Here is a 115,343-nt window from a genome sequence, read left to right on the forward strand (position 1 = left end):
CCGATTTCTCCGTAAGCTGGAGATTTTCTACATAAAGATCAAGATCCTCAACAGAAAGAAACTTCTGTTTCGTATGTTTGAAAATACTAATATTTCCTTCTCTGATCCTGATGTTTTCAAAGTTGACAGGATTTCTTTTTTTCCCGGTTTTATCATCAACCGGTTTTGCCAGAATAATATTCAGATTAGGCTTTGCCAGTAAAAGATCAGATGAACTGATCTGCTTATTGAAAACGGCATCATAGATTCCGAACCGACTTATTTTAAGTGTATCAATAGTCCCCTGAAGGCCTATTACATTGATATTCTGAGGATTTTTGCTGTTGACAGAAATGTTTGCCGCCAGAATATTTCCTGACATTAGATCGACTTCCAGACTCTTGTAAGATACCTTGTAGTCGGTATTATTTTTAATGTAATTGGGAAGTTGGGTCTTAAGCCATATATTGAGTCCGAAGTTCGCCAATAAAATGATCAGCAACAAAACTCCCAGGCCAACCAATAGCTTTTTTACCCACTTTTTCATGTTTACATATTTTGCTTATTTAAAGATCAGCCCCTGACGTTGAGCTCAATAAAATATCCTTCATGTCCTCTTATATTAATAAACTCTCCACCGTCGAAGCCCAGGTATTGTCCTTTTATACCCGTAAGCTTCCCGGTAAACTCCGGTCTTTTATCAAGAGTAAAGGATGTTACTTTTTCAGGCTTTTCGAAAGGGTAATCAAACTTCCAAAGCGTTTCGTCTTCACTGTAAAATTTCTGGAAATCATCAGGAAAATATTCTTTTATCTTCTGCTGGAAATCTGCCAGATCAATATCATCTTCCAGGTCATCCTGGAGCATTTTTTTCCAGCTGGTTTTATCAGGAACATGCTGTTTGAGAGCAACTTCAATCATCCCTGCTTCATACCGGTTTTCGGTTCTCGCAATAGGCAGTGCAAAAGTCGCGCCCTGATCGATCCATCTTGTAGGAATCTGCGTATTTCTGGTAACACCTACTTTTACTTCTCCCGTGTAAGCCAGATAAACCGTATGAGGCTGAAGCTGAATTCCTTTTTCTACCTCCAAATCCCGTTCCGCAATTCCTAAGTGCGCTGTAGAAAGTTCGGGACGGATGATGGTATCACTTGCAAAAGGACTTTCAAAAAAACAGTTTTTGCAGAATCCCATTCTGTAGACCGTTTTATCTTCCTGACAGTTCACACATTGGAAACCCTTATGTTTTATCGTAAGTTCTTTCCCGAAAAGCTCATTCATGTGAATAAGATCACCCGAAAGATTTAGATAATATTGAATGGGTTCATCATTGAAGCTCGTCATCTTTAAAATTTGTCCCTGAAACTGCATATTGTGTATATTACTTTTTAAAGTAAAAGTAATGATTATATTTTCAAAAAATAAATTTATATTTTTGCTCTAATAAAAAGTCACAAATGGTCTATCTCGTAACGGGCGGAAGCGGATTCATTGGTTCTCATCTGGTAGAACAATTATTAAAAAAGGGACATTCTGTCATAAATATTGACAATTTTGATGATTTCTACAATTATCAGATCAAAATTAAAAATACTTTAGACTCTGTACAGAATTTTTCGGATTTTGAATTTTTAGAAAAACAGGAAGATATTGCGAAACTGATTGCCATCACAAAGTCAGACCGATATTTTTTATATTATCAGGATATCCGTGATAAAACGGGGCTTGAAAAAATCTTCCGGGAACATTCCATAGATATGATAATCCATCTGGCGGCTCTTGCCGGAGTACGTCCTTCCATCGAAAGACCTTTGGAATATGAAGAAGTGAATATCCGCGGAACGATGAACCTTTGGGAACTGTGTAAAGAGTTTAACATTAAGAAAGTTATTGCAGCCTCTTCATCAAGCGTTTATGGGAACAATGAAAAAATTCCTTTTTCCGAAAGCGACAATGTAGATAATCCTATTTCACCGTATGCAGCGACTAAAAAATGTAGCGAAATTATAGGCCATGTATATCATGATTTATATAAAATCGATATGATTCAGCTGCGGTTTTTTACAGTATACGGACCAAGACAAAGACCGGATCTTGCCATTCATAAATTCACAAAACTAATTTCGCAAGACCAGGAAGTACCTTTCTACGGCGACGGTACCACCGCAAGAGATTATACTTTTATTGATGATATCATCAATGGAATATTAAAATCAATTGTATATCTTGAAACACATTCCGGCATTTATGAGATTCTCAATCTTGGAGAGAGTGAGGTGATAACGCTTAACGAAATGCTGTCAACCATAGAAGCTGCTTTAGGAAAATCTGCCATCCGGAAAAATCTGCCAATGCAGCCGGGAGATGTCCTGAAAACCAATGCAGATATTACAAAAGCCATGACATTAATCGGCTATAAACCTGACACAAACTTCCAAAATGGCATAAAAATATTTGTGGAATGGTTTTTGAGAAAATGACAGCAAACAGGCTGACATCACGCCTGAACGCAGGTCTGTGATGCACCATGAACAAAAATTAATAAAAAGAATTGAAAATCAGGTGTAAAAAAGCATATAATATAAGCTATTTTTATACTTTTGCAAAAAATTAGAAAATTATGTACTGGACATTAGAATTAGCCTCATATTTAAGTGACGCACCTTGGCCAATGACAAAAGCAGAGCTTATTGATTACGCAATCAGAACTGGTGCACCTATGGAAGTAGTGGAAAACCTTCAGGCAATCGAAGATGAAGGAGAGATTTACGAATCTATTGAAGAAGTTTGGAGTGACTATCCTACGGATGAAGACTTCCTTTGGAACGAAGACGAATATTAATAAAAGCAATCAGGCTTTAGGCATCGCTTAGAGCTTTTTTGCCCTTTTTTATATATCATTTTTTACACGAAAAGCGTGTTATTAAAAACGCTTAAAGCATACGCTTTAGGCATAAAGCAAAAAATTTATGAGTTTTTTAAACAAAGTTCTTAAAGGGTTTTTGGGAGACAAAAAAGCGCAGGACCTAAAAGAAGTAAAAAAAGTTGTAACAAAAATCAAAGCTGTTGAGTCTAATATTCAACAGTTATCTGACGATGGCCTGAGAGAGAAAACTGCTGAGTTTAAAGAGAGCATTAAATCTGCAACCGGCAAAATCACCGCTCAGATAGAACAGATACAAGAGCAGATAAAAAATTCGAAAAACGTTGACGAAAAAGAAGCGCTTTTTTCAAAAATTGAGGCTCTAAAAAAGGAATCATACGACATTGAGGAGAAAGTCCTCGGCCAGATTCTTCCGGAAGTTTTTGCCTTGGTAAAAGAAACCGCGAGAAGATGGGCACAAAACGGAGAAATCCGTGTAAAAGCTACCGACTGGGACAGGCAGTTAGCTGCTGCAGGCAAAGATTTTCTGGAAATCCAGGGAGATGAAGCCGTTTGGAAAAACTCATGGAATGCTGCAGGAACACCCGTAAACTGGGACATGGTACACTACGATGTACAGTTCATCGGTGGGGTAATTCTTCACAGCGGTAAAATTGCCGAAATGGCAACCGGGGAAGGTAAAACCTTAGTGGGTACACTTCCTATTTTCTTAAATGCACTTCCGGGAAGAGGCGTTCACGTGGTAACAGTAAACGATTACCTTGCCAAAAGAGACTCGGCGTGGATGGGACCACTGTACCAGTTCCACGGAATGTCGATCGACTGTATCGACAATCACCAGCCGAACTCAGACGGAAGAAGAAAAGCATACAATTCAGATATTACCTACGGAACCAACAATGAATTTGGGTTCGATTACCTGAGAGACAACATGGTAACTTCACCTTCAGAACTGGTACAAAGAGAATTAAACTTTGCCATTGTCGATGAGGTAGACTCCGTATTGGTGGACGATGCTAGAACGCCGCTGATCATTTCCGGTCCGGTTCCGCAGGGAGACAGACAGGAATTTGATGTTCTGAAACCGTCTATCGACAGAATTGTTGAAGTTCAGAAAAAAACTGTTTCTGCCATTTTTAATGAAGCAAAAAAATTAATCGCAGCAGGAAACACCAAAGAAGGAGGTTTCAAATTGCTTCAGGCATACAGAGGTCTTCCTAAAAACCGTCAGTTAATTAAATTTTTATCGGAAAGCGGAAACCGTGCATTGCTTCAGAAAGTGGAAGCTCAGTATATGCAGGACAACAACCGCGATATGCCGATCGTAGATAAAGATCTTTATTTCGTTATTGAAGAAAAGAACAATCAGGTTGATCTTACCGACAAAGGTGTTGAATACATGTCACAGGGTAACTCAGATCCGAACTTCTTCGTTCTTCCTGATATCGGAACTGAAATTGCAGAACTGGAAGCTAAAAATCTTTCGAAAGAAGAAGAATTTGAGGCTAAAGAAAAACTTTTCTCCGAATTTGCTGAAAAGTCTGAAAGAGTTCACACGATGAGCCAGTTGCTTAAAGCCTACACCTTATTTGAAAAAGATGACGAGTATGTGGTGATTGACGGTGAGGTAAAAATCGTTGATGAGCAGACAGGCCGTATTATGGAAGGAAGACGTTATTCAGACGGACTTCACCAGGCAATTGAAGCGAAAGAGAATGTAAAGATCGAAGCAGCTACCCAAACTTTTGCGACCATTACCCTTCAGAATTATTTCCGTATGTACAACAAACTTGCGGGGATGACAGGTACAGCAGAAACGGAAGCAGGCGAGCTTTGGGAAATCTACAAATTAGACGTTGTGGTAATTCCTACCAACCGTCCTATTTTAAGACACGACAAACAGGATTTGGTGTACAAAACCAACCGAGAAAAATACAATGCCGTAATTGAAGAAATTGAAAAACTAACTGCTGCAGGAAGACCTGTATTGGTGGGTACAACTTCGGTTGAGATTTCTCAGTTATTATCTAAGGCACTTCAGCTGAGAAAAATTCCGCACCAGGTTCTTAATGCGAAGCTTCACAAAAAAGAAGCGGAGATCGTTGCCGGAGCAGGACAGCCGGGGGTTGTTACCATTGCAACCAATATGGCGGGTCGTGGTACCGATATTAAGCTTACTAAGGAAGTAAAAGAAGCCGGAGGTTTGGCAATCATCGGTACAGAAAGACACGATTCCAGACGTGTAGACAGACAGCTGAGAGGTAGAGCAGGACGTCAGGGAGATCCGGGAAGTTCACAGTTCTATGTATCTCTTGAAGATAACCTAATGCGTCTTTTCGGTTCTGAAAGAATTGCTAAAATGATGGACAGAATGGGTCATAAGGAAGGTGAAGTGATTCAGCACTCCATGATCTCAAAATCTATTGAAAGAGCTCAGAAAAAGGTAGAGGAAAACAACTTCGGAACAAGAAAAAGGCTTCTTGAATATGATGACGTAATGAACAAGCAGCGTGACGTAATCTACAAGAGAAGAAAGAATGCATTGTTCGGAGACCATTTGAAATATGACATCACGAATATGATTTTTGATGTTGCCAATTCAATCGTAGCCAAAGGAAAAGCAGGAAGCTATAAAGATTTCGAATACGAGATCATTAAAACATTTACCATGGAATCTCCTGTTTCTGAAAATGATTTCAAGAGCAAAACTATTCAGGATCTTACGAATATCCTGTTCAAGGCTGCTCAGGAAGATTATCAGATGAAACTGAATTTACTGAAAGAAAAATCTTTCCCGATTATTGAGAATGTATATCAAAACCAGGGAGCAATGTTTAAAATGATCCAGGTTCCTTTCACCGACGGACATAAAACAATGACGATCGTTACTGATCTGAAAGAAGCTTATGAAACACAATGTGACAGCTTAATCAATGATTTCGAAAAGAACATTACTCTATCGATCATTGATGAAAACTGGAAACTTCACCTTCGTGAAATGGACGATTTAAGAAGATCTTCGCAAGGTGCTGTTTATGAGCAGAAAGATCCGCTGGTAATCTACAAACAGGAATCTTTCCATTTGTTCAGTGAAATGATCGACAAATTGAATAAAGAAATTATTTCATTCTTATACAAAGGAGAAATTCCAGCATAAGAATAGTAATTTTAAAATATACAAAAGCCGCTTCAGAACTGTCTGGGGCGGCTTTTTATTATTTGCCATATATTAATATTATGATAAATATCAATCCGATTATTTATTTAGAATAATTAAAAACAATATATTTGCAGAAAATTTGTGTTTCATGAAAAATGTACTGATCTGCGCTTCACTGTTAGGTTCTATGCTAACTTTTGCTCAGGAAAACGATTCTATTAAATCGAATGATATTGATGAAGTTATTGTAACAGGTTATATTACAAAAAACAGTGAATCGGCCAATAAAATGCCTTTAAAAGATATTGAAAATCCCCAGGTATACAACACCGTAAATAAGAATGTTATTAGGGAACAGGTTGCAACAAATATCAATGATGCTTTAAAAAACGTTACCGGTATAGCAAGATTATGGGAATCTACAGGAAGAGGAAATGATGGAGGAGAATACTATACCATGAGAGGCTTTTCGCTACAGCCAACTTTGCTAAATGGAATGCCATCATTCAATAACGGGACTATTGATCCCGCAGGAATTGAAACAATAGAAGCTATAAAAGGACCTTCTGGTACATTATACGGAGGAAGCGTAATTTCTTACGGAGGGTTATTAAATGTTGTTACAAAAAGACCATATAATTATTTAGGCGGTGAAATTGGCTATGTACTCGGAAGTTATGGCTTAAACAGAGTTACAGCAGACGTAAATGCTCCTGTCGGAAAAAACCTTTATGCAAGAATAAACGCAGCTTATCAGAAACAAAATTCTTTCCAAGATGCTGGATCTTACGAATCAATTTATGTAGCACCTTCGGTAAAGTATATCGTTAATGACCGATTGACATTTACAGTAAATACTGAAATTAAGAAATCTGATGCTGTAAATGCCCCAATGATTTTTTTAAGTAGATACAGCCCTCTTTCTTTTAATTCCATTGACCTGTTTGAACAAAACTATAAAAAGTCATACACAAGCAATGATCTAAGTATTAAAAATACTACATTTAATATTCAGGCGCAGGCTAATTACAAAATTTCAGGTAGCTGGACGTCTCAAACCATAGTCTCCAGAGGAAATACGAAAACGGACGGTTATAACCAATATTTATGGGATTCTGCTAATGGTGATGAGTTTACAAGATTCATTTCAAAATTAGGAGGGGAAACCAATACTACCGGAATTCAGCAAAATCTTGTTGGAAACTTCAATATCGGGAAAGTAAAAAATAAATTATTGGTTGGCTTAGATTATTTCCAGAGAGAATTTTTATTGGGAGGAACAGGCTGGTCTGGCTTTGGAACAATTTCTTTGGTAAACCAAACTGATACAAACGCAGGAAAACTTAATCAGGCTGCGGTAGATATTGAACTAGCAAAGACAAGTCAGGAAATAGGAAGAATGGAAACAAAAATATACAGTGCATACATTTCAGATGTAGTATATATCCTTCCAAATTTATCTGCGATGCTAAGTGCAAGAGTTGATCATTTTACAGGAAATCCAACCGCATATGCCGTGGAAGAATCAAAAGCAACCACAACTTTCTCTCCAAAATTAGGATTGGTATATCAGCCAATTCAGGATAAATTATCCATTTTCTCCAACTACATGAATGGTTTTCAAAATGTTGAACCTGTTCAGAACGTAGCATCAGACGGAAGCAAGTATTTTGCATATTTCGATCCTGAGCATGCCAATCAGTGGGAGGTGGGAACAAAAGCAAGCTTGGTTAAAGATAGATTATCAATTACGGCAAGTTATTACAATATCAAAGTTAAGGATAAAGTAATGCCGGATCCTACGAATGCTCAAAATAGTATTCAGGGGGGAGAAGTAGAAAGTAAAGGTTTTGAGGTAAGCGTTGTAGGAAGTCCAATAAATGGCTTGAACATTATTGCCGGGTTCAGCCATAACGACAGTGAAGTTACTGTAGGTGATCCTACCTATGTTGGATATCGCCCTGAAGAAGCCGGCCCTAAAAATCTCTTTAATTTTTGGGCAAACTATAAAGTACAGGAAGGAGCCTTGAAAAATGTGGGTATTGGTTTCGGAGCCAATTCTGCCAGTGAGCTTTATACCTTGAATAGAGCTTCTATAGGAACATTTGCTATCCCGAGTTATGCGATTTTTAATGCAGCACTGTCTTATAACGAAGATAAATACAGCTTAATTTTAAAACTGGATAATATTGCGAATAAAAAATATTTCTCCGGTTGGTCTACTGTAACACCGCAAAGATTAAGAACAGTATCATTAAGCTTAAATTACAGATTCTAAAACAATTAAAAGTTAACCCCTCAAAAGGTTAACTTTTTACTATGAGAAAGAAACGTCATCATAAAAGAAAACCTTCATTTATAAAAAAATGGTCTGCCAAACTGCATCTGTGGTTTGGCTTATCCGTTGGGATCATTGTTTTTATTGTTTCGCTGTCGGGAACCCTGTATGTCTTCAAAGATGAAATTCAGGGAATTTTACGAAAAGACGCTGTTTATATAAAAGACGAAACCATTGCGCAGCAACCATTACCAATACTGGTATTAAAGAAAAAAGTTGCCCAAACACTCAGCGAAAAATATCCGGTTACTTCCGTAGAAATTCCTTTAGATAAAAAAAGGTCTTATAAATTTCTGTTGTATGAAAAGGACAAAAATGCCTGGAATTATTTTGATGAGGTAAAGATCAATAAGCTGGTGTATGTAAATCCATATAACGGAGAAATCCTTGGTGTTTACAACGAAAAGTATGACCTTTTCCCTATTCTGAAAGCCATACATTGGAGCTTATTACTAAAAGCAGACTGGGGAAAATATGTGGTTGGAATTCCTACAGTCTTATTTATTATTATGCTCATTACAGGAATCATCCTTTGGTGGCCGAAAAATAAAAACGCACGGAAAGGGCGTTTCCGATTCAACTGGAAAGATGTAAAAACCTGGAAACGCAAGAACTATGATCTTCATAATATTTTAGGATTTTATGCTTCATTTATTGCTTTAATAGTGAGCTTATCCGGAATTTACTTTTCATTTCCCTGGGTGAAAAATGCTTTTAACCTTGCATTATCCGGCTCACCCGAACTTCCTAAAGAAAAAGAAATAAAATCCCCGGACTCTGCCTCATCTGTAAGTAAATATGTTTTTGACCTCACCGCACAGGAAACGAAAAAACGGTATGGCGCTTCGTCAAGCTTCAGAATTCCCCTGAACGGAAAAAACAAAAAAGGAAAAGACCTGAAAAATATTCCGGTTACCGTTTATGGTGAAGACGGAAGATTTGCTGTAAGAAGTCAGGTTGTTTTCGACAAATACTCAGCAGAACTATTAATGAATAAACCTCATCAGCAATTAACCAATGCTGAAAAATACGCCAATGCCAACTACGATATCCATACCGGCTCCTATTTTGGAATTTTTGGGAAAATACTCTGGTTTGTCACCGGTTTGGTATGCACTTCACTGCCCATTACAGGATTTTTGATATGGCTCGGCAAAAAAAAGAAAAAGGGAATTAGAAAATTATCATGAAAAAGACCATTTTAGCAGCTGCTGCGTTAGCTTCAATCACCGTAATTGCACAACAGAGGGATACACTGCAGGTAAAAGATGTAGATGAGGTTGTAATGACCGCCTCAAGGAAAAAAGAAAGCAGTAAAGAAATTCCGGGATCTGTGACAATTGTCAATCAAAAGCAGATCCAGTCACAACTGACGGTAAATTCAGATATTACAAGTATTCTGCAATATACTGTTCCGAGTCTGGCAACAAGTTCAGGGCAGACCTCCAATACCGGACAAACCTTACGAGGACGTCAGGTCTTGGTACTGATTGACGGGATCCCACAATCTACTCCTTTAAGAAACGGCGCCAGAGATATCAGATCTATAGACCCTTCCGTTATTGAACGAATCGAAGTCATCAAAGGGGCTTCTTCTATTTATGGAAACGGCGCAGACGGTGGTATTATCAATTATATCACCAGAAAAAGCAGTGGAGAAAAGAAAATCTCAGGAATCTCCCAGGCAGGTATTACGGGTCAGCCATACGGTGGAACATTAGGATTCAGAGCGAGCCAGCTTTTATCGGGAAAGATTACCAAAAATTTCGACTATGCAGCTTCTTTTGCTTATGAAAGAACCGGTTATATGAAGGACGGGGACGGAATAAACCTAAGCCCAACCTACAGCACCGCAAAAATGAATAATTACAACGGAATGCTGAAGCTAGGATACAATTTGAATGAAAATAACAGAATCGAAGTTTCTTATATCGGGTATTCTTCAAAATCTGATCTTAATTTAGGCCTTAAAACCGGAAAATACGGATCAATCCCAACCATCGGTGAAGGATTAGGAAAGGGTCTGGAAACCACTCCGCAGGGAACACCGAGAAATCACAACCTCAAACTGAGCTACGACAGTAAAAGACTTTGGCAGGGCACCTCCCTCAATGTCAATCTGTACATGCAGGATTTCAGAACGGTATATGGCTACAGCGATACATTTTTTAACGGAGGGCAGTCTAATGTCATTTCCAAGAAGTATGGCGCAAGAGCTAATTTCGACACTCACTTATGGAATGCAAAGAATTCCCAGGCGGAAGTTATCTACGGAATTGATGTTCTGAATGATCAGACCGTTCAGAAGCTTGAAGATGGCCGTTACTGGACCCCAGATATGAATATGACGAATATTGCTCCTTTTATGTTGGTTAAAATTGATCTCATGAAAAAATTAACGATCAAGGGAGGACTTCGCTATGAAAATATGAAAGTAAAAGTTGGGGATTTCAATACACTGTCAACCATTAAAAATGACGGTACCTTTACCCAAAGTATTTTTGTAAAAGGCGGAGACCTCGAATATAACGCTTTGGTGGGAAACATAGGAGTCCGTTATAACATCAATCCGGCTATCAATATTTTCGGAAGCTTCTCCCAGGCCTATTCCATTAATGAGCTGGGTAGAATCTTAAGAACGTCGACTTCAGAAACGATCAGTAATCTTGAAACAAAACCAATTATCGTTAACAATTATGAGCTGGGAACGACAGGACAAATTACCAAATGGCTCAATTATGAAATTACTTCTTACGTCAGCACTTCAAAACTTGGGGCAACTTTCGTACAAAGTCCCGACCGTGCTTTGACCATTCAGAGAGCTCCGGAAGTGGTGTATGGCGTGGAAGGATTTCTTCATTTTTCTCCAGCCAGATGGATCAGTTTCGGAGGAAGCTACAGCTGGATTGAAGGCATTACCTCTCCGAAAGATGATGGAGACTACTCTACCAAGATCAATAACAGCAGAATTTCAGCCCCAAAAGTTTTAGCCTATATTCAGACAAGACCTATAGATAAATTATCTGTAGGACTGGATATGCTTCACGCATTCGAGCAGGACAGATTTCAGCCAAATGTCAAAACCGGACTTTTTGCTTATGGTGAAGGAAGAGTTCCTGCCTATACTGTTTTTAATTTTAAATCAAGTTATGATATTAATAAAAACTGGAAACTATCAGTAGGAATCGAAAACCTTTTTAATACAATGTATCAGCCGGCTATTGCATGGTGGACCGCCAGGGACAGCGATTTCAACAACGCTTTGGGAATGAGAGGAACATTTATAGTTGAATATAAATTTTAAAGTTATTCTGATTTAAATTAGCACAAAAGTGCTTCAATTTTTAATACAATTGAAGCGCTTTTTCTTTGCATTAAGTTTCAAAGATCAATAAAAACCTGACGAAAATCCTTAATTATAAATATTCTAAATAAAAATTAAATATTATCTTTGCGGCAATTAAGGAGGGATATGAGAAAAAAGCATCACCATAAAAAAAAGCCAAGCACTTTTAAAAAATGGACCAGTAAGCTGCATTTGTGGTTTGGTTTAGTTATCGGGTTTCTGATTTTTATTATCTCGATTACAGGCGCGTTGTATGTTTTTAAAGATGAGATTGAAAATTTCACCCGCAAAGATGTTATTTATCATAACGAACAAAATATTGAACAGAAACAGGTTCTACCGATCCGCGTTCTGGAAAAAGCCGTTGTAGAACAGGTAAAAGAAAAATATCCTGTTCATTGGGTGAATATCCCGATTGATAAAAAGATGTCTTATCTTTTCTATTGGTATGAGCATGATCCTAAAGGCTGGAATTATTTCGACGAATTCCCAATCTATAAAGTGGCATACGTCAATCCTTACAACGGAAAAGTCCTGAGAACCTACGACGAAAAAAACGGATTCTTCCAGATTGTAAAAATGATCCACTGGAGCTATCTCTTAAAACAGTCGTGGGGAACTTATCTTGTAGGCATTCCCGTACTTATATTCATCATTATGCTGATCTCCGGAATCATCCTTTGGTGGCCGAAAAATAAAGCAGCCAGGAAACAGCGGTTTTCTTTCAAATGGCAAAACGTAAAAGGCTGGAAAAGAAAAAACTACGACCTTCACAATGTTCTTGGGTTTTATGCTTCCATCTTTGCGCTGATTTTTTCCATAACAGGATTATTTTATGCTTTCTTTGTGGTTCAGGCTGCGATTTATTTTATTTTCTCAGGAGGGAAGACTGCGTACCCGGACTTTTCATCAATTAAAACAAAAGCACCGATCGAATTGAGAACCGAAGGAACATTAGATAAAATCAGCAATACCGTAAAAGCAAAATATCCGGATTCCTATGGTTTTTCCATTGATCTTGGCCATGAACACATGGATGATCATGAACATCCAAACTTTGAAGTATATGTAAAGCATCTGTCTTATTCTTATCATAAAAGCAGCAGCTTGATTTTCGATGAAAATTCGGGTGAACTGCTTCACACGCACGACATGAAAGACAAAAATTTCGGCGAAAAAGCAGTCGGCGCCAACTATGATATTCACGTGGGATCGATTCTGGGACTGCCTACAAAGATCATTGCTTTTGTCGTAAGTCTTATATGTGCCTCACTACCAGTAACCGGCTTTATGATCTGGTGGGGAAGAAGAAAAAAGAAGAAGGTGATATCAACGTAATATTTTTTTAAATAAAATGCTGCTTAATCGTCTAATAATAATATCTTTTTTATAATTTTAGCCTTTTAGAATTATTAAGAAGAGAAATGTCATTAGTAGATTTGTCAAAACAGGTTGCGTTGGGAATTGATATCGGCGGAACGAACACAAAATTTGGAGTGGTAAACCACAGAGGGGAAGTTTTGGAAAAAGGAAATATCCGGACCGATGCCTATCCTACCGTAGAAGAATATATTGATGCTTTATATGAAGCCGTTCATCCCCTGATCGAAAGCCATGGAAAAAACAAAAATTTTGATGGGATAGGAGTTGGAGCTCCCAATGCCAACTACTATACAGGAACCATTGAGCAGGCACCCAATTTACCATGGAAAGGAGTTATTCCTTTTGCGGAACTGATGAAGGCCAAATTCGGACTGCCCTGTACCATAACCAATGATGCCAATGCTGCAGCCATCGGAGAAATGCTTTTCGGAGCAGCGAGGGGAATGAAGGATTTCATCATGATAACTCTGGGAACCGGGGTCGGAAGCGGTATTGTTGCCGGCGGTAAGCTTATCTACGGACATGACGGATTTGCAGGAGAGCTGGGACATACTATTGTAAAGCCTGGCGGAAGAAAACATTGGAGCACTGGTTCTGAGGGCTGCCTTGAAGCGTATGCTTCTGCTACAGGAATTGCCATTACCGCAAAAAAAATGCGTGCAGAGTTTCCCGAGTCTATGCTGAATCAATATCCTGAAGAAGCCATCAATTCTAAAACCGTACACGAATGCGCATTGAAAGGTGATCCTATTTCTATTGAAGTTTTCAGGTATACCGGACAAAAATTGGGTGAAGCGCTGGCAAATTTTGTCATGTTTTCTTCTCCTGAGGCGATTCTTCTTTTTGGAGGCGTTATCAAAGCGGGTGATTTCATTTTAAAACCTACAAAACTTCACATGGAAAGAAATTTACTTCCTATTTTCAGAAATAAAGTGAAGCTGGTTTTCAGTGAACTTGATGAGGCAGATGCTGCGATCCTGGGAGCAAGCGCTTTGGTCTGGGAGAAATAAATTGAACGTATACATAAACATGAGCATCCTTTTTAAGGGTGCTTTTTTATTGATAAATATTTTCACGCAAAGATAAATTGCTGTCTCGCTGATTTTAGAAGACAAAGGCAATAAATTGCTGCGCGAAGCGAACGTCAGCTTCATCAATCAGCTTGCTGATACTTCTTTGTCTTCTCGAAATAATATGCTGTGAAAATAAATTCTTTGCGTCAAATAAATCACGCTGATTTAGCAGACTTTTGTTTTAGAAATTCATAGTTTTACTGTTTATATGCTTAAAAGAACGTTTTAATCTTAAAGTCAATTATTCTCACTTGCTGCAAAAAATAATTTGTCTGATCTATCATCATCATTTGGATTTGACTCGGATGATGGCGCAAAAATTGAAAAACTTTTCATTATTTTTGATTAGTTTTTTCTCCACTATTACTTAATGAGAAAAATATTCAAATACAATAATCAACTTAGAATGGATAACAATAATTTAGAACAGATTACTTTCGGAGGCGGATGCTTCTGGTGTGTGGAAAGCTGTTTCAATATGCTGAAAGGTGTACAGTCTGCTATTTCAGGATATTCGGGCGGGCATAAAGACAATCCTACGTATGAAGAAGTATGTACGGGAGAAACCGGCCATGCTGAGGTAGTACAGATTACCTACGATCCTGCCGTTATTTCTTACGAACAGTTAATGGATGTTTTTTTCTTCCTTCACGATCCTACACAACTTAACAGACAGGGTAATGATATCGGTACCCAATACCGTTCGGTAATTTATTATAAAGACGATGCTGAAAAAGCAAAAGCTGAAGAAGCCATTGAAAAATCTAAACAGTCCGGAAGATGGCAGGGAACTTATGTAACGGAATTGACGAAATTCGAGAAATTCTGGCCGGCAGAACAATACCATCAGGGTTATTACAATGAAAACCCTACACAGCCTTACTGCAGTGCGGTGGTAGGTCCCAAAATCCAGAAGTTCAAAAAGCATTTCAGTGAATTGGAAATGCTGAACGCAGAATAATAAATAAAATCAAACCTTGAAGGTTTAGAAGATAAAAAAATAAAGCGAAGAGAATCACCTCTTCGCTTTTGCAATAATTAATAGTAGTCTATGAAGATATTTAATATCCTGGATTCTGTGTAAAATCTTTCGAGGCGTCAATAGTTGCCTGAGGAATCGGGAAAATTCTTCTGTAAGGCTGAGATGCCGGTTTTGCCGTTCCCGGAAGATCAAACTTTCCGAATCTGATCATTGCTTTTCTTCGGTACATTTCCCAGTAAAGCTCAAATCCTGATTCTCTGAATAATGTATTGGCGTCCAAAGAAGTAAGCGCTACACCCGGAGCATTGTTCTTCAATGCATCGTTGGTTCTGCTGGTCCTCAGTTTATTAACATCAGCCAGTGCAGCCGTTACATTTCCGCTTCTGAAATATGCTTCCGCTCTCATCATATAGATGGTTCCCAAACGGTACAAAGGAACATCCATACCGCTGGTTCCGTTGTTTCCGTATCCCGGATCAAATTCAAACTTGAAGTTTCTCACTCCCCTGTTGATCTGGGCCTGAGTAAATACGGCTTCCGAAGGATTATCGAAATTCAGTTCCGGAGTGAAGTCTGCGGTAAGCGTTGTATTTTTTTCGGTGAATAACTTGTACACTTTAATTCTTCCGTCTGCTGTCATATCAAAATTACCGTTTGAAAGAATTTTAGGGCCATACTGCTGCCCCACCTGCAGACCTCTGTTGAAGTGAAACCACGGCTTTCCGGTTCCTTCCACTTTGCTTGTTGCAGGTACGCTCACATCTGTTCCGTCATTTCTGAACCAGGTTCCGTCTTCATACCGATACGATCTCTGGAAGCGCGGATCATCGTGATTGCCGTTCCATGAATAATAGAATTCCGGCGTTACACAAGAGGCATTGGTTCCTCTGTTATCCGGAGATGGTTTCTGAATTCTTTCCATCGACATGTAAGCAAGGTCATTATCAGCGTTTCTGTTTGAATTTTTTTTCTGAACAATGCTAAAAATCATCTCCTTGCTGTTATCATTATTAATATCAAAATTGTGGAAGTAATTTGACTCTAAGCTAAACATCGGATTGTTAATCAGCAAATTAGAATACTGAATTACCTTATCCATATCCGTTCCGCCACCATTCACGGCCTGTTCTAAGAAATTGAAGGTGCTTGCCGTTTTATTTTTTAGGACCGCCCTGTTTAGATACATATCTGCAAGCAATGCGTAAGCAGCCTGCTTTGTGAATCTTCCTGCATGGGTATTCTGGGTTTTGAGATCTGCTAGATTAGGAATAAGCCCTTCCACTTCCTTAATCAGCTCATCAATTGCAGTTTCGGCATTTCTGATCTGAATCGGATCATTTGCATTATCAGGATTTCTGTACGGAGCTTTTCCAAAAAGATCAATTGTGGTGTAGGTATAAAATGCCAAAAGACCCTTTGCTTCAGCTAAAAATAATGCTTTGTTATTAATCGTACTTTTGTTAATACTGCCTATCGCAAAGAGGGATTTTGTAATACCGAAATTGAGTTGATTCCATGTATTTTTTACAACATCACTGTTGGCATTCCATGTAAATTCGTGCATGGCTCTCCATTTGCCGCCATCTCCCCAGTCGCTTCCTCTGGTCGGTAACAGTGCTTCGTCTGTAGAATATTCCTGAAGCGCAAAAACGCTTCCATGATCTACAAAAGTTCCGTCTCCAAGCTGCCCGTAAGCTGCAGCAAGCGAAGCCTCAGGATCTGCATTTTCATTTGAAGGTACCTCGTCGATCAATTTTTCATCAAGATTGGTACATCCTACTAAAGCAAGTGTAGCCGCGAAAAATATAATTCTATTGATATTTAAAAAACTTAATTTCATAATTTCTTTTAATTAAAATTTAACAGTTGCTCCTAAAATGAAGGTTTTTGCAGATGGATAGGTGGTGTAATCAATTCCCAATGACTGGTTACCGCCAACAGCCTTACTTGTATCTACCAAAGGATCATAGCCTGTATAGTGCGTAATCGTAAAGAGATTTTGTGCACTCACATAAAGATTAATGCTTTTTAGAAACTTTAGCTGATCGACATCGAACGTATAGCCTAATCTTACATTATTGAGTCGGATAAAATCTGATTTTTCAAGATATAAAGAAGACAGCTGCGGCTGATTGGAAAAGCTTGCTCCCGAATCGTAGAAATTTTTCAGTACATTTCTGTCCGATGCCAAATTATTAATATTAAGATCTAAAGCGGTATTGTTTACAAGGTAACCTCCAGTCTGCCCGATGAAAGAGAATGCAAAATCAAATTTTTTGTACTTCATGTAAGAATTTATCCCGAAAGTAAAATTCGGAATAGCACCTTCAAAAACTTTTCTGTCTGCCGGATCAATTTTTCCGTCTCCGTTCACGTCTTCATACATATATTTTCCATCGGCATCGGCTCCTATATAATTGAGCATAAAAAATGATCCAGCCTCATATCCGTTCCTGTAAATATTTGCCGTAACACCAGAAAACCCAGGCCCGGAAATCTCTCCCGAATAAATTCCGGAAACAGGAAGTCCGCTTATCTCGTTGTTTACGGTAGCTCCGTTTACGTCAAGATTCCAGGTAAAATTCTCATTTTTTATAATTTCTGATCCTAAAGAAAATTCAATCCCTTTATTGATTATTTTACCGTCTGCATTTCTGTACATCATTTCAGTAGAGCTTAATGCAGGAGTCGGTATAAATAAGATTGCATTTTTTGTTGTTTTATTATAATATTCCAACGACCCGTACAGTTTATTTTTAAATAAGCTGAAATCTGCTCCGATGTTGGATTGTTCTACTGTTTCCCACTTTAAATCTGGGTATGGAGTTCTTACTACCGAGATGCCGTTCACAAGGTTCAGATTGTCATATAAATAATATCCTGCAGACTGTGACAATAAATAACTCGCCTTGGTAATTTTATTCTGAACCTCCTGGTTACCGGTTTGCCCCCAGCTTCCTCTTAGCTTTAGTTCATTAATAATTGGGGAACCTTTCAGGAAATTCTCATTAGAAACCGTCCAGCCTACGGCAACCGAAGGAAAATATCCGTATTTATTATTTTTTCCAAAACGCGTCGAACCGTCTGCTCTCAGGGAAGCTGTTAACAAATATTTTTTATCAAAATTATAATTCACCCTGCCGAAATACGATTGTAATTCATTTTCCTGAGCATAACCGGCGCCCGGAACAAAAGTCGTTCCCGAATATCCCGGGTTGATTTCAGGTGCGATTCCTGCTCCCTGAGCTGCGATATCTTTTACTCCAAAATACGTCCCTGTATTTTTGAATTTTTGATAAGAGAATCCTCCAAGCACATTGAAATTATGTCTGTTCAGATTAAAATCATAGGTCAGGTAATGCTCCAGAAGGACATTATAAGAATCCAGATTGGCCTGAACGTAAAGTCCTTTAGGTGTTCTGTCGGTAACATTCGGATACATGGTTGTATTTCTTTCCGACATGGTTTTATCGATCCCTAAATTGAATTTGTAATTAAGTCCCGGTAAAATTCTTAACGTTGCTTCCGTATTTCCCAATATCCTGAATGTATTGGTTTTATCATTATATACGCTCAATAAATACAAAGGATTGTAATGAGCATTCATATTGAAATTGGTAAAATTTCCGGTTTCATCGTATACGGAACGGGTAGGATTCGCCATTAAAGCATGAATAATCAGCTGACCGTCGGAGCCGGCATTTCCACCATTCGGAATTCCTGTCTCTTTAATGTCACTCGCCGTAAGGTTGAGTTTTACCTTTAATCTTTTATTATCGAAAAAAGATTCTTCTGCATTCAGACGTGCTGTTGTCCTCTTAAAACTGCTGTTTAAAACGATACCATCCTGATCCATGTGGGAAAGGGATGCAAAATAACTTCCTGTGTCCGTCGCTTTTGAGAAAGACACCGAATGATTGGATGAAACGGCATTTCTGTAAATTTCGTCCTGCCAGTCTGTATTTCCTCCGTGATCGTACAATTTGTTGATTCCGGCTGCCCTGTATTCATCTGCTGTTAAAAGATCAAGCTTTTTAATCACTGAAGAAAAACCCAAATAGGTATCATACGTAAAGATCGGCTCTCCCTTTTTTCCTCTTTTGGTGGTTACCAGAACAACCCCGTTTGATCCTCTTGCTCCATAAATTGCGGCGGCAGAGGCATCTTTTAATACCGTGATAGATTCTATATCAGAAGTATTTAAAAAGTTTAACGGATTTTTAGCCTGTACATTTCCTAAGCCTACATTCGGGCTTTGTGCGCTTACCGGGTCGTTATTCAACGGCACACCGTCTACCACAAATAAAGGAGTACTTCCGCTTCTGATGGACCCGATTCCCCGGATAGAAACATTCACTCCAGCTCCCGGTTCACCACTTGTCTGTACAATACGTACTCCGGCAATTTTCCCCTGCATCAGGTTATCTACAGAGATATTCATTCCTTCTTTGAAATTCTCTGCTTTCAGTTGGCTGATTGCCCCGGTTAAATCAGATTTTTTCTGAGATCCGTATCCTACAAGTGTTACTTCTTCAATAGAAGTTTCTCCTTTCTTTGATTTCAGCTGAACTGAAACCGCAGGTCCTGAAACTTTTGTTGTCTGGATTTCATATCCTTCATAGGAAATGGATAATGTCTGGCCGATATTCGCAGCAATTGTAAAATTCCCTGAATCGTCAGTAGTAGACTTAGCTCCGGTTTCAACAACAGTTACTGTTGCTCCTGCAATGGCAGCACCGTCCTGATCCGTTACGTTTCCGGTAATTGTTTCATTAACCTGGAAAACAGCAATGTGATTTGCCGAGAGATTTTCTGCATGAGCTTGATTTGCCAATAGGAAAATCATCGCAACCGGGATTAGTTTTTTAAAACTAAAAGAGTTAATTTTGTGATACATATCATTAAGTAAAGTAATTGCATGACGTTACATTGCTTAATAAAAAGCCGCTGTTGTTGCCGCAACAGTGGTTTTCATTTCCGCCCGTCGTTAGTTTTTATTTCGGGATACAAAGTAAAAACGTTTAAGCGGAAAACATTTTAACATAATATTATCTTAAAATCAATAAAATATCAACTCATAAGATTTTGATACAAGATTTATATTTAATTTTCAAGGATTTACGAATGGATTGTTATTTAATCATTTACACAATATTAAAAAACACTTAACATAATATAAAGGCCGGCTTTGATCAGACTTCATAATTTCGCCAAAGAAAATTGAAGCAATGAAAAATATATTTTTCTTAGGACTGTATGTGTCGTTAATACCGCTCTTCCAGTCGCAAATACAGGATCTTAATGATTTAAAAATAAATCAGATACAGGTAATCGGCTCGCACAACTCTTATAAAAAAGCTATTTTACCGGAGGTTTACAGCTATTTGTCGCAAAAAGATTCGTTACACTTCCTTCCGAGAATTCAGTATGAACATATTCCGATCCCGCAACAGCTGGATCTTGGCTTACGAAACCTTGAAATAGATGTCTATGCAGACAGCAAAGGCGGGAAATATGCCCACCCCAAAATTCTGGATCTGGTAAAAACATCCCAGCCGTTTGATCCGGAAGGTAAAATGAAAAAGCCGGGCTATAAAATGATTCATATTACGGACATTGATTATCAGACACAGTATTATACTTTGGAAGACTGCCTGAAAGATTTAAAAAAATGGTCTCAAGCGCATCCCGATCATGATCCCGTTTTTATCACTTTGGAGCCGAAGGACGGAACAGCCAATCAGTTCGGAACGGAGCCTGAACATTATACTCCGAAACTTTTTGATGATCTTGATAATGAACTTAAAAAATATCTCGGAAAAAATAAAATCATCACTCCTGACGATATCCGCGGTTCTTACAAAACCTTGAATGAAGCGGTTTTAAACAAAAACTGGCCAAAGGTAAAAGATGCCAGAGGCAAATTTCTGTTTGTTCTCGACAACAACAGTGAAAACAGGGATCTCTATATAAAAGATCACCCTTCGCTGAAAGGCCGGATGATTTTTACCAATTCTGAGCCGGGAACTCCAGAATCGGCGGTACTATTCAGAAATGATCCGAATCCCGGAATTGCAGAGCTGGTAAAACAAGGATATATCATCAGAACACGAGCAGATGCAGATACGATGGAAGCCCGTAAAGAAGATTATTCAAGATTTGAAAAGGCTAAAGAAAGCGGCGCCCAGGTTATTACGACAGATTATTATCTGCCGAGCAAACTATTTAAATCCAGCTACAAAATAAGCTTTGAGAATAATTCTTACGAAAGAAAGAATCCCGTAAACGGAAAATAGAACATTTTTACAATTAGATTTATAATTGAAAAGGCTTTCAGATCTATGAAAGCCTTTTCTGCTTTTTTCGGTAAAGCATTTCCGTATGCGGAATATCGTCTTCAAGGTATTTTTTACCGGTGTCTTCAAAACCAAACTCACCATAAAACTTCAGCAGGTAATCCTGTGCGGAAATTCTTATTTCATCCGTACGGAACCGCGCTTCTATCGTGTCAATCGCGTACGCTATAAGTTGTTTTCCAAGATTTTTACCTCTTGCCTTTTCAGTGGTCAGCACTCTGCCGATCGAGGCTTCCTGATATTTTATGCCTTTATCAAAAATCCGGCAGTTGGCCAGAACTTCACCGTCCTGTTCTGCCCAGATATGAACCGCTTTCTGATCATAGTCGTCCAGATCAGGATAAGGGCAGTTCTGCTCTACTACAAAGACATCAATTCTCGCTTTCAGAACATTATACAGTTCCGGAACGGTAAATTCTTTAAAAGTTTTGATTTTCCAGATAATGTTACTCATCGAAACTCACATTATTATTAGCCAAAAATTCATTGGTTTTTTGAATAAAATCAAGGATTTCATCACAGCCTTCTTTTTTCTCTGCGGAGGTTACATAGATTTCCGGAAGATCTTCCCAGGTTTTATGAAGCTCGGTTTTGTAATCTTCGACATTTTTTATGGCTGCATTTGGTTTCAGTTTATCCACCTTGGTAAAAACAATAGAAAATGGCACCCCGCTTTCGCCGCACCACTGTATAAATTCCAGATCGATGGTCTGGGGTTTGTGGCGGGAATCTACCAGTACAAAAAGATTAACGAGATTTCTTCTGTTAAGAATATAGTTGGTAATCAGCTTTTCAAAGTCTTTTCTGATTGATTTGGAAACTTTTGCATACCCGTAGCCCGGCAAATCCGTAAGATACCAGTTTTCATTAACCATGAAATGATTGATAAGTTGCGTCTTTCCTGGGGTCTGAGAAGTTTTAGCCAGATCCTTATGGTTCATCATTGCATTGATCAATGAAGATTTGCCCACGTTTGACCTTCCGATAAAAGCATATTCCGGAAGATTGGGTTCCGGGCAGTCCTGCCATTTGCCGCTGCTCTTTACGAATGTTGCTGTTTTAATAACCATCTTGAATATTTTTAGAAAAATAAACCATTAAGAAAGTTCTTAATGGCTCATTTATATTTAATTTAAACTTTATCCTTTAACCAGCTGTAGAGAATTTCATTGAATTCATCCGGCTTCTCCATCATCGCTGCATGGCCGCACTCATCAATCCAGAAGAGATCCGAATTCGGAATAAATTTATGCATATCTTCTGCCACCTCAGGAGGCGTTACATTGTCCTGTTTTCCCCAGATCAGGCAGGTTGGCGTAAGAATCTTCGGAAGATCGTGAAGCATATTGTGCTTGATGGCACTTCTCGCCAGCATTACGGTTTTAATCCCTTTCATCCTGTCATTTACTACCGAGAAAACTTCATCCACAAGATCCTCTGTCGCAATTTCAGGATTATAAAATACCTCTTCGGTTTTCTTTCTTATATACGAACGGTCATTCTTCCGCGGAAAACTGTCGCCAAAAGTTCTTTCATAGAGTCCCGAACTTCCTGTAAGCACCAGATTTTTAATCAGATCCGGTCTTGCCAGTGTTAAAATCAGCCCGATATGCCCTCCCATTGAATTTCCTACAATTGTTGCAGGGGCTTCTACATGGGCTTCTATAAACTTGGCAATATATTTTGCAATTGTGGTAAGATTGGTATTGAGTACCGGCAAATCGTAGATCGGCAGCTGAGGAACATATACTTTGAATCCCCTGTCTGAAAAAAAATCCACCATCTTATCGAAATTACTCAACCCACCCATTAAACCGTGCAACAGCACCAATGGATGTCCTTCTCCCGCCTCAACGAAGGTATATTTCTTTTCTTTTCTTGTACTAAATATCATAAATTGCCTTAATAAAGCCTTGCAAAAATACAAATTAAACCTCAAAAATATTTTGATAAGCCTAATTTAAAATAAAAATAATATACCAAACTCTTTTTTAAAGCATTTTTTCTTAAACACTTTGCTATGGCGCGAATAATAACTCGCACAACAATCTACATACCAGTTTCTTATCTAACCGAAGCTCAATCTCTGATAAAACTTATCAACATTAAGGCAAAAAGTGGGAAAAAGTGGGAACTTTTGGAAATTATTATATAAATTTGTCCCAAATGAAAAATTTCATTGGAACATATGAGTGTAAAATTGACGACAAAGGCCGTTTAAAAGTTCCTTCATCTCTTATTAAACAGATGGAAAACTTCGACGATAAGGCGTTTGTAGTCAAGAGATCCGTGTTCCAGCCCTGCCTGGAAGTGTATCCTATGAATGCCTGGGATAAGGTGATGGGCAAAATTAATAAACTAAACAGATTCATTAAAAAGAATGCTGATTTCATCAGAATGTTTACGGCAGGTGTAAAAACAGTAGAACTGGATAACGCAGGAAGGCTTCAGATCTCGAAAGATCTTATGACTTTTGCCAACCTTCAGAAAGATATTGTGATTACAAGTGCAGGAGAACTCTTCGAAATCTGGGATAAAGACGATTATGAAAAAGTGATTTCCATAAACGAAGAAGATTTTGCAGGCCTCGCCGAAGATGTGATGGGCGCTTTCGATGAAGAATAATAAGCTGATTATAAACTAAAAAGCTAAAAAACACAATTTAAACATGTATCACAACCCCGTTTTGTTGAAGCAAAGTGTTGATGATTTGGTAACGAATCCAGACGGAACATATGTGGACTGTACTTTTGGCGGTGGAGGTCATTCAAGAGAAATATTGAGCAGGCTCTCCGACAAAGGAAGGCTTTTCAGCTTTGATCAGGATCTCGATGCCCTTAAAAATACGATTGATGATCCGAGATTTACATTAATCAATCAGAATTTCAGATTCCTGGAAAATTCCCTGCTGATGTACGGTGTTTCCCAGGTAGACGGCATTCTTGCTGATCTTGGAGTTTCTTCCCACCAGTTTGACGAAGCAGAAAGAGGCTTCTCTACAAGAAGCAATGCTCCATTGGATATGAGAATGAATGTCATGCAGGGTCTTGACGCCAAAAGAGTAATTAATGATTACGATGAAGAGCAGCTTGCCGATATATTTTATTATTACGGTGAACTGAGAGAGGCAAGAAAACTCGCAAGAGATATTGTACATCACCGGAAAACCAAAAGCATAGAAACAACGGAAGACCTGAAGAAACTTTTCAGCTACCTTCCGCCAAACAAAGTAAACAAATTTTATGCACAGCTTTTCCAGGCGATCAGAATTGAAGTAAACCAGGAGCTTAAAGTATTGAAAGAAATGCTTGTTCAGGCATACAATGTTTTAAAGCCGGAAGGCAGACTGGTCGTTATTTCTTACCATTCCCTGGAAGACAGGCTGGTAAAAAGATTTTTGAAAAACGGAATGTTTGAGGGAGAGCCCGAAAGAGACATTTACGGAAATTATAAAAAAGCATTCGAACTGGTAAAGAGTAAAGCCATCATTCCCGACGACAAGGAAATTGAAGAAAACTCAAGAGCCAGAAGTGCTAAAATGAGAACAGGAATTAAGGTAGGATAAATTCCACCCGCAACTTTCCCTCCTCTGGAAGGGTGGCGAAAATTCAAAGAATTTTTGACGGGGTGGTAACAAAATAATATAAAAATAAATCAGACAAAGTCTGTGGCAAAAAGAACAACATATCGTCCCCAGAAGAGACTCACTTTTATAGACATTATAAAAGGAAATTTCCTGAACCGGGATGAGATCAAAATACATTACCGGTATTTTCTCCTGCTCTTTGTGCTGATGATGGCCATGATTTACAGCAATCATCTGGTTAATAAAAAGATAGAAATTGTTAATGCCTTAAAGGAAGAAACAGAAGAATATAAATCGCGAAACGCTTATGCACAAAGTAAGCTGATCAAAGTAAAAATGGAATCTGAATTGGGGAAAGAAGTCGCCCGGGATTCTTTGATGACCCTGGAAAGCCATCCTCACAAATTGCTCATAAAACTGGACAGTACAGATGCAAAAACAAAATGAATACGATAACAAGCGTAAAAAAACGTTACGTTGGGGCTACCTCTTTGCAGTGGTAGCTTTGTGCGTGTTTGTCATGTTTTTAACAAGGATTGTAATCCTTCAGAATACTAATGTTCAGGAAATTAAGGACGATTACATTAATAAAAATTACCGTGAAGCCACACTGAAGGCTGCCCGCGGAAACCTTTTCGCTTCAGACGGCTCTATTCTCGCCACCACCGTTATGCGGTACGATATTTATCTTGATTTTAAAACAATGAAAGATACTGTATACAGCAACAATATCGGTGCATTGACAGATTCCTTAAGCAAAATGTTCGGGAAACCAAGAGGTGAATTCAGAAAAAAGTTTGACGAGCAGAGAAAAAAGAAAAACCAATATTACACTTTGGTGAAAGGCCTCGATTTTGACCAGTACGACAGAATCCGCAAATTTCCGATTTTTAAAAAAGGAAAGAATAAAGGCGGTTTTATTGTTGACAGAAACTATAAAAGAGAACTTGCCACCTCTGAAATCGGTGCGGGAACAATCGGAATGGATAACGGAGAGTTTAGTTCCGGACTGGAAGGCGCTTTTTCAAAATATTTAAGAGGAACCGACGGAAAAAGACTGGAGCAGAGAATCAACTCCTCCCAATGGAAACCGATTGACTTCTGGAAAGTTCAGGAACCTGTTGACGGAGAAGATGTTTACACTACGCTAGACCTTAGAATTCAGGACATTGCACATTCGGCTTTGCAGAAGCAGCTTGTTAATTTCGAAGCAAAGCACGGAACCGTGATCGTCATGGAAGTGGAAACAGGAAAAGTGCGTGCAATGGTGAACCTAAGAAGAAACGACGACGGAGAGTATGTGGATTCTTACAATTATGCCTTAAAAGACAATATCGAGCCCGGTTCCACTTTTAAAACCATTTCCCTTCTCGCCGCAATGGACGACGGTTTTATTGACGAAAATACAACCGTAGATGTAGGAAACGGAATCTGGGTATACGCCAAACAAAGAATTTCTGATGGCCACGGCGGCGGAACATACGACATCAGTGATGTTTTGGCCAAATCCAGCAACGTAGGATCTGCAAAGCTTATTACAAAATACTACGCAGAAAAACCCCAGATTTTCCTTGATCATTTAAGACGCTGGAAATTGTTTGATAAAATGGACATCGAGCTTCCGGGAATTACAAAACCAAAAATTCTGACTCCTGAAAGCAAAAGATGGAATGCCGCCACATTAGCATCCATTGCCTACGGATATTCCACCAACATCAACCTGCTGCAGTTAACAACTTTCTACAACGGTGTTGCCAACAAAGGTAAAATGCTGAAGCCTCTGTTCATCGATAAAATCATGAAAGACGGTAAGGTAATGTACAATGCCAAACCTGAAGTAATGGTCAGCAGAATGGCTTCCGATAAAGCCGTTAAAATGATGACGCATGCTTTAACAAAAGCTGTAGAAAAAGGAACTGCCAAAAGTATTTTTACCCCAAACCTGAAAATGGCAGGGAAAACCGGAACGGCAAGATTTGAATACTGGCTGCCCGGACCTATGAAATACCGCTCTTCCTTTGCAGGATTTTATCCCGCTGATAATCCGAAATATACGTGTTATGTGATGATCAGTGAGCCCAATACCTCGAAAGGATTTTACGGAGCAACAGTTGCCGCACCTGTGTTTAAAGAAATTGCTGGAAAAACATTCCTGAAAACACCGCAAAATATCGAAAGAGAAATGCTGGTCGACAGAAAGGTAAACCTCAATAAAATGGTTGAACCCAATGTGAAAGTAGCTGTCAACAACAAACAAATGCCAAATGTTGTAGGATTGATCGGTAAAAATGTCATTCCGCAACTGGAGAATTTAGGATATCGTGTCGATTTTAAAGGAGTAGGAAGAATTAAAGAACAATTCCCACTAGAAGGCACTACCATCAGCAAAAATCAGAGAATTTATTTGTCTCTGCAAAATTAAAAGAATGAGTCCTGAAAGGACGATTTAAAATAGAATAGGATGTAAATCCTATAAAAAATGAAAACATGCAATTAGTTGAATTATTAAAAAGAATACCGGTTCTGGAAATTCATGGTGATGACAGCCGTGAAATTTCACAATTGGTTTTCGACAGCAGAAAGGTTACGGATAACTCTTTGTATATTGCAATGAGAGGAACCGTTGTAGATGGACATTCATTTATTGCATCATCTGTTGAAAAAGGCGCAAAAGCTATTGTTTGTGAAGAATTCCCTGAAAATCCTGATGAAAATGTAACCTATGTTAAAGTAAAAGATTCTTCTAAAGCATTAGGGCACTTGGCTTCTAATTTCTATGGGAATCCTTCAGAAAAATTAAAATTAATTGGTGTTACAGGAACCAACGGAAAAACATCTGTTTCGACCCTTCTTTTTGATATTTTCAAAAATTTAGGCTATGATTCAGCATTGCTTTCCACAGTGGAAATAAGAATTGCGGATCAGATCATTCCTGCAACTCATACAACACCGGATATTATCACTATTAATAAAATTTTAGCTCAGGCAGTTGAAGAAGGCTGTGAATTTGCTTTCATGGAAGTAAGCTCTCACGGTATTGCCCAAAACAGGATTGAAGGTCTCCATTTTAAAATCGCCGGATTTACCAATCTTACCCATGATCATCTTGATTATCATAAAACCTTTGATGAGTACCTAAAAACAAAAAAGAGATTTTTTGATGAGCTGGATGCAACCGCCGTTGCCATCACCAATATTGATGATAAAAACGGGAATGTCATGCTTCAAAACACAAAGGCGGCAAAAAAGTCTTATGCTTTGAAAACCATGGCAGGTTATCACGGAAGATTATTGGAAGTTGATTTTAACGGCATGCTGCTGAATTTTAACGGAAAAGAATTCTGGACAACACTAACGGGAAAGTTTAATGTTTATAATTTATTACTTGTTTTCGGGATTGCTTCAGAGCTTGGTTTTGAGCAGGAAGAAATCCTGCAGGCCATCAGTCAGCTAAAAAGGGTTTCCGGAAGGTTTGAAACTTTCAAATCAGATGGTGGAATCATTTTTATCGTAGATTATGCTCACACTCCGGATGCTCTGGAGAACATTCTTGACAGTATCAACGATATCAGGACAAAAAACGAGAGATTAATCACCGTTTTCGGATGCGGAGGCGATAGAGACCATGCTAAAAGACCGGAAATGGGAAATATTGCCACTAAAAAATCCACATTAGCGATTATCACCTCAGACAACCCGCGAACGGAAGATCCGGCAGCCATTATAAAAGAAATTGAAGCAGGCGTTGAACCTCAGAACTTCAGCAAATACACTTCGATTCCTGACAGAAAAGAAGCCATCAAAATGGCCATAAAATTTGCAGAACCGAAAGATATTGTTCTCGTAGCCGGAAAAGGCCATGAAACCTATCAGGAGATTAATGGTGTAAAACATCATTTTGACGACAAGGAAACGATCAATGAGCTTTGGAAATTAATGAGTAAGTAAATATAAACGATTATTGATAATTGATTAATGATGGAAAATAATTACAACCAGATTTTTGCTAAAAGAACAAAAACTTTAGCAATAAATATAATTAATAGTTTATCGGATTTGGCATATTCTGATAAAGTATCAGTAATCAGAAAACAAATATTCCGTTCGGCAGGTTCTGTTGCAGCTAATTATAGAGCAATGTGCAGAGCCAGATCAGACAAAGAAAAATATGCTAAAATCTGCATAGTTGTAGAGGAAGCAGATGAAACAGTATTTTGGTTGGAAGTAATTCAGGAAGTTAATATAGCTTCAAAAGTAATGATAGATGAACTTATCAATGAGTCTTTAGAGATTTTGAAAGTGACATCAACTTATAAGAACAAATTAAAGAGTAAGATTATTTAATATCCGTCAGATATCAATCATCAATTATCAAACATCAATAATTAAAAAATGCTATACTATCTATACGAATATTTAACCAACCACGGAATCCATGTCCCCGGACTTGGATTGTTGAAATACATCTCTTTCCGAGCGGGAATGGCGGTGCTCTTTTCATTAACGATAGCTCTTATTTTTGGAAAAAGAATCATTAACTATCTGAGAGCAAAACAGATGGGCGAACTGGTTCGTGATCTTGGTTTGGACGGCCAAAAACAGAAAGAAGGAACTCCCACCATGGGAGGGCTTATTATCATTCTGGCAACGCTGATTCCTGTATTGCTGTTTACAAAAATCACCAATATTTATATTGTTCTTCTCATCGTTTCAGTACTTTGGATGGGTGCCATCGGTTTCCTCGATGATTACCTGAAAAAAATAAAAAAGAACAAAGACGGCCTCAGTGGCAAATTCAAAATCGTAGGCCAGGTGGGATTGGGTCTGATTGTAGGTGTTACGATGTACTTTCACCCTGATATTACCGTAAAAAGAAAATATCTGGACGCTAAAGTCGTAAACCGGAACAATGTAGAGCAAAACTTCATGCCGACAGAAAAAATTGCCGTTTCCACCGTTCCTTTTGCAAAAAATAATGAATTCGACTACAGTGGAATTTTGTTTTGGATGAATGATAAAGATGCTCACGAATGGGCATGGGTTGTTTTCATCCCTATTGTAATTTTCATCGTGACAGCCGTTTCAAACGGTGCCAATATTACTGATGGAATAGACGGTCTGGCTGCAGGAACCAGTACCGTTATTTTACTTACCTTAGGTTTGTTCGCTTATCTTTCGGGAAACATCATATTCGCTGATTATCTGAATATTATGTTTCTCCCTAACATGGGTGAAACTACCATTTTTGTGGTCGCCATGGTGGGAGCCGTAATCGGTTTCTTCTGGTACAATACCTATCCTGCCCAGGTTTTCATGGGAGATACAGGAAGTTTAATGTTGGGAGGAGTTATTGCCGTCTTAGCCATTATCTTAAGAAAAGAACTCATGATTCCCGTACTGTGCGGAATCTTTTTAATTGAAAACCTTTCCGTTATGCTTCAGGTAATTGTTTTCAAATACAGAAAAAGAAAATACGGGCTGGAATATGCCCAAAACAATAGATTATTTAGGATGTCACCTCTTCACCATCATTATCAGAAAGGCGGTTTTCATGAAAGCAAAATCGTTAACAGAATGATAATTATCGGTGTTATGCTGGCAATTGTATGTCTCATTACATTGAAGATGAGATAAGAAGTTAATTTAAAATTGAATGATTTTAGAATTTTAAAATTAGAGAATCATCAATCATTAAATCAAAAAAATATGAAAATAGTTGTTTTAGGAGGAGGAGAAAGCGGTTGCGGTGCTGCTTATTTGGCTAAAAAACAAGGGCTGGAAGTTTTTCTTTCAGACCAGGGAACTATTAAAGAGCACTATAAGCAGTTTCTTACGGATAATGAAATTGAATTTGAAGAAGAAAACCATAATGAAGAAAGAATCCTGAACGCGGATTGGATTGTAAAAAGCCCGGGAATTCCCAAAAAGGCAGATATCATCCATAAAATCCATGAAAAAGGGATCAGACTTTCATCGGAAATTGAATTCGCCTCGGAATTTACCGATGCCAAAATCATCGCGATTACCGGAAGCAACGGGAAAACAACCACGACCTCGCTGATCTATTACATCCTGAAAAACGACGGACTCAATGTTGGTCTTGGGGGAAACATCGGGTACAGTTTTGCCAAGCAGGTTGCCGATGAAAACTATGAATATTATGTATTGGAAGTAAGCTCGTTCCAGCTGGATGATATTCAGAATTTCAGACCGTATATTTCTTTATTGCTGAATTTGTCACAGGATCACCTGGATCAGTACAATTATAACTATGAAGAATATGCACTGGCCAAATTCAGAATTACGGAAAATCAGGAAAATGACAATTTCTTCATCTACAATAAAGATGATGAAATGAGCAAAAATATCCTTGAAAAACTGGAGGTTAAGGCGAAAATGATTCCTTTTTCCACCAAAGAGAAACTGTCTGAAGGAGGTTTTGTTGATGATGAAAATATTGTGGTTAAAATGAAAGAAAAATTCTCAATGAAAATCGAGGAATTATCTCTTTTGGGAAACCATAACGTTGCCAACAGCCTTGCCGCATCCATTGCAGGTAAAATACTGGAAATCAATAACGAAAGTATTAGAAATTCACTAATGACATTTCAGGCCGTAGAACACCGACTGGAATTTGTTACAGAAATTGAAGGAGTAAAATACATCAACGACAGTAAGGCAACTAACGTCAACGCAACCTATTACGCTTTGGAAAGCATGAAGAACCCAACCGTATGGATTGTTGGAGGCGTAGATAAAGGAAATGACTATACCGAAATTGAAGATTTAGTCAAAAGAAAAGTAAAAGCAATTGTATGCTTAGGAATTGATAATGAGAAAATTATAAACTTCTTTAAAGACAAGAAAGAATTTATTTACGATACATCAAGTATGGAAGAAGCGGTAAAAATTTCAAAATCGCTCGCTAAAAAAGGCGATACGGTTTTACTCTCACCATGCTGCGCAAGCTTTGATTTATTTAAAAGCTACGAAGACAGAGGTCAGCAATTTAAAGAACAGGTATTAAAATAAATAGAGTCCCAAAAACTCCCTCTCCCTTGGAGAGGGTTGGGGTGAGGATATTATGAACGAACAAGACACAGAAAACAGATTTGAATTCCTGAAGGGCGATAAAGTACTTTGGATGGTCATCCTTGTGATCTCCATTTTCTCTATTTTCCCTGTATATTCTGCAAGCTCAAATCTGGAATATATTGTAAACAACGGGACTACAACAGGTCACGTGATCAAGCATATGTTCTTCGTAGTCTTGGGTCTTGCCATCATGAGAGTGGTAGGAATGGTAAAATATGAATACATCGGAAAACTCAGCAGCATTTTGCTGGGCTTAATGATCATTCTGCTGATTGTCACCATGTTTACCGGACAAACCATTGATGGAGCCAGTGCTTCAAGATGGCTTAAAATTCCGGGAACACCGATTTCGTTTCAGCCGTCCTCCTTTGCGTTTCTTATGCTGGTCATCTATCTCTGCAGATATTTAACCAAAAAAATAACCAGAGAAAGGCTTCCCATTGAGAATATCATGTACATCTTCGGACCCATTCTGCTTGTCTTCGTTCTTGTTGCAAAAGATAACGGATCTACAGCATTAATGATCTTAATGGTTTCGGTTATTGTCTTAATTATAGGGCAGCTTCACTGGAAGTATATTGCAGGATTCATCTCCGCATCCTTTATTGCGATTGTTTTGTTTCTGATTATTGCTTTAAATACAAATCTCATCGGCGGGAACCGGGTACACACCTGGATGAGCCGTATTGAAACATTTACTTCAAGCAAAGCCAAATCGGCTGATGTAGACGATGAAAGTGTAAAAGCCAAAAACTATCAGGTGATGCAGGCTAAAGCAGCTATTGTTCACGGTGGGATAACAGGAATGGGGCCCGGAAAAAGCGCATTAAAACAAATGCTTCCGCAGTCTGCCTCCGACTTTATTTTTGCGGTAATTGTTGAAGAATATGGGGTAATCGGTGCAGCCTTTCTGATCAGTATGTATTTAATTATGATGATCAGGATTGTAATGATTGCCAGTAAAATGCCGGCATTTTTCGGATCGTTGCTCGTGCTCAGTCTCGGGGTAATGATTTTTATTCAGCTTTCCGTAAATATTGCGGTAGCCGTTAATCTGATCCCGGTAACCGGTCAGCCGTTGCCACTGATCAGCTATGGAGGAACATCCATGCTGGTAACCTATTTACAGTTGGGAATAATTTTAAATATAAGCTCACGAATCCAGATTTATGATGAAGAAGGACTGGGCAAAAAACAAAGCATTGCCGAAATAAACGATATTGCTTAAATAAAAGAGTTAGAAGGAAAGACATAATTAGGGATAGGATGCAAATCCTGTCAAATTTAAAATAGATAAAATAAAAATGGACAATCAATCATTTAATAGCCAGAAGCCGAGAGCCATCCGCGTTTTATTATCCGGAGGCGGAACAGGAGGACACATCTTCCCGGCCATTGCTATTGCAGACGAAATCAAAAAAAGATTTCCGGATGCAGAATTTTTGTTCATTGGGGCCAACGGCAAAATGGAAATGGAAAAAGTTCCTCAGGCCGGCTACAAAATAGAAGGGATTGATATTGCCGGAATTAATCGGGGAAATATGTTTTCCAATTTAGGATTGCCTTTTAAGATTTTAAAAAGTTTATCTAAATCTAAAAAAATCATTAAAAATTTCGCTCCCGATTTCGCGATAGGAACAGGTGGTTTTGCAAGCGGACCGGCATTATATGAAGCCAGTAAACTGGGGATTCCGATTTTTATTCAGGAACAGAATGCACACGCAGGTATAACGAATAAAATTTTAAGTAAAAAAGCAAAAGCAGTATTTACAGCCTATCCTAAAGTAGATGGCTTTCCGGCAGATAAAATACACTTTCTGGGTAATCCTATCCGCGAAAATATTGTTTCGGGAATGCAGCAAACAGCCCAGGCAAAAGAAAAAATGGGTCTTGATAAAGATAAACTGACAATTTTGTCAGTCGGTGGCTCTCTAGGTTCAAGAACATTAAATAACGGATGGAAAGAAAATCTTGAAAACCTGAAGAAAAAAGGTTATCAATTGATCTGGCAGACCGGAAAACTGGATTACGCAGAACTTTCCTCAAGCCTGCAGCCTCCCGCTTCCATTCAGATCAAAGAATTCATTAAAGATATGGAAACAGCATATTCTGCGGCAGATGTTATTGTTTCCAGAGCGGGTGCCATTGCCATTTCAGAGCTGGCAGTAGCACAGAAACCTGTTTTGCTGGTTCCTTTTCCCTTTGCGGCAGAGGACCATCAGACAAAAAATGCGATGAATCTGGTGGAAAAGAATGCCGCGAAAATGGTAAAAGACTCTGAAATGCAGCAAAAATTCTGGAATACCCTTTCGGAAATCTGCACAAATGAAAATATTAGAAAAGAAATGTCTCAGAATCTGCAATATTTCGCAAAGCCAAATGCAGCTAAAGAAATTGTAGATGAGATTTTAAAAATAATTGAATAATGTCAGCCACACTTTCTACATATAGAAAATTTATTTATAAGGATGATGCTTTAGAATTAATTAAAATTCTTGAAGTTAATCATATTGATTATGAATTGGCCGACAATTCCTCCAGATTAGATTCAAGCTTTGGAGCAGATGTCAACAATCAGGAATTTGAATTAAAAATCCAGAAAGAGGATTTTAATAAAGTTGAAGAATTAGAGGAAAAGCTTGTAGAAAATGATGTGCAAAATGTTGAAAGAGATTATTATCTTTTTGAATATTCTGATGAGGAGCTTATCGAAATTATACTAAAGAAGGAAGAGTGGAGCAAATTTGATTACTTGCTGGCTCAGAAAATTTTAAAAGAAAGAGGAAAAGAAATTAGTCCGGAAATTCTCACGGTTATTTCAAAACAAAGGTTAGAGGAATTATCAAAAGAAGCTGAAGTTCCGAAACTGTGGTTTTATTTAGGATATTTCTTTGCATTTATTGGAGGCTTTTTAGGTATTATAATAGGATATACCATAATGTCTTACAAGAGAAATTTATCAAACGGAGAATCTGCTTATGTCTATAAGGAAGAAGACCGAAAACAAGGTAGGAATATATTAATCTGTTCAATAATCGGAGTTATTTTTTGGATTGTTGTCAGATATTTAAACAAATATTAAAAATGAACATTTTAAATACATATCAGAATTTTTACTTCGTGGGTATCGGAGGTATCGGGATGAGCGCTCTGGCACGGTATTTCCATGCTTCGGGCAAAAACGTGTATGGTTATGATAAAACCAACACCAAGCTTACCCAGACTCTTATGAACGAAGGAATCGATATTGTTTTTGATGATCATATTGACCAAAAAATTACCTCCCTTCAGAAAGATGATACGTTGGTAATATATACACCTGCCATTAAGGTTTTGGGAATTCTGGATTATTTTAACGATAATAAGTTTGAAGTTCTTAAACGTGCAAAAGTATTGGGATTGATTACAGAAAATACCGACTGTATCGCTGTTGCCGGCACACACGGAAAGACAACAACCTCTACCTTGGTTTCACATTTGTGCAAAGAAGCAGATCTGCCGTTTTCATGCTTTTTGGGCGGAATTTCCGAAAATTTCAGATCAAACTTCCTGTATAACGGGACTCAATATTCTGTCGTTGAAGCAGACGAATATGACCGAAGTTTTCTGAATCTCTCTCCGGATTGGGCAGTTATCACCTCCACCGATGCAGACCATCTGGATATTTATGGTGACAAAAACACCATTGAAGAAGGATTCAGACAGTTTGCCGCATTGGTTCCGGACGATAAACAGCTTTTTGTAAGAAAAGGGATTGACATCGGAAGGCCACACCTCACCTATGCTGTAAATGAAGAAGCAGATTATTATTCGAATAACCTGCGTATGGAGAATGATACAATTTATTTTGATTTTCATACTCCGGAAGAAACAGTAAAAGATTTTGCCTGGGAAATTCCGGGAATTCATAATGTGGAAAATGCGACCGTGGCGTTGGCAATCCTTCATAATCTGGGAGTCGATTTTGAAACTTTAAAAAAAGCAATTGCCAATTTTAAAGGCATTAAAAGAAGATATACCAAACACAGATATGAGAACGGTAAAATCTATATCGATGATTACGCTCACCACCCGACTGAAATCAACGCGGTAATGAGCTCAATCAGAACTTTTTACCCGGAAAAGAAACTGCTGGTCGTTTTCCAGCCGCACCTGTTCAGCAGAACAAGAGATTTTGCTGATGGTTTTGCAGAAAGCCTTAGTAAGGCCGATGAATTAATCCTGCTTGATATTTATCCGGCAAGAGAACTTCAGGAAAATTTTGAAGGAATTACTTCAGACTGGCTCCTGGAAAAAGTGACTTCAGATAAAAAGGAAGTTTCAACATTAAGTGATGCTTTCAGTAAAATAAAAGAAAAAGAATTTGACATCCTTCTGACGGTAGGCGCAGGGAATATTGATACGCTGTATGATCCTGTTTGTGAGTGGATGAGTAAATATTAATTTAATAAACGCAATGAGCGCAAAGGAAATTTATATAATCCGCATAAAGTTGTTCGCAAAGGCGTTTCACTCAGCAAATGATAGCTGAAAATATCATTTTAGAATAAAACACAAAAGATGACAGAAAATGAAATATCAAACATAGTTTTTGATGCAGGGATGAAAGTGCATCGTAAACTTGGAATAGGACTCTATGAAAATGTATATGAGCAATGCTTAATTTACGAATTGAAAAATAGTGGACTTAGCATTGAGAGTCAAAAAGATATCAGTATCAATTATGAAGGTTTGATCATCGAGAAAGCATTCAGAACGGATTTGCTGATCGATAATAAAGTAATTATAGAAATAAAAGCAGTTCCGGAAATTAATAAATATCATTTTTTCCAGCTTCTAAATTACTTAAGAATAACAGAGATAAAGTTGGGTATGATTTTAAATTTTCATTCCACCTTATTTAAAAACGGAGTAAAAAGAGCAGTAAATAAATTATAAAAGCTTGGTTTAAACAGCACAAATAAAGGATAAGATAGTAAATATTTTCAGCTATCATTTGCTGAGTGAAACGCCCTCGCGAACAAAAAAGTAACAAATAATACTAAAAACAAACCTTGCGAGCTTAGCGTTAAAAAATTTAAAAATGAAAAATAAATACAGAATATTAAAAATTGCCGTCACAGTAATCATTCTAGGATTTCTGCTGAGTTTCTCATTGAAGAAATTTAGTGGCCAGAAGATTACGGACAATAAGATTTCTGTAAAAATGAGCGAGAAAACGCCGGTTTACTTTATTGATGAAAAAGACATTCGGGAAATTGTAAAAAAAGAAAATCCTTCCGGAAAAGTGGGGGATCTTAATATTCCTGCTCTGGAAAAAAAGATCAATGCCCTTCCTGCCGTAGACAGCGCTAATGTATATCTTAATCTGAACGGGAAGCTCAACTTAGACATCAAACAAAGGGTTCCTGTTTTCAGGCTGAATAAGGACGGACGCGATTTCTATGTGGATGAAAAAGGCATAGAATTTCCTATTTCTAAAACATATTCTCATCCCTGCATGCTGGTAACGGGAGATGTGCAGAAAGATGAATATCAGAAGCTTGCAGAACTTGTGGAGAAAATTGATAAAGACGAATTCAGCAAAAAATACTTTATCGGCATCTCTAAAGATAAAGGAGACTACAACCTTCTCACCAGCGAAGGGAACTATAAAGTTGAAATCGGAGATCTGGACAATATTGAATTTAAGGTAAAAGGCTTTAAAACATTTGTGGAAAAATATCTTGTTTATCAGGATCCTGAAAAATACAAAATGGTGTCGGTGAAATATCAGAACCAGATAGTCACCACTTTAAATCCTTATTTTAAAGAAAATGACAGCATTCTGAATGTAAGAAATAAAGAACTGGCAAAAGCTTCATTAGTTCCCGTAAATAAAACCAATGATAAGCCAAAGCCAAATGATATAAAAAAGACTAACAAACCAACCTCCTCTTCATTAAAACCAAAAACAGTAAAGCCAAAGGAAACAAAAAAAACAGAGAAGAAATCTACGGCAGTAAAGCCGAAAACAAAGGCGAAAATTAAAATAGAATAAAAAAATCAAATCGATATAAACAAATGGAAAATCAAGAGTATTCAGTAGGTCTGGACATCGGGACGACAAAAATTGTCGCGATTGTCGGAAGGAGGAATGCACACGGGAAAATAGAAGTTCTCGGTGTAGGGAAGGCTAAGAGTCTTGGTGTTCACAAAGGTATTGTGAATAATATTTCACAGACCATTAATTCAATCAAGGCTGCTGTGTCTGAAGCACAGTCCAGCGCAGGGGTTCCTATCCGTAAAGTAACGGTAGGAATTGCAGGAAAACACATCCGTTCTCTGCAGCACTCCGATTATATTATGCGTGAACATCCTGACAAATTCATTACAGATGATGACATTGAAGCATTGAAAGATCAGGTCAAGAAGCTGGTCATGCTTCCCGGTGAAGAAATTATCCACGTACTTCCTCAGGAATATAAGGTAGACTCCGAAGGAGAAATCCAGGAGCCTGTAGGCATGCACGGAAAACGTCTGGAAGCCAACTTTCACGTTGTGGTAGGTCAGATGGGAAGCATCCGTAACATCGCACGATGTGTACGCGAGGCGGGACTCGAAATGGAAGCTCTTACCCTGGAACCACTGGCATCTTCAGAAGCCGTACTAACCAAAGAAGAAAAAGAAGCAGGAGTAGCCATCGTAGACATCGGAGGCGGAACTACCGACATCGCTATTTTTAAAGACAATATTATTCGTCACACCTGTGTAATACCTTACGGTGGCGGTATCATTACGGAAGATATTAAAGAAGGCTGTTCTATCATCGAAAAGCATGCAGAACAGCTAAAAGTAAAATTCGGTTCTGCAGTTCCGGAGCTTGAAAAAGACAGTACCTACGTAACCATTCCTGGGCTTCACGGCAGACCGGATAAAGAGATTTCACTCAAAACTTTGGCACAGATTATTAATGCCAGAGTAGAAGAAATCCTGGAAATGGTGAATACGGAACTTAAAGCGTACGGTGCATTCGAACAGAAGAAAAAACTTATTGCAGGAATCGTGCTTACAGGAGGCGGATCCAACCTTAAGCATCTGCGTCAGCTGGCGAACTATACCACAGGATTTGACAGCAGAATCGGTTTTGCCAACGAATACATAGCGAATGATAAAAATCAGTATCTTAAAGGACCTGAATTTGCAACTTCCATCGGGTTATTAATGGAAAGTTTAAAGATCAGGGATAAAAAACAGAATGCTGAACTCCAGGAACCTGAACAGCCTGCCGAAACGAAAGCCGAAACGCAGTCTCCCGCAGCAGAAACGACTCAGGAGAACATCGTACAGCAGCCTGAAATTGTACAACCTGAGCATACGGTAAGCGAGCAGCAGTCCAAAAGAGCAGCAAAACTGACTTTCGGGCAGTCGCTCATGGAAAAAGTAAAAAAATTCTTTGAAGAAGTAGAATAAAATATAAATGATAAAATGATAAGCGATAATGATCTTTTCCTTGTCATTGATCATCAATCAATTATCAATTATAAAAGTATAGTTATGGAAAATATAGGGACACAGGGGTTTTCATTTGATTTGCCAAAAGGAAATTCATCAATAATAAAAGTGATTGGTGTTGGAGGTGGCGGAAACAACGCACTGAAACACATGTACGAAAAAGGAATTCACGGGGTAGACTTCGTGATCTGCAATACAGATGCTCAGACTTTGGATAATAATCCGGTTGCCAATAAAGTGCAGTTAGGAACAACGATTACAGAAGGTCTCGGAGCAGGCGCCGATCCTGAAGTAGGAGAAAAATCTGCAATTGAAAGCATCGAGGATATCAAAGCGGCTATGGGCCAGAATACAAAAATGGTATTTATCACTGCCGGAATGGGTGGCGGTACAGGTACCGGTGCTGCTCCCGTAATTGCCAAAGTGGCAAAAGATATGGGAATCCTTACGGTAGGGATCGTTACCGTTCCTTTCAGTTTCGAAGGAAAAAGAAGATTGGAGCAGGCGGAAAACGGACTTGATAAATTAAGAAATAACGTAGATTCCCTGATCGTTATTAATAATGATAAATTAAGACAGCAGTTCGGAAATCTTGGTTTCAAACAGGGATTCTCAAAAGCAGATGAGGTATTGACAAATGCTGCCAAAGGAATGGCCGAAGTAATTACCGGATACTTTGATGTAAATATTGACTTTAGAGATGCTAAATCCGTGCTTCAGAACTCAGGAACGGCACTGATGTCTACCGGTGTTGCTTCAGGTGAAAATAAAGCCGAAGAAGCCGTTAAAAAAGCATTGGATTCTCCATTGTTGAATGATAATAAAATTACCGGCGCTAAAAACGTTCTTTTATTGATCCGAAGTGGTGTGGAAGAAGTAACGATGGACGAGATCGGGGTAATTATGGATCATATCCAGAAAGAAGCCGGAAATACCGCAGATATTATCTTCGGGGTGGGTTCTGATGAAGAACTTGGAGATTCTGTAAGCGTTCTTGTAATCGCCACAGGTTTTTCCAATGATAATAAAAAATTTTCCGGGCCTACAGAGAAAATCAAGATCAGTCTGAACGACAGCTTTGATACACCGAAAGAATCTCCATTCAAAACAAGACAGGAAAGAGAAGACGCACCCGAGCAGTCTTACGATTTTGGAGGAAAAAGCCTTTTCAGACTTGATGACGAAGATAATGATGCTCCATTCTTCAGTTCATCTTCTGAAAAAAAAATGATCATTGAAGAAGAACCTGCCAGAACTGAAATAAAATTCACTGACAGAGAGGAAGATACGGTTCATACCCCGGAACACAACTGGAGAAACGAAGAAGAAGAATCTTTCAGCCTGTTTTCTCTTGATGAAGAACCAGAAGATCCGAATGATCTTGAAATAGAGTCTTTCAAATTTGATTTTGATCAGAAAAAAGAAGAGCCACAAGCAGGAAACGCTTCAGGCAGATCGTATTCTGAAGAAAAACCTGTTGAGTTCAGCTTTTTTGTAAATGAATCAAAAAATACAGATCCGAAATCTGATTTCGGGCCGAAAGCGGAATTTACTTCTTCAACAGAGGTAAACCAGCTAACGGAAGAGCCTCTTCAGAAAGTTGAGCATTTCTTTCAGCATCTAAAAGAAGAACCTGTTGCAGAAACTCAACCTGAAACACAATCTCCGAAACCCGCAGAAGAAGAGTTCACCTTCGTGAATAAAACGGTTGATCAGGAAAGAGTAATGGAACGCAGAAATAAATTGAAAGAGTTTAATTCTCGTTACCAGAGTTTCGACAGTTCCAGCGAGTTTGAATCGGTTCCTGCATTTAAAAGAAAGAACATCTCTATTGAAGGAACCAATGCTTCAGAACAGAATATCAACACGTATCTGTCTGAAAACAATGGAAACATGCAGATCAGAGAAAACAGATTTTTGAATAAAGACGTAGATTAATTGCTACCGGCGATTGGCTTCTTGAAAATGGCTCTAAAGTCAGCTTTAAGAGCCAGCAGCTAATTGCCAGCAGCTAAATGCCAAATAAAATGAGCTTAGAAAACACCATAAATGAAGCAATAAAAACGGCTATGAGAGCGAAAGACAAAGTTGCTTTGGACTCTCTTCGTGCCGTAAAATCTCAAATATTATTGCTTAAAACAGAAGCCAGAGGGGCAGAAGTTACCGCAGAGCAGGAAATTGCCATTCTTCAGAGAATGGTAAAGCAGCGTAAAGATTCTTCCGAGCAGTTTACTGCACAGGGAAGAAATGATCTTGCGGAAGTAGAGGAAGCCCAGATGAAAGTAATTGAGCAGTTTCTTCCCAAACAGCTCTCTGCAGAAGAACTGGAAACAGAAATGAAAAACATTATCGCCGAAACCGGTGCCGAATCCATGAAAGATTTGGGGAAAGTCATGGGAATAGCATCAAAGTCCTTAGCCGGAAAATCCGACGGAAAAAGTATTTCCGAGATGGCTAAAAGGCTGCTTTCCTAGTTGTTGGTTGAATGTTGCTTGTTGATAGGCTTTATAACCATCAACTAATAACCAAAAACCATCAGCAATTTATAAGGATATTCAACCTTTGCATATCGATTTGATTAAGAAGCCCGGAACTTTTCAGTTCCGGGCTTCATTTATTTTTTCTCCTTAGTAAGGGCTCAATCTTAAGTAGAAATTGAACCAATAATGTTGAGGGAAGATCTAAAATACTTTTTTCATGGTATTGTTTTCAGAATCTATCCCAAAGATAAATATTTTTTTAGTTAATTTCATAAAAACAAGTGTTACATTTTAACCCAATTAATTTATTTGGTGTTTTATTTTCTTTTAATATTATTGTTTACAGAAAAATATTCATTAAAATCAGATTCTTGTTATTAAGCAATTCTCCAATTAAAATTTATTGCAACAAAATATTTAAATAAATTTTATCACCTCCAAATCAATTAGTTATAATATTTAGCGTAAAATAAACACAAATTAATTTGGAGATTTGGTCCGGATTATTTTAAATTTGTGTAATAATAACGCAATTATGAAATATACATTATATAATATTATTGACATCTTTCAGAAAAATAAAGACTTAGAATTTCTTTTCTTTTGGGGGCATACTGCTAAAGATGAAGTTACGAAGGCTTGTTTCAGCCAGTGGTTTCCTTTTGAATTTGAGAAAGATCGAACAATTTATAAAACTGCAGAGCATTATATGATGGCTGGAAAAGCAAGGCTGTTTCATGATAATGATATTTTAGAACAGATTTTAAAAGCAGAAACACCCAACCAGGCAAAAAGTTTAGGAAGAAAAGTAAAAAACTTTAATCCTGAAGTCTGGGATGAACATAAATACAATATTGTGAAGCAGGGAAATTTGCTGAAATTCTCCCAGAATGAAAAGTTTAAAGAATTTCTGATCTCAACGGATGATAAAATTCTGGCAGAAGCAAGTCCGTACGATACGATTTGGGGAATCGGGGTGTTGGAAACAGACCCGCGGGCTAAAGATCCGGCGCAATGGAACGGCGAAAATCTGCTGGGATTTGCTTTAATGGAGGTAAGAGATGAATTAAGGCAGAAACACAAAATATATACACCATAATCAGAATAAGAATAAGAAGAACAATATTAAATATGAATAAATGTTGTTCTTCATAAAATTAAGGATAAAAAATTTTACTTTTAATTTGCGTAAAAAATACACGAAAATTAGAAGATTGTTTAATTAAAAATCATAAAGCTATGTTTGGATTTACACACATCAAATTTGATTCTATGACGTACGTTCTTCATTTTAAAAATGGAAAAATCGCCAGAGAAGGAAGGGGATTATCATTCTTCTATTTCGCTCCTAATTCGTCTATTGCTGCGATTCCGCTGGGAAGCAATGACCTGCCGTTTATATTCAATGAAAATACCAATGATTATCAGACCGTGAAAATTCAGGGGCAGATCAGCTATAAGATTACAGATCCCAAAGCACTTTCCAACACGCTGGATTTTACTGTTGACGAACAGGGCGTTTACAAAAAAAATGATATTGAAAAGCTGAATCAGCGAATTATTAACCTTGCGCAGACTGCAACCTCATCATTTATCCATCAGCTTAATTTAAAAGATGCCATCCGTTCTGCAAAACAGATTGAAGAAAATATTCTGGAAGGATTGATGAATTCTGAATCGATAAAAGTATGGGAATAGAAATCCTCCGAGCTAATATTCTTGCCGTTCAGACAACTCCCGAAATGGCGAGAGCGCTCGAAACGGAAACCAGAGAAAAACTGCAGCAGCAGGCTGATGAAGCGATTTACGAAAGAAGGAATTTTGCGGTGGAACAGGAAAGAAAAATCAAAGAATCTGAGCTGAATACGGAAATTGCCGTTGAAGAAAAACAAAAGCAGATTGAAGAAAAAAGAATGGAAACCGAAGTGCAGCAGGAAGAAAACAACAGGATCCTCCGCGAAATGAAAATAGCCGCTGATATTTCCGTTGAAAACCAGAGAAAAAAGCTGATCGAACAGAAAACCGAAAACGACCGAAAAGAAGCAGAAACACAAGGTTATATTCTCGAAGCTTCCCTGAAACCGTACAGGGAAATCGACTGGAAAGTGTTAACCGCTTTGAGCGGAAAACAGGATGCCAAAAACAATATTGCTTTAGCATTCAGGGAGCTGGCCGAAAATGCCGGAAAAATCGGGAATTTAAATATACGTCCGGACCTACTGGATCGTATTTTAACTAAGTAAGGCCTGGAACCCGAAAAACAGTCAGCCGTAAATAAATCTTCTCGTCTTTGCATTAAAAAATAAAAAAAATGAAAATAGAATACGCCATCATTATCAAAAATAAAACAAGACTCGAAGCTTTGGTGGAAAGATTCAACACTAAGGCGCAGGCGAAGTTTTATATTGAAAGTTCGGGAGGAAACTTTCAGGAATATGTGGATGAACATGAGAAATTCTATCAGTCGTTTCTGGAAGTGCAGACACAGCTTTCGAAGGTCATTAAAAATAAGGTCATTGAAAGAGAATTTATTCCTTCCTACATTTTCTCTGATAATAATCTGATAGTGGTTGTAGGACAGGACGGTCTGGTTGCAAATGTTGCCAAATATTCGAGACACATCCCGATTATTGCGGTTAATCCTGATCCGGAAAGATATGATGGCGTATTACTTCCCTTCACTGCAAAAAATTTTTTGAAAGGTGTATATGCTGTCATTAACGAAAATTTTAATTCAAAAAAGATGAAGTTTGCTGAAGCAGTACTGAATGACGGACAGAAACTATTGGCAGTGAATGATCTATTTATAGGAATTTCCTCCCACAGTTCTGCACGATATAAAATCATGCTGAACGGAAAAGAAGAAATGCATTCTTCCAGCGGCATTATTGTTTCTACAAAGACAGGAAGCACAGGCTGGCTGAGCTCGATTTTTAATATGGCATCCGGAATTTCAGGCAGAAACGATTTGCAATATCCGAAACTTCATGAAGATGACCTGTTCTTTGCCGTACGGGAGCCTTTTAAAAGTATAAGAACACAAACTGACATCTGTAGTGGAAAACTGAAAAAAGGCAACAACCTGATTATAGAATCTTTAATGCCAAATAATGGTTTTATATTTAGCGACGGAATCGAGCAGGATTTCCTGCAGTTCAACAGCGGCGCAACAGCGGAAATCAGGCTTTCTGATGATGAAGCGGTTTTGGTTTTAAATCAAAAACAATAATATATTTAAAGGGAATACAACAAACTCAGTTATTATCAGAAATTTTAAATCTTATGTTGAAAAACGCTTTGTGATCTTAGTTAAGTGAATAGTTTATGCTGAGCTTGTCGAAGTAACTTTGCGAACTTAAAAACAGTTAATAATAACAAAAACTTTGCGGACTTTGCGTTTAAAAAAGAATAATTAACAAATATAAATATGAGAATTGAATTAATAAAAGGAGATATTACAAAGGTTGAGGTAGATGCTATTGTCAACGCGGCCAACTCTTCTTTACTTGGAGGCGGCGGCGTTGATGGCGCGATTCATCGGGCAGGAGGAAAACAGATTTTGGAAGAGTGTATTGAAATCAGGAACAAACAGGGGAAATGCAAACCCGGTGAAGCTGTTGCCACTACTGCCGGAGATCTTCCTGCACAATATGTGATCCACACCGTTGGTCCGGTCTGGAACGGAGATGAAGAAAAATGTTCACAATTGTTGGCAGGCTGCTATTATAATTCGTTGAAACTGGCTGAAAGCCTTGGCCTCAAAACGATAGCTTTTCCCAACATCAGTACAGGAGTTTATCGGTTTCCAAAAGAATTGGCGGCAAGAATTGCCATAGATGAGGTGAAAAACTTTACATCGGAGATCATTGAAAAAGTTATTTTCGTCTGTTTTGATGATGAAAATGAGGAAATTTACAGAATACTGTTAAAAGAATAATACAGAATAATAGTTTTTGTGAGCTTCGCTAAGTGAAACGGCTTTGCGAACTAAAAACATTTAGTAGTAACAAAAAAACTTTGTGGTCTTTGCGTTAAAAATTATACAAAAACAATAAAAACTAAAACAAATGAAAAAACTAACCATATTAACCGGTGCCGGAATCAGTGCCGAAAGCGGAATAAAAACCTTCAGAGACGGAGACGGCCTCTGGGAAAACCACAGCATCACGGATGTAGCAAGTCCGGAAGGATGGAGAAAAGACAGGGCTTTAGTTCTTGAATTTTACAACCAGAGGCGAAGACAGCTTCACGAAGTAGAACCGAATGATGCGCACCGATTATTGGCAGAACTGGAACAATATTTCAAGGTTCAGATCATCACCCAGAATATTGATGACCTGCATGAAAGAGCAGGTTCAACGAATATTTTACATTTACACGGCGAGTTATTCAAATCGTGTTCGTGTAATGATAAAAGCCTGATTTACGAGCATAAAGGCGACATCAATATCGGCGATAAGGCGGAAGACGGGGCACAGCTACGACCGTTTATCGTATGGTTCGGAGAAGATGTTCCGCTAATGAGAGAAGCGACTAAAATGGCGAAAGAAGCAGATATTTTCCTGGTGATCGGAACATCATTACAGGTGTATCCTGCAGCAGGATTGTTGCATGATATTAAAGACGACTGTCTTTTAATCGTTATTAATCCCAACGAAACAGGTTTCGGTTACGGCCAGAGAGCGGTTGTGATGAAAGAAACCGCAACCCAGGGAATGAAACTGCTGTTTGATAAACTGGTAAATCTTGCCTGATGAAAAATAGGGTAAAAGCAGGAATTTTCGGGGTTTGTGTGGGTGATGCGCTTGGTGTTCCGGTGGAATTCACTAGCCGGGAAACTTTAAAAAGATTCTCTGTTGAAAATATGCGCGAATTCGGATCATGGAACCAACCGAAAGGAACATGGAGCGACGACAGTTCATTAACCCTTTGTATTGCAGATGAACTTGCGAAAAGTTATGATCTGGAAAAGATCGGACAAAGCTTTGTAAAGTGGGTAAAATACGGACACTGGACCGCTCACGGAAGACTGTTTGATATTGGGGGAACGACAAGGTACTCCATTGCAAGGTTAATAAAAGGAGAAAGCGCAAAATTTTCGGGAAATATTTTTGAAGAAGATAATGGAAATGGTTCTTTAATGAGAACATTACCGTTAGCTTTTTATCTTGAAAATGAAGAAAATATTGATAAAATATATCAGACAGTAAAAGAAGTGTCTTCGATTACACATGGTCATTTCCGTTCTGTATTTGCATGTTTTGTTTATGTGATTTTTGCCATTGAATTAATCAAAGGAAAAAGTAAGGATGAAGCTTATCAAGATACCCAGAAAACAACTTTGATATTTAAGGAAAATCAAGGTTTTAATCCTAAAGAAATCCAACTTTTTGACAGAATTTTGAAAGATGACATTTCAAAATTTCCCGAAGATTCTATCTGTTCAGGTGGTTATGTTGTCCACAGTTTAGAAGCATCATTATGGTGTTTTCTTAATTCTGAAAATTATTCAGAAGCAGTTTTAAAAGCTGTTAACTTAGGTGAAGATACCGACACCACAGGAGCCATCACTGGTGGAATTGCGGGAATTTATTACGGTTTTGAAAATATTCCTAAAGAATGGATTGATGTGCTGGCAAGAAAGAAAGACATTGAAAAGCTCTGCGAAAAATTAGAAGAAAAATTAAATAACAGTAATGAACGAAAAACACAATAAAAAAATAAGCAAATTCCTAAGTCTCGTATTAAGGCATCAACCTGAAATCATTAGCCTGAACCTGGACGAAAACGGATGGGCAGATATAAAAGAACTGCAGGAAAAATGTTCGAAAAACAATATCCATTTTACTCTTGAAGAGCTTGAGGAAATGGTAAAAACCAACGATAAGAAGCGCTTTATTTTTAATGAAGGTAAAAATAAAATAAGAGCCAACCAAGGGCATTCAATTGATATTGATCTGGCGCTGAAACCTCAGCTTCCGCCGGAATTTTTGTACCACGGAACGGCTGAGACGAATGTGGAATCTATTCTGGAAAAAGGTATCGAAAAAAGAAACCGGCAACATGTTCATTTGAGCAGCAATAAAGACACCGCTGAGAAAGTCGGCATGCGTCACGGAAAACCCGTCCTTCTTACGATCATGACAGGAAAGATGTATGAAGACGGACTTCTATTTTATCTCTCCGAAAATAACGTCTGGCTTACGGATTTTGTTGACCCCAAATATATAAAGCAAAAATAATCACAAAAAAGAGACTGTCTTCTTGGGCAGTCTCTCTTGTATTATTATTTTGGTAAGCCTCTTTTCCAGGCGATTTCCGCTCTTTTAACGGCTACTTTCTCCTTCCAGTCCATGTATTTCTTTTTGAAGTTTTTCTTCATAACATCATCAAATTTTCTCTGTACCGTAAGATTCCATAAAGAATGGGCTTTCACGGCCCATGATTTATCCCATGCTCTCAGGGATATAGAGAAGCTTCCGTCCAGGTACTTCATCCAGTGCCACCATCCGGTCGGCATAAATAGGGTATCTCCATGTTCAAGGAAACACTCGATGCCTTCTACTCCATCCAATGCAGGAAATTTCGTAAAATCGGGATTTTCAATATCATAATCTTCCAGTGCGTAGGTTGCATAAGGAATTTTGTAGAGTCTTTCTTTCCATTTGTAGTCGAAAAGAAGAACATGCTTTCTTCCGTTGAAGTGCGTATGGAAGATGTGCGCCATATCGATATCATAGTGAAGGAATGTTACCGATCCTTTTCCTCCAAAAAACATGGAGGGATATTTATCCAGAAAGCCCCCCATTAAATCTTTCGGGGAAATATAATCTCTGAGCAATTTTTTGGCATGTTTTATAGGATCAAAAAAGAAAATTCTGAGATCAGTAGGCTCTCTCTGAATAAGATCTACATAATCTGTGAATTTCATTTTTGCAGCAGATGCATTAATGGGAGCTGCAGGGTCTGCCTTAGAGCTGTCATATAACGGAACCTCCACATCTCCTACAACTTCCTTCATATACTCCATGGTCCATTTTTGGTAAGCAGGCCACTTTCTCGCCATGTTCTTAATTACCACAGGCTTTCTGGGCTTAAGATATTTTTCAATGAATTCTTCCTGAGTAATATCATCTACAATATCAATAGGCTTTAAATTGATTCCCATTTGTTTAAAATTTAATGTTACAAAATTATTAAATAAAAATATATGTTAACAGATTTAAGCTTTTTTTAATCTATGATTCAAATCACTTTTACCTATTTATTCTAAATAAAACCTTTATATAACAAAATACCCTGTAAAAAGTATTACAGGGCAAAAACACAATAATGAACAAAAAAGATTCATCTTGTTGCTAATATAAAAACTTTATCTGACAAAGCTAACTGATAAAAAGTTGATAAAATATGATTAAAACAAATATTTTAGTCATATTTTCCTACAAAAGTAAAGTGATCATAAAATCATAAAAGTGGAAATCCCGTTTTATATAAAATTTTTCTTTTTTGAAAAAAAAATATTTTTTTTGCCTAAAAAATATAGCGTAATTTGTTGATTTTCTTATGCAATAGAATTACAAAATTATTCATAGGTTTGTGATATGACACAAATGAGAAATTCGCGAACAGGACGGCATTCTGCCTACTGTATTTTTCTGAAATGTCATAATGATGCATCATCCGACTGTGCAATTATTCTAGATAAATTGAGCAGCCGGGGAGTTTAAGTATTAACAATTCTAAAAACAATTTTTATGAAAAAGAAAATTTTATTTTGTGCCATGTTCGGGATTTCCGTTATGGCATTTGCAAAAGTTCAGGCAGTTTGGACTTCTACCTGCGGTGTAAAACATTATACCTCGTTTCCGGATAATTGAACGTATAGCCAAATGGCTAATTCGATTGCTGCAATAAATGAAGCGGAATGTGGTACTAGACCAAACGTGACTATTAATCCATAAATTAATATTGATGGGCAGAGTAATTCTGCCTGTCTTTAATATTCAAAATATATGAAAAAAATTTTTTCTTTTTTTGCTGTATTGCTTTTTACTGTCATTCTTTCTCAAAGAATAAAATTTAATGCTAACATTAGAGTAACTTATGATTCAAAGCTTCAGTTAGGCGAAAAATATTTTCACAATCAACGATTTTTTCTGGTTGGCAATTCTCAAGATTACTATTTCGGAGCAGCACAGAATTATCTAAATGATACGGGACAATATAAAAGTGTAGGAATTGATACACGATCAATTAGTGACTATTTTCAGGAAAGGATCATTAGAGCAGATAATAAAACAACTGTCTTCACCCTTATAATGGATTCTAAAATAAGATATGAAGAAGTAGATCGGTTACAATGGGTTTTATATAGTGATACCAAAATAATCAATGGTGTAAAATGCCAAATGGCAGCTACCAATAAATATGGCAGAAGATGGATTGCTTATTTTTCGAGAGAGTATACACAATCTTTAGGTCCGTATAAATTTAATGGATTGCCGGGATTAATTTTTGAGTTATATGATATAAGGGATGATTATCATTTCACTGCAACTAAAGTTGAAAAATATTCTGATGAATTTACTTTTAATCTTTCCGGATATAAATTAATGAACAAAAAGAATTATTTACAGGCTAAATATAATATGGAATTTACACTTGCTGGTTATCCCGCCGATATGGGAGAAGAACTAAGAAAAGAAATGCAAAGTGTGTATGATAAAAAGAAGAAAATGTACAATAATCCTATAGAACTAAAACCTTTTGAATAATATTTTTTTATTTTTAGTAATTTAAAATGTTTGTTACAAGCCTGAAATTCACATTTCCTAAAAAAGATAAAAAAAGAGCCTCCACAACTAAGGCTCCAAACACAAATGTTAGATAAAGAAAGCGACTTATTTTTTCAGACTTTTGATCAGTTCTTCAAGTTGGGAACTGATTACTTTTGCTGCTTCGGAATCTGTGATATTGATAATGATTCCCTGTTGGAAATCTTGTTGTCCAATTGAGCTATCTTTAGTATCAAAATTATTTGTTACATATGACTTCTGACCATCATCAAAGAGATCTGAATTTTCAAATTAAAAATATCGGCCAGCTTAGGAATATAGCTGGATTTGATATCCGTGGCTTCGTTTTCCCAATTAGTGTAAGTATTTCTGTCTACTCCAAGCATATCTGCAATTTCCTGCTGAGAAAGTTTGGTCTTGCTTCTAAGTTTTTTCAGGTTGGTTCCTACTCCCATATTTAAATCTGTTTTTACAAATTTATACATTTAGTCAAATAATCAATAGCATGAAAGAAAGTTTCTTTACCTGAATACAATAAAAAACAGAACTTCAAAACAAAATTATACCTGTATTTGTAGTGATAAAATCATTTTTAACTTTTTGTTTTATATCAATCTTTCTAATATGTGTAACAAAAAGCCTTAGCGACTAACTAATTAACCAAATAGTAAATTATGAAATTGAAACTTACTTTATTCCTCATGATTTTATTTTCCACATTTTCTTTCGCACAGAAAACGGTTTCGGGAAAAATCACGGATGAAGACGGCGTGGCAATTCCCAGCGCAAGTGTTACGATAGAAGAACCCGGTAAAGATGCCATTCTTGCGTATGCGATTACCAATTCCAAAGGAGAATACAAAGTGACCTTTACCTCTGCAGAATCCAATGTAGATCTTAAGGTAAAGGCATTCAACCAAAGGCCATTAACCAAGCAGATCAGCAACAGCGATCAGACCATGAATTTCAAAATGGAAAGCGAGGCTACGGAAATCAAAGAAGTGCAGCTGAAAACCAAAATGATCACAGCAAGAGGCGACACCATTGCTTATGACCTAAAAGCGTTTGACAGCAAAAGCGACAGAACCCTGGCCGACGTTATGAAGAAAATTCCGGGTATTGAAGTAAATACAGACGGAACTATTCTCTATCAGGGTAATGCCATCAATAAGTTTTATGTTAACGGAAAAGACCTCATGGAAGGCGGTTACGGAACCATCAACAACTCGCTTCCGAAGGATGCCGTACAAAAAGTTGAAGTTCTAGAGAATCACCAGCCTGTGAAAATTCTTCAGGATAAAGTACCTTCAGACCAGGCAGCCATCAATATCAAGCTGAAAAATTCCGTTACGATGACGGGACGGGGTGAAGTAGGTACCGGCTTCGGAGATCCCTGGCTCTGGAATGTAAAGCTTACGCCCATGTTCTTCGGGCAGAAAAGCCAGTGGGTAGTGAATTATAAGACCAACAACATGGGTGAGCAGGTAGAAAATGAGGGAAACATCCTTGCTTTCGGAAACAGGTTTGAAGGAAGAAGAATCAATGCTTCCCAAAATGACTGGCTGAACGTAGAAAATGCAAGCATCCCTAATCTTCCGGTGAAAAGGTACCTGATGAATAATGTACATTATCTATCTGCCAACTATCTTACCAATATTGACAAAAAGAAAGAATGGGAACTGAAAGCCAATGCCAATTATACGAATAATGCGGTAGAAAGAGAATCTACCTCCCAAACGACATTCTTCAACGGAACGTCTAATAATCTGAATATTTTTAATAATTTTTATACAGATAAAGCAAAAGGAGAATTAATATTTACAAAGAATGCAAAAAAAGGATTCTTTAAGAATACTACAAGTTTTTCCCAATACTGGAATGCAGACAGAGGTATTGTAGATAGAAGAGACGGCAAAAAAGGGATCCAAAGACATGGTGAAGAGGCGCTGGAGTCTCCAACTACTTCATTCCAGAACTCTTTAAGCACAATTGTTCCATGGAAAGAAAAAATGGTGAATGTGTTGTCATACATCAGTTATCAGACAGACAGACAAGATCTGAGCGTTTCTCCTTCTTCGTATCTTGATATTCCGGGGTTTACTCCTAATTTTTCAAGCAGTTCTGTTAATCAATATTTAAGGTTAAAAACGTTTGAAGCCAATCATTCTGCGAATATCGGATTCTCTACGAAAGGATGGACATTCACTCCGGAAGTAGGATTTAATTTTAAATCAACACATTTGGATTCAGATTTGTCAAATATTACCTCTGATGGCGTTGCACCGTTATCTCAATATGGCAATGATCTTAATTATACAACCGCAACACCGTATGCCAGTGTAGGTGTAAATTACAAAAACGATTCGTGGATGCTATATGCTAATTTTCCGGCAAATTCTAATAATATAAAAGCGGAAGACCCTCAAAGATCAGTATTAAGAGAAGTAAATAAAGTAACCTTCGAGCCAAGTGTTTTTGCACAATATACTTTTGCATCATTCTGGAAGGCCTCAGTAAATGCCAATATCAATAATAATTTTGGTGAGATCAACACAGCTTATGCAGGCTTTCTAATGACTTCCCCTGCGGGAATCATTGCGATGGATCCTAAGAATCCTATCCCACAGAATAACAACAAATCTGCAGGTACAAGATTGGAATACAGAAACCCTCTGAATAATATATTCTTTAACGTGAATTATAGATTTTCAGACGCCAAAAGGAACTTACTCTCCAATCCCACCATTGTTTCAGGATATACTGTTACGAGTTATATTGAAAGGGATAACCATGTTCTCACTAACGGCTACAGTGCTGAGATCGGGAAATATTTTCCTAAATTTAAAACCAATGCTTCTTTGAGCTACAGCAATAATACCACGAAATCAGACGCCATCCTGGATAGCCTGTCATATACCAATAAAAATACAGGGCAGTCATTTGGGATCAAATTCAACAATACCTATTTCAGCTGGATGAGCATAGATTACAATGCCCGTATTACAAGCACCAAGCAAACCAGTAAAGGAGAAGTCATTACAAATGCTAAAACAACAGGATTTAATCACAATCTTGCATTGTTCTTCTATCCTATCGAAAACCATACTGTCGGGTTCACTTGGGATCAGACCGATACAAACACACCGAATAAAAAATACCGTAATGGATTCTATGATGTTTCTTACCAGTTTACCTGGGCCAAAAAGAAAATTGATTTTGAGTTGAAATGGATGAACATAGCGAATAAAAAAGTATATGAAAACTTTGAAATTGATCCTACCAGAATAACCGCCACGAGAATTCTTCTCCGGCCAAGCCAGGTAATGTTTACCGTAAAATTCAATTTTAAATAAAGAAGAAACCAATCTCGCTGAGATTGGTTTTTTTATGATTAAAGAGTTTCATTAAATTTCCCGGTTGCTTTCCTGCAGACTACTGTAGAAGTTCGGGAACCTAAGCTGTACGGTTGTCCCCTGATTTTCGTAAGAGCTTACGATGAGCTCGCCATGGTGCATTCTTACGATATTTCTGGCCAAAGGAAGGCCAATCCCGTAGCCTTCATAATTTTTTGTATTGGACGCTCTGAAAAAAGGATCATAGATTTTATTCATTTCTTCCTGAGGAATACCGATTCCGTAATCTTTAACGATAATATAAACATCGGTATCCGTTGCTCCCAAAGAGACTTTTACCTGCTGAAAATCCGAATATTTACACCCGTTCTGGATGATATTGGTAACGGCAAGGTGAAGCAGCTGCTCATTACCCTGAACTTTTAATTTTTTGGGATTATCGGGAAGCATACTGATGTCAAGATAAATATTATTTCTTGAATCGATCTTCCGCAATGTTTCGATAACATCCCAAAGAAGCTGATCCATCCTTACCTTATCCATTTTCTGGATCTTCCCGTCAAATCCTGTCTGGGCGATCATGAGCAACGCTTTGATCTTTTTATCAAGCTTTTCGGCTTCATCCAGGATAATTCCTAAAGTTTCTTTGTATTCAGCATTGGTTCTTGAGATGGAAAGGGCTACATCCGCCTCCCCCATAATGGATGTCAAAGGTGTTCTCAATTCATGCGATACATTTCCGATGAGATGGTTCTGGGTTTCAAAGGAGGTTTCGATACGGTTCAGCATATCGTTGAAGGTATCCACCAATTCGTTTAGTTCTTTATTGTCGGGTTGAGGTTCCAGCCGAAGATGAAGGTTTTCGGAGCTTATCTCTTTTACCTTTCCTGTAATTTTAAGGATAGGTTTAAACAGTGTTTTAGACAGATAAAAAGAAAAAATCATGCTGAAAAACAGCGACAATACGATACAGGTTATCAATGTTCTTTTGAGAAACCCCAGATAGTAAACAACGTAGTGGTTTTTTGCCGAAGCAATGGCAATATAGTTTTTATCATCATGGCGGAAGGTCTGGCCTATATAATAAAACTCTTTATCATTATAATTGGCCTCTCCCTCTTTGACGATGTTCCTGAAAAAAGATGCCGGAATATGGATTTCCTGTGATATTTTACTGAAATTGGAGTCAACGGGAACTGCGAAAACGTAATCTCTTTCCATGGGCAGCTCTTCGTCGTTCAGGCCATTCAGAATGTAGTTTTCCGGAAGATCCAGATCATCTTTGCTTTTTTCTACCTGTATGATGGTGGTGGTCCGGATTTTTAACAGTTCATAAAATCTCTGATGGGAAAAATTTACGATAGAAAAATACACCAGGCCGCTAAACAGCAGGATAATAGCTGTAAAAACCAGCATCAGAAGAACCATGGTCTTTGTTTGGTTGGTGATGACTTTATTGAACATCCTTTTATGGTTTTTTTAAAACATATCCCATTCCGATAACGGTATGAATCAGTTTGTTATCTTCCTGCTGATCCAGCTTTTTCCTGAGGTAATTAACGTATACATCTACCACATTGGTTCCCAGTTCATAATTCACGCCCCATACTGCATCCAGGATTTCCGGCCTGGAGATTACTTTTTCCGGATTATTCAAAAAATAAAGCAGCAGCTTGTACTCTGTTGAGGTAAGGGAAATTTCTTCTCCGCTTCGGGTCACTTTTTTGGTATAATCATTGAGTATGAGGTCAGAAAACTGGTAGATATATTCCTGGTCTGCTTCCGGTTCTGTAATTTCCGGGGTGTTGCCGTTGTTGCTTCTCCGCAGGAGTGATTTTATGCGGGCAACCAATTCGATAAATTTGAAGGGCTTTACAAGATAGTCATCTCCACCGCTTTCCAGTCCCAGGACAATATTTTCTGAAGTTCCCAAAGCTGTAAGGAAAAGAATAGGAACATGAGAGTTGGTTTTCCGGATTTCTTTGCAGACGTCCAATCCATTCATTTCCGGAAGCATGATATCCAGAATCACCAGATCAAAATCATTGGACTGTACAAGCTGAATACCCGTTTTCCCGTCAAAAGCTACAGAAACTTCGTACCCGTTTTCCTGAAGCCCTTTTTTGATAAAGGACACTACGCCTGTTTCGTCTTCAATGAGAATAATCTTTTTCATAAGCATAAGGAATTATACAAAAATAAAAAAAAGATCGTGAAGTGAAGATTGCTGTTTCTGTTAACTTACGTTTAGACCATACAGATATTACGTCATATTTGAATGTATTTTATTTTTAATGCCATTTTATACTTCGTTTTCCCTGATAAAAATCTTTGATTTGTAATCTTAACAAATAGTTTATTTCTTTGTTCAGTTTTTTTGAACGAAGAACAATTCTGACATTTCTTAAAGAAATATACAAATCCTCTACGAAAATTTGATGTTCGGCAGGTAAAACAGATTGAGCTAAATAAGGAATTTCATGGATCCTTCGACAAGTTCAGAGGAAAGAGAATATATTATTTCTTTAGTCCCACTTTCTGAGGAGTTAGAACTTCTATAATAAATCGTCGAAGTAATTTTTAACATTTTAATTCAAAAACATAAATACTGTAGCCTACCCAAAGACTTGAAAATATACTGCAATAAACTCTCCCTTCGACAAAGAACTGAAAGGAAATACTGAAATGGTAACCCAGGACCTGAGACTTATCGAAAGATTCTTCTACCAAATTAGAAAAATTGCCGGGATATCAATCGTAAGATTGGGAAAATGTTATTAATAAATCAATATTATTTTGTTACATCGCAACTTAAATTTTAAGGCATAAAAAAGCCCTCTTAAAAAAGAGAGCTGTATATCCTTCATCATCTGGCTTTCACTGAACAATATCAGCAAGACCTCTGAAAAGATTAAGCGGATATTCTGCCCAACGGTTGCATAAATACAAGTACCATTCTTTACCGTAAACCACGTAGATCCTGCATAGGTAGCCTTTATCCTTATAGGTAAGCAGTTCTTCATTACAAATTCCAAGAAGTCTTTCCAGGACATAATTTGTAGGAGAATATTTATCTATTAATTCAATAGTTTTATCATGTACTTTACTGTCGTGTGAAGCAATAGCGCACGGATGATTATTTGCCAGAAGCTGTTCTGCATAATTCAGGTAAATATCATCAAGTTCTTCTCCTCTTGGAATAGAAAGCCCTTTTGGCGTATCATAAGCACCTTTAACCAGTCTGATACTGCCGGAAAGCTTTATCAGATTTTCAAAATCAGATTTTGTTCGGTGAAGATATGCCTGTAAAGTAATGCCTAAATTGGAATTTGTTTTTAAAACTTCCTTATAAATGTCAATAATCATATCGGTGCGGTCGGTTCCTTCCATGCTAATGATTACTTCCTGACTGCTTATCTGAGCTTCTTTACAAATACGTTTCAGGTTGTTGATGGTGAGGTCTTTGGAAACCAAAAGCCCTATGTGAGACAAGTCTAAAGAAATTGAAGAGTTTAAATTTTCTGACTTTATTGTTTTTGCAAAGTTTACAAATTCATAAGCTGCTTCATTTGCCTCTTTTTCGTTTCTGATGCTTTCGCCCATAAAGTCTGTGGTAACAGCAAACCCGTTTTCATTGAGTTTTTTGATGGCTGAAACAGCTTCTGTAATAGTTTCTCCGCCAATGTAGCGGTTAGCAGCCTTTTTTAAAGTCTCAAAAAGCTTTTTGTTTTGAAGAACGAAATTTTTAGCTTCTTCATTTAAAGCTGCTTTTTTCAAAGCATCTGATGCAATTTTTAATAATTCTTTTTCCATTATTTGTAATTATCTGAGTTTTATCATCGATGATGACGTCCAAATTTATACAATATTCTGTTTTGTGTTTCGCTTTTTTTAACTCTTTCCACTTGAAATTATATCAGGGATGCCTTTTATTTAGTCTGACCTGCCAAATGTTTTTTGATTTTCATCATAATAAAGTCAGGAGTTATTCTCGGAAGGTTTGATATAAACCAGTTGTTAAAGCCAACGATTTTTTTTGATTTTTTACTGAACAATAGTTTAATTCCTTCACTTGCTACAAAAGCGGGATCAACGGGTTTATTAGTTTTATAAGCGTTTGTCGTAGCCATTTCTGGAGTTGTAAATGCCGTATTGACAGGACCCGGACAAAGAGTTTTTACCATTACGCCGCTTTCTTTCAACTCGGCATTTACCGTTTCGGAAAACGCCAGTACAAAAGCTTTTGTTGCAGAATACACAGAGTAATACGGGAAAGGTAAATATGAGAGCAGCGAAGCGACATTCATTACAGTACCGTTACCTCTCTGAACCATATCCTGTGAAAATAATTTAGTTAAAACGACTAAGGAAGTAATGTTCAGTTCTATCATATTCAATTCTTCCTGCAAAGAAGTGTCTGTAAATTGCCCGTAATTTCCGATTCCTGCATTATTAATGACATAATCTACCTGTACATCAGCTTTCTTAATTTCCTGATAGAGCGCCTCCGCATTATAAGCCATGGAAAGATCTTTTCTAAAAATAATAACTTTGATGCCGTATTTCGTATTGAACTTTTCTTTTATGCTCTGCAGCCGTTCAGAATTGCGGGCCACCAGAATAAGATTGTGTTTTTTTTCAGCCAGTATTTTAGCCATTTCATAGCCAATTCCTGAAGTTGCGCCGGTTATTAAGATGTAATTTTCCATATTGTGATTATTTAACTTTAGTCCATATTTCGGTTCTGCCAAACATTGAAATTCCTATAAAACCTCTGACGCTGATCTTGTCTTTTGTTTTAAATACGATTTTGCAGGCATATGTTTTTCCTTCTCTCGGGTCATAAATGGTTCCTTTTTCCCAGGTGTCATCACCATCGAATACAAAGTTTTTTAAAATAATAAGTCCAACAATATCCCTGTTTCTTAACCGGATATCGGGATTTTTAACGTCTTTGGTTTCTTCACCCGTTCCCCAGATAATTTTCCCGAAAAACTGGTTATCTTTTTTAAAGATTTGAAACCTTGCGTCTTTTTTCTCATTTACCCATTCACCGATGATGGCGTCTGCTTTGGCCTGTGCCGTTGATGTGTTGATCATTCCGATGCATAACAGCATCATAAAAATAATTTTCTGCATTTGTTTATTATTTAAAGTTTTTTAATTTAAAGTTTAGGCGGAATAAGTTTATACATAACCGGAGTTACAATACGGGATAAAAGAGTTGAGCTTATCAATCCGCCAATAAGCACCAGTGCCAATGGTGAAATCAGGGGATTGGTGTTTAATGCCAAAGGAATCAAGCCGCCGATAGCAGTAAGTGAAGTAAGCAGTACCGGAAGGAATCTTATTTCACCCGCCTTTTCAATGGCTTCTTCCAGAGGTAAACCTTCTAAACGCAGCTGATTCGTGAAATCAACCAGTAAAATCGAGTTTTTCACTTCAATTCCTGCCAAGCCAATAAATCCTACAATGGCTATAAACGACATAGGATTATGAGAGAAATACAGCATCGAAATCCCCCCTATCACACCCAAAGGCAATACTGAAAGAACAATAATAATCCCTTTAAAAGTCTTAAACTGCAGAATGAGAACTGCTATAAAGAGAAACACCGTGAGAATGATTACCGTTACAAAAGAACCGCCAAATGCATCACCTTCGCTCTCTGCCTCTCCGGCCAGCTTATAATAATATCTTTCCGGCATTCTTAAGCCATTTAATTTTGGAATTACATTATTTAAAACATCATTTGCAAGAACTCCGTCTTTAGTAGAAGCGGTGATTTTTATAAATCTGTTTTTATCAAAATGATTGATGCTGTTGGGAGAAGTTACAAATTCAATATCTGCAAGCTGTTCCAGAGGAATGGCTGCTCCTGATGCATTATTTATGAAAATATTTTTTAAGATATTCAGAGTGGTTGTATTTTCTTTGGGAGTATTGATGATGATGTCGTAATCATCTCCGTTATCATCGGTGTAAGTTCCCATCTGGATTCCGGCAACGGCTAATCTGACTGTTCTGTCGATATCGGCGGTTAAAACTCCGAATGTTCTCGCTTTCTCACGGTTGATATTCACTTTAATATCCGTTTTTAAAGTGTTTAATTCGTTGTTTACATAAATTGCTCCCGGATTTGATTTTAATATATGCTCAACCCTGAAGGAAAGTGCGCGAAGAGTATCTAAATTATCCCCAAAAACCCTTATTGAAATAGGCGCTTCTATAGGCGGCCCCTGTTCAAAATCTTTGATTTCTACTTTTGCCAAAGGAAAATCCTGGAACTGATTTCTCAGTTTTTTTATAATTTGATTTTTAGTTACCGGCTTGGATTTTTCATCTAACTGTATGAATATCTGTGCAAAATCACTTTTCTCTTCCTGTTGAGGCACGTTATAGTAAATTTGTGGATTTCCTTTTCCGATATTCGAGGTATAAAAAACAATCTCCTTGTTTTCCGCAAGACGGTCTTCGACGACTTTTGTGATTCTTTTGCTTTCTTCGATGTTGGTCTGAAGCGGCATTCTTATATTCATTAAAAAAATAGGTTTTTCTGAAGTGGGAAAAAGTTTAAAGCCAACCACCGGAAATAAAGCTGCAGAACCTAAAAACAAAACGGCTGTAACCAGCAAGGTAACTAATGGTTTTGATAATGCTGCATGCATTAACTTTGAATATGTACTTTTAATCAGTCTCTGTAAAAATTGAAGAAACATATTTCCTTCGCCGCTTTCATGTTCTTTTAATATTCTGCTTCCTAAAAATGGCACCAAAGTCAATGAAACAATCATAGAAGCAACAATACTGGTAATTACTGCCACGGGCAGACCCCTGATAAATTCACCCGGGCCAGCGGGAAGAAACAAGAGCGGTAAAAATGCGATGATAAGTGTTGCCGTACAGCCTATTACGGCTAATGTTATCTGTTTTGTGGCTTTTATGGCGGCTTCTTTTTTGCTATAACCTTCCCGGAGATAACGTTCTATATTTTCTACTACAACAATGCTGTCATCTACCAGAAGGCCTAATGAAACCACCAGCCCGACAATACTCAACTGATTTAATGAAAAACCGAAAGTATTCAGGCCAATTAATCCTAATGCCAGTGAGAGCGGGATCGCAATCATTACAATGACTGAGGCGCGGTTTCCTAAAGGCAGCAATGTGACAAAAACCAATCCCAACGCGATCAAAAAATCTGCTACTAAACCCGACAGACGCAATGAAACATTCTCTGCCTGATCAAAGTTTTTTATCAGCTGTACATTTCCGGGAAGACTTTTTTCAAATTCTGCCAGAACCGGTAAAACCTGTTTTTGATTGGCACTTATATTAGAACCCTGTTTCTGAGCCGCTGTTACCAGTATACAACGATGCCCGTTAATACGTGTAATATGCTTTTCTTCCTCTAATTTATAGTCAACCTTTGCAACCTCTTTTAAGGTGATAATCTTACCGTTGCCATTAAAGATAACCGTGTTTTCAATATCCTGAATTCCGGTGAATTTTCCGCTCGTTTTAACATTGAATGATTTTGTTCCTGCTGTGAGGTTTCCGCCGGGAATATTTAAAGCTTCACTTTGAAGGCTTCCCATAATTATGTTCAAAGGAATTTTCAGTTCAGCAATTTTATCTAATTTCAGATCAATTCTTATGATTTCTTCCGGTGTGCCCGAAACTTTTACTTTTTTTAATTCTTTTACTTTCTGTAATTTCTCTTTTAAATCATCTCCTAAATCTTTAAGCTTTTTATAAGAAACATTCTCAGATACCAAAGCAGCCTGCAGGATATTTACGTCAGAGGGATCTACTTTCCTGATGTCAATTTTATAAATGTCCTCTGGCAGTTCACTTTTTAGATTATTCACTTCCCGGATGACTTCCTGATATTTTTTATCCACTTCCTCACCGTACTTAAAATCAATCTGAATAACGGCCAGTCCATCCTGAATGGAAGTAAAAATTTTATCGACATTATCAAGCTCATAAAGCTTATTCTCAATGGGTTTCACCACCAGTTCCTCCATATCCTTCGGGCCTGTTCCGGGATATACAACAACAATCGGAAACGAAGGCGGATTAATCTGCGGATCTTCTGCTCTTGGCATTGTAAATAACGTTACCGCACCGACAACAGCAGCCATTATAAAAGCCACAATAGTAAACTGATAATTTTTTACTGCAAAATTGGTGATATTCATTACGGCTTATTTTAAAATTTTAATTTTTGAATTTTCATTAAGAAAAGGAGAATTTCCTACTATGATATTCTTCTGGTTTTCCAATCCACTGGCTACCAGCACTTCTTTATCGCTGAAACTTTCTATTACAATGGGTATTTTCTTTACGGAACTTTTGGAATTCGGAATAAAAACAAAAGCATTTTTTCCATTGGCTTCGATGACTGCATCATAAGGAATGGCGGTGGTTTTTCCTATATCTGAAGACCTGATCATAACTTTAGCAAACATTCCTACAGCAAGATTATTGGTGGGGTTCAAGATTTTAATTTCCACCAGGAATGTTCCTGAACCTGCATCAATTGCCTGACTTTTTTGAGAAATAATTCCGTTAAATTGATTATCATTGGAAAGGATGCGGCACGAATTGTTTTGTCTAATCTTTAACCAGTCTTTTTCAGAAACACCAACTTTTACAATCCAGTTTTTTTGATTATTATTTTCATTGACGATAAAAACCGGGCTTCCACCCTGTATGATTTCGCCTTCATTTGCTGTTTTTTTGCTGATAAAGCCAGAAGATGTTGCATAGATGCAGGCATATCTTCTGTTGAAATTGGCTTGTTCAAGAGCTTTCTCAGAAATCTCAAGTCCTGTTTTAGTGTTCTGAAGCTGCTCTAGAGTTGCAACGCTGTCTTTGTATAGATTTCTGACCCTGGCAAAATCACGCTTGCTTTTTTCTACGGCAAGTCTTGCCTGGATGACCTGTGCTTCAATCTCAGTCTGGTTTAAGGTAGCCAGTAATTGACCTGATTTGAATGACTGCCCCTCTTTCACGAAGATCTTATCTATGACTCCGCCAATTTTGAACGATAATTTACTCTCGTTTTCTGTTGTAATCAAACCGCTCGTTTCAATATCACTACCATTTTTTTGGTGTTGGATCTCAAAAAGTTTCACCCCGATAATTTCGGTTTCGTTTGTTTCAACATTCTTCTTATCTGCACACGACATTACTGTCATTACCGCAAAAAGTACAACGTTTTTAATTGTTTTCATTTGTGAAATTTTAAAATTTAAAGATATATCCTGCATTGGCTCTCTCTAATTCCGCATAGGAAATCCAGGCATTATAAAGCGCAATGTTGGTATTTAGTAAAGAATTAATATATTGATTTTGAGCATCTAAAAGCTCTATATAAATTGCCTGCCCTTGTTTGTACAGTTTATAAATATCTTCGTTGAACTTGGAAGCAGATTTATTTTGGTCTTTCTCTGCCTTATAAACTTCAGCTTTTGCCAGGAAATTATTTTTTGCCGTTTGGTACTGTAGCTGTAACTGCTGTTTTACGTTGTCGGTCTGCAAAATCAGTTTTTTACTTTCGTCTTCTATCTGTTTAAGTTTAAACTTGTTTTTGTTGCCTGAAAATAGTGACCACTCTAATGAAATTCCGCCAAAGTAATATCGGGACTGTTTATCAGCCTGGAAATCAAAATCCTGGTATCCAACATCTACAAAAGCATTCAGTTTCGGGAACCAATTAGACTGTGTCATTTTTGAGAGGGAAGCATTAATTTCAGTTGCGGTCTTCAATTTTCTCAGCTCTTCGCGTGATTGTGTATTTTCTGTTTCGATAGTTTCTGGGATATTTTCGTAAAATGCTTCCGTTTCGATTTCCTCTGTTAAAGGCCGATTAAGCAAGAAATTAAAATAAGCCTGCGCATTTTTAGCGGCAGATTTTGCTTCTGACAAACTGGCCTGCATTCGTTTTACTTCGTTTTCACTTCGCAAAACAGCCGTCCGGTTAATCTTACCATTGTTGAATAATGACTGGTTTACTCTTTGGTTTTCTAAAGTTAATTTCAGGGCTTCTTCATAAATCTTTACTGCTTCCAGTGACTGCAGATATTTGTAATATCCAATTTTTATATCTTTCACCAGTTCCCTTTTATAAATCTCAAGTTCAATTTCTTGAATTTCCTTTTGCTGATTTTTTATTTTCTTATTGTAAATAATTTCATAATTGATGATTGGCATCACTGTATGAATTTTTACATCATAAAAGTTGTTTGGGTTTAAAAGAATCGACTGGTTCTGAACGCTCGGAAATGAAGCCGATCCAGTGATCTGATTCAAACTGCCGTACACAGGATTTAACAAGTCTCCAACAGGGAAATCAACAGTTCTGCCTCCATCAGCTAATGTGTAACTGGCATTAACGGATACGGAAGGATAAAACAGACTCCTGGCTTCCTTTAATGCCCACATGCTTTTTGAAATATCAAAATTGTGCTGCCTGATCATTTCATTATTTTCAAGCCCTTTTTTAATGTAATATTCCAGTTTCGGCTGTGCGTGAATTACTTGTAAAGCAAAAATGAAATAGATAAATAATTTAATTTTCATAACATAACAGTGTTTATTTAATGAACTATGTTCAAAATATTGAACAAAAAAAATAATTTATAATTTTTCCAGAATTTTAATGAACTCCCCATAGCCGCTTAAAAGTATTGAGCCGGAATCGGAAAACTTCACTCCCTTCGTTCTATGCCTGATTTCCAGACAGCACATTCCGTGTACAAGACTCCAGATCATAAAGGACAACGGCTCCAGTGAGTGTCCGGCAAAATGTCCTTTTTTGATGCACTCATCTACCGTTTCTTTAAGCGTGCTGAAAGTCGCTGAGCCTTCGTTCCATTCTTCTTTTTCAGAATTTTCAATAAACTCCATCGGAGCTTTGACATTAAACATCAAGTCATACATTTCCTGATTTTCCACAGCAAATTTTATGTAAATCACACCCATTTTTTTGAGGCGCTCCATCGGATCCTTAATTAAAAATAACTCCTGAAAGTATCCCCGCAATTGCTGAAAGCCAATTGAGTGCAAATCGTGCAAAATAGCATTCTTATCTTTGAAATAAACATAAACGGTACCTACACTGTAATGGATTTCCTCCGCAATATTCCGTATGGTAGTCTGCTCAATACCTTTTTCTAAAAAAAGCTTTTTTGCTCCTTTCAGAATTAATTCTTTCAATGCTTCTTTTTCTTTAGCTTTTCTGTCGGCAACACTCATACATCAAATATTGAAGCAAATATAAATATTTTTTTTGAACAACGTTCATTTATTTTAAAAATTGAAAATTACAGTCATTTGATCTTTGTGAAATTGCAATTAACTACATAAGATCCAGAATATTAATATTTAAAGGTAATTAAAGAAATAGGTGAAGAATACTGTTTTGAGAACTGAAAAAGGTATTGTTATGGATAAAAACGGGAATGGTGTACCTTGATTGTAAAGGCATAAAAAAAGCTCTCTTAAAAAAGAGAGCTGTATGCTGATTTTCAGCTAGTACCCCAGGCGGGACTTGAACCCGCACGCCAAAAGAGGCACAGGATTTTAAGTCCTGCGTGTCTACCAGTTCCACCACCAGGGCAGGCGTGGAGCGAAAAACGGGATTCGAACCCGCGACCCCAACCTTGGCAAGGTTGTGCTCTACCAGCTGAGCTATTTTCGCAAACTGTGCGGATGAAGGGACTCGAACCCCCACGCCTCTCGGCACCAGATCCTAAGTCTGGCGTGGCTACCAATTACACCACATCCGCGTGTTTTTGTTTTACTGAATTTTTAATGATCTTCTCTCGTTTTCAGTGGTGCAAAGATAGGATAAATTCTTTTATCTCCAAACTTTTCCGCAGAAAAAATTAAAATTTTTACATTTTTTATTCCCAACCTGTTTTATTACATTTCATTTTATTACTTTTACATCGTTAATTAATATGATATGGAATTACAAGGAACGGTAAAGAAACTTTTTGATGCTCAGACTTTTGCGAGCGGTTTCCAAAAAAGAGAAATGGTTATTTTAACCCAGGAGCAGTATCCACAGCCGATAAACATAGAATTTTTGTCTGATAAGATCAGTTTATTAGATAATCTCAGAGAAGGCGAAAATGTAAAAGTTGGAATCAATATCAGAGGAAGAGAATGGGTTTCTCCCCAAGGTGAAACGAAATACTTCAATTCCATTACAGGATGGAGAGTGGAAAAAGTTTCTGACAATGCTTCAGAACCTACTCAGGCCTCACCTTCCCAGTCTGCATCTTCAGTTTCCAATGAAAACCCTTTCGCCGGAGACGATGATGATGATTTGCCTTTTTAATAAAGAATACAATTGAAATACAAATCCTGCTTTCTCAAGTGGGATTTTTTTTCCTGAAAAATGATTCGACTAGACGAAAATGAGATTTCTTTTCCTGATCCGGAACTATATGACGGCCACGAGGGCGTAATTGCTTTTGGAGGCGACCTGTCTGTAGAAAGAATCTGGTTTGCATATCAGCTGGGTATTTTTCCTTGGTTTAATCCTGGCGAAGAAATTCTCTGGTGGTGTCCCGATCCGAGATTTGTACTGTTTCCTGAAGAAATAAAGGTATCGAAATCCATGAAAAAAATACTGGACCGGAAGATTTTTACCTTCACAGAAAATACAAACTTCCGAGAAGTCATTAAAAACTGCCAGGATATCAGCCGTAAAGGACAGTCAGGAACCTGGCTCTCTGACGAGCTTATGGAGTCTTTCATCAAACTTCATGATTATGGGCTGGCAAAAAGCATAGAAGTGTGGCAAAATGAAGAGCTGGTGGGCGGTTTTTACGGCCTTCAGATCGGAAATGTTTTCTGCGGAGAAAGTATGTTTTCAAAAGTCAGTAATGCCTCAAAAGCAGGATTTATCCATTTTGCCCAAACCTATAAAAACAAGCTGGAACTCATCGACTGCCAATCCCACACAGAACATCTGGAAAGTCTTGGTGCAAGAATGATTCCCAAACAGGAATTCCTGAAAATTTTACAAAGAAATAATGAATACTGATAGAGAAAAATGGATTCTCCTGATCCTCCTGAGCATGATCTGGGGATCTTCTTTTATTTTAATAAAAAAATCACTGGAACATTTCAGTCCTTATCAGGTGGGTGCTTTAAGGGTATTGATCGCCGGAATCATCCTGATGCCGATTGCCATCTCTAAGTACAAACTTTTTCCCAGGAAACATCTGAAATGGCTTTTGCTAGCCGCTTTTACAGGAAATTTTATCCCGATGTTTCTTTTTCCCATTGCGGAAACAGAAGTCAGCAGCAGTATTGCCGGAATCGTGAATTCGATGATGCCGATTTTTGTGATCATCGTGGGAGCATTGGTATGGAAGTTCGGAACCACAAGACGGCAGATTACAGGAACTTTAATAAGCTTTACCGGCGTTTGTCTTCTGGCTTTTGGTGGAGATGCGGAAAGCGGGACCTTTAAGCTGATTCCTATTTTGCTGCTGTTAATGGCCACTTTGTGCTATGCAGTAAGCACAACTACGGTAAAATCAAAATTAATGGATATTTCCTCTACGGTGCTTTCTGCATTTGTCTTTGCATTTGTATTGCTTTTGCCTTCCGTGATTGCACTTACTTTTACGGGATTTTTTTCAACATTTAGTCTTGATAAAGATCATCTGACGGGGCTGATGTTTGTAAGCTTGCTTTCGATTTTCGGAACCGGACTGGCAATGATGATGAATTACCGTCTCCTGAAAGTTTCCTCTCCTCTGTTTGCTTCTACGGTTACTCTCTTAATGCCGATTGTTGCTATTATTTGGGGCATCCTGGACGGCGAAAAGCTTACTGCATTACAGTTTGCAGGAGCCGGAGTTATTATTGCGGGACTTATCTTTCTGAGAACTAAACCTAATGTTATAAAAAAATAAATCCCGCTTTTTTGCGGGATTCTTTATAGATAAATTAATTTAAATTAACCTTCGGAATTTTTCTTTTTTACCCTGGCTTTTGCTTTTTTCACCTCATCTTTAATGAAAGGATATTTTTTCTGCATATCCGAAACCAGAGATGGATCAAGATCCAAAGCCTGAAGCAGTACTTCTTTGCCCTTTTCCTGGTCTTTCAGGTTGAAATAACAATTGCTGAGCTGATAATACAATTCTGCTCTGTGATGCGCTTTTACGGCTTTATTTAAAACAATAATCGCTTCTTCATATTCACCTAGCAGCATCAATACTTCAGAATAAGCATACCAATTATAAAATCTTGACGGTTCTGCATCCACCAGCTTTTTGAGACAGGTAAGGCTTTCTTCAAATTTTCCGGCATCAATAAATAAAAATGCCAGCCTTTTCTGATAATCAAGATTATTTTCATTCAGATGAGTAGCTTCTCTGGCAAAATGCAATGCTTCGGTCATGCCGCCCATTTCTTCATAAATGTAGGATTGCTCCATCATCGCCAGGTAAAACTGTGGATCTTCCCGTAATGACTTCTGAAAAGCGTTTAAAGCAACAATCGGTTGTTTTAAGGCTTTATAGCAAAGTCCTATTTTATAAAAAGTAAATGCCTTTGTGTATTCCAGCTCAAGCATCTCTTCGTAAACGGCAATCGCTTTTTTATAATCTCCTAAAGCCTCATAACATGCTGCCTTATTGGCATACACTCCTACGGAGCTTGAGTTGATGGCCAGTAAATAATCGTAGCCTTTTATTGCTTCTTCATAATTTTTCCTGTTGAAGTAGAACTGTCCGTATTCAAACCAGGCAATTTCCGAATAGGCGTATTCATCTAAATATTCATTCAAAAAGGCAATCGCCTCATCGCTCTTATTCAGGTCGGAAAAGCAGACCATACAGTTTTCCAACGCATAATCATCAGTAGGATCTTCTTTAAGAGCCTTCCTGTAATGTTTAAGGGCGTTAAAAGGATCTCCGAGATTCACATATTCATCTGCAATAAAGTTGTGAAGGAAGTTTTCTTCTTCTTTCAGTTCCAATGCTTTTTTACAGATATCAATGGATTTTCTTGGGTTTCCTAAATTCGAATAATACTTCGCGTAGCAGACCAGAAAGTCTGTGTTTTCCATAGAAGAACCTTTCAGCTCATCGATCAGCTCCTTCGCTGTATTATACTCTTCCCATTCCAAAAGAATTTCAAGTTTTTTGATCTTGATGTCTAAGGAATTGGGATGCAGCTTAAGGCCATAATTGACTGCAGTATCTGCATAATTAAAGTCTCCAAGCTCCAGATAATAAACAATAATGTCTTCAAGCTCTTCTGTATCGAAGTAGAATTCATCATTATTTTCCATCATTTCCTCGAACTTTTTTACAAGTTCATTTCCAAAATATTCTTCCAATATAAAACAGTTTTAAGATTTAAGACCAGAGATATGAGATATACTAATACTCGCTTCTGAAAATCTTAGTTTTAAATTTAATAATAAATACGATTAAAATGATGAAAAGGTTGTTAACTTTTATTAAATCAAGCTATTGATTTTAGCTATCATTTCATCACCTAACCGGTCGGCTTCTTCCTGCGATTTAGCCTCGGTGTAGATTCTGATAATAGGTTCTGTATTTGATTTTCTTAAATGAACCCAGTTGTTTTCAAAATCTATTTTTACTCCGTCTACTGTGGAGACCTCTTCATTTTGATATTCTTTTTCCATTTTGGTTAAAATATCATCTACATTTATTTCCGGGGTAAGCTCGATTTTCTTTTTACCCATGAAATAGCTAGGATAACCTGCTCTTAGTTCAGAAACTGTTTTGTTTTCTTTGGCAAGATGCGTTAAAAACAAAGCAACTCCCACTAACGAATCTCTTCCGTAATGAAGATCAGGATAGATAATTCCTCCGTTTCCTTCGCCACCGATAACCGCATTTTTCTCCTTCATTAATGTAACTACATTCACTTCTCCAACTGCACTTGCAAAATATTCCGAGTTGTGATTTCGGGCTACATCTCTTAATGCGCGGCTTGATGATAGGTTTGAAATTGCAACGCCATTTTTATTTTTCAACAAATAATCTGCAACGGCAACCAGCGTATATTCTTCTCCGAACATTTCACCTTTCTCGTCGATTAAGGCTAATCTGTCTACATCCGGATCTACAACAACCCCGAAATCTGCGCCTTCTTTTTTTACCAGCTCGCAAATATCTCCTAAATGCTCTTTCAACGGTTCAGGATTATGCGGAAAATGACCGGTTGGCTCACAGTATAATTTTACCGTTTCGCATCCCAGTTTATCTAAAAGCATCGGAATAGCAATTCCTCCAGTTGAATTTACAGCATCCAATACTACCTTGAACTTTTTAGCTTTAATAGCTTCTGCATCTACCATCGGCAAATCCAGAATCTGCTGAATATGAATATCAAAAGCATCATCTCTTGTTTCATACTTTCCTAAATTATCTACTTCCGCATAGTTGAAATCTTCACTTTCTGCAAGGGCTAAAACTTCAGCTCCGTTTTCTCCGCTGATGAATTCACCTTTATTATTGAGTAATTTCAGAGCATTCCACTGTTTTGGGTTGTGAGAAGCCGTTAGAATAATTCCTCCGTCAGCTTTCAGTTCCGGAACCATTATTTCCACGGTTGGCGTAGTGGAGAGTCCCAGATCGATTACGTTGATTCCCAACCCTTGTAATGTAGCGGTAACGAGAGAAGAAACCATCTGCCCGGAAATCCTTGCATCTCTACCAATAACGAGGGTAAGGTCTTTTTTATTGCTGTTATTCTGGAGCCAGGTTCCAAATGCGGAAGCAAATTTTACCACATCAAGCGGCGTAAGGTTATCGTTTACTTTACCTCCGATAGTTCCCCGGATTCCTGAAATACTTTTTATTAGTGACATTATGGGTGTTTTATAGTTTAATTTTTGAATAATTTAATTATAAGCAAAATTAAATATTATTTGTCACACCACATCAGAAAGTTATGAACAACCGCAATCCTTATCACAGTTTGTTCGCCTAGAGCTGAACTTTTTCGGTGCAAAATTCTTTCTAAGTATTCTGAACAGCGAATAGCAGGCAAATGCTACAATAAGCAGAACAACAATATATTGTAAAATAAGTGAAGAATCCATTATTTTAAGATTTGATATGCAAACATGGACACAAAATATGCCAAACCTGTCATCATTACCACCTGTAAAGCTGTCCATTTCCAGCTTTTGGTTTCTCTGTAGACTACTGCGAGTGTAGAAACACACTGCATTGCAAATGCGTAGAAGAGAAGGACTGAAACTCCTGTTGCAAAACTGAAAACTTTTTCACCATCCGGTTTTACATCTCTTCTCATTTTATCAATGACTTTCACCTCAGGCGCATCATCTTCAAGGCTGTACAGTGTGGACATTGTTCCTACAAAAACTTCTCTTGCGACAAAGCTTGTGAGAATCCCCACCCCCATTTTCCAGTCATAGCCCAGAGGTGCGATTACCGGCTCGATCCCTTTACCCATTTTGGCAAGATAAGAGTGATCCAGTTCAACATTAGTTGCAACAAACTGATCCGGCTTTTGCTTAGGTCCGAAATAGCTTAAAAACCAAATAATGATGCTTACGATGAAAATAATTTTCCCGGCTCCTGTAATGAAGTCCCAGACTTTACCCAACACCATTTTAAGATCATATCCAAAAAGAGGCTTTTTATAGGTTGGCAAATCCATTACGAGATAAGTTTTTCCTTTATTTTTAATAAACCTGTTAAGAACAGCGGCTGAAAATAAAGCGACTACAAAACCCAACAGATACATTCCCATCAATACCAGCGCTTTATATTTTATCCCTAAAAATGTTCCGTCTGAGATAATCAACCCGATAATAATACTGTAAACAGGAAGCCTTGCAGAACACGTCATGAAAGGGGTCACCAGAATCGTCAGTAATCTTTCCTTGAGGTTTTCTATATTTCTTGTGGAAATAACAGCCGGAATTGCACATGCAGTCCCGGAAACCAAAGGAACAATACTTTTCCCGTTCAGTCCGAAGGGCCGAAGAAGCCTGTCCATCAGAAAGACCACTCTTGCCATATATCCCGAATCTTCCAGCAGATAAAGAAAATACAATAGAATTCCGATCTGCGGCGCGAAAATGACAATACCTCCGATTCCCGGAACGATTCCGTTGGAGATCAACGAATTCAGCGGTCCTTCCGGCAAATGCTCTCCTGTAAAAGCAGAAAGCCAGGCAAAAAAATCATCGATCCAGTTCATCGGATATTCTGCCAGGAAGAAAACGCTTTGAAAGATGATTAAAAGAATCATCATGAAAACGACATATCCCCAGAATTTGTGAACCAGTATTTTATCTAATTTTTCGGTTAATAACTCTTTGAACTGAGGTTTTTTCGAAATAACATTTGATAAAATACCATCAATATTCTGATACCTTCTTACGGTTTCCTGTACCTGCAGTCTTTTCGGAACGAGACTTTTTGAGTCAGGCTCATTAATCTGCTCAATAACGGAATTTATTTTTCCTAAATCTGTACCAAGAGACAGCGTAAGCCACGTTTTATATTCGTTGTCAACACCTTTATGTACCGCTACTTTATGAATAAAATCTTTATGTTCGGCAGGAATTTCAAAAGACTGAGCAGAGGTTTTCAGAAAATTATTTTGGAAAACAGCCTCCTTCAGCTCTTCTATACCAATCTGCTCTTTTGCATTGGTGCGGATGATTTTTATGTCTAAAGATTCGGAAAATTTATCAATATCAATAGAAATTCCTCTTCTTTCGGCCTGATCAATCTGATTGACTACGAGAATCATTGGAATTCCGAGATCCTGAATCTGCTGAAACAGCAGCAGCCCTCTTTTTAAGCTTAATGCTTCAAGGATGTAGATTACTCCGGCGTAATCTTTCTGATTGTCCATCACAAATTTCGAAAAAATAGCTTCATCTTCGGAACTTGGATAAATACTGTACGACCCCGGCAGATCCACAACTTCTACCGCTTCATCTTTATAGGTATAAAATCCGGAATGGCTGGCTACGGTAACGCCGGCATAGTTTCCGGTCTTCTGCTTTTTGTTGCAAAGCGCGTTAAAAACCGTAGATTTTCCTACATTCGGATTTCCTACTAACAGGATTTGTTTTTTATGATTTCCCTGCATCAATTCAATTCTTCAACAATGATATATCTGCCCTCTTCTTCTCGGAGTGCAATACGGCTTTTCTCTTCCCCGAATTCTACATACATCGGCCCTTTGAAGGGAGCCTGATACAGAATCCTGAATGAAGTTTCCGGAAGAAGCCCCATTTCAATAATTTTGTTAGGCATTTTAAGGCTGTCGTTATCATACCCTAAAATCTTTCCCATCCTGTTTTTGGGAAATCCACTTAACTTATGTAAACCCATCTCTTTCAAAGCCAAAATTTTGTATGCAAATATACGCTATTTAAATTTAATCTAAATAACATATTAGTATGAAAGAAATCAACCCAAATGCAAAAATACATTTGGGTTGATTCATCAAGTTAAATTAGAAAATCTAAAATCCAGCCTCCTCCAACGCTATACACTTTCCATAGTCAGGAATATAAGGTATTAATATCTGAGATAATACACTTTCATAAATAAAACACATTGTTGAAGGAGAGATGCCTGAAGTATTACTTTTTTTAATAATAATCTTCTTCTCTGTTTTTTCTTCTTTAATACTTTTTTTTGCAACTAAAACTTTTTCATCTTTTTCAGGTGAATCAATTTTGTTTTTTGGTTTTTCTGTTCTTGCAAATACAATTGTTGACAACATCAAAACTGATGCAATGAGAGTTTTTTTCATAGAATTTATTTTTATTTGAAATACTAAAATATATATTCTTTTATAGAAATCAAACCTAAGTGACATAATTACATCCTAAATAACTTTCTTTAGCCAAAATTTAACATTCGTTAAGGAAAATTATAAATCTAATATCTTAATCCAATTAAAAAAAATCAGCCCAAATATAAATATTTGACCCGATTTTAGATATAATTTGATAATATGAATGTTATTTTTTTCTCTTTTCTATGACTTCAGCTTTTTCAATTGGATTATCGTTGGCGTTAAAGAACTCTTTATAGATTTTTTCCTGCTTTTTAATCATATCACCTACTGTACCATCCATTCCTGGAACTGTTTTAGACATTATTTCTTGCGAAAGGTTTGGTCTAATTGAAGCAAAGGGATCTTTTTTAAAGTCACTAAACATTTTTTCAAATTTTTCTTTTGAAAACTCAGAAACTTTTAAATTAAGTCCATATATTTTTTCAGCATAAGATAATTCCTCCCAATTTGGTATTTTTTTATTTCCCTGTAAATACCAAGAATAATTTTTATCTTCATCTTCTATTTTCACAATTAGTCCGGGAAGTCCTGAAAACTTGTATGGCCCGTCTTGGAAGGGAAGATCAGTACTAAACCAAGCCGTCCATTTTCTTCCTCCAAATTCAGTAGTCGCTTTTTGGGTATTATATTCTCCAAATTTTTGTTTTTCATTGGTGATTTTCCAATCGAACTTTACATTTTCGTTGTAAGCAATATTAATTGGTGTATTTCCATTTAATACTCTTTCGATATATTGGATATTCATATCAGGATAATGCTTTACAATCTTTTCAGAAAACTTAGGCATCTTGATAGACTTGGACATATCTTTGAATACTCCTGATTTCTGCGCCGCCTCAATTTGAACCTTCATGATCGAGTCTTGAGCAAGCATTGTATAATCTCTGTAAATAGATCTGTCTTTCACGATATCTAAAACAGTCATCACTTTATCCAGTTTTGCAGAATCTTTCTTTGGTTTAAAGGTAAGCTCATAAAAGAAACGGTTGGCAGTTTCTTTAGAGTCTTTGTCCTGAGCGCTTACAAAAGCAAAAAGACCGATAAAAAATATTGAAAATAGCTTTTTCATTGTTTCTGATGTTTATATGGTATTAGTTGCTCATATTGTATTTTTGTTACATTTTTTACGAAATACTTTTAAAGTACGATTTTCAAAATATGGTATTTTTACTATTCTAATCTTATTTTAATCTCTTTAATCACATTTTAATTCTATTCCAAACAGCTTCTAATCCGGTCATTTTAGTTTTGTACCATCGAAAAGATAATATGAACCTAAATCTCAACAATATGACCAGGACGATTTTAATAGCTACCGATTATTCCCTTGAATCTCTGAACATCCTTAAGAAGGTAATGAGGGAGAAAGATGCTGCGGAAGATCCCAATCAATACAATATTCTTTTGGTTTCAGGATATGATATGGGAGATTCTATCAGAGATCTTCTATTCAATACAAAAAGTACGATTTTCAATAAGCTGAGACCACAGGAGTTTTGTGAGGCATACGCTATTATTAAGAATAAATATCCTCATCTCATCAATAAAATTGTGTGCGATGTTTTCACGGGAAGTTTCCAGAGAACTTTTAACAACTACGTAAAAGCTGAAAATATTGAGGAAGCTTATTATTCAGCGTCAATTAAAAGTAAAGGGAACGGAAAGTTTGACCTTATCCCATATATCAAAAAATGTAAAGAGCTTGATTCGCATGAAATTTCCGTAGCGTCTCAGGAACATCTTCCGGAGAAAGGAAGACTGGCAGAAATCTTTGCGGAAGCTTAATCAGGTAATAAAAATTTTAAAATGTTAAGGAATTATAGTAACAGCAGGACGTTGGGAGACAACATAAGACTGGGAACGCTGACTGCCTTCACGGCAGGTACTATAAATATTGCTTCTCTGCTGATCTTTCTCTCGTTTACGTCCAACGTAACAGGACATTATGCCATTCTGGCGGCAGAAATCAGTAAAGCCAACTGGTCGCAGGTTGCCGTTGTGGGATGCTGGATCTTTCTTTTCTTCTTTGGAGGATTTGTATCCAATTTTATGGTGATCAACTTTAATAAGAAAAGCAAATACTTTGCTCATGCCATGCCTTTGGTGCTGGAAATTGCCTGTCTTCTTTTTGTAGGTATTTACGGACAGTTTTACTACCGTAAAACGCTTGAAGAAACAGAATACCTGGTGGCATTAATGCTTTTTGCAACAGGGCTGCAGAATGGTTTAACGGCAAGTATATCCAATTTTTCCGTGAAAACCACCCACCTTACCGGTACCACCACCGACCTCGGAATTTTGTTTTCTATGTTTACCCAGAAAAAATTCAGGAAGAACGGTGAGTTGGTAGCAAGGGCGAAACTGCTCATGAGCATTATGCTGGCTTACGTTCTGGGAGCGGTGTTTTCCGGGCTTACCTATTATTATCTTGAGTTCAGGGTTTTTTATGTGATCAGCCTTTGTTTGCTAGTGGTAATCGGATATGATGCTTATAAAATTCATCTAAGACATTACAACACGCAATACAGATACAGCAAAATATATAGAAAGCCAAACTTTTTAGCTTTTCTGTATGATAAGATCCATGGAAGTTCCGGAATCAAACAAAAAGGAGAGAAAAAGAGGAAACTTATTTTCGAAGAATAAATGCTCTTATAAAATACTTCCTATTTAAAGACAATACATATCAGTATTAATTTTGTGTAAACTAGCTGTGCATCAATCCTCTAATTGCGTAATACAATTGGGGGATTGTGTTTTAAGAAAATCCTTTGCCGCAGTATATTTATCCGGAATAAAAGCATGGCAGGAGTGTTGATATGTTGATAATTAAATTTTAATTCAGGGGGTTTATTGTTTTAATTCTTATTCTGAATGCCTATTTTTGTAAGTTGATTTACTTTTTTTATGTCAGATATTATTCAGCTTTTACCGGATCATGTAGCCAATCAAATTGCGGCAGGAGAGGTGGTGCAGCGGCCTGCATCCATTGTAAAGGAACTTTTGGAAAATGCGATTGATGCCGAAGCTACAAAAATTGAACTGATTGTAAGAGATGCCGGAAAAAACCTGATCCAGGTAGTAGATGACGGAAAAGGAATGTCTGAGACCGATGCAAGAATGGCATTTGAGCGACATGCTACCTCTAAAATAAAGGGAACGGAAGATATTTTTAAAATTGCCACAAAAGGCTTCCGTGGAGAAGCGCTTGCTTCTATTGCCGCAGTTTCTCAGGTAGAATTAAGAACCAAGCAGAAAGATGCAACAATAGGAACCAATATTTATATCGAAGGCGGGGTATTTCAGTTCCAGGACCCTGTTCAGACCGCAGACGGCTCCAATTTTCTGGTAAAAAATCTTTTCTATAATGTTCCTGCGAGAAGAAAGTTCCTTAAAAACAACAATATTGAATTCAGGCATGTTATTGATGAATTTCAGCGGGTTGCTCTGGCGCACGAAAACCTTGAGTTTTCTCTTTTTCATGATGACGAAGCCGTTTTCAGATTAAGAAAAGGAAGCCAGATGCAGCGTATTGTAGATATTTTCGGAAGAAAACTGCAGCCACAGCTGATTCCCATTAAAGAAGATATTATCTGGTGCAAACTTCACGGATTTGTAGCCAAACCGGAAGGAGCCAAAAAAACGAGAGGTGAGCAGTTTCTCTTCGTGAACGGAAGATATTTTAAAAGCCCTTATTTCAATAAAGCGGTACAGGAGGCATTTGAAGGATTGCTCCTGCCGGGATATATTCCTACATTTTTTCTTTTCTTAGAGTTAGATCCCGAAAAGATTGATGTAAATATTCATCCTCAGAAAACGGAAGTGAAATTTGAAGATGAACATCTTATTTTCGCACTGCTTCGTTCCACGATCAAAAGATCACTGGGAATTTATAATGTGGCACCAAGCCTTGATTTTGAAAGAGACCCTCAGTTAGATGAAATCATGCAGAAAACGTTCCCCAGCAAAAGCAACGGAGCCGGAAGCGGATTCATTAAGATGCCGGAAATTATTGTAGACAAAGACTACAATCCGTTTTTGGAAGAAAGAGGCGTAAAGCAGACAGAGATTCAGAATCTTGCTGAGATGTACCATCAGAATATTTCAGCCGAGCCTTCAAAAATCAATCTTTTTGAAGATGAAGATTTTGATGAAGATCTGATGAGACTCCCGAACGGCTACTGGCTGTTCAATAAAGGAGATAAAACCTTAATGCTGGATCTTGGAAGAATGCACAGACTGGTAGTTTCGGAAAATACAAAACCGTTACGGAAAGGAACTACAAACAGCCATTCATTGCTTTTCTCCCTGGAATACCACATGAACGAGATTGAAAAAAACAAATATAAATCTATCAAGAAATTTCTTCCCGAATTAGGATTTGAAATGAGCATTGCCCACGAAAGCGTCCTGAGAATTGATGCTGTTCCGGAAGGACTGAAGGAAACGCAGGTCATGAAATTCTTAGAAAATCTTTTTGAAATTCTTGAGTATAAAACGGAAGAAGAGTTCATGCATTTTTATCAGAACCAATGGAACAAAATGCAATCGAAGTCAAGATTTGATTTTATCTATAAAAAAGACGCGGAACAGCTCATCAGAGATTTTACGGCACTTGGTTTCCCGGAATTTTTACCCAACGGAAAAAGGTGCTTTTTTGAAGTTCCGTTTAATGATTTTAAAAATAAATTTTAAAGTATGTTTAACAGTATCCCCCCGATTACAAGAAATATTATCATTATCAATATCATTGTATTTATTGCAGTTGGTTTTATATTTCCTCAATTTTATGCTTCCCTGTCAGCATTTTATCCTTTTTCACCCAACTTCAGATCGTGGCAGGTGATTACCCATATGTTTATGCATGGAGGATATGCTCATATTATTTTTAATATGCTTACGCTTTGGAGTTTCGGACCCGTCCTGGAACAGGCTTTGGGAGAAAAAAAATATTTGATTTTATATTTTTTAAGCGGATTGGGTGCTTTTTTCCTGTTTAATTTGTGGAATTTTTATGAGGTGCAGGAACTTTCCGTTAAGCTTACTGATGCCAATATTAATGTTTCGGATATTTTTATGAAAGCGGACCTCAGCAAGTTTACTTTTAATCCGGTTCCTTATACAAATAATGAAGATGCTTACAATCTCTATCTGGCATTAACATCACCTATGGTTGGTGCATCCGGCGCTATTTTTGGGGTTGTAGCCGCCTTTGCGACACTTTATCCTGATGCAAGAATCGGAATCATGTTTATTCCGATTCCTATGAAGGTAAAATATTTATTACCAATTATCATCATTGGCTCAGTATGGCTTGGGGTTTCGGGAAATGGCGGAGGAATAGCCCATTTGGCTCACGTTGGAGGCGCATTAGTAGGCTGGCTTCTGGCAAAAATCTGGAAAAAACATTTATATAGATTCAATTAAGATTCCGTGAAAGTCGTTCGTCTTATATTTTTCATCGTACATGTAGGAATAGCTTTCCTGTTGGCCGGAACTCTTCTTAATGCTTACGTGCCGCCGAAAACATTTCCGTGGTTTAATCTGCTTTCTTTAGGATTTCCCGTACTGATGATTGCGTATATTCTGCTCACTCTGTTCTGGATGATCAGCTGGAAAAAAAGAGCATTTGTTTTCTTACTTTTCGGGTTGCTGTTCTTCAAACCGGTCATACGGTGGATCAATTATACGCCTCACAAAAATGAAGTTCCTGATCTGAAAGTGGTTTCATTCAATGCCAGAAGCGGCGTTTATGGAAAAGAAAATATAGAATCTTACATAGACAGCCAGCAGGCAGATATTGTTATGTTACAGGAATACGGCACACACAAAAAATATCATTTTAAAAACCTGCAAGAAGGTCCGGAGAGTTACGTGATTACAATTTTTACAAAACATAAAATTGTAGAACATAAGCAGCTTATTGAGAGTGACTACAACTATAACAATGCCTATGTATCTCAAACCGACCTTGAAATCAGGGGAAAAATGTACAGGCTTATCAATGTATACCTGCAGCCGTTTAAGTTTCAAAAAAGTATGGTAAAGCTTAATGGCGACAGTGAAGAAGATGAACAAAAAGTAAAAGATGTGGTCAAAAGACTTATTCCTACATTTAAAATGCATCAGGAACAGATCGGTGCGATAAGAAAAAGCATTGATGAATCTCCTTACCCGGTAATTCTGGCAGGAGATTTCAATTCGGTTCCAAATTCTTATGAGTATTACCACTTGGCAGAAGGCCTGCAGGATGCTTTTGTGGAAGCGGGAAGCGGAAGCGGTACAAGTTTCCACGATTATAAATTCCCGATAAGAATTGATTATGTTTTTTCTTCAAAAACCGTAAAACCTATAAGTTATAAAGTTGATCGTTCCGTGAAACTTTCCGACCACTTTCCCGTCATTGCAACTTTTAAGACCGAAAACAAGCGTGAATAAGCCCTTCCTCATTATTTCTAATTCTTATAAATTATCACGCAGCTTATTCCTGTAATTGCAGAATTTCCGCTAAATTAGTTCTCATGAAAAATTTGTTTTGTATACTTTTCGTTTCATTAATCTCAGTGGTTTCATGCTCCAAAAAAGAACCGCAGGATCTGTATCCTGCAGACAGTCCTAAAGCAAGCTACGATACGGTAGCAGTAGATTCTTTTTCAGCAGGCGCTACATCTGTGGATGTAGTACGGCAAATCAGAATGTCTTCACAAAAGTATCAGGACTCTCTCAAAGAAGCCTTAAAACTTCAGGAACAGGAGAAAAAGATGAAAGAAGAGCTGGAAAAAGAAAACAAGAAGAAAGCGGAAGAGGAGAAAAAACAGAAAGCCTCCGAACCGACTCCTTCCACCGACATAAAACAGGAATAACAGTAAATTCAATACATATGAAAAAAAACATTTTATCAGGATTAATGATCGCCGCTCTTGTGATCTCATGCACCAAATCAACATCAAAAACCGAAACGGTAGAAAATCCTGACGGAACCGTTACCTCCACGACCACTGTTTCTGAAAGCGAAGTGGGTGTTGATACGGCAAAGATTAATGAAGTAAAAGAAAAAACGCAATCCAGAATTGATGCTGCCGGAGAGAAAATAGACAATGCTGCAGAAGATGCCAAAAATAAGATTGATGCCACAGCAGATAAAACCAAGGAAAATCTTCAGAAAGCAGGACAGGACATTAAAACCGGGGCAAATAAGGTAGGCAAGGATGTAAAAGATGCTGCCGCAAAAGGAGCCGGAAAAGTAGAAGAAGGCGCAAAAAAGCTCAAGGATGATTTAAGCAAATAATATCATCATAGATAAAAACAACCGCAGCGGACGCTGCGGTTTTTATGTTTAAAGTTATTTATTGAGCTCCAGTAAAGGATCAATATATTCTCTGTCGTTGCTCAGTCTGGGCACTTTATTCTGCCCACCCAGTTTCCCTTTGGATTCCAGCCAGCAATAGAAAAGATTGGGTTTTGCAATATGTACAATCGGTCTTTTAAGGGTCATGTTATTGTAGCGCTTCGCCTCATAGTCCGAATTAATGGCTTTCAAATGATTATCAAAAACATCAATAAAACGCTCCAGATTGTCAGGCATTTTGCAGAATTCAAAAATCCATTCGTGAGCACCGCCTTCGTTTTCTTTCATAAAAACAGGAGCCCCCGTAAAGTCAGAAACCGAAGCATTCGTTTCTTCACACGCTTTGGTAAGCGCAGATTCTACATTGGTGATCATCAGTTCTTCTCCGAAAGCATTGATATAATGCTTCGTCCTTCCTGTAATTTTTATCCTGAACGGACTGATGGAAGTGAACACCACGGTATCTCCGATAAGATATCTCCATAAACCTCCGTTTGTCGTAATGACCATAGCGTAATTTCTACCGATTTCTACATCTTCCAGGCTTACCACCTTCGGATTGGAAAGATGGAACTGATCCATCGGAATAAATTCGTAGAAAATCCCGTAATCCAGCATCAGCAGCATTTCATCACTGTCTGATCTGTCCTGGATTCCGAAAAACCCTTCGGAGGCATTATAAATTTCGTAATAGTTGATATTTTTCCCTATAATCTGCCTGTATTGTTCCCTATATGGTTTAAAACTGATGCCTCCATGAAAGAAAACTTCCAGATTCGGCCATAGTTCCGAAATATTATTTATGTCGGTTTCTTTTATGACACGCTGAAGCAGCACCATCATCCAGCTCGGAACTCCCAGAATACTTCCTACATCTTCATTTTTAACTTCCGAAGTGATGGCTTTCAGTTTGCTCTCCCACTCTCCCATCAGGGAAACTTTTTTGCTGGGTGTTGTGGTTACTTCTACCCAGAAAGGCAGATTATCAATCAGGATGGCCGAAAGATCCCCAAATTTGGTGTTAAAATCCGCATACAGCTCTGAGCTTCCGCCAAGTCTAAGGTTTTTGTAATTAAAAAGCTGGTTTTCGGGATGATTATTGGCGTAGATGGATACCATATCTTTTCCTGCTTTCATGTGGCAATATTCCAGGCTTTCTGCAGAAATGGGGATGAACTTGCTTTTGGCATTGGTGGTACCCGAAGATTTAGCAAAATGCTTAATATATCCGGGCCAGGTAACGTCCTTTTGACCCTGTCTTGCTTTTTCAATATAGGGTTCAATTTCTTCATAAGTTACAATCGGAACCTTATTTTTAAAATCCTGGTAGCTGGAAACAGAATTGAAGCCATATTTTTTGCCATACTCCGTATCCTCTGCATGAAACAGCTGGGAAAATAAAACTCCTTTTTGTGTTTCAATAGGATGATCTATAAAATTCTGAATCTGGTCTATTCTCTGACGGATAAACCAGTTGACCACAGTATTGAAAAGTGCTTTCGTTGCCATTCCAACAAATATAATAATATTTGCATGTTCAGAGAATACTTTATTATGTTAAAATAAAAAAACCGCTACTTATTTTGTAACGGTTTTCTATTAATATGCTTTTTCCTGTTAGCAGTATTCGTCATAAGCTGCCTGAAGATTTGCAGCAATGGCTCCTGCAGGATTTCCTTCAATATGATGTCTTTCCAGCATGTGCACCAGTTCTCCATCCTTGAAAAGAGCTACACAAGGTGAGCTTGGAGGGAACGGAGCCAGATGCTTTCTTGCTTCTACCACGGCTTCAGTATCGAAACCTGCAAAAACAGTAGTAAGATGATCCGGCTTTTTATCACCTGTTAAGGAATATACTACTCCCGGTCTTGCTGCTCCTGCTGCACATCCGCAAACGGAATTGATTACCAAAAGAGTTGTTCCTGTTTGTTTTAATGCTTCTTCTACCTGCGCAGGAGTTGTCAGGTCTTCAAAACCTTTATCTGTAAGTTCAGCCTTCATTGGCATTACTAAATCTGTTGGATACATATGTTTATTTTTAATTCAGGTACAAATTTAAGCAATTCTTTAGTTTTGTTCAATATATAAAAACTATCAGTCTCTTCAGGTATTAAAATGGATTTTAATTTAAGATCAATAATCACTTAAATGATTAACTTATTTAATTTCAAAATAAAAACCCTGTTCTTCCAATTCCTGATATTTCTCCTGATTAAAGGTAAATAGCTTACCCGGTCTGCCGCTGCCTTCTTTTTTAACATTTTCAGTTTCATTTAAAAGACCATAACTCATTATTTTTTTTCTGAAATTCCTGCGGTCGATTTCCTTGCCTACAATAGTTTTATACAAATTTTCAAGGTCTGAAAAAGGAAATTCTTCATTAAGTAAATTAAAACCTATCGGCTGATACTGAATTTTGGTACGAAGTCTTTTTAAGGCCGTATCAATAATAATCTGGTGATCAAAAGCAAGCTCAGGAAGCTCATTTACACTGAACCATTGGGCGTCATCTGCATCAGAATCGGCTGCAAGCTGATGATATGAAGGGTTTACCAGCCCGAGATAGGTAACGGAAACCACCCTGTTCCGTGGATCCCTTCCTACATTTCCAAAAGTATAAAGCTGTTCCAGAAAATCGGGTTTAATGCCGGCTTCTTCACACAGTTCTCTTCGTACGGCATCATCAAGGTTTTCATCATCAAGAACCAGTCCGCCCGGAAGTGCCCAACCTCCTTTAAACGGCTCAATATTCCTTTTAATGAGAAGAATCTGAAGATCCTTTTTATCAAAATATCCGAAAACAACAGCGTCTACCGCTACTTTTATATCCTGTAACTTTTTTGGAGTGTTCATAATGCTGATTTGCGTTGTGAATACACAAAATTACAATTTAGAAGGATTTTTCGTGCATGAAAATAAAAATTCTTTGCATATTATTTTTTATTACATTTATAAACAACTTAAAACGAACTAATTATGAAAAAATTACTATTCGCTGCTTTTGCAGTTTCTTTATTTGCATCCTGTGACAAAGTGAAAATGGATGTAAAAACGTCTTCCGACAAAGCCGATTCTACCACAAACGAAACGTGGAAACCCGTAGATTCTGCAACAGCTACCAAGGCCTGGATGGACTATGCAACTCCCGGAGCAATGCATGCCATGCTGGCAAAATCCGACGGATCCTGGAATGGTGAAAATACGATGTGGATGGAAGAAGGAGGAAAACCAATGAAAAGTACATCGGAGGCCAATAATAAAATGGTTTTTGACGGGCGTTATCAGGTAAGCGAGCACAAAGGAGATTTTATGGGAATGCCTTTCGAAGGAATGAGCATTACAGGATACGACAATTCAAAAAAGAAATTTGTAAGCACATGGATCGATAATATGGGAACAGGAATCATGAACTTAGAAGGAACCTGGAACGCCTCAACAAAATCTATTGAATTTAAAGGAAAAATGACAGATCCTTCAAGACCCGGTAAAGATTGCAATGTACGGGAAATTCATACTTTTGTGGATGATAACACCCAAAAAATGGAAATGTACGGTCCTGATTCCAAAACGGGAAAAGAATTTAAAACCATGGAAATAAAGTATACCCGTAAAAAATAAATAAAATTGCTTTAGTTTGAAGTGGTTTTTTATACATTTAAAATTCATTAAAGATTTAAATGAAGAGATATTTTTTGTTGTTAATGGTATTGTTAACGGGGTGCAAAGGGGAAAAAATTTTTGCAGATAATATTAATTTGAATTTCCCGAAAGATGAGAAGCTGATTTTTCAGGAGTTTAACGATGATTTGACTCATCGAGGCACATCACTGATCTATATTGGCGAAATCCGTCCTCATATTAACATAAAATATTACAAATATATCACCCCGCCAGCAAAAATTTATGAAAATGATATTCAAAATTTAAAAACAGGAAAAAAATTTGAAGATTCTACTGAATTGGCACAACAATCCTTCTTCAGACCAGAGAAGATTAAAATTCTTGAAACTAACGAAGTTTTTGCAGACCTGTTAAACAGTAAGAATTTATCAGTTCTTGTCAGAGAAAATGATACAATTCCTCTTTATAAACAATCTTACAAAACCAACGAAATAAAGAAATACAAGGCTTTTCCTGTAATTATAAAAAATATTTCCACTAAGATTTTGAAAATTCCTACCGATGCTAAAAATGTTGATCTTTGGATTTCAAACAATACTAAATTTCGATATATACGAAATAGTAATTATAGATTTCAGGCACGCAAGTCCCAAACAATTCAATATTTTGAATTAAATCCGGATGAAATATTAGTTTATTCTTGTCCCTATTTTAAAAAAGGAGAAAAAAGAAAAGCAAAAATCAAATTTGGAAATGCCGAATCAAAAGAATTCCAAATTTCTGTTGACAGAAATATTATAAACAAAATGCTTCATGAAGGATTTATTGAATAAAAAAATCCGCAGAAAAATCTGCGGATTTACTTTTTATCTTTGGCCTTTTTATTTGGCTCATTCATTCCTAATCATTCAGTTTCAAAACAGCCATGAACGCTGACTGCGGTACTTCTACCCTACCAATCTGCTTCATTTTCTTTTTACCTTCTTTCTGCTTCTCCAAAAGTTTTCTCTTTCTGGAAATATCTCCTCCGTAACATTTTGCAGTTACGTCTTTTCTTAATGCTTTGATGGTTTCCCTGGCAATAACTTTCGTTCCCAGCGCGGCCTGAACGGCGATATCAAACTGCTGTCTAGGGATCAGCTCACGAAGTTTTTCGCACATTTTTTTCCCGATGTGATAAGCATTAGAATCGTGAATCAGGGAAGATAACGCATCTACCATATCTCCGTTGATCAGGATATCCATCTTAACAAGCTTAGAAGCCCTGAATCCGATAGGATGATAGTCGAATGAAGCATAACCTTTAGAAATTGATTTTAAGCGGTCATAAAAGTCGAAAACCACTTCCGCTAATGGCATATTGAAAACCAACTCTACTCTTTCTGACGTCAGGTAGCTCTGGTTAACGATTTCACCTCTTTTTTCTATACACAAAGTCATTACCGCACCTACAAAATCTGATTTTGTAATGATGGAAGCTTTAATGAAAGGCTCTTCTACCCTGTCCATAATCGTAGGATCCATCATTTCTGATGGGTTGTTGATCAAAATCGGAACTTCTGGTTCTCTTTTGGAATACCCGAAATAAGATACGTTGGGAACCGTTGTGATAACGTTCATATTAAACTCACGGTCAAGCCTTTCCTGAACGATTTCCATGTGAAGCATTCCTAAGAATCCGCATCGGAAGCCGAAACCTAATGCTGCTGAACTTTCCGGCTCAAAAACAAGGGAGGCATCATTTAATCTCAATTTTTCAAGAGAGAATCTCAGTTCTTCAAAATCTTCTGAATCAATAGGATAAATCCCGGCAAAAACCATTGGTTTTACCTCTTCAAATCCTTCGATCGGTCCATCTGCAGGATTTTCAAATGATGTAATGGTATCACCCACTTTTACTTCACGGGCATCTTTTATCCCCGAAATCAAATATCCTACATCTCCGCACTGGATGGTTTTTTTCGGAACCTGCTTCAATTTCAGAGTACCTACTTCATCCGCTCCATATTCTTTTCCTGTAGCAAAGAATTTAACCTTTTCATTTTTGGAAATGCTTCCGTTTACCACTTTAAAATAAGCCTCAATTCCTCTGAAAGGATTGTAAACCGAGTCAAAAATCAGCGCCTGAAGCGGACCGTCGGGATTTCCTACCGGAGCCGGAATTCTTTCAACGATTTGCTCAAGCAAATGATGAACGCCTTCTCCTGTTTTTCCTGAAACTCTTAATACGTCTTCATATTCGCAGCCGATAAGATTCATGATTTCATCGGTTACCTCTTCAGGATTTGCAGAAGGAAGGTCGATTTTATTTAGAATCGGAATAATCGTTAAATCATTTTCCAATGCCAGATATAAGTTACTGATTGTTTGTGCCTGGATACTTTGTGCAGCATCTACAATAAGAAGCGCTCCTTCGCAGGCAGCTATGGAACGGGAAACCTCGTAAGAAAAGTCTACGTGTCCCGGTGTATCAATAAGGTTTAAGATATATTTTTCTCCTTTGTATTCATAATCCATCTGGATCGCGTGAGACTTGATGGTAATTCCGCGTTCTTTCTCCAAATCCATATCATCCAGCGTCTGAGACTGTAATTCTCTTTGAGTCACCGTATTGGTATATTCCAAAAGACGGTCTGCCAAAGTACTTTTACCGTGGTCAATATGAGCGATTATGCAAAAATTTCGTATGTTTTTCATTTAAGAATCTTGTAATTTGCAAAGATAAGAAAATGCAGGATAATTCCTTACTCTAATTTTCAGCGTGCAAAAATTTACTTTAACTAAAGCAGGTTTGTATTAAAGAGTATTGTAAAGCTGATTCAAAGCAGACATTATTGTGCTATTTTTTTTCAAAACCTTCCGGTAAAATATAATGTCCCGTAAGAGGGTCCAGCGAAACTTCAGATCCGGCTATTGCTCTTCTTTTTTTGGCCGCATTGGCATCAATGGCTGACATTGCGATCGTACCTACTATACTTCCGACTAATCCTGCTACTCCTCCGCCCATTATCAAAACACCAGAGGAATTTTCAGGGAAAAGTTCTTCTTTTTTAACCTCAATGAAAAGCCCCATTTCATCCCTGAAAATTTCAACATATCCCACAGGAATTATTTTATAAGGTATTCCGTTATATACAAAAGCATAACAATTCATAACAGAGATCTTACTTTCTCCATTTACAGCTGTTGTTACAACTCCTTTTTTATTTGTTTGTATCACAAATCCAGGTTCGGGATTATGAGTGAAAAAGCTGTAATAGCTTCTATAAATGCCATCTTTTAAACTGTCTGTTTTTAAAATATCGAGCTTATCCTTCAATATAGCTGCATAATCTTTCAGCTCACTTTCGGAAAGACTGTACTCCCAAGGTTTTTTCTGATAGGAAGTTTTAATTAAATCAGCCAAAATAAGTGTGACTTTTTTGGATAAGCTTTGAGCCAGATAAGGTGTAACACGAGATGAAACGGTTGCTGCGGTATCTTTTCTGTATAGGAAATGGTAACCGTCTTCTTTTTTAATGAAGGTACTTGCCTTTAGTTCAAGCTTAGCAATGGAAGATTTTTCCTTTTTGTCTTCGCTTATTTCTATATTTTCCAGCAATACGACGAAATCGTCTTTTCCCCTTTCTTTGTTTTCCTTATAAAACCAGTCCTGAATGTCTTTGTCGGCATTGTTTTCGAAGGTAACATTTACCTGGTCTTTGTGGTACATTACAGATCCAATTTCCTTACTTGGCCTTTGGTCAATTACTGTAAATGTTTTGATAGAATTACTTCTGTCTCTGATTGATCTGGAAAGGTCAATCGTTTCGGTTTTCTGTGCCTGAAATAATGCAGAAAAGACTAAAAAGAAAAATATTATTTTCATATTTAAACGAACTAATTTATTTGGTAAAAACATAACCTCCCGTTAAAGAATCTATATAGACATCGGTTTCCAAAGTAGACCGATATCCTATTCCGTTCATGGCTCCGCCGTTAGAGCTTGATGCTGAATCTATAGCTGCTCCGATAAGTGCTCCTACCACGCCTCCCGCTATAGCGCCAACAAAAACACCTCCGGTTTTTGCCTGCAAAAAAAGATTGACTCTTGAAGTGTGAATATAAAATCCTTTCTGGTCTTTACGCATTTCATCAAAACCTACAGGCGTGAGTTTATAGGCTTTGCCTCCTTCTACATAACAGTACATCTGTGATATTGAAGTCTGAATATCTTTATACATCAATCTTACCACTTCGCCTCTCCCGTTTTTCTTTGTATAATAGTCCGGGTTGGGATTCTGCTCACGGAAGCTCTTAAAATTAAGATAAACTCCGTCCTTAAGTTCCGGGTTATTGAATGCTTTATAATCTTTGTTCAGATATTCATCGTAATTGTTTATTTCGCCTTCAGGAATGTAAGATCCGGTGATATTCAGAAAATATGCAGCTTTGATAAATTCTGTAATTACATCAGAAGTTTCTGAAGCCAGAAATCTTTGCGGATGCGCTGCTGTTTTAGGATTGCTGACGATCACATTATCATAACGGTTGATAAAATAATACCTGTCATTTCTTTTAAGGAAAGCAGAAATTCTGATCTTTGCTTTACCATAAGGAAAATCTTTATTATCATCCTGTTCATCATAAAATTTCAGATCTTCAAGCATGATTATGATATCATTTGTTCCTACTTTCTTATTATCCCGGATAAATTTGTTTTCTATATACTCCTTCAGATTTTCATGCTCGAATTTTATTTCTACTTTTTCATCTTTATCGGTAATTATTCCAATACGTTTATCCGTTCTGTTGTCAATAAAAGTAATTGATTTTGTCCTGGAATTTTTGTCTTTGATATTCTCATTCAGCTTAATCAGTTCAGATTTCTGAGCCGCAAACAATGTCGAAATAATAAGCAATACCAGTAAAACGCTTTTTCTCATAAATTAATCTTGTACTATTAAATCAGGTTAAAACAATATTTGTTTTGAGAAGCCTACTTATAATTAAGTTATTATTGAAAACTAAAATTACCGGTTAAAGAATCTATATACACTTTTCCCATAGCCGGAGATTTGAAACCTTTTCCGTTTACTGCCGCCTTATGTGATCCGGAATCGATGGCTGCACCAATTGCCGCACCTACAAGACCGCCTGCAACAGCTCCAATAAGAACTCCGTTCCCACCTTTCTCTGTAAAAAGCTGAGTTCTGGATGCGATGATGTAATATCCTTTTCCATCTTTTTTCATTTCCTTAAAACCTGCCGGTGTAGGAATATATGCTACTCCTCCATCTACATAAGAAAAGGTCTCGTTGATAGAAATTGCAAGGTCTTCCTTATTTTTTATTCTTACCACATTTCCTTTTTTGTTTTTTTCAAAGAAATATCCTTCCGCAGGCTTTTGTTCTGTAAAACTTTTGAAATTAAGATACACACCGTCTTTCAGCTTTTCGTTAAGAGACTTGTTGTTTTTATCAATATACGACTCATAATTTGCGATATCATTCTCAGGAATATACTGCCCTGAAACAGTATTGTTATAAGAACCTTTTATAAATTCCGCAATGATTTCTGCGATGGTGAGAGAAAGGTATTTTGAGGCAGTAGATGTTCTTTTCGGATCACATACGATAACATTATCAAACCGGTTAATAAAATAATAATTATCATTTCTTTTAAGGAAGCTTGAAATCTTTATTTTCGCTTTTGAATATTTTTCTTTGTCATTCTGTGCCTGCTCGTCATACACCTTCAGTTCTTCAAGATACAGAACGATGTCCTTGTTTCCTGTTGTCTTATTATCTTCTGCAAACCAGCTTTCGATTAAATTTTTCAGATCTTCCTCCGGAAGCCTTATCTCTGCTTCTCCTTTTTTATTAGATATTTTCCCGATCACTTTATCTTTTCTTCCGTCAATTAACGTAAGAGATTTTGTAAGCGCTTTTCGATCCCTGATATTTTCTTTGAATTCAATCGTTTCAATTTTCTGTGCAGAAAGAGAAACCGAAAACAGGAAAAACAGAATAAGTTTTTTCATTGATTAATTTTCCTGCAAAACTACGAATAACTTTAAACTAAACGACTCACAATAGATTGAATTAATTCTCTGACATTTCAATTATTCCGCTTTTTCGGCATTTAAAATATCTACGAAATCATATTGTCCGGTCATCGGATCAATGTAGATTTCCTGAACCGTTTTTTTGCTTCCTGATTTTGGACTGTACATTATTGCATCAGCAATTGCCCCTGCGAGTCCGAACATTAATCCTAATTTAAGGTCATACTGCGGAGGGAAAAGTGAATCTGGTTTTGTTAAAAGAAAAACTCCTTTTTCATTTTTAAAAACTTCCTGAAATCCGGAAAATGTATTTTTATAAGCTTTTCCGTTTTCTACAAATACGTAAGCTTTATGTAAAGGAATCTTCTTTTTTTTCCCGTTCTCATTTTTTACGGCTCTGTAGGGCTTCCCTTCTTCAAATCTTTCTATGACATAATTTCCTTCTTCCGGTGTCTGTCTGAAAAAAGAATTATAATCAAGATAGATCCCATCTTTAAAAACTTCATTTTTAAAAACGGGGAAATTGCGGACATATGTTTTATAATCAGAAACTTCATCAATACTAAGAATATAATTGACTGGTTTTGCCTTATACGTCCTATCAAAATATAATGAAAACAAATGATGAATATTCTTTACCATAACATCAGAAACATCCCTATGGCTGAACATGAAAACAGTATCTTTTTTATAAAGAAATTTGTATTTATCTCCTTCTTTTACAAAACTTTGTACAGAAAAATTTATCCTTCCGATATTCCTCCTCTCCTCTGTTTCTTTTACTGATAGGTCTAAATTATGTAATACTAAAACAAGATCTTGTTTTCCTCCTTTTAGATTGCTTTTCTGGTACCAGCCAACAAGATCTTCTTCAGCACTTTTAGGAAATGAAACTTCTTTCATTTCCCTGTTTTCTCCAAAAGGCAGAAATCCAATGCTTTTATTTATTCTTTTATCGATAACAATTAATGAATTGTAATCTCCTTCTCCGTTATTCGGAATATCACCTTTTAATTTAATAAATTCCTTGTTTTGAGCGAATGCATTCAGCATCAAAAGCACCATCATCATTTGCAAGAGTCTTTTCATAGATTAATTTTTCCCGTAAAACTACAAAATAACTTAAAAATTAAACGACTCTCACAATAAATTGCAAGAGTCGTCCAACATTAAAAAAATAAACTATTATGGTTTTATCTCTGTCTTGGAGCGTTATCTCCATGAGGCTTTCTTTCATTTACCTTTTCCCTCATCATTCCCTCTGTCTGAAATAGCTTCAAGACCTTTTGGCAAGGAATTACCTGCTGCATTTTATCAGCATATTTTTTCCTGTTATCCAGCAGCTTCTGCCCTACTTCAAAGCTCTGCTGCAACTTGGCTTTCGCTTCGTCGTCGGATAAGTTATCAGGGTTAAAATTAGAATTAAACTGGCTTTTAATCTGCTTCTGGCTTTCAAGATATTCATTATAAATATCCGTAAATTCATCTTTATCTCCGGGATCTATGTCCAGATTATCCATCACCATATTATTTCTGAATTTCGTCAGAAGCGCTTTTCTTTCTTCAGGAGACAGACTGTTGATAACCTCTTTTCTTTGTTTGGGGTCCATTTTCTTCCAGTCATAATCCGTTTTTTGGGCATTAAGACCCAAACCGTAGATTATTAAAAGCGTAAATAATATCTTTTTCATCTTTCCTTTTTAATTATACAAATCCAAATAAACGTCCTGAGTTGAATTACTTGCCAGCTCTGAAATTTCAGAACTTGTAAATGAATCCAGATATTCGTTCATCCGGGTTTCCTGCTTTTTGCTAGACTTTACAGGCTGTACTGCAGTTTTTCTTTCTGTTCTTGGTTTTTCCTGAGCAAAAACTTTATTATCAGACTGATTCACAATCGTTTGATCATTATCATCCACAGAAGTTAAATCAGATTGCAATGTTTCGTAAGCAATTTCGCTTTCTGTTTTTGGCTCAGTTGTATTTGCAACATAAGCAGCCTTGGAACTTCCATTTTCTTTTGTTGATTCATTCGCGGAATTGTAAACAAAAGTCGCTCCAAAAATTAAAGCCAGAGATGCTGCAGCGGCGTACGCCCAATTAAGTTTAAAAATCGGCGCCTGCTTACGAAGGATCACTTTGCTTATTACGTGATTCTGAACATCCTCGTACATACTTTCAGAAACTGTATAAATATTCTTACGTTCCAGTTTTTCCAGGTCAAATTCATTCAATCCGCTTATTACTTTCCCCTGAATATTTTCAAACAGGTTTTCAGGTACTGTGTAAATATTTTTACGTTCTAATTTTTCTATGTCGAACTCTTTCATTTCAGTTTTCTCAAAAATTATCTTTCGTAATTTTCTTTTATATATTCTTCTATCTTTTGCTTGGCATAATGATAATTTGTTTTTAAAGTCCCTACCGACATATCTACAATTTTAGATATCTCTTCGTAAGGCAGATCATCATAATACCGCATCATAAATACCAGTTTCTGCTTTTCCGGCAGGCTTTGTATGGCGTTCTGAAGCAGGATCTGTATTTCCTCGGCATCTTCCTGTGCATTATCGGCAACGAGGTTCTGCATGTGGTACTCCGGATCTTCATCAGTTTTTTGCATCCTTTTCAGTTTATTTACCTGTTGCAACGCTTCATTGGTTGCAATTCTGTACAGCCAGGTATACAGTTGGCTGTCATTTTTAAACTGATGAAAATTCTGATAAGCTTTAATAAAAGTCTCCTGCAAAGTGTCCTGAGCAAGATCACCGTCCACAATAATTCTTCTTATGTGCCAATACAATCTGCTTTGATAAGCATCCATCAAAGCGCGAACTCCTTTTTCCTGAGTTCGTGGATGTTGCATCAACGAAATAATTTCCGCGTCCTTAATCTTCATAAGATGCTTTCATTGTTTTGGATTACAAAAATAACTGAAAGTTAAATTAAGTATTCAATTTTTAGTCCAATATAACAATTATTTATAATATTTCACCTACCTGAAAATGATTGGTACAGTGATCGTATTAAATTTTTCGCTTACGATTCGTTTAAAGAACTGTAAATTTATAAGTAGAAAAAATTGCATCACCGGAATGGCAGCCCTAAAACTGATCCCTTCTCTCCTATCTTCCTGCATAAAATATTATCTTTGTTGTATGCAAACAGTAATTATCGGTTCCGGAAATGTTGCCTATCATCTGGCAAAAGCTTTTGTTCTGAATAAAATTCCCCTGACACAGATTTTTGGCAGGAATGAGAAAGAACTGAACAAGATCTCCGGAGAATTAAATATTCCCTGTTCTACTGAAAATCTGAGCGGAGCAGATCTTTACATTATTTGTGTAAGTGATAATTCTGTAGAAGATGTTTCGGGGATCATTACCGCAAAAGACTGCCTCGTTGCCCATACTTCCGGCTCTCTTCCGAAAGAAATTTTAATGGGAAATTATAGAAAATCAAGCTTTTATCCTTTACAGACCTTTTCTAAATCAAAAGCGATGGATTATTCCAAAATTCCTTTTTTTATTGAAGCTGAAAATGAAGGAGACCGCAAGATTCTTCTTAACATCGCCTCCCAAATTTCGAAGAATGTAATGGAAAGCACGTATGAAAAAAGAAAATATATTCATCTGACGGCCGTTTTTGCCTGCAATTTTGTAAACCATCTTTTTGCCAGAGCCAAGGAAATTTCAGACTCACAGGAAATTCCTTTTGATTATTTCTTACCGTTAATCGATGAAACCGTTCAGAAAATTTATGAAATAGATCCGAAAGCTGCACAAACCGGCCCTGCAGTAAGAAATGATAAGAGGGTGCTGGAGTTGCACGAGCAGCTTCTGAACGGTGAAAGTCTCGAGATCTATAAAACCATGAATCTTTCCATTAAAAAGATGTACCGCTTGCCATAAAGTTTTAACTTTGAGAAAAACCGAAAAATGAATACCAACATTATCCGTTCGCTTATCACCGGATCGGCAATCGTTATTACAGCACTTATTTTAGGCTCAAGCTTTAAAAACAGAAATTTAAAGCAGGATACCATATCCGTTACAGGCCTTGGTTCCAAAGATTTTATTTCAGATGAAATAAGCTGGAGCGGCAGTTTTGATGCTGCTGCATTTGATGCTAAAGAGGCTTATAATATAATCTCTCAAGACAAAGAAAAAGTAAAGGCTTTTTTCTATAGCAAAGGCTTTAAAGCCGGCGAATTTACTTTTGGCGGTGTCAATTTCTCAAGATCTTACCGTACGGTTACCAGTAAAGATGCTGATGGGACAGAAAAGTCCGAAGATATTTTTGATGGATATAAGGCTACCCAAAGTGTTTTTTTCAGGGCTAAAAAGAATCCTGCCCTTATGAAAAAGATTGAAAGTATCATTGATAAAACAGCGGAACTCATCAACAGCGGCGTGCAGTTTGAACCATCTGCGCCGCAATACACATATTCTGATCTTGCTTCATTGAAACACAGCTTAATAGAATCGGGGGCCAAAGATGCAAGACAACGAGCCGAAAAAATTGTAAAAAGTGCAGAAGGAGATCTGGGGAAATTGAAAGATGCTTCCGTGGGAGTGTTCCAGATAACCGCAAAAGGATCTACCGATGAAGACAGCTACGGAGGGAATTTTGACACGACAAGTAAAGAAAAATCGGCAAGAATTACGGTAAGACTTACCTATAATCTTGATTAGATTAAAATATTTTAAATTTTAAAATGAGTTATAAAGAACAGCTTAAGAATATTAAAGCATTCGTATTTGATGTAGATGGCGTTTTTACCGACGGAAGCGTGTATCTTCTTCCGGGAGGAAACATGTGCCGTGTAATGAATGTTCTGGACGGCTATGCAGTCGTTAAAGCATTAAAAAACAATTATTTAATAGGCGTTATTACAGGTGGAAACGACGAGATGGTAAAGCACAGGATCAATTATCTCGGAATTGAAGATTATTATGCAAAATCCCATGATAAAATGGCTGATTTTGAAGATTTTAAAAATAAGCATCAGCTCAAAAATGAAGAAATCCTAACCATGGGCGATGATATTCCGGATCTTCATATTATGAAAAATTCCGCCATTGCAGCCTGCCCTGAAAATGCCGTTCCTGAAATTAAAGGAATCGCTACTTATATTTCTCCGGCAAAAGGAGGTAGCGGCGCCGTACGCGACGTTATTGAGCAGGTGATGAAAGCGCAGGGGAAATGGCATGATGATAATACACAATCGGTTTAAAATACTTTAAATGAAACTATTACTGGCTTCACAATCTCCAAGGCGAAAAGAACTGCTGTCTAATCTCGGCTTTACTTTTGAGGTAGTGAAAATTGACTGCGAAGAGATTGTTCCGGAACATATAAAAGTAGGGGAGTCTGCAGCCTATCTTTCTGAGCTTAAAGCTTCTGCATTCCGTTCTCTTGAAGAAGGGGAAGTTCTGCTCACAGCGGACACCGTGGTAGCCATCGACAACCAGTTTTTGGGAAAACCGGAAGATGAAGAAGATGCCCAAAAAATGCTAAGGCTTCTTTCCGGTAAGACACATCAGGTGTATACCGGAATTACTATTAAAACATCAGAAAAAACCATTACGGAAACGGATGTTGCGGAAGTAGAATTTGATGATATTACCGACCAGGAAATTGAGTATTATATCCATCAGTATCAGCCTTTTGATAAGGCCGGAAGCTATGGAATCCAGGAATGGCTCGGCATGGCAAAAATCAAGAGACTCAAGGGCAGCTTTTATACCATTATGGGGCTTCCTACTCATTTGGTTTACAAAATTTTGAAGGAGATATAACGAGTTTCACGATAAAATTTTATTATTTTTACAAAATTATCAAACCGCTTTATAATAAAAAGCGGATTAGCGAGTTATATTGAAATAATGAAAAAAAATATTTTATTCCTTTTAACACTTTGTATTGTTGCTTCCTGCGCTACGAAAACCAAGAAGCCGGAGCAGCGTTCTAAGTTCATGAAAGGATTTTCTACATACTACAATACTTTATTTAACGCCAAAGATGCTTTAAATAACGAGTTTGAAACCAGAGATAAGGCCCATAAAGACAATTTTTATGCACCTTATATTCCTATTCTTACCTATGAAGACCAGCCTTTGGGTAGTGATCTGGGCCAGTCTGCCGCTTTCGCTGAAAATTCCATGAAAATGGCGGAAGTAAACCGTCCTGCTGAAAATAATAAAAGAGGAGGAGGCCCCCCTGGAATGCCGCCAGGAATGCCGGGAAATAATTCATTGTCCGGTACAACGGGAATTTCTGCAAATGATCCGAACCAGCCTGAACAGAAAGGAGCCACAACACTTGAAATTGCAGAAGCTAAAGCTTTAAAAGCGATCAACAAATATTCTGTGATCAAACATGGTGAAGAACAGAATAAACAAATTTTCGATGCTTATATGATCCTTGCTCAGGCAAGAATTTACCGTGGAAAATCATTGGATGCACTTGACGCCCTAAATTATGTTTTCACACATATGAAGGATGACAAAAGAATTCCTCTGGCAAGAATTTATCAGGGGCTCGCTTATGATCAGATTAAAAATTACCATAAAGCCCACGAAACTTTTGCCAAGCTTAAAGGTGACAAAATAAGTAAACAATACGAAAAACTGTTAAGTATTTATTATGCCGAATCTCTTCTGGATGCCGGAAAAAAAGAGGAAGCTGTAAAGGAACTTGATAACGCATTTGAACTGAACGGCAACCGAAAACTTAAAAGCAGGATTGCTTATCTGAGAGGGCAGGTACTGGAAGGTCTCAATCAAAATGAAAAAGCCAGAGAAAGTTTTATGGCGGCTTATAAATATGCCAATGATTTCGAATTTGAAGTAAAATCACAGATTGAGATCGCCAAAACTTTTAACGGAAACGGAGATTACAGCGGCGCAAGAAAATACCTGGAAGACATCAGTAAGAAAGGAACTTACGGATCAAGAAAAAATGAATTTTATTATGCTTTGGGTTTAATGGCCAACAAAGCCGGGAAAAAAGAAGAAGCTCAGGAATATTTCAGAAAATCGCTGAAAGAAAAGGTTTCCGACGGACAGATTCGTGGTCTTGCTTATTATGAAATAGGGAAAGGATACCTGGATAAAAATGATTATATCGGTGCCGGAGCGTATTATGATTCAGCATTGGCAGTAATGACCTATGCACCTTCAAAAATTCTTCTTACCGATCAGTCTGTTTACATTAAAAAAATATCCAAAAACTATTACCTAATCAAGAAGAACGACAGTATTCTGAGCCTTGCAAAAATGTCACCGGAACAGAAAACGGACTTTTTTGCAAAATACATTGCAAAAATCAAAGCGAAGGAAGAAAAAGAAGAACTCGAAAAAAGACGTGCCGAAAGAAACAAAGGTTTTGAAACCGGAGATTACAACGCAACATCAATTTTCGCCAACAGTTCAAATTCTTTCGAGGATTTTGGAGTTGCTTCAAGAGGATTTTATTTCAGCAATACAGGAACTGTTTCTAAGGGGACACAGACCTTTAAACAAACATGGGGAGACCGTGCTTTGATTGACAACTGGCGTTTTTCAAAGAAAATGGCAACCATTGAGGATCTGAAAAACGATGCGTTAGGAACTACCGCGGCACCCAACCCGAGACGTTTTGAACCTGCTTTTTATATTGAGCAGATTCCTACCGACATGGCCAAGTTGGATCAGCTTAAAAAGGACAGGGATACGGCTTCATTGGGGCTGGGCGTAATGTATCAGAATTATTTTACCAATACCCCTTTGGCAACAAAAACACTATACGATCTTGTTGATGTAAAACCTGAAGAAAAAGTAATGCTTCAGGCTCTGTATGAGATATTTGCCATGAATCATGAGAAAAATCCACAGGCTGCCGAAAGGGCAAAACAAATACTGCTGAGAGATTATCCTTATACTTCGTATGCAGAATTCGCAAGAAATCCTAAGAACAGTACTTTCGTAAAATCTTCAGCCGATGTGGAAAGTCAGTATAAACAGGCTTTTGCATTATATGAATCTGAAAAATTTGCCGACAGTAAAGATCTTATTGAAAGAACCATTCAGCAATATCCTAAAGATGCCCTGGTGCCGAAGCTTTATTTGCTCAATGCTTTTAATTCGGGAAAATCGAGTGGGAAAGAGGTGATGATTCTTCAGCTTGAGCAGATTGCTTTAAATTACGGCAAAACTCCTGAAGGCGAAAAGGCTAAAGAAATGCTTAATTATCTGAAGAGTGATCTGAGCTTCCAGGCAACGGATAATAAAGGAAATACAATTCCGCAAAATTCCGGAAATATGGCAAATGGTGTTCCACAGCAACCTATACAGCAGAGCAATGCAACGGGAATTCCTTCCCAGCCGGGAAGCAACTTTATGAACAATTCCCAGCCGAATCAGCAAATGAATAACAACGGCAGCAAATCGCCGAAAAAACAGAATAATCAGCAGCTGCAGCCTACCAATACTGTTCCTGCCAAACCTCAATAAAAAATAAAGCGAAGATTATTCTTCGCTTTTATTTTTTTTCTTTACCCCATGGAAGTCTTTCAGATAGAAAGGTTCGAAATAAGCAATATCTTCAAATTCTTTTCTTTCTAATTTTTCAATGGTTTTCCTGATGAGATACTGAGCAGAAGGGTAGACGTCTTCGTGAAAATCAGCATTTGGGAGCCGTAGAATTTCTTTTGCCTTTTTGGCTCCGTCTCCCACAAATAGCACTTTTTTATCTTTAAATTCCTCAAAAGAATTTTCATCTAAAATTTTTGCTTCGGTAGCAGAGAGTTCCTGTCCGCTTTTGCCTTCATAAACGGCAGTATAAACCTCCATTCTCCTTGCATCGATCAATGGGATAATCAATTCATATTTACCGTCTAAAAAAGGCTCGATCATGCTTTCCATAGAATTAACGGCAATCAGAGGAACTTTTAATCCGTAGCAAAATCCTTTTGCAGAGGAAGCTCCGATTCTTAATCCTGTATAGGAGCCGGGTCCTCTTCCAAGAGAAACCACTTCAATATCTTTAAGCGAAATTTCTGCTCCTTCCAAAGCCCATTCTACGAAAGTATGCAGGCTTTCAGACTGTTTATAGTTTTCGGAAACTTCTTCTGTTAAACATAATAGCTTTTCGTTGTCAGAAATCGCTACCGAGCAGTTTTTTGAGGAAGTTTCGAGGTATAGGACTTTCATTTTTTAAATTTAAATACACTTTAACGATGCAAATTTATGGCTTTATTTCCACACTTTGGCGACTCCACAATTTCCAGACGGATTTCTCCTTTTTCCATATTTCCAGCAGACCCAATATCATTTCAAAGTCCTGGTTTTTGTACAGTCCCGAAACTTTTATTTTTCTTCTGACCGAGTAGACTTTTTCCTCTTTTTTAAACTCTGAAATTTCAATCTGCTCGATGTTTCTGTATTTCACTTTTTGCGAAACAAAATCCTTTTTGAAATCATCAAAATTCTGAACCCAGCCATTTGAATGACCAAACGAAACATCCGTACAGAGAATATCCAGCATCTTTTCATCATTATTTGCCATCAGCTGATCCAAAAGCTGAATACTTTCTGACAGCTTTGGTTCTGAGAAACTATTTGCCGTTTGCCCATTCCATAAAGAAATAAAAAATACCAGAAAGAAGAATAGAACCCTTTTCATTTATTTTCTGTAGATCGTTCTCGGTTCTGCCTGGGCAGTAGGGTAGATTGTCATATCAGAAATACAGACGTGTTTTGGGGCATTGATGCAATACGCAATAGAATCTGCTATATCTTCCGCTTTCAGAGGCTCATATCCGGCATAGACAGTCGCTGCTCTTTCATTATCTCCTTTGAATCGTACCACCGAAAAATCTGTTTCCACAGCACCGGGCTGGATATTGGTTACTTTAATTCCGAATTCGGTAAGTTCGAGTCTCATTCCTTCAGAAATGACATCTACGGCTTTTTTGGTTGCACAGTATACGACGCCGTTGGCATAAGTTTGTCTTGCCGCAACGGAACTGATATTCACAATATGCCCCGAATTTCTTTCCTTCATTCCGGGAATAATCATTTTCGAAACGTATAACAATCCTTTTACATTACCGTCGATCATAGCATCCCAGTCTTCGGTTTTCCCTGCAGAAAGCGGATCCAGACCGTGTGCATTTCCTGCATTATTGATGAGCACATCTATCTTCTTCCATTCTTCGGGAAGGGAATTAATAGCTGCTTCAACCTCCTCTAAATTTCGTACATCAAACTTTAAACTAAACATTTCGGTAAAATCAGAAAGTTCCGTTTTAACAGAGTCGAGAACTTCAGATCTTCTTCCACAGATAATAATTCTGTTGCCTTGCCTTGCCAGTAATTCTGCTGTAGATTTTCCTATTCCGGATGTGGCTCCGGTAATTAATATTGTCTTCATAAATTTTAATTTTAAATATACCCATGTATCAATCTACCAGTCTAACAATCAGTTGTATAAATATTGATAATCTTACATTGTATATTTTTTATATTATTCTAATTGGCATCAAATGCTTCGAACGCATCCTGAATATGTTCAATCAGTAAGTTTTCTTTTTTATCCGGAAGAATGGAGATAATATCAAACCGTACTTCTTTCGTTACGTTAAATTCTTTCAGGTAATAATCTGCCGCAGAAACCAGGAGCTTGATTTTCTTTTTATTCACCGATTCCTGAGGAAGATTAAAGACATCGGTAGAGCGTGCCTTTACTTCGCAGATAATAATCAGATTATCTTTTTCCGCAATGATATCAATCTCTGCTTTCTGATACCGGAAGTTCCTTGCCAGGATTTTATAGCCGTTTTTTAATAAAAACCCGGCGGCAAGCTCTTCTGCTTTTTTTCCTAAATCATTGTGTTCTGCCATTTTTAAGTGGAGGGTTGAGGGTTTGAGAGTGTCTCGGTTTTAAAATCAGATATTAAAATAAATCATAAATTTAATTTTTAAATTCAATATTAACCTGATCCTTAACTTCTAGTTTTACATTTCCGCCAATAATCAAAGGTCTGTTGTCTTTAATGTGCCCATTCGGGAAGCCAAAAATAACGGGAAAACTATACTTTGCAATTCTTTCCGAAATAAGCTGATAGGCGAAATTATCAAAACTGTCGTTATACGAAGTATTTTCCTTTTCGGTTCCCATATTGGTCATACCGCCGATAATTAATCCGCTGATCTTTTTAAAAACACCAGCCAGCTCCAGGCTCATCATCATTCTGTCTAAAGCATAAAAGTTTTCACCAATATCTTCTATAAATAATATTCTATTTTTAAACTTAAATGAATAATCGGTTCCCAGGAGGGCATAAACCAGGGCTAAATTACCTCCAATCAATTGTCCTTCGTAAGAACCCGTTTTATTAAATTGATGTGATTTTAAGTTATAATTTGGAGTTTTTCCTTCCAGAATATCAAAAATCAGTTCATAGCTTTCTTCTGTTACCCCGAAACTCGAAGTTTTCACCGTCTGCCCGTGTATCGAAGCGAAGCCTTTTTTAAGCAGATAACTCTGGATGACAGTATTATCAGAATACCCGATGTACCATTTCGGATTTTTAGAAAAATTTTTAAGACTAATGTTTTCCAACAGATGCTGGCAGCCATAACCGCCTCTCGAGGCCCAAACCGTTGCAATTTCATCATCATTGAACGCCCAGTTGATATCTTGTATTCTTTCCGCTTCTGTTCCTGCATACTGGTATCCGTGGGAGTAAGTAGTATAAAGATGCCTGCCCAGAACAGGTTCATAGCCTTTGTTGCGGATCATTTCGATACCTTTCTCAAGCTGCGAAACTTCTACTGCGCCCGCCGGAGAAATAACGGCTATTTTGTCGCCTTCCTTTAAAGATTTCGGGAATATTATTTTTTTCATGGTTCGCTGTGATATTTTACTTCGGTTTTTTCGGCTTCTTCAAGTCTTTTATCGAATTGATTAAACTTTTTGAAGCTTTGTAAAAAAATGAAGAAACTGAAGATAATAAGAATTCCGCCGACGATTCGCCTGATTCTGTTGGCTAATTTCTGCGTAAGTTTATCGTGAAACTGTTTGGCGAGGAAAATCTTTGCCAGGTCGATACACAGGTACGTGGCAATGACAATGCCAATGTATAAAACAAAATTGCCGGTATCGGGATACTGATTTCTTACAGAGATTACCGTTACCAGCCAGAAAAGAATGACTCCCACATTAAGCAGATTAAAGAAAAAGCCGTTGATAAAAGTCTTAAAATAATTCTGATTAATGAATTTTTCTTCTCCGGGAATGTGCATTTTGGTTTTTGTGACCATCATTACGATTCCGTACACAAAGATGAGAATGGCGGTAATTCTGTAAAATCCGGGATGTTTGTCGATCAAAGTTACAATATCCGCACTTGCATAATAAGCTGCCAGTATACAGAGAAGATCGGCAGAGATTACTCCGATATCCAAAGCTAATGCATGTTTCGGGCCCCTGGAAAAACTGGTTTCTATTAAAAGGAAAAATATTGGTCCGATAAAAACCAGGCTCAGCATGAATCCTAATACGATTGCAGATAATATAAGTTCAAACATCAAGTAATTTTTTAAATGAAAGTGCGAAACTTTTCATTCATTTATACAAATTTAAACTTTATGATTTAATTATTCAATAACTCTAGATTTAAGAAAAGTATTATTTTAAATATTTAATGGAAATATTAGAATATTTTTTATCATAAAAACAAAACTCCGTTTCACATTACTGTAAAACGGAACTTATTACTAAAATTTTAATATTAATATCAATGGTAATTTCCTTTTTCTAAACAGTCTTCACTGTATACAAATTCGTAATCTTTTCTTATTTTAAGTCCAAAGATTCCTCTTTCAAAAGTATATATAACCTGATTTTTAAACAGCATTCTTTTATAATCGATGAAAAAGCTACGGGTCATGTAGGAATAGTTGTATGCATTCCCACTCAGATAAATGTACGTTGTTTTTCCTGTTTCATTACTGCCTCTGCCTCCTACTTTAGCAATTTTATTTCTGAAACAGTACGTTTCTTTTATCGGATTACGCCCAGTAATATAATTTATCAGAAAAAAAATGTTAATGACCATTGGAAAAACTACTCCAAAAAAATACGTTTGGTCCTGATCTCTGAGCTTTATAACATTCTTTTTAATCAGAAATCGGGCAACTATAACCAATACAGGAATTACCGTAACAAACCAATAAAAATTAAGCACTGTATCACAAATCACAGTTATGAATAACACAACATTTATGATACTAAAAACAATAACTTATCAATTTTGGTCACTACTCAACGATCTTGAAATCAAGTTGCTTTTGGATCAGATTTGCTTTTACGACTTTGATCTGTACCTGATCTCCCAGCTGATAACGTTTGCCGTGTCTCATACCATATACGGCGTGAGTTTTAGCATCATACGAATAAGAGTCGTCTACAAGATCTCTCAGTTTAATTAGCCCTTCTGCGCCATTTTCAGGAATTTCAACCCAGAAACCAAATTCCGCAACACCGGAAATTACTCCTGTGAACGTTTCTCCCAGATGTTTCTCCATAAATTTCACCTGCATGAACTTAATGGAATCTCTTTCAGCATCCGCTGCAAGGCGCTCCATAGAACTGCAGTGTTTTGCCTTTTCTTCAAGTTCAGCTTTGTTCGGAGATTTTCCTCCGTCAAGATAATGCTGCAACAGGCGGTGGGCAATAAGATCCGGGTAACGACGGATAGGAGAGGTGAAGTGGGTATAAAAATCAAAACCGAGACCGTAGTGACCAATAGGTTCCGTAGAATAGACGGCTTTGCTCATACTTCTCATAGCAAGGGTTTCAATCATATTTTCCTCGCCTTTACCTTTTACGTCGTGTAATAATTTATTCAGAGATTCGGCTACTTTTTTACTGTTGGCCAGATCCATTTTATAACCGAAAGTCGAAACAAAATCTCTCAACGATTCCAGTTTCGCCGGGTCCGGATCATCGTGAACCCTGTAAATAAAGGTATTTTGGGTAATATCTCCTTTTTTGTTCAGGGATATAAATTCTGAAACTTTTTTATTGGCAAGAAGCATGAATTCCTCAATAAGGTGATTGGAATCTTTACTGATTTTAAAGTACACGCCAATAGGTTCGTTATTTTCATCAAGATTAAACCTTACTTCGCTTCTGTCAAACGTAATGGCGCCTTTTCTGATTCGTTCTGCACGCATTATCTTTGCAAGCCTGTCCAATACATTGATTTCTTCCTGCAAATCGCCTTGTTTCGTTTCGATTCTTTCTTGAGCTTCCTCATAGGTAAATCTTCTGTCGGAATGGATAACTGTTCTTCCGAACCATTGCTTTTTAATTTTAGCGTCATCATCCAATTCGAAAACTGCTGAAAATGTGAATTTATCCTCATTCGGCCGTAGTGAACAGACATCATTACTCAGCACTTCAGGAAGCATTGGTACCACCCGGTCTACCAGGTAAACGGATGTGGCTCTTTGGTATGCTTCATCATCCAGCATAGTTCCCGGAATTACATAATGAGAAACATCAGCAATATGAACCCCGATTTCCCAGTTTCCGTTTTCCATTTTTCTGATGGAAAGGGCATCATCAAAATCTTTAGCATCTTTAGGGTCAATCGTGAATGTGGTAATTCCTCTCATATCCCAGCGTTTTGCCACTTCTTTTTCGTTAATGCTTCTGTCTATTTTATCGGCATCTCTTTCTACTTCTTCAGGAAATTGGTACGGCAGACCGTACTCCGCAAGAATAGAGTGGATTTCTGTTTCATGTTCACCCGGAGCTCCCAGTACCTGGATAATTTCACCTTCCGGATTTTTGTCACCCGGCTTCCATTCGGTCATTTTAACGACAACCTTATCGCCGTCATTAGCACCTCCAAAGTTCCCTTTCGGAATAAAAATATCAGTATTGATGGTCTTTTTATCACAAACCACAAATCCGAAATCTTTATGGGGAACTACCTGAAGTGTTCCTACAAACTCGGTTCTACCTCTTTCCAGTACTTCAAGAACGGAACCTTCGAGTTTTTTACCTTTATAAGTATAGGTAACAATTAATACTTTATCGCCCTGCAATGCATCTTTTACATTTTTGGAGTGAATAAAGATATCATCCTGCAGCCCTTCAACATTAACGTAAGCATTTCCGGACTGGTTGAAATCGATGATTCCGGTCAGTGTTCCTTTAATATTAAGGTTAACGATATATTTTCCTTTTTCGGTTTCTTTTATTCTTTCAGTAGCCTGCAGCTTGTGGAGTGCCTGGATTACAAGCTCCCGTTGTCTTGGATTTTTATAGTCTATTCCTTCTGCGATCTGCTTATAGTTGTAAACTTTTGTTGAATTTTCATTCATAAAACGCAGAATCAGTCTCCCGATTTCCTGCAGCTTATGATCATTTTTCTGACTTATATATTTTCTTTTTTTTGGCATTTCTTAAATTTTAATTATAATTGTGAGTATACAGCTGCTGCATCTTCCTGAAAGCATTAAACCTATTACGGATAAGATAACGATTTAAATATAGCAGACTGAAGATGACATGCTAAACTCATTTTATCACAGCAACATCAATTTTCCTTCCAACTTTTCAGTGACGGAACTTTTAGTTTTGTATAAATTTAATACAAAAATGGAGAAGTGTATGGAAAAACCTTTTACTTAAATATCTTTTAATATGATAATTGGTTTCGTGGAAATGACAGAATGGTAAACCTGCCGGACGCTGCAAATATACAAAATAAAAAATAAATAAGGCTTGTAATTTGATTTACAAGCCTTTATTGTTTAGCAGTATGCTATTTTATCTACTCTGTTCTGATGTCTTCCGCCTTCGAAATCTGTAGAGAGAAATCTGTCAACAATTTCTATGGTCAGTTCTTTGGAAATGAATCGTGCAGGGATTGAAATCATATTAGCGTCATTGTGCTGTCTTGCGAGTGAAGCAATCTCCGGCATCCAGCAGAGTGCGCAACGTATTTTCTGATGCTTGTTGGCAGTGATCTGAACACCGTTTCCGCTTCCGCAGAATAAGATTCCGAGTTCATTGTCTCCATTTTCCACTGATGCCGCCGCCGGATGTACAAAGTCAGGATAATCCACACTGTCTGTGGAAAACGTTCCAAAATCCTGAACTTCAAAGTTTTCTGATAAATAGTTTTTAACAATCTCTTTATATTCAAAGCCTGCGTGGTCTGCGGCAATGGCGATTTTTCTTTTCATAACCGTTTGTTTAGTCTTTATTAGATTTATTTCATAGCAAAGGTAAGAATAATAACAATCTTTGTTAGTCTTTCGGGGGTAAATTGTGAAAAGCATTGAGAATAACTGTGGATAACTCCGGTAAAATAAATGTTTCGTAACATTGAAAAAATTTGTAATGAGAAGTACCTCCAAAAAAAATGTTAAAATTTTCAGAAAACTTTCTGGCAGGAATTCTGGACTTTTTCCATAAATCATTTATCCATAAAGGAAATTGGGGAAAAGTTATCAATAATTGTTAGTAACGTAGTGAAAAATCAGGTTTACAATAATTTACAATGTAAATAAAATGTGAATTGAATATAAAATTACCTGTTATGAAAATTTTTGCGAAAACTTATCCCCCAAATTCACAACACTCAACAACAATACCGTATTCTTTTTTTTAAGAAGAAAAAAATTGTTGATAGTTGTATGTTGGGTTTGCGGGAAACTTTTCTGAAAACTTTTGTCGGGTTGCGGCAATTCAAAAATTTTAAAATCTTACATTTGTGAAAAGAAAAACTCAACGATATGATTGGAGCCGGCTGGCCGCAGATGTATAAAAGATTCTGCAGGAGCTGCGGGCTGCCTATGACCGAAGAAATAATATAAATGTACATATGAAAACAATCAATGATTTCAATTTTAACGGTAAGAAAGCACTCGTAAGGGTAGATTTCAACGTTCCTCAAGATGACCAGCTGAAAGTAACAGACAATACCCGTATTGTAGCCGTAAAGCCTACAGTCGATAAAATTCTTCAGGACGGAGGTTCCGTGATCCTTATGGCGCACCTTGGCAGACCGAAAGGAGAGGTGAAAGATGAATTTTCGCTAAAGCATATTGTAGAAGAAGTATCTGATGTATTGGGTCACCAGGTAAAATTCGTTGACGAATGTGTAGGAGAGAAAGCTGAGCAGGCTGCAAACAATCTTAAGGCAGGAGAGATTCTTTTATTGGAGAATTTGCGTTTTCATAAAGAAGAGGAAAAAGGGGATGAAGCTTTTGCTGAAAGTCTTTCAAAACTGGGTGATGCGTATGTAAACGATGCATTTGGAACTGCACACAGAGCGCATGCTTCTACAGCTGTAATTGCTAAATTTTTTCCTTCAACTAAATTTTTCGGTTTATTGATGGCTAAAGAACTTCAGGCAATCGATAAAGTATTAAAATCCGGGGAACGACCTGTAACCGCGATACTTGGAGGATCTAAGGTTTCGACTAAAATTACGATTATAGAAAATATACTGCCGGCTGTAGATAATTTAATTATCGGTGGCGGTATGGCTTTTACATTTATTAAAGCACTCGGTGGTAAGATAGGGAATTCTCTTGTGGAAGAAGACAAACTACCTTTGGCACTGGAAATTTTAGGTAAAGCCAAAGAACATAAAGTGAAAGTTTATCTACCTTCGGATACGATTATTGCAGAAAGTTTCAGCAATGATGCCGAAAGAAAGGAAGCGGATATATATTCTATCCCTGAAGGATGGATGGGTCTTGATGCAGGACCGAAATCAAGAGATCAGTTTAATGATGTACTGCTAGATTCAAGAACAATTTTATGGAACGGGCCGATCGGTGTTTTTGAAATGTCTAATTTTGCTGCAGGAACTGTTGCTTTAGGAGACAGTATTGCTGAAGCAACAAGGCAGGGAGCTTTCTCATTAGTTGGAGGAGGAGACAGTGTTGCATTTGTGAAGCAATTCGGATATGCTGAGAAAGTAAGCTATGTTTCTACCGGTGGTGGTGCGATGCTTGAAAGTCTTGAAGGATTGGAGCTTCCCGGAGTGGCAGCAATTAATCAATAAGAATTTTTTTTTCATAAATTAAAAGAGGCTGTCTCAAAAGTGAGACAGTCTTTTTTATTGATCATAAAAAAAGGAAAGTCTGAGACTTTCCTAATTGCAGCAATTTTCATAAATTGCTGTATGCATAGTAGATCAAAGGTAATCTTTAAAGATTATAATCCCAAACAAAACTTTTTGTTTCCGCCCAATTTATTAGATTTTATAGAAGAGAATCATCCGGTACGGTTGGTTTCTGAGGTTATAGACCGATTGGATATCCGCAACCTGATTAACGAATATAAATCAGGGGGAAGTTCCAGCTATCATCCTAAAATGCTTCTGAAGGTTCTGATTTTTGGATATCTCAATAATATTTATTCGAGCAGAAAACTGGAACAGGCATTAAAGGAAAATGTCTACTTCATGTGGCTTTCAGCAATGCAGAGACCTGACCATAACACGCTTAACCGCTTTAGGAGCGATAAACTCAAAGGTCAGATCAGGGATATTTTTACTCAGATTGTGATGCTGCTTCATAAAGAAGGACACGTTAGTTTAAAAACAACCTTTGTAGACGGAACCAAGATAGAAGCCAATGCAAACCGCTATACTTTTGTCTGGGGAAGAGCTTTGAAGAAAAGCAGGGAAAGAATAGAACACCAGCTGGAAGAATTATGGAATTATACGCAGCAGATTGCTCAGGAAGAACTTAGAGATACCGAACCTGTTATTTTTAAATCTATTGATAAAGAAAAAGTAAGTAAGGTCATTCAAACCATAGATTCTGTTTTAAAGAAAAAGAAGATTTCCTCAAAAGTTCGCCAGAAGATTGGTTATGCCCGTAAAAACTGGCGTAACAATCTGGAGAAATATGAAGCATATGAAAAGATTCTGGCCGGAAGAAACAGCTTTAGTAAAACGGATCATGATGCTACTTTTATGAGGATGAAGGAAGACCATATGCGAAACGGACAGCTCAAACCCGCTTATAATCTGCAGCTTTCTACCGAGAATCAGTTTATTGTTCATTATACCCTCCATCCTAATCCTACTGATACCCAGACCCTGGCCTTGCATATAGAAAGCTTTGAAGAAAATTATGGACACCCACCTGGTGAAGTTGTTGCAGATGCAGGATACGGAAGCTATGAGAACTATGAATTTCTAAGACAGAAAAAAGTAAAAGCATATGTAAAATACAATTACTTTAATAAAGACCAAAAATCAAAACAAGTTACCCAGTCTGCATCAAATCCCAAACTTGCAAAACATAGGAACAGGATTTTCAGGCTTCTCAATACCAAACGGGGAATTGCCTTAAGAAAGCAACGATGTTACGACGTAGAACCTGTTTTCGCCCAAATCAAGCACAATAAAAGTTTTAAACGCTTTTTCTTACGAGGAAAGGTGAAAGTAGAAATTGAAACCGGTCTTCTCGCCATCGCCCATAACCTTAAAAAACTACAAAAAGCAGCATAAAACAACTGCTTTTTGTAGTTTTTTATAAAACATAGAAAATGTCCCGCTTTTTATAAACTTCAAAACTAAATAAAAAAAACAAAAGAGACTGCCTTTTGAGACAGCCTCTTTATTTTGTATATTCTTAAATAAGGTTGAGTGAAAATTTTTTAAGCGATTCTCAGAGACTTTAATGAAGATTAAAAAGAGGCTACATATTTTCTAAATTTCTTATTTACTAACAAATTTTCAGCAATATGTTGGAAAAATGACCTTCAGAAACAGGCTAAATTTCCATTTTCTACTTTTTTTCGATAATATATATCAAGCTTGAAAATTCGTTAGAAAAAAGGGCTTTTACGTTCGAAATCGTTCCGTAGATCATCGCTTTTAGCCAAAATAGGGGAGATTTTTGGTATTTTTCGCTCAACATGGAGATGTAATATGAATCAAGCACCAATGGTTTTATTTTTCTCAATTTCCAATTTGGTTTTTTTGAAATGAGATTTTCCATTCCTTTTTTTGAAAAATGGTAAATATGTCTCGGCACATCATAAGCTGCCCAATATTCTTTATAATGTTTTGCATCGTAAGAAGTAGGGTTGGGAACTGCAATAATAAGAAGTCCTTTTTCTTTTAATTTTTTATTGAAAATTTCCAGCATTTCATCCTGGTTCTCGATGTGCTCGAAAACATGCCAAAGGGTAATAGCATCAAGGCTGTGATCTTCAATTTTATTGATATCGTCCAGAATAGCAGCTTTTGATATTTTATTCGCTGCAGCATTTCTGGCATCCGCATCCGGTTCAAACCCGAATGTATCAAAGTCATTTTCTATATATTTTACAAATTCGCCGGCGCCGCATCCGTAATCCAAAACTTTTGAATTTTTAGAAATTCTGTCCAGCAAAATTGTTTTTTTATATTGTAGGTTGAAAGACTGTAGGAATTTATATAATTTTTCTTTCAGACTTCCGGAATCCTGATGATGGGAAATATAATCTTCACTTTCATAATAAGCAGAAATATTGGATGGAATAGGGGAGGTCTTGTAAACTCCTTTGGTTTCGGTTTCCTTGATTTCAAATATTTCCTTGGAAAGAAAATGATCTTTAATTTTCATTGTATGCGATTCTTTATAAATAAAACTAAGGTGCTGAATCTTTATAAAGGCTTAAAAGCACCTTAATTTTCACTCTAAATGTATTTATGTTTCACGTGAAACATTTATCAATTAACGCCCTAAATAGACCAGTAAAACGTTTATATCAGCCGGTGAAACACCACTGATTCTTCCTGCCTGAGCAATTGTTTTCGGTCTCACATTAGACATTTTTTGCTTTGCTTCAGAAGATAGACTTGATATTTTGGAATAATCAAAATCTTCAGGAATTTTAATATTTTCTAATCGGTTAAGCTTAGCTACGTTTTCTTTTTCTTTTTCGATGTACCCTTTATACTTGATATTGATTTCAGCCTGCTCTCTTACTTCATCGTCATATTTTAACGCATATTCTTTAATGGCTTCAATATTTTCAAGTTTTTCCAGTGTCATATTAGGCCTTGTAAGGATCTGTGCTGCTCTGTAGGCCTGATCAACAGGACTGCTTTCAATAGTTTCCAGAATAGGATTGATCATTCCCGGTTTTAAAGAAGTTTCGCGTAGGAAGCTTTCAAGTTCTTCACTTTTAGCGACTTTCTCTTCAACTCTTTTTAGCCGTTCTTCTTTTGCAAGCCCTAATTCAAACGCCTTCCGGGTTAATCTGATGTCGGCGTTATCCTGTCTTAACAGTAATCTGTATTCTGCTCTGGAAGTAAACATTCTGTAAGGCTCTTCGGTACCTTTGGTAATAAGATCATCAACCAGAACTCCTATATATGCTTCATCTCTGTTAAGGATAAATTCTTCTTTTTCGTGTACCTTATTGTGAGCATTAATCCCTGCAATTAGCCCTTGTCCGGCAGCTTCTTCATAGCCGGTTGTTCCGTTGATCTGACCTGCAAAGTATAGATTATCGATCAGCTTTGTTTCTAAAGTATGCTTTAATTGGGTAGGAGGGAAGTAGTCATACTCAATAGCATAGCCGGGACGGAATACTTTTACATTTTCAAAGCCCGGAATATGCTTCATGGCTTTAATCTGTACATCTTCCGGAAGGGAAGAACTGAATCCGTTAACGTAAATTTCCACTGTTTTCCAACCTTCCGGTTCTACAAACAGTTGGTGTCTGTTTCTTTCTGCAAAACGGTTGATTTTATCTTCAATACTCGGGCAATATCTTGGTCCTAAACTCTGAATAGTACCGTTGAACATAGGACTTCTGTCGAATCCTTCACGTAAAATATCATGTACTGTTTCATTGGTATAAACAATATGACAGCTTAATTGTTTGGTTAATTTAGGAGTGTCTAAATAGCTGAATTTTTGAGGGTTTTCATCCCCTTTCTGTTCTTCCATTTTAGAATAATCAAGACTTCTTCCGTCTACACGCGGTGGAGTACCGGTTTTCATTCTTCCTGCTTCAAAACCTAATGAAACGAGCTGTTCGGTAATTCCAAAGGCTCTCGGTTCGCCCATTCTTCCTCCTCCTAATTGTTTGTCTCCAACATGAATTAATCCATTAAGGAAAGTACCGTTGGTAAGAACCACGGAATGTGCTTTTATTTCGATTCCCAATGAAGTAACAACTCCTGCTACTTTGTTATTTTCAACGATAAGCTGTTTTACCATGTCCTGAAAGAAGTCCAGATTGGGAGTATTTTCCAATGCGAGACGCCATTCTTCTGCAAAAAGCATTCTGTCGTTTTGTGTTCTCGGAGACCACATGGCGGGACCTTTCGAAAGGTTAAGCATTTTGAACTGTATGGCAGATTTATCTGCTACAATTCCGGAATATCCTCCCATTGCATCAATCTCACGAACGATCTGTCCTTTTGCAATACCGCCCATTGCGGGGTTGCAGCTCATTTGTCCGATCGTCTGCATATTCATTGTAATAAGCAATGTTTTCGATCCGAGATTGGCTGCTGCAGCGGCGGCTTCGCATCCTGCATGACCTGCACCAACTACAATTACATCATATATTTCTGAAATCATCTTTTTCGCTTGTTTTAAGCTTCAAATTTTAATCTTTTTTATAAATGTTTCACGTGAAACATTGAGTAGAATTACGGCCTGAAATCGCCTGTAATACGTCTTTTTAGCCCCGATCGCAGCATTTGTCTGAGCTCATTTTCTTTTTGAAAAAAAAAGAAAATAGCGAGTGCGGAGAGCGGGATTAGCTTTTGAAAAAAATACTAATCAATGTTATTGATAAAACTAATTCAATTGCTGTATTTCGCTAAATAAAAATCTTCTTTGCTTCGCATCAGCTGTTCTTCTTCTTCCGATTTATCTTTGTATCCTGAAAGGTGAAGAACACCATGTGCTAAAACTCTTCTCAGTTCTTCTTCATAATCTTTTGAAAGAGTAGAGGCGTTATCTGAAACGCGCTGCAAAGATACGAAAATCTCTCCGCTTATCGTCCTTCCTTTTACATAGTCGAAAGTAATGATGTCGGTATAGTAATCATGCTGGAGATAATCCTGATTTACTTTGAGGAGATATTCGTCGTCACAGAATATATAATTGATTTCGCCGAGTTTTTTTCCTTCTGAAAGAACGATGTCTTCCAGCCAGGGTTTGTAGTCTGTATTAACTGTTTCCGGTAAGTTTTCGTAAAAGAATTGTATCATCGTATTAAAACCAGTGTCCTAAAATTACACTAAATATGCCTTTTTGATTATTTTTGAGTGAATGACTGAAGTTTATTTTAATCTGTCCGAATGGAGATTTATATCCTGCTGTAAGTCCTACGGAGCTATAGTTTAGTTTTACAGTATCTTCGAAACTGATATCGTCTGAGAGATTGGCGAAAGAAAAATTTCCGCTGATGAAATAGTTTTTGTTGAATTTAAACTGGATATCGTTGCAGACCAGAACCACATTATTGCTGTTCAGCTGCCCGAAGTAAAATCCGGCAAAGCTTCTGAAGTTAACAATATTCTGTTCAAAGATTCCGCCCAGCCTGTACTGATAGTACTGCGGAAGGTTTTCTCCGATGGTAATGCCTCCGTAAAGATTAAGACGGTACGCAAACTGCTTTGAAAGCGGAATATTAATCCTGATATCTGCTTTTACCTGTACCAGTCTTTTCTCGACTTCTGATTTCATAAGGTCGATTACTTTACCTTCTGCATTAATGTAGATGCCGCGAGTGGGGAAGTCCTTATCATTTTGGGTATCGCTCTTTAAAAATACGTAAGGATTTAAAAAACGGTTATAACGTTGGTTATTCCCGTTCGCTTCTGCCTCGAAATAATCGTGGCTGATTCCTGCTCCAACCGCAAATTTGTCTCTCCAGATAGACTGGATATATGCTTCGTTACGAAGCCATGTCCACTTATCTATTTCGTTATTGTTGATGTCTTTAATATTAAAGCTCATTCCGGATGAATAGATTCCGAATCCGGGAATATATCCGTTGTCGATAAAATAATTTAAATAATATCTCGGCTTATCGCCTACAACAACATCAAGGGAAAGATTTGAATTTAAAAACAAAAGACGTTTGGCAGAATAATTGAGAAG

The 115,343-nt window shown here is 37.3% G+C and carries 105 protein-coding genes and 3 tRNA genes (2 of these 108 running past the window's edge); 57 read left to right on the forward strand and 51 right to left on the reverse strand.

Annotation, left to right across the window (positions count from 1 at the left end; genetic code table 11):
• Both ACYT6F_RS05055 and ACYT6F_RS05060 read right to left on the reverse strand, forming a co-directional pair.
• Positions 1 to 526: the 5' portion of a hypothetical protein gene (locus ACYT6F_RS05055; RefSeq protein ID WP_472600163.1), read on the reverse strand. It extends 2,156 nt beyond the left edge of the window; the window shows 526 of its 2,682 coding nt (coding positions 1–526); it begins with the start codon at positions 524 to 526; its stop codon lies off the left edge, out of view.
• 26 nt (positions 527 to 552) lie between these two features.
• The gene (locus ACYT6F_RS05060; protein ID WP_472600164.1) at positions 553 to 1,350 is read right to left on the reverse strand and encodes a DUF2797 domain-containing protein; all 798 of its coding nucleotides are present in this window, start codon (positions 1,348 to 1,350) and stop codon (positions 553 to 555) included.
• 86 nt (positions 1,351 to 1,436) lie between these two features.
• Between ACYT6F_RS05060 and ACYT6F_RS05065 the strand changes: the two genes are divergently transcribed.
• From ACYT6F_RS05065 to msrA, 9 genes are all read left to right on the forward strand, one after another.
• Positions 1,437 to 2,459: a GDP-mannose 4,6-dehydratase gene (locus tag ACYT6F_RS05065; protein ID WP_472600165.1), complete on the forward strand. Its 1,023-nt coding sequence runs from the start codon at positions 1,437 to 1,439 to the stop codon at positions 2,457 to 2,459.
• A gap of 140 nt (positions 2,460 to 2,599) precedes the next feature.
• Complete coding sequence (locus tag ACYT6F_RS05070) at positions 2,600 to 2,821, forward strand: DUF2795 domain-containing protein (RefSeq protein WP_002662059.1); 222 nt, start codon at positions 2,600 to 2,602, stop codon at positions 2,819 to 2,821.
• 127 nt (positions 2,822 to 2,948) lie between these two features.
• Positions 2,949 to 6,020 (forward strand): preprotein translocase subunit SecA, encoded by a 3,072-nt coding sequence (gene secA / locus ACYT6F_RS05075; RefSeq protein WP_472600166.1) that lies wholly within the window; start codon positions 2,949 to 2,951, stop codon positions 6,018 to 6,020.
• 151 nt (positions 6,021 to 6,171) lie between these two features.
• On the forward strand, positions 6,172 to 8,301 hold the full coding sequence (locus ACYT6F_RS05080) for a TonB-dependent siderophore receptor (RefSeq protein WP_472600167.1): 2,130 nt from the start codon (positions 6,172 to 6,174) through the stop codon (positions 8,299 to 8,301).
• Positions 8,302 to 8,342: 41 nt separating this feature from the next.
• Positions 8,343 to 9,551 carry a PepSY-associated TM helix domain-containing protein gene (locus ACYT6F_RS05085; protein ID WP_472600168.1) on the forward strand — a complete coding sequence of 403 codons (1,209 nt, stop codon included), beginning with the start codon at positions 8,343 to 8,345 and terminating at the stop codon, positions 9,549 to 9,551.
• Positions 9,548 to 11,665, forward strand: coding sequence for a TonB-dependent receptor (locus ACYT6F_RS05090; protein ID WP_472600169.1), 2,118 nt, complete (start codon positions 9,548 to 9,550; stop codon positions 11,663 to 11,665). Before ACYT6F_RS05085 ends, ACYT6F_RS05090 begins: the two co-directional genes overlap by 4 nt.
• 168 nt (positions 11,666 to 11,833) lie before the next feature.
• Complete coding sequence (locus ACYT6F_RS05095) at positions 11,834 to 13,045, forward strand: PepSY-associated TM helix domain-containing protein (RefSeq protein WP_472600170.1); 1,212 nt, start codon at positions 11,834 to 11,836, stop codon at positions 13,043 to 13,045.
• An 86-nt stretch (positions 13,046 to 13,131) separates the two neighbouring features.
• A complete protein-coding gene (locus tag ACYT6F_RS05100; protein ID WP_472600171.1) occupies positions 13,132 to 14,100 on the forward strand; it encodes an ROK family protein in 969 nt (322 codons plus the stop codon).
• A 433-nt stretch (positions 14,101 to 14,533) separates the two neighbouring features.
• The gene (msrA, locus tag ACYT6F_RS05105) at positions 14,534 to 15,124 is read left to right on the forward strand and encodes a peptide-methionine (S)-S-oxide reductase MsrA (protein ID WP_472600172.1); all 591 of its coding nucleotides are present in this window, start codon (positions 14,534 to 14,536) and stop codon (positions 15,122 to 15,124) included.
• A gap of 100 nt (positions 15,125 to 15,224) precedes the next feature.
• On the opposite strand, the gene ACYT6F_RS05110 is transcribed toward msrA, so the two are convergent.
• Together ACYT6F_RS05110 and ACYT6F_RS05115 are read right to left on the reverse strand one after the other, a co-directional pair.
• The gene (locus tag ACYT6F_RS05110) at positions 15,225 to 16,985 is read right to left on the reverse strand and encodes a RagB/SusD family nutrient uptake outer membrane protein (protein ID WP_472600173.1); all 1,761 of its coding nucleotides are present in this window, start codon (positions 16,983 to 16,985) and stop codon (positions 15,225 to 15,227) included.
• 12 nt (positions 16,986 to 16,997) lie between these two features.
• Positions 16,998 to 20,042 carry a SusC/RagA family TonB-linked outer membrane protein gene (locus ACYT6F_RS05115; RefSeq protein ID WP_472600174.1) on the reverse strand — a complete coding sequence of 1,015 codons (3,045 nt, stop codon included), beginning with the start codon at positions 20,040 to 20,042 and terminating at the stop codon, positions 16,998 to 17,000.
• A 331-nt stretch (positions 20,043 to 20,373) separates the two neighbouring features.
• Here ACYT6F_RS05115 and ACYT6F_RS05120 point away from each other — a divergent pair, with 331 nt between their 5' ends.
• Entirely contained in the window at positions 20,374 to 21,441 is a 1,068-nt protein-coding gene (locus tag ACYT6F_RS05120; protein ID WP_472600175.1) for a phosphatidylinositol-specific phospholipase C1-like protein, read from the forward strand.
• A 43-nt stretch (positions 21,442 to 21,484) separates the two neighbouring features.
• On the opposite strand, the gene ACYT6F_RS05125 is transcribed toward ACYT6F_RS05120, so the two are convergent.
• From ACYT6F_RS05125 to ACYT6F_RS05135, 3 genes are all read right to left on the reverse strand, one after another.
• Entirely contained in the window at positions 21,485 to 21,955 is a 471-nt protein-coding gene (locus tag ACYT6F_RS05125) for a GNAT family N-acetyltransferase (RefSeq protein ID WP_472600176.1), read from the reverse strand.
• The gene (gene yihA / locus ACYT6F_RS05130) at positions 21,948 to 22,571 is read right to left on the reverse strand and encodes a ribosome biogenesis GTP-binding protein YihA/YsxC (RefSeq protein WP_472600177.1); all 624 of its coding nucleotides are present in this window, start codon (positions 22,569 to 22,571) and stop codon (positions 21,948 to 21,950) included. Before yihA ends, ACYT6F_RS05125 begins: the two co-directional genes overlap by 8 nt.
• A 62-nt stretch (positions 22,572 to 22,633) precedes the next feature.
• Positions 22,634 to 23,395, reverse strand: a complete 762-nt coding sequence (locus ACYT6F_RS05135) for an alpha/beta fold hydrolase (protein WP_169231583.1) — start codon at positions 23,393 to 23,395, stop codon at positions 22,634 to 22,636.
• A gap of 272 nt (positions 23,396 to 23,667) precedes the next feature.
• Here ACYT6F_RS05135 and mraZ point away from each other — a divergent pair, with 272 nt between their 5' ends.
• From mraZ to ACYT6F_RS05260, 25 genes are all read left to right on the forward strand, one after another.
• Positions 23,668 to 24,126, forward strand: coding sequence for a division/cell wall cluster transcriptional repressor MraZ (gene mraZ, locus ACYT6F_RS05140; protein WP_472600178.1), 459 nt, complete (start codon positions 23,668 to 23,670; stop codon positions 24,124 to 24,126).
• Between the two features lie 43 nt (positions 24,127 to 24,169).
• On the forward strand, positions 24,170 to 25,066 hold the full coding sequence (rsmH, locus tag ACYT6F_RS05145) for a 16S rRNA (cytosine(1402)-N(4))-methyltransferase RsmH (RefSeq protein ID WP_472600179.1): 897 nt from the start codon (positions 24,170 to 24,172) through the stop codon (positions 25,064 to 25,066).
• A gap of 102 nt (positions 25,067 to 25,168) precedes the next feature.
• Complete coding sequence (locus tag ACYT6F_RS05150; RefSeq protein ID WP_169231586.1) at positions 25,169 to 25,534, forward strand: FtsL-like putative cell division protein; 366 nt, start codon at positions 25,169 to 25,171, stop codon at positions 25,532 to 25,534.
• The gene (locus ACYT6F_RS05155) at positions 25,518 to 27,509 is read left to right on the forward strand and encodes a penicillin-binding transpeptidase domain-containing protein (protein WP_472600180.1); all 1,992 of its coding nucleotides are present in this window, start codon (positions 25,518 to 25,520) and stop codon (positions 27,507 to 27,509) included. The genes ACYT6F_RS05150 and ACYT6F_RS05155 overlap by 17 nt, the downstream gene beginning before the upstream one ends.
• A gap of 65 nt (positions 27,510 to 27,574) precedes the next feature.
• Entirely contained in the window at positions 27,575 to 29,035 is a 1,461-nt protein-coding gene (locus ACYT6F_RS05160; protein WP_472600181.1) for a UDP-N-acetylmuramoyl-L-alanyl-D-glutamate--2,6-diaminopimelate ligase, read from the forward strand.
• 27 nt (positions 29,036 to 29,062) lie between these two features.
• Entirely contained in the window at positions 29,063 to 29,431 is a 369-nt protein-coding gene (locus ACYT6F_RS05165; protein ID WP_472600182.1) for a four helix bundle protein, read from the forward strand.
• 48 nt (positions 29,432 to 29,479) lie between these two features.
• On the forward strand, positions 29,480 to 30,721 hold the full coding sequence (mraY, locus tag ACYT6F_RS05170) for a phospho-N-acetylmuramoyl-pentapeptide-transferase (RefSeq protein WP_169231589.1): 1,242 nt from the start codon (positions 29,480 to 29,482) through the stop codon (positions 30,719 to 30,721).
• Between the two features lie 72 nt (positions 30,722 to 30,793).
• A complete protein-coding gene (gene murD, locus ACYT6F_RS05175; RefSeq protein ID WP_472600183.1) occupies positions 30,794 to 32,119 on the forward strand; it encodes a UDP-N-acetylmuramoyl-L-alanine--D-glutamate ligase in 1,326 nt (441 codons plus the stop codon).
• A 52-nt stretch (positions 32,120 to 32,171) separates the two neighbouring features.
• Positions 32,172 to 33,410, forward strand: coding sequence for an FtsW/RodA/SpoVE family cell cycle protein (locus tag ACYT6F_RS05180; RefSeq protein WP_472600184.1), 1,239 nt, complete (start codon positions 32,172 to 32,174; stop codon positions 33,408 to 33,410).
• 76 nt (positions 33,411 to 33,486) lie between these two features.
• Positions 33,487 to 34,608, forward strand: a complete 1,122-nt coding sequence (gene murG, locus ACYT6F_RS05185) for an undecaprenyldiphospho-muramoylpentapeptide beta-N-acetylglucosaminyltransferase (protein ID WP_472600185.1) — start codon at positions 33,487 to 33,489, stop codon at positions 34,606 to 34,608.
• The gene (locus ACYT6F_RS05190; RefSeq protein ID WP_472600186.1) at positions 34,608 to 35,264 is read left to right on the forward strand and encodes a hypothetical protein; all 657 of its coding nucleotides are present in this window, start codon (positions 34,608 to 34,610) and stop codon (positions 35,262 to 35,264) included. The genes murG and ACYT6F_RS05190 overlap by 1 nt, the downstream gene beginning before the upstream one ends.
• 2 nt (positions 35,265 to 35,266) lie before the next feature.
• A complete protein-coding gene (murC, locus tag ACYT6F_RS05195; RefSeq protein WP_472600187.1) occupies positions 35,267 to 36,625 on the forward strand; it encodes a UDP-N-acetylmuramate--L-alanine ligase in 1,359 nt (452 codons plus the stop codon).
• A gap of 117 nt (positions 36,626 to 36,742) precedes the next feature.
• Complete coding sequence (locus tag ACYT6F_RS05200; protein ID WP_472600188.1) at positions 36,743 to 37,120, forward strand: GxxExxY protein; 378 nt, start codon at positions 36,743 to 36,745, stop codon at positions 37,118 to 37,120.
• Between the two features lie 145 nt (positions 37,121 to 37,265).
• On the forward strand, positions 37,266 to 38,222 hold the full coding sequence (locus ACYT6F_RS05205; protein ID WP_472600189.1) for a cell division protein FtsQ/DivIB: 957 nt from the start codon (positions 37,266 to 37,268) through the stop codon (positions 38,220 to 38,222).
• A 23-nt stretch (positions 38,223 to 38,245) separates the two neighbouring features.
• Positions 38,246 to 39,634 carry a cell division protein FtsA gene (gene ftsA, locus ACYT6F_RS05210; protein WP_472600190.1) on the forward strand — a complete coding sequence of 463 codons (1,389 nt, stop codon included), beginning with the start codon at positions 38,246 to 38,248 and terminating at the stop codon, positions 39,632 to 39,634.
• An 84-nt stretch (positions 39,635 to 39,718) separates the two neighbouring features.
• Positions 39,719 to 41,614 (forward strand): cell division protein FtsZ, encoded by a 1,896-nt coding sequence (gene ftsZ, locus ACYT6F_RS05215; protein WP_472600191.1) that lies wholly within the window; start codon positions 39,719 to 39,721, stop codon positions 41,612 to 41,614.
• Between the two features lie 89 nt (positions 41,615 to 41,703).
• Complete coding sequence (locus ACYT6F_RS05220; RefSeq protein ID WP_472600192.1) at positions 41,704 to 42,150, forward strand: GatB/YqeY domain-containing protein; 447 nt, start codon at positions 41,704 to 41,706, stop codon at positions 42,148 to 42,150.
• A gap of 541 nt (positions 42,151 to 42,691) precedes the next feature.
• On the forward strand, positions 42,692 to 43,255 hold the full coding sequence (locus tag ACYT6F_RS05225; RefSeq protein ID WP_472600193.1) for an NADAR family protein: 564 nt from the start codon (positions 42,692 to 42,694) through the stop codon (positions 43,253 to 43,255).
• Positions 43,256 to 43,395: 140 nt separating this feature from the next.
• The gene (locus ACYT6F_RS05230; protein WP_472600194.1) at positions 43,396 to 43,854 is read left to right on the forward strand and encodes an SPFH domain-containing protein; all 459 of its coding nucleotides are present in this window, start codon (positions 43,396 to 43,398) and stop codon (positions 43,852 to 43,854) included.
• Positions 43,845 to 44,399: a hypothetical protein gene (locus ACYT6F_RS05235; RefSeq protein WP_472600195.1), complete on the forward strand. Its 555-nt coding sequence runs from the start codon at positions 43,845 to 43,847 to the stop codon at positions 44,397 to 44,399. Before ACYT6F_RS05230 ends, ACYT6F_RS05235 begins: the two co-directional genes overlap by 10 nt.
• 68 nt (positions 44,400 to 44,467) lie before the next feature.
• Complete coding sequence (locus ACYT6F_RS05240) at positions 44,468 to 45,385, forward strand: diacylglycerol kinase catalytic domain-containing protein (protein WP_472600196.1); 918 nt, start codon at positions 44,468 to 44,470, stop codon at positions 45,383 to 45,385.
• A gap of 198 nt (positions 45,386 to 45,583) precedes the next feature.
• A complete protein-coding gene (locus ACYT6F_RS05245; protein ID WP_472600197.1) occupies positions 45,584 to 46,093 on the forward strand; it encodes an O-acetyl-ADP-ribose deacetylase in 510 nt (169 codons plus the stop codon).
• Positions 46,094 to 46,223: 130 nt separating this feature from the next.
• Positions 46,224 to 46,910, forward strand: coding sequence for an SIR2 family NAD-dependent protein deacylase (locus ACYT6F_RS05250; RefSeq protein ID WP_472600198.1), 687 nt, complete (start codon positions 46,224 to 46,226; stop codon positions 46,908 to 46,910).
• The gene (locus ACYT6F_RS05255; RefSeq protein ID WP_472600199.1) at positions 46,910 to 47,872 is read left to right on the forward strand and encodes an ADP-ribosylglycohydrolase family protein; all 963 of its coding nucleotides are present in this window, start codon (positions 46,910 to 46,912) and stop codon (positions 47,870 to 47,872) included. The genes ACYT6F_RS05250 and ACYT6F_RS05255 overlap by 1 nt, the downstream gene beginning before the upstream one ends.
• On the forward strand, positions 47,853 to 48,398 hold the full coding sequence (locus ACYT6F_RS05260; protein ID WP_472600200.1) for an RNA 2'-phosphotransferase: 546 nt from the start codon (positions 47,853 to 47,855) through the stop codon (positions 48,396 to 48,398). The genes ACYT6F_RS05255 and ACYT6F_RS05260 overlap by 20 nt, the downstream gene beginning before the upstream one ends.
• A gap of 44 nt (positions 48,399 to 48,442) precedes the next feature.
• Here ACYT6F_RS05260 and ACYT6F_RS05265 read toward each other — a convergent pair whose 3' ends face one another.
• On the reverse strand, positions 48,443 to 49,324 hold the full coding sequence (locus ACYT6F_RS05265; protein ID WP_472600201.1) for a cupin-like domain-containing protein: 882 nt from the start codon (positions 49,322 to 49,324) through the stop codon (positions 48,443 to 48,445).
• A 589-nt stretch (positions 49,325 to 49,913) separates the two neighbouring features.
• On the opposite strand from ACYT6F_RS05265, the gene ACYT6F_RS05270 reads away from it, so the two are divergent.
• Entirely contained in the window at positions 49,914 to 50,036 is a 123-nt protein-coding gene (locus ACYT6F_RS05270) for a hypothetical protein (protein ID WP_472600202.1), read from the forward strand.
• Between the two features lie 135 nt (positions 50,037 to 50,171).
• Positions 50,172 to 50,933: a GLPGLI family protein gene (locus tag ACYT6F_RS05275; RefSeq protein WP_472600203.1), complete on the forward strand. Its 762-nt coding sequence runs from the start codon at positions 50,172 to 50,174 to the stop codon at positions 50,931 to 50,933.
• A 266-nt stretch (positions 50,934 to 51,199) separates the two neighbouring features.
• Here ACYT6F_RS05275 and ACYT6F_RS05280 read toward each other — a convergent pair whose 3' ends face one another.
• Complete coding sequence (locus ACYT6F_RS05280; RefSeq protein ID WP_472600204.1) at positions 51,200 to 51,439, reverse strand: helix-turn-helix domain-containing protein; 240 nt, start codon at positions 51,437 to 51,439, stop codon at positions 51,200 to 51,202.
• A gap of 189 nt (positions 51,440 to 51,628) precedes the next feature.
• On the opposite strand from ACYT6F_RS05280, the gene ACYT6F_RS05285 reads away from it, so the two are divergent.
• Complete coding sequence (locus ACYT6F_RS05285; protein WP_472600205.1) at positions 51,629 to 54,307, forward strand: carboxypeptidase regulatory-like domain-containing protein; 2,679 nt, start codon at positions 51,629 to 51,631, stop codon at positions 54,305 to 54,307.
• 51 nt (positions 54,308 to 54,358) lie between these two features.
• On the opposite strand, the gene ACYT6F_RS05290 is transcribed toward ACYT6F_RS05285, so the two are convergent.
• From ACYT6F_RS05290 to ACYT6F_RS05345, 12 genes are all read right to left on the reverse strand, one after another.
• Complete coding sequence (locus tag ACYT6F_RS05290; RefSeq protein ID WP_472600206.1) at positions 54,359 to 55,771, reverse strand: sensor histidine kinase; 1,413 nt, start codon at positions 55,769 to 55,771, stop codon at positions 54,359 to 54,361.
• Positions 55,772 to 55,775: 4 nt separating this feature from the next.
• A complete protein-coding gene (locus tag ACYT6F_RS05295) occupies positions 55,776 to 56,483 on the reverse strand; it encodes a response regulator transcription factor (RefSeq protein WP_472600207.1) in 708 nt (235 codons plus the stop codon).
• Positions 56,484 to 57,184: 701 nt separating this feature from the next.
• Positions 57,185 to 58,120 carry a proline dehydrogenase family protein gene (locus ACYT6F_RS05300; protein ID WP_472600208.1) on the reverse strand — a complete coding sequence of 312 codons (936 nt, stop codon included), beginning with the start codon at positions 58,118 to 58,120 and terminating at the stop codon, positions 57,185 to 57,187.
• Positions 58,121 to 58,236: 116 nt separating this feature from the next.
• On the reverse strand, positions 58,237 to 59,016 hold the full coding sequence (locus tag ACYT6F_RS05305) for an SDR family NAD(P)-dependent oxidoreductase (protein WP_472600209.1): 780 nt from the start codon (positions 59,014 to 59,016) through the stop codon (positions 58,237 to 58,239).
• Between the two features lie 7 nt (positions 59,017 to 59,023).
• Positions 59,024 to 59,446: a DUF2147 domain-containing protein gene (locus ACYT6F_RS05310; protein WP_472600210.1), complete on the reverse strand. Its 423-nt coding sequence runs from the start codon at positions 59,444 to 59,446 to the stop codon at positions 59,024 to 59,026.
• A gap of 26 nt (positions 59,447 to 59,472) precedes the next feature.
• Positions 59,473 to 62,511, reverse strand: coding sequence for an efflux RND transporter permease subunit (locus ACYT6F_RS05315; RefSeq protein ID WP_472600211.1), 3,039 nt, complete (start codon positions 62,509 to 62,511; stop codon positions 59,473 to 59,475).
• Positions 62,512 to 62,517: 6 nt separating this feature from the next.
• Positions 62,518 to 63,549 (reverse strand): efflux RND transporter periplasmic adaptor subunit, encoded by a 1,032-nt coding sequence (locus tag ACYT6F_RS05320; protein ID WP_472600212.1) that lies wholly within the window; start codon positions 63,547 to 63,549, stop codon positions 62,518 to 62,520.
• 10 nt (positions 63,550 to 63,559) lie between these two features.
• Entirely contained in the window at positions 63,560 to 64,897 is a 1,338-nt protein-coding gene (locus ACYT6F_RS05325) for a TolC family protein (RefSeq protein WP_472600213.1), read from the reverse strand.
• 57 nt (positions 64,898 to 64,954) lie between these two features.
• On the reverse strand, positions 64,955 to 65,572 hold the full coding sequence (locus tag ACYT6F_RS05330; RefSeq protein WP_472600214.1) for a TetR/AcrR family transcriptional regulator: 618 nt from the start codon (positions 65,570 to 65,572) through the stop codon (positions 64,955 to 64,957).
• Positions 65,573 to 65,852: 280 nt separating this feature from the next.
• Positions 65,853 to 65,936, reverse strand: a tRNA-Leu gene (locus ACYT6F_RS05335).
• A gap of 5 nt (positions 65,937 to 65,941) precedes the next feature.
• Positions 65,942 to 66,017: transfer RNA gene (locus ACYT6F_RS05340), tRNA-Gly, on the reverse strand.
• Between the two features lie 6 nt (positions 66,018 to 66,023).
• Positions 66,024 to 66,105: transfer RNA gene (locus ACYT6F_RS05345), tRNA-Leu, on the reverse strand.
• A gap of 179 nt (positions 66,106 to 66,284) precedes the next feature.
• On the opposite strand from ACYT6F_RS05345, the gene ACYT6F_RS05350 reads away from it, so the two are divergent.
• From ACYT6F_RS05350 to ACYT6F_RS05360, 3 genes are read left to right on the forward strand one after another with little or no spacing between them, the layout of a single operon-like run.
• Positions 66,285 to 66,662, forward strand: coding sequence for a DUF3127 domain-containing protein (locus ACYT6F_RS05350; RefSeq protein ID WP_169231615.1), 378 nt, complete (start codon positions 66,285 to 66,287; stop codon positions 66,660 to 66,662).
• Positions 66,663 to 66,722: 60 nt separating this feature from the next.
• Positions 66,723 to 67,373: a leucyl/phenylalanyl-tRNA--protein transferase gene (gene aat / locus ACYT6F_RS05355; RefSeq protein WP_472600215.1), complete on the forward strand. Its 651-nt coding sequence runs from the start codon at positions 66,723 to 66,725 to the stop codon at positions 67,371 to 67,373.
• Entirely contained in the window at positions 67,363 to 68,253 is an 891-nt protein-coding gene (locus tag ACYT6F_RS05360; protein ID WP_472600216.1) for a DMT family transporter, read from the forward strand. The genes aat and ACYT6F_RS05360 overlap by 11 nt, the downstream gene beginning before the upstream one ends.
• Before the next feature lie 44 nt (positions 68,254 to 68,297).
• Here ACYT6F_RS05360 and ACYT6F_RS05365 read toward each other — a convergent pair whose 3' ends face one another.
• From ACYT6F_RS05365 to ACYT6F_RS05390, 6 genes are all read right to left on the reverse strand, one after another.
• Positions 68,298 to 69,686 carry a tetratricopeptide repeat protein gene (locus tag ACYT6F_RS05365; protein ID WP_472600217.1) on the reverse strand — a complete coding sequence of 463 codons (1,389 nt, stop codon included), beginning with the start codon at positions 69,684 to 69,686 and terminating at the stop codon, positions 68,298 to 68,300.
• Between the two features lie 123 nt (positions 69,687 to 69,809).
• On the reverse strand, positions 69,810 to 71,192 hold the full coding sequence (gene glmM, locus ACYT6F_RS05370; protein WP_472600218.1) for a phosphoglucosamine mutase: 1,383 nt from the start codon (positions 71,190 to 71,192) through the stop codon (positions 69,810 to 69,812).
• A 233-nt stretch (positions 71,193 to 71,425) separates the two neighbouring features.
• Positions 71,426 to 73,459: a ferrous iron transport protein B gene (gene feoB / locus ACYT6F_RS05375; RefSeq protein WP_472600219.1), complete on the reverse strand. Its 2,034-nt coding sequence runs from the start codon at positions 73,457 to 73,459 to the stop codon at positions 71,426 to 71,428.
• On the reverse strand, positions 73,459 to 73,665 hold the full coding sequence (locus tag ACYT6F_RS05380; RefSeq protein WP_248389313.1) for a FeoA family protein: 207 nt from the start codon (positions 73,663 to 73,665) through the stop codon (positions 73,459 to 73,461). Before ACYT6F_RS05380 ends, feoB begins: the two co-directional genes overlap by 1 nt.
• 172 nt (positions 73,666 to 73,837) lie before the next feature.
• A complete protein-coding gene (locus ACYT6F_RS05385; RefSeq protein ID WP_472600220.1) occupies positions 73,838 to 74,131 on the reverse strand; it encodes a hypothetical protein in 294 nt (97 codons plus the stop codon).
• Between the two features lie 211 nt (positions 74,132 to 74,342).
• Positions 74,343 to 75,248: a GLPGLI family protein gene (locus ACYT6F_RS05390; protein ID WP_472600221.1), complete on the reverse strand. Its 906-nt coding sequence runs from the start codon at positions 75,246 to 75,248 to the stop codon at positions 74,343 to 74,345.
• 200 nt (positions 75,249 to 75,448) lie between these two features.
• Between ACYT6F_RS05390 and ACYT6F_RS05395 the strand changes: the two genes are divergently transcribed.
• From ACYT6F_RS05395 to ACYT6F_RS05425, 7 genes are all read left to right on the forward strand, one after another.
• On the forward strand, positions 75,449 to 75,964 hold the full coding sequence (locus ACYT6F_RS05395; protein ID WP_472600222.1) for a hypothetical protein: 516 nt from the start codon (positions 75,449 to 75,451) through the stop codon (positions 75,962 to 75,964).
• A 21-nt stretch (positions 75,965 to 75,985) separates the two neighbouring features.
• Positions 75,986 to 76,825 (forward strand): YoaK family protein, encoded by an 840-nt coding sequence (locus tag ACYT6F_RS05400; protein WP_472600223.1) that lies wholly within the window; start codon positions 75,986 to 75,988, stop codon positions 76,823 to 76,825.
• Positions 76,826 to 77,086: 261 nt separating this feature from the next.
• Positions 77,087 to 78,874 (forward strand): DNA mismatch repair endonuclease MutL, encoded by a 1,788-nt coding sequence (gene mutL, locus ACYT6F_RS05405; protein WP_472600224.1) that lies wholly within the window; start codon positions 77,087 to 77,089, stop codon positions 78,872 to 78,874.
• Between the two features lie 3 nt (positions 78,875 to 78,877).
• On the forward strand, positions 78,878 to 79,606 hold the full coding sequence (locus ACYT6F_RS05410; protein ID WP_472600225.1) for a rhomboid family intramembrane serine protease: 729 nt from the start codon (positions 78,878 to 78,880) through the stop codon (positions 79,604 to 79,606).
• Positions 79,607 to 79,612: 6 nt separating this feature from the next.
• Positions 79,613 to 80,617, forward strand: a complete 1,005-nt coding sequence (locus tag ACYT6F_RS05415) for an endonuclease/exonuclease/phosphatase family protein (RefSeq protein ID WP_472600226.1) — start codon at positions 79,613 to 79,615, stop codon at positions 80,615 to 80,617.
• Between the two features lie 83 nt (positions 80,618 to 80,700).
• Entirely contained in the window at positions 80,701 to 81,042 is a 342-nt protein-coding gene (locus tag ACYT6F_RS05420; protein WP_472600227.1) for a hypothetical protein, read from the forward strand.
• A 17-nt stretch (positions 81,043 to 81,059) separates the two neighbouring features.
• Positions 81,060 to 81,467, forward strand: a complete 408-nt coding sequence (locus ACYT6F_RS05425) for a hypothetical protein (RefSeq protein WP_472600228.1) — start codon at positions 81,060 to 81,062, stop codon at positions 81,465 to 81,467.
• A 54-nt stretch (positions 81,468 to 81,521) separates the two neighbouring features.
• On the opposite strand, the gene ACYT6F_RS05430 is transcribed toward ACYT6F_RS05425, so the two are convergent.
• The 3 genes from ACYT6F_RS05430 to ACYT6F_RS05440 all read right to left on the reverse strand — a co-directional run bounded on the left by ACYT6F_RS05430 (position 81,522) and on the right by ACYT6F_RS05440 (position 84,380).
• The gene (locus ACYT6F_RS05430) at positions 81,522 to 83,036 is read right to left on the reverse strand and encodes a GH3 auxin-responsive promoter family protein (protein WP_472600229.1); all 1,515 of its coding nucleotides are present in this window, start codon (positions 83,034 to 83,036) and stop codon (positions 81,522 to 81,524) included.
• 108 nt (positions 83,037 to 83,144) lie between these two features.
• Positions 83,145 to 83,555, reverse strand: a complete 411-nt coding sequence (locus tag ACYT6F_RS05435) for a BrxA/BrxB family bacilliredoxin (RefSeq protein ID WP_309429114.1) — start codon at positions 83,553 to 83,555, stop codon at positions 83,145 to 83,147.
• Positions 83,556 to 83,684: 129 nt separating this feature from the next.
• On the reverse strand, positions 83,685 to 84,380 hold the full coding sequence (locus tag ACYT6F_RS05440; protein ID WP_472600230.1) for an NUDIX hydrolase: 696 nt from the start codon (positions 84,378 to 84,380) through the stop codon (positions 83,685 to 83,687).
• Positions 84,381 to 84,503: 123 nt separating this feature from the next.
• On the opposite strand from ACYT6F_RS05440, the gene ACYT6F_RS05445 reads away from it, so the two are divergent.
• Positions 84,504 to 85,145: a DUF1579 domain-containing protein gene (locus tag ACYT6F_RS05445; RefSeq protein WP_472600231.1), complete on the forward strand. Its 642-nt coding sequence runs from the start codon at positions 84,504 to 84,506 to the stop codon at positions 85,143 to 85,145.
• 59 nt (positions 85,146 to 85,204) lie between these two features.
• Entirely contained in the window at positions 85,205 to 85,981 is a 777-nt protein-coding gene (locus ACYT6F_RS05450) for a hypothetical protein (RefSeq protein ID WP_472600232.1), read from the forward strand.
• A 67-nt stretch (positions 85,982 to 86,048) separates the two neighbouring features.
• Here the strand turns inward: ACYT6F_RS05450 and lepA are convergent, their stop codons facing one another.
• The 8 genes from lepA to ACYT6F_RS05490 form a co-directional block, all read right to left on the reverse strand.
• Positions 86,049 to 87,845 (reverse strand): translation elongation factor 4, encoded by a 1,797-nt coding sequence (gene lepA, locus ACYT6F_RS05455; protein ID WP_169231635.1) that lies wholly within the window; start codon positions 87,843 to 87,845, stop codon positions 86,049 to 86,051.
• A 142-nt stretch (positions 87,846 to 87,987) separates the two neighbouring features.
• Complete coding sequence (locus ACYT6F_RS05460) at positions 87,988 to 89,016, reverse strand: hypothetical protein (protein ID WP_472600233.1); 1,029 nt, start codon at positions 89,014 to 89,016, stop codon at positions 87,988 to 87,990.
• Between the two features lie 16 nt (positions 89,017 to 89,032).
• Entirely contained in the window at positions 89,033 to 90,073 is a 1,041-nt protein-coding gene (locus tag ACYT6F_RS05465) for a hypothetical protein (protein WP_472600234.1), read from the reverse strand.
• Positions 90,074 to 90,144: 71 nt separating this feature from the next.
• Positions 90,145 to 91,170 (reverse strand): hypothetical protein, encoded by a 1,026-nt coding sequence (locus ACYT6F_RS05470; protein WP_472600235.1) that lies wholly within the window; start codon positions 91,168 to 91,170, stop codon positions 90,145 to 90,147.
• 81 nt (positions 91,171 to 91,251) lie between these two features.
• Complete coding sequence (locus ACYT6F_RS05475; protein ID WP_472600236.1) at positions 91,252 to 92,283, reverse strand: hypothetical protein; 1,032 nt, start codon at positions 92,281 to 92,283, stop codon at positions 91,252 to 91,254.
• A gap of 104 nt (positions 92,284 to 92,387) precedes the next feature.
• Positions 92,388 to 92,885: a hypothetical protein gene (locus tag ACYT6F_RS05480; protein WP_472600237.1), complete on the reverse strand. Its 498-nt coding sequence runs from the start codon at positions 92,883 to 92,885 to the stop codon at positions 92,388 to 92,390.
• A gap of 9 nt (positions 92,886 to 92,894) precedes the next feature.
• Positions 92,895 to 93,524: a hypothetical protein gene (locus ACYT6F_RS05485; RefSeq protein ID WP_472600238.1), complete on the reverse strand. Its 630-nt coding sequence runs from the start codon at positions 93,522 to 93,524 to the stop codon at positions 92,895 to 92,897.
• Between the two features lie 17 nt (positions 93,525 to 93,541).
• Positions 93,542 to 94,093, reverse strand: a complete 552-nt coding sequence (locus ACYT6F_RS05490) for an RNA polymerase sigma factor (RefSeq protein WP_472600239.1) — start codon at positions 94,091 to 94,093, stop codon at positions 93,542 to 93,544.
• 259 nt (positions 94,094 to 94,352) lie between these two features.
• On the opposite strand from ACYT6F_RS05490, the gene ACYT6F_RS05495 reads away from it, so the two are divergent.
• From ACYT6F_RS05495 to porW, 5 genes are all read left to right on the forward strand, one after another.
• Positions 94,353 to 95,105, forward strand: coding sequence for a Rossmann-like and DUF2520 domain-containing protein (locus ACYT6F_RS05495; RefSeq protein ID WP_472600240.1), 753 nt, complete (start codon positions 94,353 to 94,355; stop codon positions 95,103 to 95,105).
• A 27-nt stretch (positions 95,106 to 95,132) separates the two neighbouring features.
• Positions 95,133 to 95,888, forward strand: a complete 756-nt coding sequence (locus ACYT6F_RS05500) for an SIMPL domain-containing protein (protein ID WP_472600241.1) — start codon at positions 95,133 to 95,135, stop codon at positions 95,886 to 95,888.
• 23 nt (positions 95,889 to 95,911) lie between these two features.
• Entirely contained in the window at positions 95,912 to 96,430 is a 519-nt protein-coding gene (locus ACYT6F_RS05505) for a KdsC family phosphatase (protein ID WP_472600242.1), read from the forward strand.
• Positions 96,431 to 96,440: 10 nt separating this feature from the next.
• Positions 96,441 to 96,995, forward strand: coding sequence for a Maf family protein (locus ACYT6F_RS05510; RefSeq protein WP_472600243.1), 555 nt, complete (start codon positions 96,441 to 96,443; stop codon positions 96,993 to 96,995).
• Between the two features lie 87 nt (positions 96,996 to 97,082).
• The gene (gene porW / locus ACYT6F_RS05515; protein ID WP_472600244.1) at positions 97,083 to 99,689 is read left to right on the forward strand and encodes a type IX secretion system periplasmic lipoprotein PorW/SprE; all 2,607 of its coding nucleotides are present in this window, start codon (positions 97,083 to 97,085) and stop codon (positions 99,687 to 99,689) included.
• 15 nt (positions 99,690 to 99,704) lie between these two features.
• On the opposite strand, the gene tsaB is transcribed toward porW, so the two are convergent.
• The 9 genes from tsaB to rpiB form a co-directional block, all read right to left on the reverse strand.
• A complete protein-coding gene (tsaB, locus tag ACYT6F_RS05520) occupies positions 99,705 to 100,388 on the reverse strand; it encodes a tRNA (adenosine(37)-N6)-threonylcarbamoyltransferase complex dimerization subunit type 1 TsaB (protein ID WP_472600245.1) in 684 nt (227 codons plus the stop codon).
• Between the two features lie 34 nt (positions 100,389 to 100,422).
• Entirely contained in the window at positions 100,423 to 100,860 is a 438-nt protein-coding gene (locus ACYT6F_RS05525; RefSeq protein ID WP_472600246.1) for a hypothetical protein, read from the reverse strand.
• Positions 100,861 to 101,610, reverse strand: a complete 750-nt coding sequence (locus tag ACYT6F_RS05530; protein ID WP_472600247.1) for an SDR family NAD(P)-dependent oxidoreductase — start codon at positions 101,608 to 101,610, stop codon at positions 100,861 to 100,863. It abuts the gene before it with no gap.
• A 98-nt stretch (positions 101,611 to 101,708) separates the two neighbouring features.
• Positions 101,709 to 102,080: a YraN family protein gene (locus ACYT6F_RS05535; protein ID WP_169231651.1), complete on the reverse strand. Its 372-nt coding sequence runs from the start codon at positions 102,078 to 102,080 to the stop codon at positions 101,709 to 101,711.
• Positions 102,081 to 102,150: 70 nt separating this feature from the next.
• Complete coding sequence (locus ACYT6F_RS05540) at positions 102,151 to 103,086, reverse strand: S66 peptidase family protein (protein WP_472600248.1); 936 nt, start codon at positions 103,084 to 103,086, stop codon at positions 102,151 to 102,153.
• Entirely contained in the window at positions 103,083 to 103,769 is a 687-nt protein-coding gene (locus ACYT6F_RS05545) for a LysE family translocator (protein ID WP_472600249.1), read from the reverse strand. The genes ACYT6F_RS05540 and ACYT6F_RS05545 overlap by 4 nt, the downstream gene beginning before the upstream one ends.
• A 209-nt stretch (positions 103,770 to 103,978) precedes the next feature.
• A complete protein-coding gene (locus ACYT6F_RS05550) occupies positions 103,979 to 104,299 on the reverse strand; it encodes a hypothetical protein (protein ID WP_472600250.1) in 321 nt (106 codons plus the stop codon).
• Positions 104,300 to 104,501: 202 nt separating this feature from the next.
• Positions 104,502 to 106,655 carry a ribonuclease R gene (rnr, locus tag ACYT6F_RS05555; protein ID WP_472600251.1) on the reverse strand — a complete coding sequence of 718 codons (2,154 nt, stop codon included), beginning with the start codon at positions 106,653 to 106,655 and terminating at the stop codon, positions 104,502 to 104,504.
• A 354-nt stretch (positions 106,656 to 107,009) separates the two neighbouring features.
• Positions 107,010 to 107,444 (reverse strand): ribose 5-phosphate isomerase B, encoded by a 435-nt coding sequence (gene rpiB, locus ACYT6F_RS05560; protein WP_472600252.1) that lies wholly within the window; start codon positions 107,442 to 107,444, stop codon positions 107,010 to 107,012.
• Positions 107,445 to 108,085: 641 nt separating this feature from the next.
• On the opposite strand from rpiB, the gene ACYT6F_RS05565 reads away from it, so the two are divergent.
• Positions 108,086 to 109,276 carry a phosphoglycerate kinase gene (locus ACYT6F_RS05565; RefSeq protein ID WP_472600253.1) on the forward strand — a complete coding sequence of 397 codons (1,191 nt, stop codon included), beginning with the start codon at positions 108,086 to 108,088 and terminating at the stop codon, positions 109,274 to 109,276.
• Between the two features lie 120 nt (positions 109,277 to 109,396).
• On the forward strand, positions 109,397 to 110,734 hold the full coding sequence (locus ACYT6F_RS05570) for an IS1182 family transposase (protein ID WP_472597713.1): 1,338 nt from the start codon (positions 109,397 to 109,399) through the stop codon (positions 110,732 to 110,734).
• 280 nt (positions 110,735 to 111,014) lie between these two features.
• Here ACYT6F_RS05570 and ACYT6F_RS05575 read toward each other — a convergent pair whose 3' ends face one another.
• From ACYT6F_RS05575 to ACYT6F_RS05590, 4 genes are all read right to left on the reverse strand, one after another.
• Positions 111,015 to 111,836 carry a class I SAM-dependent methyltransferase gene (locus tag ACYT6F_RS05575; protein WP_472600254.1) on the reverse strand — a complete coding sequence of 274 codons (822 nt, stop codon included), beginning with the start codon at positions 111,834 to 111,836 and terminating at the stop codon, positions 111,015 to 111,017.
• Between the two features lie 111 nt (positions 111,837 to 111,947).
• Positions 111,948 to 113,810 carry a tRNA uridine-5-carboxymethylaminomethyl(34) synthesis enzyme MnmG gene (gene mnmG / locus ACYT6F_RS05580; RefSeq protein ID WP_472600255.1) on the reverse strand — a complete coding sequence of 621 codons (1,863 nt, stop codon included), beginning with the start codon at positions 113,808 to 113,810 and terminating at the stop codon, positions 111,948 to 111,950.
• 227 nt (positions 113,811 to 114,037) lie between these two features.
• Entirely contained in the window at positions 114,038 to 114,448 is a 411-nt protein-coding gene (ybeY, locus tag ACYT6F_RS05585) for an rRNA maturation RNase YbeY (RefSeq protein WP_472600256.1), read from the reverse strand.
• Positions 114,449 to 114,452: 4 nt separating this feature from the next.
• Positions 114,453 to 115,343, reverse strand: partial view of a patatin-like phospholipase family protein gene (locus ACYT6F_RS05590; protein ID WP_472600257.1) — the 3' portion only. Its footprint extends 1,269 nt past the window's final position; 891 of the gene's 2,160 nt are visible here — the last part of the coding sequence; its start codon lies beyond the right edge, outside the window; the stop codon is at positions 114,453 to 114,455.

The sequence above is a fragment of the Chryseobacterium sp. NG-CE01 genome (genome assembly GCF_055695505.1).

Coding starts and splice junctions, on each gene's coding strand:
- ACYT6F_RS05060 (WP_472600164.1), bottom strand. CDS start 1,350: ATGCAGTTTCAGGGACAAATTTTAAAGATGACGAGCTTCAATGATGAA.
- ACYT6F_RS05065 (WP_472600165.1), top strand. CDS start 1,437: ATGGTCTATCTCGTAACGGGCGGAAGCGGATTCATTGGTTCTCATCTG.
- ACYT6F_RS05070 (WP_002662059.1), top strand. CDS start 2,600: ATGTACTGGACATTAGAATTAGCCTCATATTTAAGTGACGCACCTTGG.
- secA (WP_472600166.1), top strand. CDS start 2,949: ATGAGTTTTTTAAACAAAGTTCTTAAAGGGTTTTTGGGAGACAAAAAA.
- ACYT6F_RS05080 (WP_472600167.1), top strand. CDS start 6,172: ATGAAAAATGTACTGATCTGCGCTTCACTGTTAGGTTCTATGCTAACT.
- ACYT6F_RS05085 (WP_472600168.1), top strand. CDS start 8,343: ATGAGAAAGAAACGTCATCATAAAAGAAAACCTTCATTTATAAAAAAA.
- ACYT6F_RS05090 (WP_472600169.1), top strand. CDS start 9,548: ATGAAAAAGACCATTTTAGCAGCTGCTGCGTTAGCTTCAATCACCGTA.
- ACYT6F_RS05095 (WP_472600170.1), top strand. CDS start 11,834: ATGAGAAAAAAGCATCACCATAAAAAAAAGCCAAGCACTTTTAAAAAA.
- ACYT6F_RS05100 (WP_472600171.1), top strand. CDS start 13,132: ATGTCATTAGTAGATTTGTCAAAACAGGTTGCGTTGGGAATTGATATC.
- msrA (WP_472600172.1), top strand. CDS start 14,534: ATGAGAAAAATATTCAAATACAATAATCAACTTAGAATGGATAACAAT.
- ACYT6F_RS05110 (WP_472600173.1), bottom strand. CDS start 16,985: ATGAAATTAAGTTTTTTAAATATCAATAGAATTATATTTTTCGCGGCT.
- ACYT6F_RS05115 (WP_472600174.1), bottom strand. CDS start 20,042: ATGTATCACAAAATTAACTCTTTTAGTTTTAAAAAACTAATCCCGGTT.
- ACYT6F_RS05120 (WP_472600175.1), top strand. CDS start 20,374: ATGAAAAATATATTTTTCTTAGGACTGTATGTGTCGTTAATACCGCTC.
- ACYT6F_RS05125 (WP_472600176.1), bottom strand. CDS start 21,955: ATGAGTAACATTATCTGGAAAATCAAAACTTTTAAAGAATTTACCGTT.
- yihA (WP_472600177.1), bottom strand. CDS start 22,571: ATGGTTATTAAAACAGCAACATTCGTAAAGAGCAGCGGCAAATGGCAG.
- ACYT6F_RS05135 (WP_169231583.1), bottom strand. CDS start 23,395: ATGATATTTAGTACAAGAAAAGAAAAGAAATATACCTTCGTTGAGGCG.
- mraZ (WP_472600178.1), top strand. CDS start 23,668: ATGAAAAATTTCATTGGAACATATGAGTGTAAAATTGACGACAAAGGC.
- rsmH (WP_472600179.1), top strand. CDS start 24,170: ATGTATCACAACCCCGTTTTGTTGAAGCAAAGTGTTGATGATTTGGTA.
- ACYT6F_RS05155 (WP_472600180.1), top strand. CDS start 25,518: ATGCAAAAACAAAATGAATACGATAACAAGCGTAAAAAAACGTTACGT.
- ACYT6F_RS05160 (WP_472600181.1), top strand. CDS start 27,575: ATGCAATTAGTTGAATTATTAAAAAGAATACCGGTTCTGGAAATTCAT.
- ACYT6F_RS05165 (WP_472600182.1), top strand. CDS start 29,063: ATGATGGAAAATAATTACAACCAGATTTTTGCTAAAAGAACAAAAACT.
- mraY (WP_169231589.1), top strand. CDS start 29,480: ATGCTATACTATCTATACGAATATTTAACCAACCACGGAATCCATGTC.
- murD (WP_472600183.1), top strand. CDS start 30,794: ATGAAAATAGTTGTTTTAGGAGGAGGAGAAAGCGGTTGCGGTGCTGCT.
- ACYT6F_RS05180 (WP_472600184.1), top strand. CDS start 32,172: ATGAACGAACAAGACACAGAAAACAGATTTGAATTCCTGAAGGGCGAT.
- murG (WP_472600185.1), top strand. CDS start 33,487: ATGGACAATCAATCATTTAATAGCCAGAAGCCGAGAGCCATCCGCGTT.
- ACYT6F_RS05190 (WP_472600186.1), top strand. CDS start 34,608: ATGTCAGCCACACTTTCTACATATAGAAAATTTATTTATAAGGATGAT.
- murC (WP_472600187.1), top strand. CDS start 35,267: ATGAACATTTTAAATACATATCAGAATTTTTACTTCGTGGGTATCGGA.
- ACYT6F_RS05200 (WP_472600188.1), top strand. CDS start 36,743: ATGACAGAAAATGAAATATCAAACATAGTTTTTGATGCAGGGATGAAA.
- ACYT6F_RS05205 (WP_472600189.1), top strand. CDS start 37,266: ATGAAAAATAAATACAGAATATTAAAAATTGCCGTCACAGTAATCATT.
- ftsA (WP_472600190.1), top strand. CDS start 38,246: ATGGAAAATCAAGAGTATTCAGTAGGTCTGGACATCGGGACGACAAAA.
- ftsZ (WP_472600191.1), top strand. CDS start 39,719: ATGGAAAATATAGGGACACAGGGGTTTTCATTTGATTTGCCAAAAGGA.
- ACYT6F_RS05220 (WP_472600192.1), top strand. CDS start 41,704: ATGAGCTTAGAAAACACCATAAATGAAGCAATAAAAACGGCTATGAGA.
- ACYT6F_RS05225 (WP_472600193.1), top strand. CDS start 42,692: ATGAAATATACATTATATAATATTATTGACATCTTTCAGAAAAATAAA.
- ACYT6F_RS05230 (WP_472600194.1), top strand. CDS start 43,396: ATGTTTGGATTTACACACATCAAATTTGATTCTATGACGTACGTTCTT.
- ACYT6F_RS05235 (WP_472600195.1), top strand. CDS start 43,845: ATGGGAATAGAAATCCTCCGAGCTAATATTCTTGCCGTTCAGACAACT.
- ACYT6F_RS05240 (WP_472600196.1), top strand. CDS start 44,468: ATGAAAATAGAATACGCCATCATTATCAAAAATAAAACAAGACTCGAA.
- ACYT6F_RS05245 (WP_472600197.1), top strand. CDS start 45,584: ATGAGAATTGAATTAATAAAAGGAGATATTACAAAGGTTGAGGTAGAT.
- ACYT6F_RS05250 (WP_472600198.1), top strand. CDS start 46,224: ATGAAAAAACTAACCATATTAACCGGTGCCGGAATCAGTGCCGAAAGC.
- ACYT6F_RS05255 (WP_472600199.1), top strand. CDS start 46,910: ATGAAAAATAGGGTAAAAGCAGGAATTTTCGGGGTTTGTGTGGGTGAT.
- ACYT6F_RS05260 (WP_472600200.1), top strand. CDS start 47,853: ATGAACGAAAAACACAATAAAAAAATAAGCAAATTCCTAAGTCTCGTA.
- ACYT6F_RS05265 (WP_472600201.1), bottom strand. CDS start 49,324: ATGGGAATCAATTTAAAGCCTATTGATATTGTAGATGATATTACTCAG.
- ACYT6F_RS05270 (WP_472600202.1), top strand. CDS start 49,914: ATGAAAAAGAAAATTTTATTTTGTGCCATGTTCGGGATTTCCGTTATG.
- ACYT6F_RS05275 (WP_472600203.1), top strand. CDS start 50,172: ATGAAAAAAATTTTTTCTTTTTTTGCTGTATTGCTTTTTACTGTCATT.
- ACYT6F_RS05280 (WP_472600204.1), bottom strand. CDS start 51,439: ATGTATAAATTTGTAAAAACAGATTTAAATATGGGAGTAGGAACCAAC.
- ACYT6F_RS05285 (WP_472600205.1), top strand. CDS start 51,629: ATGAAATTGAAACTTACTTTATTCCTCATGATTTTATTTTCCACATTT.
- ACYT6F_RS05290 (WP_472600206.1), bottom strand. CDS start 55,771: ATGTTCAATAAAGTCATCACCAACCAAACAAAGACCATGGTTCTTCTG.
- ACYT6F_RS05295 (WP_472600207.1), bottom strand. CDS start 56,483: ATGAAAAAGATTATTCTCATTGAAGACGAAACAGGCGTAGTGTCCTTT.
- ACYT6F_RS05300 (WP_472600208.1), bottom strand. CDS start 58,120: ATGGAAAAAGAATTATTAAAAATTGCATCAGATGCTTTGAAAAAAGCA.
- ACYT6F_RS05305 (WP_472600209.1), bottom strand. CDS start 59,016: ATGGAAAATTACATCTTAATAACCGGCGCAACTTCAGGAATTGGCTAT.
- ACYT6F_RS05310 (WP_472600210.1), bottom strand. CDS start 59,446: ATGCAGAAAATTATTTTTATGATGCTGTTATGCATCGGAATGATCAAC.
- ACYT6F_RS05315 (WP_472600211.1), bottom strand. CDS start 62,511: ATGAATATCACCAATTTTGCAGTAAAAAATTATCAGTTTACTATTGTG.
- ACYT6F_RS05320 (WP_472600212.1), bottom strand. CDS start 63,549: ATGAAAACAATTAAAAACGTTGTACTTTTTGCGGTAATGACAGTAATG.
- ACYT6F_RS05325 (WP_472600213.1), bottom strand. CDS start 64,897: ATGAAAATTAAATTATTTATCTATTTCATTTTTGCTTTACAAGTAATT.
- ACYT6F_RS05330 (WP_472600214.1), bottom strand. CDS start 65,572: ATGAGTGTTGCCGACAGAAAAGCTAAAGAAAAAGAAGCATTGAAAGAA.
- ACYT6F_RS05350 (WP_169231615.1), top strand. CDS start 66,285: ATGGAATTACAAGGAACGGTAAAGAAACTTTTTGATGCTCAGACTTTT.
- aat (WP_472600215.1), top strand. CDS start 66,723: ATGATTCGACTAGACGAAAATGAGATTTCTTTTCCTGATCCGGAACTA.
- ACYT6F_RS05360 (WP_472600216.1), top strand. CDS start 67,363: ATGAATACTGATAGAGAAAAATGGATTCTCCTGATCCTCCTGAGCATG.
- glmM (WP_472600218.1), bottom strand. CDS start 71,192: ATGTCACTAATAAAAAGTATTTCAGGAATCCGGGGAACTATCGGAGGT.
- feoB (WP_472600219.1), bottom strand. CDS start 73,459: ATGCAGGGAAATCATAAAAAACAAATCCTGTTAGTAGGAAATCCGAAT.
- ACYT6F_RS05380 (WP_248389313.1), bottom strand. CDS start 73,665: ATGGGAAAGATTTTAGGGTATGATAACGACAGCCTTAAAATGCCTAAC.
- ACYT6F_RS05385 (WP_472600220.1), bottom strand. CDS start 74,131: ATGAAAAAAACTCTCATTGCATCAGTTTTGATGTTGTCAACAATTGTA.
- ACYT6F_RS05390 (WP_472600221.1), bottom strand. CDS start 75,248: ATGAAAAAGCTATTTTCAATATTTTTTATCGGTCTTTTTGCTTTTGTA.
- ACYT6F_RS05395 (WP_472600222.1), top strand. CDS start 75,449: ATGAACCTAAATCTCAACAATATGACCAGGACGATTTTAATAGCTACC.
- ACYT6F_RS05400 (WP_472600223.1), top strand. CDS start 75,986: ATGTTAAGGAATTATAGTAACAGCAGGACGTTGGGAGACAACATAAGA.
- mutL (WP_472600224.1), top strand. CDS start 77,087: ATGTCAGATATTATTCAGCTTTTACCGGATCATGTAGCCAATCAAATT.
- ACYT6F_RS05410 (WP_472600225.1), top strand. CDS start 78,878: ATGTTTAACAGTATCCCCCCGATTACAAGAAATATTATCATTATCAAT.
- ACYT6F_RS05420 (WP_472600227.1), top strand. CDS start 80,701: ATGAAAAATTTGTTTTGTATACTTTTCGTTTCATTAATCTCAGTGGTT.
- ACYT6F_RS05425 (WP_472600228.1), top strand. CDS start 81,060: ATGAAAAAAAACATTTTATCAGGATTAATGATCGCCGCTCTTGTGATC.
- ACYT6F_RS05430 (WP_472600229.1), bottom strand. CDS start 83,036: ATGGCAACGAAAGCACTTTTCAATACTGTGGTCAACTGGTTTATCCGT.
- ACYT6F_RS05435 (WP_309429114.1), bottom strand. CDS start 83,555: ATGTATCCAACAGATTTAGTAATGCCAATGAAGGCTGAACTTACAGAT.
- ACYT6F_RS05440 (WP_472600230.1), bottom strand. CDS start 84,380: ATGAACACTCCAAAAAAGTTACAGGATATAAAAGTAGCGGTAGACGCT.
- ACYT6F_RS05445 (WP_472600231.1), top strand. CDS start 84,504: ATGAAAAAATTACTATTCGCTGCTTTTGCAGTTTCTTTATTTGCATCC.
- ACYT6F_RS05450 (WP_472600232.1), top strand. CDS start 85,205: ATGAAGAGATATTTTTTGTTGTTAATGGTATTGTTAACGGGGTGCAAA.
- lepA (WP_169231635.1), bottom strand. CDS start 87,845: ATGAAAAACATACGAAATTTTTGCATAATCGCTCATATTGACCACGGT.
- ACYT6F_RS05460 (WP_472600233.1), bottom strand. CDS start 89,016: ATGAAAATAATATTTTTCTTTTTAGTCTTTTCTGCATTATTTCAGGCA.
- ACYT6F_RS05465 (WP_472600234.1), bottom strand. CDS start 90,073: ATGAGAAAAAGCGTTTTACTGGTATTGCTTATTATTTCGACATTGTTT.
- ACYT6F_RS05470 (WP_472600235.1), bottom strand. CDS start 91,170: ATGAAAAAACTTATTCTGTTTTTCCTGTTTTCGGTTTCTCTTTCTGCA.
- ACYT6F_RS05475 (WP_472600236.1), bottom strand. CDS start 92,283: ATGAAAAGACTCTTGCAAATGATGATGGTGCTTTTGATGCTGAATGCA.
- ACYT6F_RS05480 (WP_472600237.1), bottom strand. CDS start 92,885: ATGAAAAAGATATTATTTACGCTTTTAATAATCTACGGTTTGGGTCTT.
- ACYT6F_RS05485 (WP_472600238.1), bottom strand. CDS start 93,524: ATGAAAGAGTTCGACATAGAAAAATTAGAACGTAAAAATATTTACACA.
- ACYT6F_RS05490 (WP_472600239.1), bottom strand. CDS start 94,093: ATGAAGATTAAGGACGCGGAAATTATTTCGTTGATGCAACATCCACGA.
- ACYT6F_RS05495 (WP_472600240.1), top strand. CDS start 94,353: ATGCAAACAGTAATTATCGGTTCCGGAAATGTTGCCTATCATCTGGCA.
- ACYT6F_RS05500 (WP_472600241.1), top strand. CDS start 95,133: ATGAATACCAACATTATCCGTTCGCTTATCACCGGATCGGCAATCGTT.
- ACYT6F_RS05505 (WP_472600242.1), top strand. CDS start 95,912: ATGAGTTATAAAGAACAGCTTAAGAATATTAAAGCATTCGTATTTGAT.
- ACYT6F_RS05510 (WP_472600243.1), top strand. CDS start 96,441: ATGAAACTATTACTGGCTTCACAATCTCCAAGGCGAAAAGAACTGCTG.
- porW (WP_472600244.1), top strand. CDS start 97,083: ATGAAAAAAAATATTTTATTCCTTTTAACACTTTGTATTGTTGCTTCC.
- tsaB (WP_472600245.1), bottom strand. CDS start 100,388: ATGAAAGTCCTATACCTCGAAACTTCCTCAAAAAACTGCTCGGTAGCG.
- ACYT6F_RS05525 (WP_472600246.1), bottom strand. CDS start 100,860: ATGAAAAGGGTTCTATTCTTCTTTCTGGTATTTTTTATTTCTTTATGG.
- ACYT6F_RS05530 (WP_472600247.1), bottom strand. CDS start 101,610: ATGAAGACAATATTAATTACCGGAGCCACATCCGGAATAGGAAAATCT.
- ACYT6F_RS05535 (WP_169231651.1), bottom strand. CDS start 102,080: ATGGCAGAACACAATGATTTAGGAAAAAAAGCAGAAGAGCTTGCCGCC.
- ACYT6F_RS05540 (WP_472600248.1), bottom strand. CDS start 103,086: ATGAAAAAAATAATATTCCCGAAATCTTTAAAGGAAGGCGACAAAATA.
- ACYT6F_RS05545 (WP_472600249.1), bottom strand. CDS start 103,769: ATGTTTGAACTTATATTATCTGCAATCGTATTAGGATTCATGCTGAGC.
- ACYT6F_RS05550 (WP_472600250.1), bottom strand. CDS start 104,299: ATGGTCATTAACATTTTTTTTCTGATAAATTATATTACTGGGCGTAAT.
- rnr (WP_472600251.1), bottom strand. CDS start 106,655: ATGCCAAAAAAAAGAAAATATATAAGTCAGAAAAATGATCATAAGCTG.
- rpiB (WP_472600252.1), bottom strand. CDS start 107,444: ATGAAAAGAAAAATCGCCATTGCCGCAGACCACGCAGGCTTTGAATAT.
- ACYT6F_RS05565 (WP_472600253.1), top strand. CDS start 108,086: ATGAAAACAATCAATGATTTCAATTTTAACGGTAAGAAAGCACTCGTA.
- ACYT6F_RS05570 (WP_472597713.1), top strand. CDS start 109,397: ATGCATAGTAGATCAAAGGTAATCTTTAAAGATTATAATCCCAAACAA.
- ACYT6F_RS05575 (WP_472600254.1), bottom strand. CDS start 111,836: ATGAAAATTAAAGATCATTTTCTTTCCAAGGAAATATTTGAAATCAAG.
- mnmG (WP_472600255.1), bottom strand. CDS start 113,810: ATGATTTCAGAAATATATGATGTAATTGTAGTTGGTGCAGGTCATGCA.
- ybeY (WP_472600256.1), bottom strand. CDS start 114,448: ATGATACAATTCTTTTACGAAAACTTACCGGAAACAGTTAATACAGAC.